Below are 115,343 nucleotides of genomic sequence, written 5' to 3' on the forward strand. Positions count from 1 at the left end.
TAAACCACACAAAAATATAGATTTAAAAAAAGGACACGCAGGTGATAAACAACCTGCATGTCCTTTTTCCTTTTAAACTGTTTTTCCGCTAAACAAATTTCCTTTTTTAGTGTCCTCTCCACGTGGACAATTGTCTTTTTGTGGTGCCTGACACCCTGTTTGTGGTAAAATTATTTCCTATTGGGAAGGGAGGTATGAAGTTGAGGTTTTTTGTGAAGTTACAAGGTTTTGCTATTTTGTTTGCGCTTTTTTGGGTTGTTTACATAAATATCTTGGCTTTTTTTGATCAGCCGGGGCGTGCTATGCAATATATTAACTGGTTTGTTTACGGGTTTGGCTTTTTGTTTGCCATTATTTATTTTCTACTCACCAAATATTTTATTGGCCGTAATTGGCGGGCAGTTCCACTTATCTTAATTCCATATTTCCTTGTTTACCAGCCTATTTTCCACCAGCTGCTGTTTAGCCTGGTACATGATGGTTATGGAATGATGATCCGGTTCCTTTCACTTTCAACGGGAACCATCCATTTTTTGATGGTGCTTTTCGGCGTTATTTTCGGGATCATTTTCTCTGGTCGACACCAGAAGGTCTAGAAAGAGGGAAGGGGTGAGGGCTTATGGAAGGAAAGTGGCTGATAGCTGATCGGGATTTGAATGAGCGTGAGGGGTTAAAATGGCTGTTGAAAACCTCTTCAATTCCGGTGACGAACATTTTTTTGGCGGCGGATTATCAGGAATTTATCGTTTTGTTTGAGAAGGAAGCTCCTGATGTGGTCCTAATGGAACTTGATATGATCAGTAAAGAAGAGTGGTCAAACTTTCGAGAGCTGGTGCAAATTTACGCTCCCGTTTTATTGTTAACGAGTGCGGAAGCAACCTTCGAAAAGGCCCGCTTGGCGATTGATATGCAGGCACTTGATCTGATGATCAAACCCTTTTCGACAACCAAAGTAAAATCAGCCTATCAAAAAGCATCAAGAAAACTAACTGCAAAAATTAGTACGGTTGGAAGTTTCCATTCTAGCTATAATCATAAAGATATATCTTATGAAGCCTTATTTCTCTCACAGACAGCTGTCGTAGTGAACGGCCATATTGCTGCTTTTCAAACTGAAAATAATGAAACAACTCACACCCTGCATTCTTTTTTAACAGAATATCCATTCGAAAATATTCAAGGTATTTTCCCTTTAAGCGATATGGTCATTTTCTTATTTAAGGAAAAATGTGCAAATATAATGGAACAGTGCCAAAAAGCGATGCGAAGGTGGGAGGAGGAGTTTTCTGACCCGCTCGCGATTGTGATTCACAAGGGGCAATCCCAAACGCTTACGTTAAATCAAAAATATTTGCAAACTAGAAAAATGCTCGAGCTCACCTATTATAAGGGGTATCAGCAGATAATGGGGTTTGAGGAGCCGCTGGATTGGGTTCACATCGATCCCTTTTTAACTCCGCCAGAGCAGCGGGCATGGGTCGACATGCTGGCAAACTTTGCAATGGAAAAAATAAAAAAGTGGCTTTATGACGAGTTCTTACATTTAAATCATCCTTTTCCTGAACCAGGCTTAGTAAGAATCAGGCTGACTAGCATTCTCGCTCAAGTAAGACGATTTATGAAAACGTATAATTTGAATAAAGACCAGGATTTTGAACGAGAATACCGCTATATTTTCAATTCAATTTTATATGACACCGTTCTGTATCGGACTGTTCAAAACCTGATTCTGTTTATTCAAAGCCTTTTTTTGGGTGCCAAAACAAGCGCGCAAAATCTGAAGCAGAATCCGATTGAACAGGCAATTGCGTTCTTGGAGGCTAACTTTTCCAAGAGCAGCCTTCGTCTTGAAGACGTTGCGAAATATGTTGACCGCAATCCTTCCTATTTCAGCCATCTCCTTGCATCGAGCACCAACTCGAGCTTTACAGATGTTTTGGCCGGCATCAGGATAAAGGAAGCGAAACGGTTATTAGTGGAGACAAACAAGCCTGTTAAAGAAATATCCGCGCTGGTCGGTTATCAAAATTCGAATTATTTTAGCAGAATCTTTAAAGAGCTGTGCGGGTCGTCACCGCGGGAGTTCCGAATGAAAAAAGTAGAAATATTGAACGGAGAGATAGGCTCAGAATAGAAACTGAGTCTTTTTTTTATAAAAATAATACAGATATCTAAAATTATTATCTTTTATTAGTGATGCCATGCCTATATTATCTATCTATAGCTAAAAATTCTACCGTTTATCTAAGTTTTCAACTGTTTTTTTCAGAAGATTTAATTTTTATAATATAGATAAATAAAGTAAAAAAGGGTGTGGAGATAATGGAAACAAATACGGCAAAACCACGGGTGATTAAAAATTATCAAGGAACTGAATTACACGCAAAGGGCTGGATTCAAGAGGCCGCCTTGCGCATGCTGATGAACAATCTCGACCAGGAGGTTGCCGAAAGACCAGAGGATTTAGTCGTTTACGGCGGGATTGGCAAGGCAGCCCGGAACTGGGAGTCGTATGATGCGATTGTGAAAACGCTGCTTGAATTGGAAAACGACGAAACCTTGTTAATTCAATCTGGTAAACCAGTAGCTGTGTGGAAATCCCACAAGGATGCACCGCGAGTATTACTGGCAAACTCCAACCTCGTACCGGCTTGGGCGAATTGGGAGCATTTCCATGAGCTTGATAAAAAGGGCTTAATGATGTACGGACAAATGACGGCAGGAAGCTGGATTTATATCGGCAGCCAGGGAATTGTCCAAGGAACGTATGAAACGTTTGCCGAGCTTGCCCGTCAAGAGTATGACGGAACCTTAAAACACACGATTACGTTAACGGCAGGCCTTGGCGGCATGGGCGGTGCGCAGCCTTTAGCGGTTACGATGAACGATGGGGTTTGCTTAGCGATTGATGTCGATGAGACACGAATTGACCGCCGGATTGAAACCGCTTACCTCGATGTGAAAACAACTGACCTTGATGAAGCTTTAAAAATGGCACAGGAAGCGAAGGCGGCCGGAAAACCGTTATCGATTGGTTTATTAGGAAATGCGGCAGAAATATTACCAATAATGATTGAAAAAGGCTTTACTCCAGATGTGTTAACGGATCAAACCTCGGCGCACGATCCATTAAATGGCTATCTGCCGATTGGCTTTACCTTAGAAAAAGCAGCAGCAATGCGTAAGTCTGACCCGGCTGGTTTTGTGAAGCTTGCGAAGCAAAGTATGGCTGTCCACGTGCAGGCGATGTTGAAAATGCAGGAAAAAGGCGCGGTTACTTTTGATTATGGTAACAATATCAGGCAAGTGGCGAAGGATGAAGGTGTGGAAAACGCGTTTGACTTCCCAGGCTTTGTTCCCGCCTATATCCGCCCGTTATTCTGTGAAGGAAAAGGGCCGTTCCGCTGGGCAGCACTTTCAGGTGATCCAGAAGATATTCGCAAGATTGACGAAGCATTGCTCCGTGAATTTAAAGAAGACGAACATTTATGTAAATGGGTGAAAATGGCCCAGGAAAAAATTAGCTTCCAAGGACTGCCGGCTCGGATTTGCTGGCTTGGCTACGGCGACAGGGCCCGTTTTGGAAAAGTAATCAATGACATGGTTGCTTCTGGGGAGGTGTCTGCTCCAATTGTCATTGGCCGTGACCACTTGGATGCAGGTTCGGTTGCCTCGCCAAACCGGGAAACTGAAGCAATGAGGGATGGCAGTGATGCGGTTTCTGACTGGCCGATTTTGAATGCGATGATTAATGCTGTTGGCGGCGCAAGCTGGGTGTCTCTGCACCATGGCGGAGGTGTCGGCATGGGGTATTCGCAGCACTCCGGAATGGTGATTGTTGCGGATGGAACGAAGGATGCGGAAGTTCGCCTTGAGCGGGTTTTAACGACTGACCCTGGTATGGGGGTTGTCCGCCATGCGGATGCAGGCTATGAGCTGGCGATTAAGACTGCCAAGGAAAAGGGCATCAAGATGCCGATGCTGCAACAAGACTAATAGACTGAGAGGATGTTGGAATTGAGTAAAGCCATTTTTATCAGAAACGCGAATCAGCTGATCACTTTACAGGGGGGTTCCTATGCTCCCCGTGTAAAGGGGGAAATGTCTGAACTTGGCATCATTGAGCAGGGCAGTGTCTGGATTGAGGACGGCGTCATTCAGGCGGTTGGTACGGATGCAGAACTGATTGCAAAATATGAAGCTCGTCTGGCTGAAGCGGAGGTTGTCGATGCGAGGGGAAAGCTGGTGACACCAGGACTTGTTGACCCGCATACTCATCTTGTTTTTGCTGGGAGCAGGGAAAATGAGTTTAACATGCGCCTGCAGGGTTCTACCTACATGGAGATTATGAACGCTGGCGGAGGAATCCATGCGACAACAAGAAGGACGCAGGCAGCTACTCATGAAGAACTTTTTCAAGAGAGCTACGAACGTTTGAATCAATTCTTGCGCCATGGTGTAACTACGGTTGAAGCAAAGAGTGGTTACGGAATGGAATGGGAAACCGAGCTAAAGCAGCTGGAAGTGGCAAAGCAGCTCAATGAAAAGCATGTGATTGATATCGTTCCAACCTTTATGGGGGCACATGCGGTCCCGAAAGAATATAAGGAACAGCCGGATGAATTTGTGCGGCTCCTGATTGAGGAAATGATTCCAAAGGTAGCGGAACTAGGGCTTGCGGAATTTAACGATGTCTTTTGTGAACATGGTGTGTTTACACCGGAGCAATCTCGAAGGATTCTGGAGGCAGGTAAGCGCCACGGGCTGCTGGCGAAAATCCATGCAGATGAAATTGAACCATATGAAGGGGCAGAACTTGCCGCCGAAGTTGGAGCTGTTTCGGCAGACCATTTATTAAAGGCATCGGAAAAAGGCATGAAAGCCATGGCTGAGATGGGTGTTGTCGGTGTACTGCTCCCGGGAACGGCTTACTTTTTAATGGCAGAGTCAGCGAATGGCCGTAAAATGGTTGATTTAGGGGTGCCCGTGGCATTGTCTACAGATTGTAACCCCGGCTCATCACCGACAGTATCTCTGCCTTTTATTATGAACCTTGGCTGTTTAAAAATGGGGATGACACCTGCAGAAGTCATCACGGCGACGACGATTAATGCGGCACATGCAATTAACCGGGGCGGCGAAATTGGTAGTTTAGAAGCCGGCAAAAAAGGCGACGTAACGATTTTTAACGTTGAGAATTATATGAAACTTCAATACTTGTATGGAGTGAATCATACGGATACCGTGGTGAAAAATGGTCACGTGGTTGTTAAAGGGGGTCAGCTAGTTGAAGAGCTTTCTCTATCCTAAACTAAATCCGCCAAGCTTTACATGGGTGAGGCCTGAACAAGGGGCGGTTGTTTCTAAGGTTCACGAATGGATTCAGCCCTTGACCGATGTTCCTGCTCCCGAGAAAAATAACGTCGATTTTGTCGTAGTCGGCGTCCCGCTTTCCCGTTCATCGATCAGTGCTTCGGGGGCTTCAGAATTCCCTGATGCCTTCCGCCGCGCTTGGAAGGGTTTTACTACGTATAACCTTGATGAAGACGTTGATTTGTCGGAGAGGATTGCGGTGGATGCAGGCGATGTTCCCATGCACGTCACAGATATCCGGCGCTGTCATGAGAATATCATTGAAGCATCGGCGGCTCTCCATCAGCATTTTGAAAGCGCCAAGGTGTGTGCGATTGGAGGCGATCATTCGATTACGGCGATGATGGTAAAGGGCTTGCATCAAGCGAAGCCTGCTGAAAAAATCGGCATCCTCCAGTTTGATACTCATTTTGATTTACGGGACATGACCGATAATGGCCCTTCGAACGGTACACCGATGCGTAATTTGATTGAAAGCGGTGTGGTTAAGGGCTCTAATATGTACAATATCGGTCTGCATGGTTTTTTTAACACGAAGGATTTAAAGCAGTACGCCGATGAACAAGGCGTTAATTATATTTCTCTTCGAAATGCAAGGAAAAAAGGCATCGAAGAAACAGTCCGTCAATGTTTAGCGGAGCTGGAGACAAAAGTGGATGCGATTTATTTAACAGTGGATATGGATGTCCTTGATATTGCATATGCCCCAGGGGTACCGGCCTCAACACCGGGGGGCATGACAACAGTTGAACTGCTCGAAGGAGTGCTAGCAGCCGCCAGACATCCAAAGGTTAACGCCATGGACATCGTCTGCCTTGACCCACTCAAAGACACACAAGTCCAGCCAACCGTCAAACTAGGCACCCACGTATTTTTAACCTTTTTAACAGGAGTAATGTTGCGCTAGAGGGTGGTGTCAGGCACCATATTTGATAGTCGCTAAAAATAACAGCCGTCGTTCGAGTTTCTCGAACGGCGGTTTTTTTGAAGTGGGGCGGAGTGCCATAAAGATACATCTTATAGTTTTTTCGTTTTTTAGCCGCTTGCCTATACATTTTCTTACTACCATGAATTAAATATAAAAGAGGACAAGACTTGATTATGGCAGGTTTTTATCGGATTTAAAAATAAATGGAAATTAGTTAATTGGCTTCCAATTAACGATTGTTTGCTAATTTTTATACGATTTAAAGGAGGTTCTTATGAATACTAAACTACTAAATAATTGGATTAATCGTATCCAAGTTTTGAATGTGGTGAATGCCGATGTCGAAGTAGTGAATAAATCACCCTTACGCATGCTTGGTAAAGGCAGGCAAGGAGCGGTTTTTCAATTTTCTGATGATATTTGCGTAAAAGTGTTTGGTAATACTGAAGATTGTGACCGAGAACACTATGCCTTATCGCTCGGGCAGAATACAGAGCTTTTCCCGAAAATACATGCAAAAGGGCCGAACTATATTGCAATGGATATTGTTAGAGGGGTCGATGTCCGTGAATACCTGCAATCCCAGCCACTAACGCCGGCACTCTCCTCCAAATTAATTGAGATGTTAATCATATTTAAAGAAATCGGTTTTGAACGGATTGATCATCATAAGCGGCAAATTTACGTCCAAGATGATGGCAGCCTAAAAGTGATTGATGTCGCCAGAACAGTTTGGCGCGACCGTGTATACCCGTATCCAAGGAAATTATTGAATTCATTAGGGGATGAAAATAAAGCATTATTTTTAACACATGTCAAAGAAATGGCCCCCAAGTTGTACGAGGAATGGCTCCACTACATTCGAATGGAAGAAATATCCCACCAAATATACCAAATACTGCTTCCTGAAAAACCTAACAAAGAGACTTTAAAAAATCTCAGTAAAAAGTTGTTAACAACCGAGGATGAGGGAAAATACGTACTTCAATTACAAGGCTTAGTCCAAAAGGTGTTCAAGGAAGAATGGGTCAAAACGATGCTTGCTCGTGGAAAGGACCCTGAAGCGGTAATGGAAAAAATCGATCAATATTGGGATTCACTTGAGCAGGGTCTAACTCGCGGCAGGGATCGAGATCGGGATCGGAACCGAGACCGTGATCGAGACAGGGATAAAGGCCGTAAACAAGAAAGACGGTATGAAGGGGAATTCCGGCGCACTCATGATAAACATCACCATAGGGGAAAACGGTATGAAGGGGAAAGATATCGTGATCGTATAAGTGGCAAGCACAAAAGCCGGTACTATAAATAAATAATCGGCAGCTCTTGGGGAATTCGATCCTTAATAAGGAGACAGGCGAACACAAAAGCCAAACAAACTGAGGAGGGGATCCAATCATACAAGGAGCTGACAAAATGAAAGTACTTGTAATCTGGCGGCTGCTCACTGTAGGCGGTGTCAATGCCGGATGGCGAAATCGTTCGATTTATTTTAAAAAGCAGGGAATTGAAACTGAATTTCTTTATACGACCGACCACGGCGGGCTCCATATTATGCAGGATGTTGCCAACGTATATTTAACAAAAGATGAACGCAAGATTATTAGGATTATCAAGGACAATGCATATGATGCAATCATTGTCGTCGACACAGGGTCCGCCTATAAATGGATCCGTAAGGCCAAATTTAAAGGTCCTGTTTTTATTGAAGCTCGCACACCTGAGCTGATCAAGCTCCAGCCCCATTTAAAAAACTTCAAAGGAATTCACCCTGAACTAATCATCGTTCCTTCGCAGTATCAAAGGCGTTTGGTTTCTATTCTTACAGAGGATATCCCTATTCACGTTATCCATAATGGTGTTGATACGTCTTTTTTCCGAGCGATATCAGATGAGGAAATTGATTTCAACAGCGCTCCCGTATTGCCGACCGGTAAAAAGATCATCGGCTGGATTGGCCGGCTGGACAGGCGCAAAAACTGGCCAATGTTGATTGAGGTCGCCAAAAGGATAAACAGCGAACGTGATGATATTGAAATTTGGGTGATTGGCGGAGCGCAAAGTGTACAGCGTGAAGAATTCGCTGCTGTATGGCAAGCGGAGAAACTCACTGAAATTATCAAGTGGTTTCCTGTTATTCCCTATCAGCAAATGCCACATGTTTATGCAAAAATCCGTCAATCTGGCGGCTGCACCCTCGCTACTACTAAAGCAGAATCATTCGGCAATACCTTTATCGAGTCAATGGTATGCGGCGTGCCCGTAGTTGCTTCCAATATTATGCCAATTAATGAACTCGTTGTAAATGGGGAAACAGGAATGCTTTATCGAGGCCAGAATGTGGAGGATGCTGTCAATCAAATTTATGGGATTATCGACGAATCGAAACTACATCAACAGATGTCACAAGCTGCAATACAAAGGGTGGAAGATTTGTTCGCGATTCAGGTGGTAGCGGAACAATATATTCATTTATTACAAAAATGGGTTCCATCTATAACGAATGGCAATGGTGAGGTGAATCCTCAATGATCGAACCCACTACTTACCTAAGGAAGCTAGAAGGGAAATCGAATGCTCATTTAATCACTTTTAGTGATGGAAAAGACTATGTCGTAAAATATTTTCAAGCGGGTTTTGAAAAATCATTAGCAAATGAATGGGTCGGATATTGCTTAGGTAGATATCTTGGACTGCCGATTCCCTTTGCAAAAATAATCGAAATTCCTCCAGAATTCTCAGCACGGGTACCCGAGCTCAGAGAGATGAGCCTTGCACAGCACCAATTTGCTTCGTTGTATATTCCCAATTGTTTAGATGGTCATCAAGTTTCCAATATTTCACAGATTATTAATCATCAGTCATTAGCAGGAATAATTCTATTAGATTATTGGCTTTGTAACCGGGACCGCACACGGAAGAATATTCTTTTACGTGAAGAAAGTACGAATTCCTACCAATTATGGATGATTGATCAGGCGGAAATTTTCGGATCATACAGCTGGCATCTGGATGAGCTCGATCATCTTCCTATTGAATTGCTCAAAAGTGCAACACATGAAATAATGGCATCCTTTATCGAGGATGAGGAACTATTTTTCGAACAATTGGAAGTCCTTCAAACCCTTCCTATTCTTTTAATAGAGGAAATCGTTGAAATTATCCCTGATGACTGGAATGTGTCAAAGGATGAAAAAAAGGCGATGGTCACGGCGCTTGTAACAAGACGCAAAAAAATATTGCCAGATCTAGTTCATAAATTTATCAAAAAAATATACACCCCTATACATGCAAACAGCCATAACGGTTAAAAGAAAGGGTGTCAGGCACCACAAAAAGACACTTTCGGCAAAATGTCCACCCCAGGTGGACATTTTGGTTTTTTGTGTAATTTTATTAAGTGAATTTCGGGTTTTTGATGTGGTTTATTTCTTTTGCACTGCTAATATAGTAATTTATCGTTTATTGTTTATAATGTAATTATTGTTTGGGAAAGCGCAAGAACTGACAATTATCGAGTTCAAGGTCGGCTTTTCCTATTTCCTATATAACCTACAAAAACCTAGAAAGAGTGGAAAATAAAAAATGAAAAAACAGGTCATCGTCTATACTACAAACGACTGCATTGAATGTGATATGGTCAAACAAGTACTGACACAAGAAGGGATTCCGTTTGAAGCCAGAAACGTGTCAGTCAATTCTCAATATCAAAAAGAAGTGGAGAACCTTGGTTTTATGGGTGTTCCTGTCACAGTGGTCGATCATCGTGCGGTAAAGGGGTTTACAAATGAACTAAAAGAGCTAATGGATTTAGCGAAAAGCTAAAATTGGAAATTGATATTCACCGAATTAGATTCTTTTCGAACAATTCTTTTATTTATTTGCAGGTATTTTCTGTAAAGTATAGAAATATTAACTGATATTTCTAAAACAAATTTTGAAGGAATTGATGGCGAATGGGAAGAGTAATTGGATTTGAACTAAATAGCCAAGAACCTGAGAAAGCAGCGGAATTTTATTCAAAAGTTTTTGGTTGGGAAATTGCCGAACCTAAATGGGATTATTGGGCTGTTACGACTGGAAAAAATGTAAAACCTGGAATTGACGGAGGAATTGGAAGAGGACCAAATGATTATCCATATGGAACTCGTATTCAAATTGAAGTTGATTCAATTGATGAGGCAATTTCTATTGCTAAAAACAATGGTGCGATGATTGTGCGTGAAAAAATGGAGTTTGATGATTTTTATCTTGCATACTTGGTAGACCCTGTTGGACTTGGTTTTGGTCTAATTCAAAATAAACTAAAAGTTAGTGAATCCTGATATTCGGAGTTTATGTTGTATATGAAAGATTAAAAAATGCTCAGAACTTTATAAAGTTCTGAGCATTTTTTGTGCTTATATAGTTTTATTCTGCAATTTATTTAAGCTTTTTCACAAAATCATCAAACATATAAATAATCTTCTTTACTTTCAAATTATTTAGCGCTATTATGAACCTAATTTAATATGTGATGTATCTACTAGGGGTGCCCTGAATTCAGGCTGAGAGAAAACGTTATGTTTTTAACCCTTTGGACCTGATCTGGGTAATACCAGCGTAGGAAAGTAGTTAAGTGAAGTTATTTTATTCGCATGCTTACTAACCAGGTCCTTTTTAAGGGATCTGGTTTTTTTATTGTTATAAAAAGGAGAGAGTAAAATGGAAAAAATTAAATTATCCGAGACTTTACAAAAAGTAAGGGAGGTAAATCCGCTTGTCCATAACATCACAAATGTCGTGGTCACGAATTTTACAGCAAATGGGCTACTTGCCCTTGGTGCATCACCGGTAATGGCTAATGCAGTTGAAGAGGCAGCAGACATGGCGCAGATTGCTAGTTCACTAGTATTGAATATCGGGACGTTAAATTCGCAGACGGTGGAGGCAATGATTCTGGCTGGAAAAGCCGCCAATGAACATGATATTCCCGTCATTTTTGACCCGGTTGGCGCCGGTGCCACCCGGTACCGAACGGAAACTGCTCAAAAAATCATGAAGGAAGTCAATGTTTCAGTGATAAGAGGGAATGGCGCTGAAATCGCCAATGTCGTTGGAGAAGATTGGGAAATTAAGGGCGTTGATGCAGGAGATGCTAAAGGGAACCTCCTTGACCTCGCTATCACCGCTGCCCAAAAATTGAATTGTGTCGTCGTCGTAACCGGAAAAGAAGATGTAGTGTCAGACGGAGAAACGACTTATACAATTGCCAATGGACACCCGATTTTGACAAAAGTAACAGGTACCGGCTGCCTATTAACTTCTGTAATTGGAGCATTTGCGGGAGTGGAAAAGGATCTGCTCACGTCATCTGTAGCCGCCTTAAGTTACTATGGCATCGCAGCTGAACAGGCAGCACGGAAAACCGCGGAACTGGGACCGGGCAGCTTCCAAATCGAATTTTTAAATCAATTGTCATTGGTTTCGACTGAAGAGATAAAATTATATGCTTCTTTTAAAAAAATCAACGGAGGAATGTGAGATGAAAAAGGCATTAACAATTGCAGGTTCTGATAGCGGCGGCGGTGCGGGGATTCAGGCTGATTTGAAGACATTCCAAGAATTAGAGGTTTACGGCATGTCGGCTTTAACTGCAATCACGGCTCAAAATACATTGGGAGTTCATGCAGTTTATCCGATGACAGTTGAGGCAGTTGCCAAACAGATTGAGGCCATCGGGCACGATATCGGTACGGATGCTGTGAAAACAGGAATGCTTTTTAGCGCAGAAATTATCGAGGCTGTTTCGGAACAACTTGAAAAATATCAATGGGAGAATGTGGTTGTCGACCCTGTGATGATCGCAAAAGGCGGCGCCTCCTTGCTCCAGCAGGAAGCCATTTTATCTATGAAAAAGAATTTATTGCCGCTAGCTAAAGTGGTGACTCCGAATATTCCTGAGGCGGAAGTGCTGACTGGCATGGTGATTCGGACATTCGAGGATAAGAAAGAAGCAGCCAAACGACTTTATGAAATAGGTGTGAAAAATATCGTCATCAAAGGCGGACATGATGAAAATAAATCTGAATCAACTGATTTATTATTTGATGGCGCCGAGTTCTACACCTTTACGAGCAAGCGCATTCAAACAAGGAATACACATGGAACAGGATGCACTTTCTCCGCCGTTATAACAGCTGAATTAGCTAAGGGCTCAAATGTTTATCAGGCTGTTTTATCAGCAAAGGATTTTATTCAAGCAGCAATTGAAGATGGAATAGCGATTGGTCAGGGTCACGGACCCACTAACCATTGGGCATATCGAAAACGAACCTTAAAAGAGGAGTTGGCGGGATCATGAAAGACTTGCGTGAGGCATTAAGCGTTTATTTTATCATGGGCAGTACGAACTGCAGGAAAAATCCTGTCGAAGTATTAAAGGAAGCCATCGCAGGTGGAATTACCCTTTTTCAGTTCCGAGAAAAGGGAGAAGGGGCTTTAACGGGAGTTGAAAAATGCGCGCTTGCCAAAGAACTCCAGGCAATCTGCAAACAGCACCAGATTCCTTTCATTGTCAATGACGATATCGAACTGGCATTAGAGATTGATGCAGATGGTGTTCATATCGGGCAGGAGGATGAGCAAGTGAAGCTAGTGAGGGAAAAGATCGGCGGTAAGCTCCTTGGTGTTTCTGTACATAGCAAGGAAGAGGCGATGATCGCCCTGAGGGATGGGGCTGATTATTTCGGGATTGGACCTGTTTTTCCGACAAAAACGAAGTTGGATGCAAAGCCGTCACGGGGGACAACTCTCATTCAAGCATTAAGGAAAGAGGGATACACTGTTCCAATCGTGGGTATCGGCGGAATCACAAGTAAAAATGCTGCTTCCGTTATTAAAGCGGGAGCAGATGGAGTTTCGGTGATTACTGCCATCAGCCAGGCAGATTCACCCATGGATGCAGCAAGAGCATTAAGAAATAATGTTGGGGAGGAAAAATGTTATGAACAAAACGTATAAACTTACGCTTACGGCGATGATGATTGCGATTGGCACAATTTCCAGTTCCATGGTATCTATTCCGATTGGTTTTACGAAGGTCTTTCCAGTGCAGCATTTCCTAAATGTTTTGTCAGCAGTGCTATTAGGTCCCTTTTACGCTGTCGCTCAAGCCTTTTGTGTCTCCCTGCTCAGAAATATGATGGGAACCGGTTCCATGTTTGCTTTCCCGGGAAGTATGGTCGGGGCATTGCTGGCATCGCTATTATTTTTAAAAACTAGAAAAATCTATTTTGCATTCATTGGGGAAGTAATTGGAACGGGGATTATTGGCGCGATTCTATGCTATCCAATTGCAACTCTATTACTCGGCAAAGAAGCAACCCTTTTTGGCTTTATCCCCTTATTTATTTTTAGCTCGTTCGCTGGGGCCCTGTTGGGGTTAGTGATCTTAATTATTTTCTTAAGAAAGAAAGTGTTGATCAAAGCAGGTCAATCTATTAAAAACTGAGCACACCTTAAAATATGGTTGGATGTGCAAATTCGCTGATAGAAAAGGCAAATTCGCTGATAGAAACAGTAAATTCGCCGATAGAACCCCAAAAATCGCCGATAGACGGGTTGGCTCGTTTGAACAAAGGCGATTTTTCAGGAATTCTGTCCGGCAAAAGGCAATACTTGAAGTTAAATGGAGAAAATGGGGGAGTAATCATGAAATTTTCACTGCGGCTACATGAAAAGGTAAAAGAAATATGGGAAAAAACGCATCAACATCCATTTGTGGAAGGATTGGGAACAGGTGACCTGCCGGTTGAATCCTTCATCCGTTATATGAAGCAGGATTATGTGTTCTTAATCGACTATTCCAAGCTGTTTGCATTGGGTTCGGTTAAAGCAAGGGACCTCGACACGATGGCAGTTTTTGCAAAGCTGCTCCATGAAACATTGCATGGAGAAATGGAATTGCATCGGGGGTATGCTGCTAGATTTGGTATAACCAAGCAACAGCTCGAAGAAACAAAGCCTACTCCCAACAACTTAGCCTACACACGATACATGCTGAATGTTGCTCACAGCGGATCGCTAGAAGAACTAATTTCGTCCCTCCTACCTTGTGCATGGAGCTATTGGGAAATTGGAAAAATGTTGGCAGCTAAATATCCGTTAGCTAGTGAGCATCCCTTTTACGGTGATTGGATAAAAATGTATTCATCTGACGATTTTGGTTCATTTGCCGTATGGCTGATTGAGTTGTTAGACCAATTGACAGATGGGAAGCCAGAATGGGAGTTAGCTATTATTGAAGAACATTTCCTGACAACCTCCCGCTTTGAGTATATGTTTTGGGATATGGTTTATAGAGGAGAGGATTGGCCTGTCTAATCCATCGTTGTTATCAGTCGCAAAACTTACATACGCAATCACGAAGAAACAAGAACTGGAGAGTTTGATTCACCATGAAAATTAACTGGAAAAAATGGCTGGGAGAGTATGGCCTGTTTATACTTGTTTCGATTCTATTAATTAGTGGCTGGGAGTGGGTTGTCAGAAATGGGTTGGTGCCGCCTTTCATATTACCGTCACCTTCCGCAATCTGGCGGTCACTTATAGAAAACCGGCAGCTCCTTTTGGAAGAACATCTGCCCGCAACCCTAATAGAGGTTTTGAGTGGTTTTGGAATATCACTTGGATGCGGCTTGCTGCTTGGCGCGGGGATGCATTTTTCTCGTGCCTTAGAGAAAATATTGTACCCGTTTCTCGTCATTTCACAAACTATCCCGTTGATTGCGATTTCGCCGATCTTTATCATGTGGTTCGGGTATTCGATCTGGAGCAAAATCGCCGTGACGATATTAATCTCGATTTTTCCAATCGTTGTAAGTACATATGATGGGCTGAAGTCAGGAGGGACGGAATACCGTGACTTACTGCTGACAATGGGTGCCAATCGCTGGACGATTTTTAAAAAAATTCAGGTACCGATGGCCTTGCCAGCGATCCTGTCTGGGTTAAAGATGGCTGCTGTTTATTGTGTTGTCGGAGCAACGATTGGTGAATGGCTTGGTGCAAGTGTTGGCTTAGGCTACTTCAGCCGGCGGATGTCAGGGAATTTACAAGCGGATGCCGTGTTTGCCGCGATATTCCTGCTGTCATTGCTAGGCATCATGCTGTTTTTAATGATTAGTTTCATAGAAAAACAGTTATTAAAAAATAAAATTCGCAACTTGAGAGGATGACTTCGACAGTGAAAAGAAGTTTTTTCATTATGATTTGTTTATTGATACTTATAGTAAGTGCATGCGGAAAAGGGGCATCAGATAAAGCCTCTGGTGGTGCTGGCAATTTACAAAAGGTGAGTTTAATGCTGGACTGGTATCCAAATGCGGTGCACTCTTTTCTATATGCAGCTAAAGAAAAGGGCTATTTCAAAGAACAAGGGCTAGATGTGCAAATCCAAATGCCGGCTGATACGAATGATCCCCTAAGACTTGTTGCGGCGGAAAAAATTGATATGTCGATTAGCTATCAGCCACAGGTACTGGTGGCACGGAGTGAGGATATTCCGGTGCAATCATTTGCTGCAATTGTTCGCCATCCATTAATTCAATTGATGGTACCCACAGATGGGCCAATCCATTCACCAAAGGATTTAATGGGTAAAACTATAGGTTACCCAGCAATTCCATTAGATGAAGCAATTATTCAAACAATGATGAAAACAGATGGCGGGGATGCGAAGAAGGTAAAGATGGTCGATGTCGGCTGGGACTTAATCCCCGCGATGGCGACGAAAAAAACCGATGCCCTAATGGGTGGATTTATCAATCATGAGAAATTATTGTTGGACAAAGAGGGCCATCCGATGCGTACCTTAAATCCTGCAGACTATGGGGTTCCGGATTATTATGAATTGGTTTTGGTTGGTAGTGAAAAAGGGTTAACTGCAAAACCAGAAGTATTTAAAAAATTTCTCGCTGCGATTACCAAGGGACAACAATTTGTTGTGGATCATCCAGAAGAAGGCTTGTCTATATTATTGGGGCATGAAGAGAAAACCTCACCACTGGAAAAGGATATCGAAACGAAAAGCTTACAAATCCTGCTCCCGCTGATGGACGCAAAAGACAAACCATTCGGCAGCCAAGACAAAGAAACCTGGGAACAGGTCGCGGAATGGTTAAAAAGTACCAAAATGATAAAACAAGAAGTAAAAGCGGATAAGGCATTTATAGATATTGGGTTATAAAAATGATTTTGATGAAGTAGATGAAACAGCATTTTCAGCCAAGGAACTTTGCTATAAATTGATTTTATAGAAATATCTGAAATATCAATAGGAGTAAATTGCAATTAATGATTAAGAGTAGTAGCGTATAACTATACCTATTTCTAGAAGGGGGTATGGATTTGCCAAAAGGGGGAAAGGTTTTACTGATATTTTGTCTGCTGTCTTTGGTAGGTGTTGGTGTATTTTATACTCAACATAAACGGGATAAGGAAGTACAAATTAGTCCAACGGAAGAACAGGAAGAACCGAAGGGGGAAGAGGTAATGACGCAGAATATTTATATTGACCCAAAGATTAATATGAATAGCCCGGCAGAGGTAACGATTATTATTCATTTTAAGACAAAGCCCGCAAAAACGGCTGTCGCCTTGGCAGAAGCAAGTGGAATTCCCTTAACATTGGAACAAGCGGAACAGGACGTCAAAGATAGTCATGAACGGTTTCAGAAGGACGCGGAAAAGTATTTAGGCGAAAAGCAAATTCCTTATCGAATTGTCCATAACTATACAGCTGCCCTTAATGGCGTGGCCATCAAACTGCCTGCAAATGAGATCCAAACGTTGTTACAATCCGCTGAAATAGAGGCTATTTATGCCAACCGGGAAATCAAGCTTGTACCACCGGTGCAGCCGTCATAAATAAAAAATAGAAGCTTGGCGCGGGGAAGTACCCCACCGCCAAGCTTTTTTAGTAAATAAGAGGGAGTATATATTTTTGACTTTGAGAATTGTCCAGCTCCAGCGCCCTAACGGCTAATGTCCTTCGCACTCCGCCCTACGATAAGTCAACATCGATTCGCTCCGCTCGCCGTGTTTCCTTTATCTCAGTTGGAGTGCTCCAGGCCATACTCCGCTGAACAGGGCGCTTGCGCTTTTCTTAGTAAAAAATCAATTGATAATTAGGTCTTGTAATCATACTCATGAGGTAAGCGGAAGTCTTCGGTTCGGGCTTTCTTTTTTTATTCAAAAAGTCAATAATGGTTTTTGCATTTTGGATTCCTACCCCGTGTCCGTAGTATTGATCGTCACCAAAATAAATCACATTTTCAGCCCGCCACCATGGCTGTTTCGGATCAAAGTCGGGATTATTGAAATGGAGGACATCCCCAGGCAGGTAATCATCGCCATTTTTTTGGAGAATCGGCAGGTCATCATCAAATTGCCAATCCATCAAGTAAAGCCTGGCAAACAGGATATTAAACCTCTCTTCTCCGAGCGAATATAATGCAGCGATATATAAAACAATAGCAATCCCAGTGGAGCATTCAAAGGCGTATAGTTTTCCATTTTTTATGATATCTAAAATACCGGCAGAAGGACGAACATCAGGCTTTAAAAGGAAGCCGCCGTTACCTAAGCGATCCCAATACTTCTTATTACAGAATGCATAGCTATACGTAGTAAACTTCGCACCGCTTTTGTTCAGCTCCCGGGCTGCCTTCATTGTATTGCTTCTAAATAGAAGTTCAAATTTTAATTGGTCAACAGAGCGATATTGATAAGTTTCGTTAAAGGCGGCCATTTGTTTAAGAATGGTTTTCTGTTCAGCATTTGTAATAGTGGAAAGGAGCTCCTCGGGCTTGACAGGTTGATGATTGATTAAGATCATGTTTCTCCCCCCGTTTTGCTAAAAATCAACTCACCTTCTAAAATATGAAACTTAGCATCGTTATATTTGTAATTTTTCTAAACCTTTTTTGCTTTTCATAAATTTCATATACATGAGCAGGAAAACAAGAGCGCTCATAAATCTAAATACGGAGATTAATCCCATTGATTTTTGCATTCCGGTTGATTCTAAAAGCCAGATTCCGATTTGTGGTGCCATAAAGGCGACAAACGATAACAGGACATTGTAGGTGGTAATGCAGTATGTCCTCTTTTCCTTTGGAGATTGTTCCAACAGGAGGTTGAACAACAACAGCATTGTTCCAGATACAAAGAAACCCGATGACATTTGCACGAAGGTTAGATAGATGAAATTAGTAGACAATACCGTTAAAAACGGTGCTGTAGCCATCCCGGCTGCTACCCAGACAAGCATTAATGTGTTTGATTTCTGTTCAGCCCATTTTTTCCATAATGGGAAAGAGAAGATTTGCACCAACTGACTGCCAACGGAAAAAATACTAATCCAGAGAATGGTCGCATGCGCATACCGCACATTGTAAATATTGAAAAGCCCCCAAGCCATCTGCCAAGAGAAGTTAAAGCATAATGCGGTAATCAGAAACCATTTATACCCCTGATCTTTAAAGATGGACCAGTCCATCGAGGCGTTCTTCTTCTCTTTATTCAGTTTCGGCAGCACTGTTTCCTTATGCTTCATTAGGAAAAATACTTCTAACAATCCAAAAATAAAGGCGAGAAAAAACAAGCCTTGGTAAGCAGCGGCATTATCGGTTTGTTTTTTCATTACCACACCGATAATTAAGGTAGTAATCATCCCTACTATGGTTAACAGTCGATTGCGGTCACTAAAAAAGGCTCCTCTGCGCTCATCACGAATCATCCCACTAATCAGTGTTTGCCAGCCGATGTTCGAAATTGTTCCCGGAACATTCATTAATGCAATTATCAATAAAAAAGCCCATGCTTGATAAGGAGTAGGGATAAAAATAACACCAACTAACAGGATAAATAGCGCCCGCGCTCCTAAAACTGAGATAGCGACCGTTTTCTTTTGTTCGTCTAAGCGATTTAATAGAATAGCAGCTGGTATTGTCATGATTAAGGCGACTAGCGGCGGCAGGGAACTGATTAAACCAACTTGATAATTAGTGGCTCCTAGGATGGATATGGCAAAAATCGGAAAGAAATTACTTGCTAGGTTTGCAGCAATGGTCGATACCATTCCATGATAGATACTTATTTTTTCATTATACGCGCGCATGTGTTCCTCACCATTTCACTTTAAAATTATACAATTTATTATACAATTCAATTGCGTTATTTCTACTAAATATTTTTAAAATAAATATATTTTACAATAATTTTATTTTCAATAAAACGATTGAATTATCAAAAAATAATACCGCTTTTTCATGACGAAGAATTTTTTTTAAAACATTCTGTACTCCCGTTGAATAATTTCGTTGACATTTTGACAACAAAAACATATATTTTAATTAATCTAATAAACACTTAAAGTATTCTGTTAGGTGAGGCTCCTAAATAGAGAAACGCTTCTGCCCAAAAATGTCGAGAGACGCCAATGGGTCAACAGGAAAGATCGGAAGAAGGTCTTTTTTAATGAAGCTGGTAAACGTACCTATGCTATTTAGTGCTAAAACTTGAACGAGGGGAAACTTAGGTAATAATCTATTAAGCTGTCAATTCTCTAAAAAATTGTCGTGCGAATATAGTTTTTTTATGTGCAAACATAGCCTTTATTTCCGCTAATTGAGAAATAAAGGCTATTTTTTCTGCCTGAAAAATTTATCTGGGTTGTGTCGAAGTTCTCGATAATCGTCAACAAGAGGTGATGAAATGGACCTGAAACGGTTAAAAAAAATCGATTATTTATTGGTCATAACGGCCATTTTCTTATGTTTGTTTGGACTTGTTATGGTATATAGTGCGAGCTTTCCGATCGCTTCGGTGGATTTCCACGATTCTCGCTACTTTTATACAAAACAACTTCACTCATTAGGAATCGGAATTGTTCTGATGGTCATCACAATTGTATTTCCTTATCGTGTTTACGGTAAACTGAGCCCTATTTTGGTAGTAATATCGATTATTTTATTGATTATGGTGTTAATTCCAGGGTTTGGTGTGGAAAGGAACCATTCGCAGCGCTGGCTCCATTTAGGGCCTATTCTGATCCAGCCTACTGAAGCGATCAAACTGGTGATGATCATTTATTTTGCCAATGTATACGCCAAAAAACAAGCCTATATTGCCCATTTTTGGAAGGGTGTCATGCCGCCGCTGTTCATATTGGCTTTCGTTTTTTTACTGATATTAAAACAACCGGATTTAGGAACCGCAACGGCCATTTTATTACCTTGCGGATTCATCCTTCTGTGTTCGGGAGCACGGATTATTCACCTGATCCTTTTAGGAGGTATAGCTGTAGGAGGAATTGGTTTTTTTGCCATTTCCGCACCCTATCGCATGAACCGAATATTATCGTTTCGCAATCCGTTTGCCGATCCATACGGCGACGGGTATCAGTTAATAAGTTCTTACCACGCGATCGCCTCTGGAGGGACGTGGGGGAAGGGGCTGGGACATAGTATTCAAAAATTTGGCTATCTTCCTGAAGCACATACCGATTTTATCATGGCTGTTATATTGGAAGAGCTCGGGATATTTGGACTTATGTTAGTTATTTTTTCTTATCTATTTATCATGTACCGCGGGGTCCGTATTGCCCTTAACGCAAAAGATCCGTTTGCTAAATTATTGGCAATAGGATTAACTTTTCAAATCATGGTACAGGTCATTTTCAATTTAGCGGCTGTTTCGGGTTTACTCCCGATAACCGGAGTACCTCTGCCGTTCGTAAGTTATGGTGGATCTTCATTAATATTTATGTTAATTTCATTGGGGATTTTAACCAATTTATCAAGAAGGACTAAACATAAAATACCTCAAGTCAAGGTAAAAAAAGGAGGTTTTGATCATGGAACAAAATATGATGCTTGAATTGAAAAGCATTTTACAAGCGCAAAATCAAGGCAATTTAAATGAATTAATTGGCGATTTACAGCCATTTGATATAGCTGCGATGGTGAGTGAAGTAGATACGGAAGAACAATTAACATTTTTCTTTTTAGTACCAACCTCGCTAGGGGCAGAAATTCTTGAATATTTAGAACCGGAGCTGCAATATAAAATTCTCCTTCGAATGAAGGAACAATATAAATCGGATCTTTTAAATGAAATGTCAAGTGATACGATCGTAAATCTGCTTTTATCGGTTCATCCGAATCAAGCAAAAAAACTAATGGACTATCTGCCAGACGATTATCGGTTGAAGATTAATACGCTGATGAACTATGAACCAAATACCGCCGGAAGATTGGCGACAATCGATTATGTAGGGGCACGAATTCACTGGACTGTCGAGCACACTTTAGCACACATTCGAAAAGTGGGTCATGAGGCGGAGATTGTTTCTTACATTTATGTGGTAGATAAAAACGGTGAACTAGTCGGGGTTGTTTCTTTAAAAGATATTATCTTGGCTAAGGAAGGAACAGTCTTGGAAGATATCATCCAAGGGGAACCGATTTCCGTTTCTGTCTACGTCCATCAGCAGGAAGCTGCGGCTGTGTTGTCAAAATACGACCTTGTTGCCATTCCGGTTGTCACCCACAATCAGCGAATGATTGGAATTCTTACCGTTGATGATTTAATTGACGTCATTCACGAGGAAGCAACCGAAGATTTTCAAAAGCTTGGCGGAAGTCAACCGTTAACGGACCCATACTTTAAAAATTCGATCTGGAGCATTTATCGAAAAAGAATTGGCTGGCTGTTAATTCTGTTTGTTGCCGAGGCTTATACGGGAACCGTGTTAAGGCATTATGAGGACACACTTTCCGAGCAAATCGCTTTAGCCTTTTTTGTACCGCTCTTAATCGGGACAGGGGGGAATACGGGCTCACAAACAGTAACAACATTAGTGCGGGCGATGGCCGTAGGGGAAGTTGAATTTAAAGATATTTTCAAGGTGTTTAGAAAAGAAGTATCGACAGGTTTTTTTCTCGGTCTAACAATGGGGACAGTGGCTTTAATCCGCGCCTTCTTCCTCGGTGTTGATTTCAACGTTGGGGCAGTTGTTGCGATTTCCGCATTATTTATCGTAATCTGGGCTTCCATGGTAGCAGCTGTTTTGCCAATGATTTTGAACAAGTTGAAGGTTGACCCGGCAATCGTTTCTGGCCCATTTATTACCACTTTAGTCGATGGAACAGGTTTAATTTTATACTTTACCGTTGCAAAGATTCTATTACATCTATAATTTTTTCTTTTTAAGAGACGGGTCCCGCTTTGAGAGGAATTTGGAACCATCATTTGCGGAATCATCATTTTAATTACTGCTGTTACAGCTTTCTTTTAAATTTTTCTAATCTTTAACCAATGTTGACAAAGTGTCAATTATCCGGTATATTCCACAATGACACTAACTTTATTAATCTAAAAAAATAGTAAAAAATTCAATTTCTCATGTTATAACAAGCTGAATTTTTCTGTTTGAAGGGGATAGAAGAGTATGGCGGATCAACATAAAACGAGTAAACTTGGTTTATTGTTAAAAGAATTACTGAAGGAAAAGTCATTATCAATGAGAAAGCTTAGTGAGCTAACAACAATTGATACGGCCACAATTTCAAGAATTATAAATGGAAAACGAAGGGCAAAGCCTGAACATTTACAAAAAATCGCTGACTGCCTTGGAGTTCCGATCACTGATTTATTTGTAGCTGCCGGATACCCAGTGGACCAAAGCCAGGAACAGCAGGGGTCAGATATACACTGGTCGATAGACAGCATTCAAAACATTCTCGATTCATCTGAATGGAACAATAAACCGTTTTCAGTTGAGTCGGTTGAACAGCAATTGGCGAAATATCAACATTATGCCGAGACCGATGAGGGAAAAGAGACGATTCTTACTGGTTTTAAGAAAAAACTGAGAAAAGTTGGCAGCATCGGACCGTTTATCAGCCAGTTAAAAGAGATGTTTGAGCGGTTTCGCTTAAAGAAAGGTTCTCCTATTGAGCTTGCGATCATTGGCAGTGTGCTCATATATTTTATTATTTCGGTGGATGTGATCCCGGATTACATTTTTCCAATTGGCTATTTAGACGATGCAGTCGCCGTGAAACTTGGTTTAGATTTATTATCCAAAAATGTTTGAAACAAAAATGAAATTGACAGGTGATAGGTAAAATGGAATACAGAACAAGAACAAAAAAGAAACGGAAATGGCTTAGAAACAGCCTTTTAACAGTACTAGTATTATTTATATCCGTCATAATTTATTGTGTTTATCAATATAAAAATGGCTTAGCAGAAGCGAGTAATGGCAAGCATATGGACGCACACACATCGTATGATGACTTCCAAGGCGCTGAACCCCAATTTGGCGAGATTAATATATTATTGCTTGGCAGTGATTCGCGCGGTGAGGAGCATGCACGTTCTGATACCTTAATGATTGCTCACTATAATCAAAAAACACATAATATGAAGGTCGCTTCGATTATGAGGGATTCGTATGTCGATATTCCCGAACATGGCAAGAATAAAATCAATGCGGCATTTGCCCTTGGCGGTCCAGAATTAGTCCGGAAAACGATTAAGGAAAATTTTGATGTCGATATTAATTACTACGCCATTGTCGATTTTGAAGGGTTTTCAAAAATCGTTGATCTCGTAGCCCCTAACGGTATTGAAGTGGATATACCATATGAAATGTCCTATGGAATTGGGATGACACTTCTTCCCGGTAAACAAATATTACATGGGGATAAATTAATAGGATATGTGCGCTTTCGTCATGATCGCTTAAGTGATTTCGGCCGGGTGGAAAGACAGCAAGAAGTAGTTTCAAAAATCAAAGACCAAGCAGTCGGTGTCCATAGTTTATTAAACCTGCCAAAAATCCTTGGGATGGCAACACCGTATATTGATACAAATGTCGATACGCCAACGATACTATCAATTGGGAAAGGGTTAATTGCTGGTGACTCCAAAAAAGTGGAAAGCATTCGAATCCCACTTGAAGATGCCTATGAGGATAAAACGGTAAACGTCGGAGCTGTACTTAAACTTGATTTTGAAAAAAATAAGCAGGCTTTACGTGATTTCTTGTCATCATCAGATGGGAGCAGCCAATGAGGCATGCCCGACTTTCACTGATGTGTAAGCGGGGCATCAGTAATAGTTGATCAATTTGGTTTGAAGGTGAAAAATAAATGAACTCAGAAACAACAATTTTTAAACGATTAGATGGTGCCATCATGCTTATTTTGATGGCCTTTTTTATGATAAGCATCGTATTTATTTATAGCAGTCAGCAGACAGGGCAGTATGGAGCACAAAATTTCGCCTTGAAACAGGGAATCAATTATTTGATCGGTTTTACGCTTTTAATCATGGTTGCTAAGCTTGATATTGACCAAATTGAAAGGTTAGCGTGGCCCGCTTATATTACGTTATTTGTAACCATCATTCTATTGCGATTTTCTCCGGAAAAGATTGCTCCGATGATATATGGGGCGAAAAGATGGTTTAGCATTCCCCTGATAGGTTCAATTCAGCCATCAGAATATTTCAAAATAGCATTAATTATTCTGGTTGCCAGACTCATTTCACGGCATAATGCAACGCATTTTCTAAGAACAGTGCAAACTGATTTATTACTTGTGGGGAAAATTCTGCTTGTAACGATTCCACCCTCCTTGTTTGTCTATCAGCAGCCAGATACAGGGATGGTCTTTCTCTATTTTATTGCAATTGCGAGCATGCTGTACTTAGCAGGTCTAAAAAGGAAGTTAGTGGCTGTTTTTGTTCTCGTGCCAACCCTTATTGCCGGGGTGCTCGTTTATTTATTTTTCTACCAGCCGGACATCATTTATAAAGATATAATTCCTTTGTTAAAGCCGCATCAGCAGGAGCGGATCATCGGATGGCTGGACCCTTCAGGGGATAGTAAAGGAGCCTATCAAAGCCAAAAATCCTTGCTAGCTGTAGGGAGCGGTGAAATTTCAGGAAAAGGATACATGCAGGGGAATGTTTACATTCCTGAGAAACATACAGACTTTATCTTTGCAACTGTAGCAGAAGAAGGCGGTTTTCTTATTGCTGCGTTCGTTGTGCTTTTATTTATGCTTTTGCTCTATCGAATTATTAGAATCGGGCATAAATCACAAACCTCTTTTGGTACGTATATTTGTGCGGGAATTACATTTAGTATGAGTGTGCAAATTTTCCAGAATATCGGAATGGTCGTAGGGATCATGCCGGTTAAAGGGATAGCCCTGCCCTTTTTAACGTATGGCGGGAGCTCCTTGTTTTCTAATATGATTTTATTGGGAATGATCTTATCGATACGAAAAACGTTTGGTTTATATATGTTTGGAAAAACAAAAGAGGAATCGAAACTATCTTAAAGGAATAAAAATCTCGTTCCTGTGTTTGGTTATTTATTAGGTTGCATTATCCAATAGCATCTGTTATAGTTAAGGAGAATTATTTTTGTCTGGTCGGAAAGAACGTTAAAGTGAAACTGCTTTCTGTCTTGAAGATTTGAGCAAGGATAGTAATACATTGTGCACAGCGCACAGCAGGAGGATATACAAATGGAACAAGGTAAAGTAAAATGGTTTAATGCAGAAAAAGGTTTTGGATTCATCGAACGCGAAGCTGGAGACGATGTATTCGTTCACTTCTCAGCAATCCAAGGAGAAGGTTTCAAATCTTTAGACGAAGGCCAAGCAGTAACTTTTGATGTTGAACAAGGTCAACGTGGCCCACAAGCATCTAACGTTCGCAAAGCATAATCTAAACCAATCTCAATGAAAAAGACTCTCTCGCAGAGTCTTTTTTTTTTGAAAAAAAAGACCGCGCACTATGTTTTCTGCCGGAGTTCATGAAGCTTATTGTTTTCTCCCTGAAATGGTATAATCAAACCAAATACATAGTTGAAGGAAGTGAAGTAGTAATTATGGCGCACGCACATATCGAACAAACAGAGTTAACCCGCTATATTCCGCCGAAAGGGGACTACGAGACTTTTCGTGATGAGGAACATTATAAAGACAAACTGAAGGAGTGGGGACTTTCCTCGGCCAAGGAAGCAAAAAAGGAGTTTTGGTATAAGAATCGAACCTATCAGCGTCAGGTAACCATTAAAGGCTATGAAACGTACGGGAATGGAGGGGGATTTGCTACACTTGTGATTGAGTTTCAAGACGGGAATGTAACCTGTATCCACCCTGCATATTTAAAAGAAATGCAGCAATCCAGTTTTGGAAAAGAAAGCATGTTTACAGTTGAGAACAAAGATCCTGCAACATCATTACCGGTTGGAGAGGTAACAAAAGAAACCGATCCTGCTAAGGACACAGAATCTCCCAAAAAAGAAGCAGCATTGAAACCCGCAAAAGTAAAAGAAGCGAAACCAAAGAAAGAAAAGGTTCCAAAGCTCGAACTTCCTGCCGATAAAGTTCACTTTACAGCCACAGTCAAACAATTTGCCCTAACCTACAATCCTTTTAATGAAGAAAATGATGAAGTAGTCATTTTAGAACAAGTACAAATTGTTCAGGAATCCCCGCTAGAGCTCGGGCTTGCCTGGTGCAGCCATAGCAAAACACTTAAGAAATTTGAACTTGCCCATGGAGATTTACTTGAATTCGATGGAAAAGTGGTCGCCAAGAAATTGGCAAAAGGGAAAGATGTGGAGGAAGAATTCGTGGTTGATACAGCAGTGCTGTACAAAATCAACAATCCATCAAAAATAACCAAGAAATAGGGCAAGGAAGGTCCATGCTTTAAAATCCTAAGGAGTATTTTTTTATGAATCAAACGTTTACCATCAAAGAAAAGACAAAACAAATTTTTGTTTTATTAATTCCGATATTAATCACCCAGCTTGGCATGTTTTCAATGGTATTTTTCAACACGATTATGTCAGGCAAATATGATTCCTCAAATCTTGCCGGTGTGGCGATCGGCTCCTCGATTTGGAGTCCGGTTTTCATGGGAATCAGCGGGATCCTGCTTGCTGTATCACCGATTGCGGCCCAGCGTTTCGGAGAGAAGAATAACGAAGAGGTTTCCTCAATTGTCAAGCATGGAATCTACCTATCCGTCATCATTGCTGCAGTCGTAATCATCGCAGGTTTTTTCCTGTTAGTTCCTCTCTTAGATAAAATGAAGTTGCCCGACCGTGTGCATGAAACGGCTTTTAATTATTTGGTTGGCCTAAGTTATGGACTTTTGCCTTTGTTTATTTTTAACGTGTTGCGCTCGTATATTTATGCACTCGGAAAGACCAGAGTCGTAATGGTCATCCTCCTGTTAGCATTACCACTCAATTTCTTCTTGAACTATTGTCTCATCTTTGGAAATTTAGGTTTTCCGGAACTCGGCGGAGCCGGGGCGGGGTATGCGACCTCAATTACCTATTGGGCGATAATGGCCATGACTACTTTCATCGTGAAAACACAAGTTCCATTTTCTTCGTTTCCTGTGTTTACTAATATGAAGGAATTTTCGTGGGATCAATGTAAAGAAATTTTAAAAATTGGTGTGCCGATGGGGCTGTCAACTTTTTTTGAAACGAGTATGTTTGCCGTCGTTACAATTCTTTTAAGCAAGTTTAGTGTCACGACAATCGCGGCCTATCAATCAGCGTTAAACATCGTCTCCTTTCTCTATATGATTCCAATCAGTATCTCGATGGCGCAAACGGTTCTTGTCGGATATGAGGTCGGTGCGCGCCGTTATAAGGATGCGAAACAATACAGTTGGCTCGGGATTTACTTAGCGATTTTAAGTGCGGTTATTAGCGGAGTATTTGTCGTTATATTTCGCTACCAGGTTGCCGGATTTTATTCCAATGAAGCAGCGGTCATCAATTTAACGGCGAACTTTTTAATTTTTGCCCTCTTTTTTCAAATTTGTGACGCGATTCAGGTAACAGCGCAGGCTGCGTTAAGAGGGTACAAGGACGTCAATCTTGCCTTCGTTATGACGTTAATCGCATACTGGTTAATTTGCCTTCCAGTCGGTTATCTCCTCGCCCATTTTACCACCCTGGGAGCTAGAGGCTACTGGATTGGATTAACCGTCGGATTACTGGCAGCAGGCATCGCTTTATCGTTCAGACTGAACTATATTCAAAAACGGAAGTTCGTAGAAGTGAAAATAAAAGAAGTAGTTTAGAAATGCTTATATTTACTGAAAATATAAAATGACGCCATTTCGGAAGAAATGGCGTCAATCTTTTAATATAGTTTTTTAGAACTGAACAATTTTGAAAATAGATTTTGCTGTTTATCGGTAATCATTAGTTCTTCCATTATTAATTTCTCTCGATTAGTGGTTATCCAATTCTGTAATTCTTGTTTATCTTTGCAAAGAGTATAATATGTTTCCCCACCTTTTCCAAGTGCGTTGACAACATACCTGCAAGTGTTCCCCATAATTTCCACCTTTAAATAGTAATGTTTAGTATCTATATGGATTATAGCAGGCTTAAAAAATATGTCCACCACTTTTTTTCAGCAAAATCATCCAAAATTTTATCAGGTAAAATAGACACTAATATTTCAGAAGTGTCTTCAGATTAAGGAAGCGATTTCACATGGAAATGCATTTTTTTATTAGGCTTTGTTAAAAGTGAATGTTGATTTCCGTTCCAGGCGCTTCGCTTTCCGCGGGGCGGGCGGTGAGCCTCCTTGGCGCTAAAGCGCCTGCGGGGTCTCACCTGTCCCGCTGCTCCCGCAGGAGTCTCGCGCCTTCCACTCCAATCAACATTGTGCTCATAATCAACAATGTGCTTTAACATAGCCTTTAATTAATAAATTTCCAATCGAATCCGGTATAATAAAATAGCAAACCATTAATAAAAGAATTGAGGGATGTATGTGGTGAACACCTATCAATCCAGAGCGGAAGTGCCTGAAAACGAAAAATGGAACATGGAGGACATTTATCCGTCGTTAGAAACATGGGAAGAGGACTATCGTCGTATCGAAGAAATGACAACCAAATTAAAACAATACGACGGCACGATTCAAGATGGAACATCCCTTTATGATTATTTAGCAGAAAAAGAAGAAGTATCGAGTAAATTCAACCTTGTGTATGTGTATGGAATGCTGCAGGCAGATGTGGACACGAGGGATATCGAAGCACAGTCACTAGTTGACAGGGCCAAGCAGCTTGCCGTCAAACTAAATGCGGCAACAGCATTCTTTATGCCCTATTTATTAAGCCTTGAAGAAAGTACCTTAAAAGAATTTATTCAACAAGAACCGCGGCTCGATTACTTCGAAAAGGATTTATTCGAAGCGTACCGTTACAAGAAACATGTCCTAAGTAAGGAAAAAGAAGAAATTCTATCCAATCTTGGAGAAGCACTCTCAGCTCCTAGCCAAACCTATAACATGCTTAATAACGCTGATATCAAATTCGGTGAGGTAACTACGGAGGATGGCGATAAAGTGGAATTAACACGCGGCATGTACTCCAAATTGATTGAAGATGACGACCGAAATAAGCGCCAGGAGGCCTATAAGGCCTATTACCAACCATACCTTCAACTGAAAAATTCGCTTGCCTCCACCTTGGCTGCCAATATTAAAACTAACGTAACCCTGGCACGCCTAAGGAACTATCCTTCAGCATTGGAGAAGGGGTTGTTCGGGGACATGGTTCCAAAGGAAGTCTATGAAAATCTGATTGCAGCAACGAAGGCTAATATCACTGCGCTCCACCGTTATACAGCGATTCGAAAAGAAAAACTGGCGGTAGAGGAATTGCGTCAATATGATTTAAATGCCCCGCTAGTGAACGGGGTGAAAATCGAAATTTCTTATGACGACGCCTATGGCACCATTCTGGATGCATTAGCGCCTCTTGGGGAAGAATACGTCAACACACTGAAAACATTTAAAGACGCCCGTTATATTGATGTACGGGAGACACCAGGAAAGCGTTCCGGTGCTTATAATTTAGGGGTATATGGTGTCCACCCGTTTGTCCTGTTAAATCAACATGACGACCTAGACAGTATGTTCACGATGATTCACGAATTCGGTCATGCAATGCATTCCTGGTACTCTAGTTCACACCAGCCTAGAATCTCAGCCGGTTACAGCATTTTTGTCGCCGAAGTGGCGTCAACCGTTAATGAAGTCTTACTGATCAATTACTTGCTTAATAAAGAAACAAATGAAGCGATTCGAAAGCATTTACTCAATCACTTTATCGATCAATTTAGAGGAACCTTCTTTACGCAGGTGATGTTTGCGGAGTTTGAAAAAATCACCCATGAACTCGCGGAATCAGGCAAGCCGCTAAACGTAGCTGTATTTAACCAAACCTATGAATCGTTATTCAGGCAATACAATGGCGAAGATGTTGTTTTTGATGATGAAGTCAAATACGGCTGGTCAAGAATCCCGCATTTCTACCGCCCGTTTTATGTATATAAATATGCAACCGGCTTTGCCTCCGCTATTCATATTGCCGAGAAACTGTTAGCCGGCGATCAAGCGACCTTAATAGCCTATTTAGATTTTCTAAAAAGTGGAAGTTCTGATTATCCACTTGAATTGTTAAAGAAAACAGGCGTCGATTTAACTTCGCCAGAACCGATTAACAACGCCTTAAAGCGTTTCGACCAGCTGGTAACGGAATTCTCATCCATTTAATAAAGACACCTAAGTGACGGGTAATGTCCTTCAAATGAGCAATGAAGGACATTACCCGCCAAGCTCAGTTAAAAGCCAACACGCGAATCCTTATCTTTTTCTCTCATCGCTGCTCTCGACGTGGTGTTCCTCTTCAAATTCCTCCGGAGCAAATCCAAACGGTCCTCTTGGCATTGGTTCGGCACGATAAATTAACACAATCGTTTCGATTCTTATCGCCAAATTCACCGGACGAAATCTGCCCCTTCTTTCCAAAACAATCACATCCGTCCCCACATTTATCAGCCGTCCACTAAAATCCCCTCGAAGCGTAATAACCTCAACGTCCTTATTTAGTAATTCATGGGCAATTTGATGAAAATTCGTTTCAGTCATGATCATCATCCTCCTTCACCTTACATTAAATGCAGCTACGTAAAAAGTGGTATCGTTTTTTTGAAAAATTTAGGTGAATGTTCTAAAACTGTCACGAAAAAACTACTTCTCTTCTTGGTTGAATAAATTTCGAGACATGCTTTAAAAAATGATTGAAAAAGGGCTAGAAGACACTAAAAACACTCCAAAGGAACCTTTTTTAATATATTCCGAATTGTTAAACTATTGCTAACAGCATGGGTTGGCTTCAATTAAATCTGTTAGGAGGGAATTAGATGGAGCGAAAAGTACGCTTGATTCCGTACCAGGTGATTGCAGAGTTTGAAGAAGTAACCGAGGTGCCAAAAGGGGTGGAATTGATTCAGGCCCCTGAATTGTGGGGGAAAACAAAAGGGAAGGGGATCACAATCGCTATTTTGGATACTGGCTGTGAAAGTTCTCATCCCGACTTGAAGGATCGAATTATTGGCGGTCGAAATTTCACCAAAGATGACCGCAGTGATCAAACAATCTACAAGGATTACAATGGTCATGGCACACATGTTGCCGGTACGATGGCTGCAACCGCTAATGATCTCGGAGTAATCGGTGTTGCACCGGAAGCAAATCTATTAATCGTTAAGGTTCTTGATAAACAGGGCTCCGGACAATATGAGTGGATTATCAATGGAATCTATTATGCGATTGAACAACAGGTGGATATTATCTCGATGAGCCTTGGCGGTCCTGCAGATGTTCCTGAATTGCACGAGGCGATTCAAAAGGCCGTCGCAAGTGGGATTCTCGTTGTATGTGCGGCTGGTAATGAAGGGGACGGGCGGGATTCAACAAACGAGTTGTCCTATCCTGCTGCCTATAATGAGGTAATCAGTGTAGGCGCCACCGGATTAGGTCGGCAAATCTCGGATTTTAGCAATTCAAATGAGGAAGTAGATTTAGTCGCACCAGGTGAAAATATACTATCCACCTTCCTAAATGGAAATTATGCAAAGCTAAGTGGAACGTCAATGGCAACACCGCATGTATCCGGCGCGCTTGCACTGATTAAAGCGATTACGAATCAAGCTTTTGAAAGAAAGCTAACTGAGCCAGAGCTGTATGCACAACTGATTAGAAGGACCGTGCCACTAGGAAATTCTCCCAAGCTTGAAGGGAATGGTATCCTCTATTTAACGACTATCGATTATTTAGCCAATTTATTAAGCGCAGAGGAAAAACGAGAAGTGCTGAATGTTTAGTTTTTAACCATTAACATTTACCAATATCTAATAATTTTTTTATTAATTTTTAATAATAAAAGTGTAAAATAGAGATACAGCTAAACATGCTGTGTCTTTATTCTTTTTTTATTTGAAAAAAATTTTTTGAAGGGTTAGAATTTAGCGCTTATATAGAATATAATATACTTATCTTTTTTTTCACCAGGAGGGGTACCTTATGAGCATTAAACAAAAAAAGTATAATGTTTTTCAACGGCTTGGACGTGCTTTTAAGTTAAACTTCTTAAAACTTCTTCGTTCTCCTGGAGGAGCCAAAAAGGTATCATTGGGATTTGCCCTTGGCTTTGGCTTGGAAATGCTCGTAATTTCAACTGCTTCTCTTATATATATATTATTTGTACCAATTGTCCGGTTGGCTAAAGGCTCATTACCGGCGTCCATCATCGGAAATGTCATAGGAAAACTAACGCTACTTCCCGTGATTCTTTTACCTTTTGCGAGAACACTTGGAAAAGCAATCTTACCAATGCAAGTCAGAATTGGACACCATACATCTTTCTCTTTTCATCAATTAATGCAAGGTGATTTCCATAGTTTAGTTGGCCTCCTTCATGGGGGAGTCCATGCATTAATCGGAATGACCATTTTTGGGATTATTCTTAGCTTTATTTCTTACTTCATTGTTCATTATTTCTACGAAAAAGAAAAAGCTAATAGACTAAAAAGAAGACGGCATAAACATGAGATTCGCATCAAAAAAATCAATGAGAATTTAATATAAAATATGTCTTTTGTAAGCTCTTACGTTAAAATTAAGGGCTTTTTTATATTTCAAATTCTAATCACACGGCCTTTAAACGCGTTTTTCCAATAACCTTTGGTCATGTCGGCAATGGCGACACCAGTAGAACTTTGGGATCCAATGAATTTTCCATCTCCAAGATAGATCCCAACATGTCCGTCTCGTTTATACGTGTCAAAGAAGACCAGATCACCTGGCTGCATTTCTTGAGGGGAAACTTGACGACCGTCTTTTTTTATCGAATCTGTATGGCTTCCAATTTCGATACCTGCCTGTGCAAACGCCCAATGAACAAATCCGGAGCAATCAAACCTGCCACGGGCAATATCGCGGACATTTCTCCCGCCGCCAAACACATAAACAGAGTTTCCAATATACTTGTTCCCGACGGTGGTGACCGTACTTATGTATTCATTCCCTATTATCGAGACGCTCTCATTGACTGTTTCAGGAATTGCCTTACTATTCTCTTGAATAGTTTCAGATACACGTTTCATTTCGTTATTTATATGGATAAGAAGATTGGGGATTTTTGGTTCCACTGTTAGTTTGCTTACTAATTTTTCTTTGAGGTTTGGAACCTCTAGTTCAGCTGTTAATTGCATTGTTTGAATGGGAGCCTGTTTTACTTGGGGTAAATGGTCTTGATTATGTAAGTCACTAAATGATTCTGCATAAACCATATGTATAGAAAATTCGTTCTCGACCGCGGTAAGCATGATGGCTAAGCTAAACAATATTAGGATTCTTTTGATCACTCAACATCACTACTTTCTTATAAGATATTATTTTATTACTAATTTTCTAAATGTTCATACTATTTAATGTATCAAAATTGTAACAGATAATTCTGTCAAATATGTTATAAGAGTATTACAATTTGATAACATTAGTTATGTTTTTCTCTTGAATGGAATTCGTTTACATGGTATGATAAAAAACATATTTGTGAACAAATTGTGAACTTTTGAAAAATTATGAATCACTTTTAATACGAAATAGCGTTCCTGTTGATCGGTTAAAGGTATTTATAAGTCTAGTAAACAATAACTGTTGGTACTTAACAGCGTCCCTGTTTAAGACAAACCGTTGTAAGAATTCATTAAGATTCCCTTTTTCTTAGGAACCAACAGTGAATTTTTTCAACGGTTTTTATTTGTTCACAAAGCTTTTACATAACATAAATTCCAAAGGGGAGAGGTAAGTAAATATGAAAAAGACTAAAAATCGGTGGCTGATTGCTTTATCGGCAGTTGGAATTCACATTTCAATTGGTTCCGTGTACGCATGGAGTAATTTTACAACCCCATTAAAAGACTTATTCGGTTGGACTGATTCTGAAGTGGCGCTGACATTCAGTATTGCTATATTATTTTTAGGTTTGTCGGCCGCATTTCTTGGTCACTTTGTTGAAAAATATGGCCCTAGAAAATCAGGATTACTAGCTGCAATCTTTTTTGGAGTGGGAATCGTCGGGTCTGGTCTGGCTGTCCATTTAGGTTCAAAATACCTATTATATGTTTTCTATGGAGCACTTGGCGGAATTGGATTAGGAGTGGGCTATATTGCGCCTGTTTCCACTCTAGTAAAATGGTTTCCAGATCGAAGAGGACTAGCAACCGGACTTGCGATTATGGGTTTTGGATTTGCAGCTGCTATTGCTAGTCCGATTATGAACATGCTTATTGAGTCAGTAGGTGTTGCCAATACGTTTTACATACTTGGAATTTCATACTTCATCATTATGATACTATCCTCGCTATATCTCGAAAAGCCTGAAGAAGGATGGCTCCCAGACGGATATAAAGAGAAAATTAATAGTGGAAAAGTGAAACCGAATATGGATTTATCTCAACTGATGGCCAATGAGGCTGTTAAAACAAAACGTTTCTGGTACTTATGGCTGATGTTATTTATCAATGTAACCTGTGGAATTGCGATTTTAGCGGTTGCAAAGCCACTTGCGATGGAAAGTATTGGCATTGATATGACGGCAGCAGCAGCTCTTGTCGGAGCGATTGGAATCTTTAATGGTTTAGGAAGAATTGGCTGGGCTAGTTTTTCAGATATCATCGGTCGACCTGCTACCTATACATCGTTCTTTGTCCTGCAAATGGTGATTTTCTTCTTCTTACCAGAGGTATCGATTAAATGGTTGTTCATGGGGATGTTAATTATCGTCTATACTTGCTATGGCGGTGGATTTTCCTCAATTCCGGCCTATATCGGTGATTTGTTTGGCACAAAGCAGCTCGGAGCAATCCATGGGTATATTCTAACTGCATGGGCAGCAGCAGGTCTTGCGGGTCCATTATTTGCCGCTTGGATTAAAGATACAACAGGCAGCTATTCAGGCAGCTTAACGTTCTTCTCAGGATTGTTTGTTATCGCGTTTGTCATCTCAATCCTTATACGTGTTGATATTAATAAGCTAAAACGAGGTCAGATTAATAAAAATATACCATTGAAAAATCAAGTAAGTTAAGAAAGTTGCAAATTTTCCACTAAACTTATACAATATTAACAACATTAACAGTGTGTAAACCTGAAGTAATAGCAAGTGAGATGAGTTTATTGAATAAATATGAAGCGGAATTTAGTAATATTGTTCGCGCGTATCGTAAACGGCATATGGGGAAAGGTCCTAGTCAAGTGCGAACTACCTTTTGTAAGAACTGGGCAATTTGTGAACTAGAGGGGAATTTATCTCCGATTGAAAAATTTATTGCCACTGCGGAAGATGGAAAACAAATGCTGCGGGCTGCTCGGACCGAAATGGTAAAGGAGATTTATAAGAAAAATCATCCTGCTGAGATGGAGGAACTTTTAGGAGTAGAATTCGTTAAGGTATTTGTTGATATCAATATCGAAGAGGACAAAGGAATGTCCATCTTCGTCTTTGATCGGGATATTGAAGAGAAATTTAAAAATTAATGACTACTAAAATAGTTGGTACTTGGCAGCGAACCTGTTGAAGACTAACCACCTTGGTGCATTCATCCTTTTCCTGAGATGAATGCTATCCTCGGTGGTTTTTTATTTGTTTTTAAAATTGGAGATCTTGAGGAGGAATGAAGGATGGGAAAAACATTACATCCAGGTCCACAGAAAAAATCAGTTGTGCCTGCACCCGAACACTGGGTGAGTCCAATTCCTTTTGGACTAGGAAAAATGAAACCAAAACATATTCGCGATACGATGAAAGTCGCATGGGAGAATAAAGATAATCTCGGCTATGCCGCCAATATTTTAACAAAAGGAGTTTGTGATGGCTGTGCGCTTGGTGTATCCGGTTTATATGACCAAACGTTAACAGGGCCACATGTGTGTACAACTCGCTTAAATGTCCTAAGACTCAATACCATGCCTGCGATTAAGCCTGAAATTCTTCATGCAGATATAGATGAATTAAGGAAATACGACAGTTCAGAGCTTCGGAAGCTGGGCCGTATTCCCTATCCATTAATCCGCCGTAAAGGGGAACGAAAATTTTCCCGGATTACTTGGGATCATGCGATGGATATGATTGCGTTGAAAATGAGAAAGCTGAATCCAAAACAATTTGCTTTTTATTTAACAGCACGCGGGATTACAAATGAAAGCTATTATGTGGCCGGTAAAGTAGCACGTTTTCTTGGGACCAACCATATTGATAATGCCTCACGGATTTGTCACGCACCAAGTAAAACAGCGTTAAAGCGTTCAATTGGCGTAGGAGCTTCAACGTGCAATTATTTAGATTGGATTGGTACAGATGTCCTATTGTTTTGGGGCAGTGTCGCAGCGAACTCTTCACCAGTTTCTTCAAAATACATGCTTGAAGCGAAGAAAAAGGGTACCAAAATCATTGTTGTCAATCCATACAGAGAACCAGCGATGGACCAGTATTGGATTCCTTCAAACCCGGAATCCGCCTTGTTTGGGACCAAAATTGCAGATGATTTCTATCAAGTCAACATTGGCGGCGATATCGCGTTCATGCATGGGATTATGAAGCATTGGTTTGATATGGATGAGAAGGTTTATGGTTCTGCGATCAACCACGAGTTTGTTGAGGCACATGTGAATGGGTATGAAGAGCTTAAGAAAAGGGTTCAAGTCCAAACGTGGGAATCAATCACTGAATCTTCCGGTGTTTCGAAAGGAAGGATTATTGAATTGGCTGAACTGTTAGCAAGCAGTAAAAATGCTGTTTATGCATGGGCTATGGGACTTACTATGCATTCATTTGCCACTGATAATATTTCTCAAGTGGCAAACTTGGCACTTCTTCGCGGGCACCTGGGACGAAAGCATGCAGGTCTTATGCCGTTTCGGGGACATTCAAGCGTTCAAGGAAGCGGTGAAATGGGTGCTGATCCATTCGTCTTACCGGGCGGCGGCTGGGATGGCAACACTGTCGAGAGAATCGAACAGCTTTGGGGATTTGAACTTCCAAAGTGGCAGGGGGATATCGTGGGAGTTACTCTGGAAAACATCGTCCTTCCAGAAGACCATGAACGCAAAGTTAAACTCTACTACTTATCTGGCGGTAACTTTTTAGAGACGATGCCTGACCCTGATTTTATAAAAGAGGCCTTATCTGAATTAGAAATTCGTGTACACCAAGATATTATTTTAAACACCTCGACATTAGTCGATGCAAAAGAAGCAGTCATCATATTGCCGGCGAAAACACGTTATGAGCAGGAAGATGGCGGTACGAGTACTTCAACAGAAAGGATGGTTTATTTTTCACCTGAGATACCGGGTAACAAAAATAGGGTGGAAGAAGCAAGGGCAGAATGGAAGATTTATATCGATCTTGCTAAGCGTGTGAAACCGGAAACGGCTCATTTGGTTGATTTTGCTGACGGTTATGCCGTTCGTCGGGAAATTGCGAAAGCAAACCCTGATTATGATGGCATCCAACACTTGAAAGAACAGGGGGACGTCTTCCAGTGGGGCGGCGCTTGGCTATGTGAAGACGGGATTTGTCCAACTCCTGACGGAAAAGGAAGTTTAATACCAGTTGAAATTCCCGATTTAAATAAGAAGCCTGAACAATTTATCGTCACCTCCCGCCGTGGGAAGCAGTTTAATTCAATGGTTTACAATGAGGTCGATCCGTTAAACGGAGCAGGCCGTTATGACGTGTTAATGAGTGCTGTCGATGGGCAAAAACTAAGCATTGCCGAAGGTGAAGGAATCGTCGTATATAACGGATTCGGCGTATTCCAAGGCACAGCAAAATTTGTTGAGATTGCACCAGGTAATATCGAAGTGCATTTTCCAGAGGGGAACTTTTTGCTGCCGCGGGGCCGATATGAGAAATTTGCTGGTATCCCTGATTACAATATCACTGTTCATGTTGAAAAAGCAGAACGATATAACGCTAGGAAAGATACCGCCTATCTTGAAAAGCCAATTCCTGAACTCGAAACAGAAGTAGGTTAATTTTCCATGGAAAGGGGCAAAGCATGTGCTAAATGAAATTACTACTTCACAAAACATTCTCAGGTTTAACGGACAAGATTTTTTCGAGGATGAGGATGATATTGCAGTTGAAACAGCTTTAACAATTGTGGTAGATGGAAACGAGTTTGCCACCATGGTATGTACCCCTTCTGACTTGCAGGAATTGGTGGTTGGATTTTTAGCATCGGAGGGTGTTATTCGCGCTTACCAGGATATCAAATCCCTTCAAATTGATGAAGATCGGGGATTCGCGTATGTGGACCTGATAAACAAACATTCCGTTTTTAAAGAGTTTCATTCGAAGCGATTTATAAGTTCCTGTTGTGGTAAAGGCCGGCAGTTTTACTTCCATAATGATGTAAAAACAGCAAAAACGGTAATGACAAAACTGACGATCACGCCGGAACAATGCCGTAAGTTAATGAAGCAGATGCAGGAAAGTTCTTCTCATTTTCAGCAAACAGGCGGCGTTCATAACGCTGCTCTATGTACAAGTGATGGAATTGTAGTATCCAGAACCGATATTGGTCGTCATAATGCCTTAGATAAACTGTTTGGCTACTGTATTATCCACCGAATTTCACTAAAGGATAAGATAATAGCTTTTAGCGGTCGAATCTCATCAGAGGTGTTGTTGAAAGCCGCCAAGATTGGGGTTGGAATTATCCTATCGAAATCAGCGCCAACCAATCTTGCCTTAAACTTAGCGGAGGAACTTGGAATTACCGCGGTAGGCTTTATTCGAGGAAATGGGTTTAATGTATACACCCATCAGCACCGGATCCAGGGAATCGAATCACTTCCTGCAATCATTGGTTTAGATGATTGATAGGGAGAGAGGTTCATAGTGCCCGTGAAGCTGAAATAAACCGAATTAAGCTGCCTGCCCCCAGGAGGTTAATACCTTACTTCATCGGGGGGGGGGCAATCATACCCCTTTTATCAAAAAAATTGATTATTAGTAAACAATCATTCTTTGTTACAAAAACGATATAATTAGAAAGAGGTTATTTACTTAAGGGGTGGATATTTTTGGAGATTGGTAATCCATTTAAAGATATTATTGAGTCAGAAGAAGAGCTGCGTTCCCTTGTTGGTTATCCAAGTGAATTAGTGAAAAATAAGGTGATTACCTATATTGATCACCATTGTTCAAGCTTTATTTCCAAATCGCCATTTCTGGTTCTTTCTACTGCTGATTCTTCCGGTTTTTGTGATGTATCGCCACGCGGGGATAGTCCTGGATTTGTCCATGTTCTAAATGAGAAATATTTAATCATCCCCGAAAGACCAGGGAATAAACGAATCGATTCGATGCAAAATATTCTATCCAATCCAAAAGTAGGGCTACTATTTCTTATACCAGGTTTAGGAGAAACGCTAAGAGTTAATGGCAGGGCAGCTTTAGTAAAAGATAACGAATTGCTTGAAAAGATGGCAGTAAGAGGACGAAAACCTCTTGTCGGGATTGGGGTAGAAGTAGAGGAATGTTTTATCCACTGCGCGAAAGCCTTTAAACGCTCAGGTTTATGGGAGCCGCATTTATGGGCTGATCAAGAAACACTACCTTCGGCTGCTCAAATATTATTTGAACACGCCAAGCTACCAAATAGCAGTGCAAAAAAAATCGAAGCAAACTTAAATGAAAGCTATACTAAACGGCTTTATTGAAATCAAACGACAGTTCGCTGTCGTTTTTTTAAAAATAATAATATTATGTAAACTGGATTTCTTTATTATTTGTATCAATTTTTAAAAATATATAATAGTATTATAAAAAAGTTCATGACCCCGTATCTTTTTACCCTTCTTGAAACGTTAATTGGGTAGAGAGTGCAGAAGGAGTGAAAACCATGCCACAAAAGCTTAGCCCTTTCAGTAATGAAAATTCACAGGTTGATGATAGGCTGTGGAGCGAATATTATCCAAAGCTTCAGCGATATTGCCGCTTTCTAACCCAAAACACATGGGATGGAGACGATATCGCCCAGGAGACCTATCTTAAGGCATTAAAATATAGCCAGCAACAAATGAGTTCAGCTTTGTTAAATAAAATTGCTTATCATCATTGGATTGATTTGCTTCGAAAAAGAAAAAAAGTAATGGTAGATGATGCTGATATTGATAATTCCATTCATGAAGTAACGACTCAACTCGATGAAATGTCACATGCAGTTAATCTGCTCTTGACGCATTTTACGCCAAAGCAAGCCGTTATCTTTATGTTAAAAGAGGCATTTCAATATCAGTTAAAGGAAATAGCGGAGCTGTTAAACACGACAGAAATGGCCGTGAAGGCAAGTCTTCATCGGGTGAAAAAACGTCTCGAAAAAGATGATCATTCTTATTCAGCCGACTTATTTTGGGATCAGGAAGAAAGGGAGCAGCTTTCAAACATTTTTTATGATGCCTTGAAAAATCAAGACCCAACCGTCCTGATTCAATCCATTCCATCGCTAACAAGTATTAGTGAAGTGCCAAAGCTTGTTTTACGGAATTTACAACCGCTTCAAACTTATTCCCCTTCAAGCACTCTCTGTATGGCGGCATAGCCAATAATTCGCTTTAAGGAGGAAAAGTAAATGAGTACCATTCCATATGTGATCGAACAATCAAATCGTGGAGAACGGTCTTATGATATTTATTCAAGACTGCTAAAGGACAGAATCATTATTATTGGCGATGAAATAAATGACCACACGGCCAATAGTGTCGTGGCCCAATTATTATTTTTAGCAGCGGACGCTCCAGATAAAGAAATTTCTCTCTATATAAATAGCCCAGGTGGCTCAACTTCAGCAGGATTTGCTATTTTCGATACAATGCAGTACATTCAGCCGGATGTTCGAACGATTTGCACTGGTATGGCCGCCTCATTCGGGGCCATGTTACTGCTTGCAGGTACAAAGGGAAAACGGTACGCCCTGCCAAATAGTGAAATCATGATCCATCAGCCCTTGGGTGGTGCCAGGGGCCAAGCGACAGAAATCGAAATATCAGCACGGCGTATCATAAAATTAAAAGAACATACCAATCAAATTATTGCAGATCGCACCGGGCAGCCAGTTGAAAAGGTGGCAAAGGATACTGACCGGGATTACTTTATGAGTGCTGAGGAAGCGAAAGAGTACGGGATTATCGATGAGATTCTTTATCCAAAATGAGGTATTCCAATTTGAACAATACAGGAAAAAACGAGGAAGGCGGTCTCAAGCTGCCTTCCTCGTTTTTCTGTTGCCCACTTTAAAAAATAACCTTAGGAGCGGTGGTACGGCAAAATAGATAAAAAACAACCGGAATAATTGATACCCGGTTACCATCGATAAATCCGCATGGACTTCGTGAGCAAGAATCCCCATTTGATCCATACCGCCTGGAGCCAAGCTTAATAAACTAGTGGATGGGGTAATATCGTAATAATGAACAAGCAGCAAACCTAATCCGACAGATCCGATAATCATCAGCAACCCACTAAGCAGCGCAAGGGTAATTATTTTTGCCTTATGCTCAAGTTTTTCAGGCTTTAATAATAAGCCGATGTACCCGCCAATCATAAATTGCGAAACGTCCAATATTGGCGGCGTAAGAGCAGGCCCATGGAAACCTGAAATGCCGGCGATGGCTGTTCCTAGTATGGGTCCCAATAAATAGGGAGTAGGAAACTTATATTTTTTTGCAAGAAAAGCACAGAGCACACATATCACGGCAAACAAAACAATGGTTGAAAATAGTGGTTCTGAAGTATGAATTGTCTTTACAACCAAATCCGATGTCGGTTCAATAGCTGTATTTTTAAAAAGCGGGCCAAAAATGAGAAAAGGGACGAAGAAAATAATCATCATCAATCTGGCCACTTGCAAGAATGTTACCGTGGTAATATCGATTCCTTTCATTTCTTCGGCAAAAATAATCATTTGCGAAAGTCCTCCTGGAATGCTGCCGGTAAGTACAGTTGGATAATCCACGCCAGTAAGCTTGGAAACAACCCATGCGATTCCAGCACAAAAACAAACGAGAATAACGGTCATGATCAGCATCGAAGGCAGTTTCGCGGTGATTTGCATGAGCGCTTCTTTCGTGAAAGATAAACCAATTGAATAACCGACTATTATTAATCCCGTATTCCGTATGGAAGTAGGCCAATAATATTGAATTTTTCCAAACCTTGTACCAATTAAAACTGCCGCCATTGGCCCCAGCAGCCATGGAATGGGTGTATGAAGAGCGGTGAACACCAGGGCGCCAATGAAAGCAGTTAACATGGTGATCGAAAAACGAAGCATTTTATTGTCCTGTTTTTTTGAAAAATTAACCAAGGGAGCCATTCCTTCTGTCTTTTAAAATTTTGATACGTCTTTGTATTTTAGTTGATTAGCCTTCGTTTTATGTCTATAAGAAGGGGTAAGACATTGTGGTTGTTTGTTCAGCGTAATTTCTCTTGCTATTCAGACTTCATAACCGTTTCCCCAAGTAAGAGCACCTTTAATTGCTCTTCAGGAAGCTGCCGCTTTTCCCATTCACAGTATAACCGCTCTAATGCTTCCGGTCCCGTGTCATCAGCCAAGCGATAGGCGCCATAATGCATCGGCACGAAGTATTTCGCTTTTAATTCGATGAATGCTTTCACACTGTCTTCCGGTGAAATATGTGAAGCAGCCATAAACCACTCCGGCTCATAGGCGCCAATCGGCATAAACACTGTGTCGATTGTAAAGCGGTCTGCAATCTGTTGAAAGCCGCTGAAATAGCCTGTGTCGCCAACAAAATAAAACGTTTCTTCGGTAGTTTGAAAAATCCAGCCGCCCCAATGAGATGTATTCATATCTCGCAACGTTCGTCTCGTCCAATGCTGCGCTGGGACGAAATGAACGGTTATCCCTCCGTATTCCGTGCTTTCCCACCAACTCATCTCAGTCACATTCTGATAGCCTTTTCGGGTAAAAAGGGACTTTAACCCAACCGGAACAAAGTAATGCGGATTGCCTTTTAATTTTTTCAGAGTGGGGAAATCCAAATGGTCGTAATGGCCATGGGAGATGACGACGAGATCAATTTCCGGCAGATCAGCTAAGGAAATGCCCGGCTCCGTTAATCTTTTCTGGAACCCCATCCGCTTGGCCCACACAGGATCAGTTAGGATATTCATGCCATTCAGCTGAAGTAAAAAAGTAGAGTGGCCAACCCACGTATAAGAAGTCCGACTTCTGTTTTCGAATAGTTCCTTCACTTTTTTTACGGGAGATTGTTCAATGTTTACCGATAAATCCTTCACTTTACTTCGACGTTCTTTCTGCCATTTCCTCATGTCTTTAAACGATTTGTTGTTTGACACATTATCTAAATTAGCGTATCTCATTGTCATCCACTCACCTTGATTTTCTCTAGAAATCTATCTTTAGGTAGAGTATAGCAAAATAACCAATCAATCATCAAAAATTTGTTAACAGGAAGAATGTTCATAAGGATAAATCAGCCACTTTTTTAAAAAGTATTGCTAATAGTTAAAGTAAAAAATACATGAATCTCTAAACAGCAGCCATCTTGGGTACTGCCCATATATTTCAATTTTAACAACTTCCCCGCGATTCGAATAAAAATATACGAATGCAAAAAACGGAAGGAGAAGGGGTAACGATCCTCGATTCCAATCAAAGCAGTTAATTGGGGGGAAACACTTGAAAATCGAGTACGGATGTACCTTGGGGTTACCAAGGGGCATTGTATGGAGAGATTTAAAGGATGGAAACATACTTCGGAACTCGCTGCCGGGTTGTAAGTCATTCGTTGAACAGGCAAACGGAATTTACCAAGCCGAACTCGAAATAAACATCGGTCCGATTGATGATGTTTTCATATTTGAAATCTGGCGGGAAAAAGAAAAATCACCGTCATATTATCGCTTGCTCGTGAAAGGGAAAGGGAATCTTGGCGAGATCGATACTACAGTTGATATCTTGATGGAAGAATCCCAGGGTGCGACCAAATTAACCTTTTGTGCTGATGCTCAGGTAACGGGTGTCCTATCTTTGGCAGGAGAGCGCATATTAGCGGCAGGAGCGAAAAAAAGTTTGGAAAGTTTTTTTCAAAAGATGGAGAAGGAAATGAAGAGGCGGCTTTATCAATTGAAAAGGGGCAGTAGATAAACGGTGCCTCTCCTCCGCAGTGGAGTGGGGGAGAGGCACCAGTTTTTTTGTTAAGGAAAATATTTATTAGTCCCGTCCTTTTGAAGAATGTATCACATTTACACCCATTTTTCTTCCAAATAATTTGAAATCCATCGACAAATATCTACACAAATTTGCTATACTATAAGCAATAAATGAAGGAGGTGAGAAAGGATGGAAAAAATACTCAAGTTGGTATTGGACAAGCTTGATAGTCTAGACCAAAAGATAAGTGCTATGGACGAAAGAATTACAGGCATGGATGAAAGAATTACTTCTGAACTTAAACGACATGAGGATTTATTAAATCAATTAATTAATACCGTAGCAGCCACGAATGTAAAGATTTCTGACACAAACGAAAGAATGGATGCCCTCGAAACGAAAGTGGACACTGTTATTGAGGATGTTAAAGAAATCAAAAGTTCTATGGCAACAAAACAGGACCTTGAATATTATGATCAAATGATTTCTGAACACTCCAGGGAAATTTACAAGTTAAAAAACAACTAAGTCTCTCCAAAAAAAATCTTCATATTTACCTATTTCCATATATTAAAAACCCCGAATCATCAGTGATAAAGATACGGGGTTTTTTGAATTCCCTAAACAGTGCATCCCGTTTATTTGAATTTCATAAACAGAGCCAGTCCCCAGCATATTAATTTACCTGGGGAAAGAGTCCGTTAAAAAGAATTTTTAAAATATTTAGTTTTCCTATTTACATTAAACCTATTGGCATGGTAGGATTAATTTCATTAATCATTCAATTCTTATCTAGAGTGGCTGAGGAACTGGTCCAATGAAGCCCGGCAACCTGCAAAGCAAGGTGCCAATTCCAGCAAAATGACCTTCATTTTGGGAGATAAGGTGTTAACTGTGGTAGTTCTAACGCCTTCCTTGATGGGGAAGACGTTTTTTTTTGAAAGGAGACGGATCAAACTGAAGGCAGATGAAAAGGAAGAACTGATCGCACATCTGGAGAAAATGATGGAGACCTTAAAATATGGCTCGATCACATTAGTTGTCCAGGATGGAAAAATTGTCCAGATAGAGAAAAATGAAAAGGTTCGTCTTAAACCAAATAAGCATCGCTGACTAGACAAACTAGAGGCGGTCTTCACTTTATCAAAGTGGAAGACTGCTTTTTTTGTGGAATTTCGATCGGAGCGAATGTTTTTGAAGCAGGATTAACTTTATCATTTTATCAACAGTTGGAACCCAAGTTATTTTTTTAGTGAAAAGGAGGCATTGAGCTATGAATGAAGCAATAACGTATCAAAATTGGCAGCAAATATCTGATACGTTCCCAATTGAGGATGAAACAAAGGGTGCCCATGCTGTGCTGGAGTGGGCTTACCGGACTTACCAATCCGAGGAAATTGTCTATGCGTCCAGTTTCGGGGCAGAAGCGATTGTTTTAATTGATCTCATCCAGCAAATTAAAGCGGATGCCAGGATTGTTTTTTTAGATACGGGACTGCATTTCCCAGAAACATATGAGGTCATAGACAAGATTGAAGCTCGATTTCCCTCGTTAAGGATTGAGAGAAAACAGCCGAAGTTAAGTCTCGATGAACAAGCGGAACAATATGGTTCGGCGTTATGGAAGAGTGACCCTAACCAGTGCTGCACGATTCGCAAGGTTATTCCGTTGAGGGAATCAATGACGGGAAAACAAGCGTGGATCTCTGGACTTCGCAGGGAACAGTCACCGTCAAGAGCGAGCACTGAATTTCTTAATAAAGATGAAAAATTCAGGAACATCAAGATCTGTCCCTTGATTCACTGGACATGGGATGAAGTTTGGAGCTACATCAGGGGGCATGAGCTCCCGTACAACACGCTGCACGACCATCAATATCCAAGTATTGGCTGTTTTCCTTGTACTCAACCGGCAGCAGCTGATGGGGACTCACGTGCCGGACGCTGGGTTGGAAGCGGCAAAACGGAGTGTGGCTTACACACCAAATAGGGAGGGCTATAGCTTTGCTTACAGTCATTGCGATAACAATTGGGTTATTTTTTGCAATAAATATTGGTGCCAGTGGTGCGGCGGCATCGATGGGAATCGCCTATGGAGCCGGTGTGGTGAAAAAACGGCTTGCCTTGCTGCTGTGCAGTATCGCCGTGTTCCTTGGTGCTTGGCTTGGCGGCGGTGAAGTAGTCAAAACGATTGGCAGCGGGATTGTCCCATCCAGTACATTTACCGTGCCTGTAGCCTTAATCGTATTAGCTTCAGCGGCATTATCATTGTTTTTGGCCAATATTTTTGGTATTCCACTTTCTACCAGTGAAGTGGCAGTTGGATCAGTCGTTGGTGCCGGAATTGTTTATCAATCTGTGTTTGCCAGTAAGCTTGTCTGGATCATGTTTTTTTGGCTGCTTACACCTTTTACCGCGTTTTTCATCGCCATTGGTGCTTCGTTTTTGTTGGAAAATAAAAGGCTTAAAGGCTGGATGAATGCTCGGAAAGCTGTTCCATTTCTGTCTGTGCTGGTTGTATTTATGGGTTTGTTCGAAGCCTTTTCAGCCGGAATGAACAATGTTGCCAATGCTGTCGGCCCACTTGTCGGTGCCAACATCCTCGCTGTTGGAAGTGGTATTTTCTGGGGTGGGTTGTTTGTCGCAGCAGGCGCACTGCTGCTGGGGCAGCGAGTCCTAGAAACGAATGGAAAAAAAATCACGACGCTGCGGCTTGAAGAGGGCTGTGTCATCTCGGGAACAGGTGCAACCATTGTAACCGTTGCCTCCGTGTTCGGGATTCCTGTCCCACTAACGCAAATCACAACCTCATCCATCATCGGGATGGGCTTCGCCAAGCATGGCAAAGCAGTATTGAAAAAAGACATTGTTGTACAGCTCCTGACTGTTTGGATTGTATCTCCCGTTCTATCAATGGTGCTGTCATACACGCTCATCCAATTGATCATCGAACATAATTTTTACCCAATCATTGCCATGGTTGGGGTCTTGATCTCAGTGTTCGGCGTGTTGTCGTTAATGAAGCGGCAGAAACCCGCTGTAGCGGTGCAGCAACAGGCTGCAAAAGAATAGCCGGCATTTGGTGGTGGACGGGGTAGCCGCCAGTAACGAGGGTTGGTCGCCAGTAAAGGGCGGGTAGCCGCCAGTAACGAGAGGTTGGTCGCCAGTAAACGACGGTTATTCGCCAGTAAGCGGCACAACCATGCCGGTACACAGTTAAATTAAGCAAAGAAAGGATTTGATTTAAATGTCATTTTTACCAAAACCACATGGAGGAACGCTTGTCCAAGCCTTTAATCAAAACTATGACGTAGCCCATATTGAAAAAGAGCTTGAGATTGACACAATTGCGTTAAGTGATTTGGAGTTAATCGGCGTGGGGCTGTTCAGTCCGCTGACCGGGTTTATTGGCAAAGCAGATTACCAATCGGTTGTCGACCACATGCGTTTAGCGGATCAAACGATTTGGTCGATTCCTGTGACGCTGCCAGTATCCGCTGAAACAGCAGCTTCCCTCACAGTCGGGGAAGAGATCAAGCTTATTTTTCAAAAAGAGGTTTATGGTGTGATTAAAGTAGCGGAATGGTATGAACCTGACCTAGACAAGGAAGCACTTGAGGTATATAAAACACTGGAACTTGCCCATCCGGGAGTCAAGCGGCTCTATGAAAGAGGTCCAGTCTACGTGGCTGGTGAAGTCACACTCGTAAAAAAACCGGAAAAAGGGGTTTTCGCCGATGTGTGGCTTGAGCCGAAGGAAACCCGGGCATTGTTTGAAGAAAAGGGCTGGAAGACAGTTGTTGGCTTCCAAACGAGAAATCCGATTCACCGTGCGCATGAATACATTCAAAAAGCAGCACTGGAAACGGTTGATGGGCTATTCGTCAACCCGCTTGTTGGGGAAACAAAGTCTGACGACATCCCGGCAGATGTCCGCTTGAAGAGCTATCGGGTCCTGCTGGATAATTACTACCCGGCAGAACGGGTACAACTCGGTGTTTATCCCGCTGCCATGCGTTACGCAGGACCAAGGGAAGCGATTTTTCATGCAATAGCCCGTAAGAATTTTGGCTGCACTCATTTCATCGTTGGCCGTGACCATGCCGGCGTCGGGAATTACTATGGAACGTATGATGCTCAGCTTATTTTTAGCGAATTTCCTGAAGGAGAACTTGGCATTAAGCCGCTTTTCTTTGAACACAGCTTTTATTGCAATAAATGCGAGGGGATGGCGTCTGATAAAACTTGCCCGCATAGCTATCATGATCGTGTCATCCTATCTGGAACAAAAGTTAGAGAGCTGCTGCGAGCAGGGGAGCTGCCGCCGTCCACCTTCAGCCGGAAAGAAGTCGTCGAAGTGTTGATTGAAGGATTGACAGAACAGCAGACGGTGTAAGGAGGGGATGTAACCATGTCAAAATCAACAAATATCACCTGGCATACCGCGGCAATAACGAAGTCAGACCGCCGAATTCAAAATCGCCATGGGAGCTGTGTCCTCTGGTTTACCGGCCTCTCGGGCTCCGGAAAATCAACAATAGCCAACGCCGTTTCAAGTGAATTACATCGCCGGGGAATTAATGAATATGTCCTTGATGGCGATAATATCCGTCATGGCCTTAACCGGGATCTTGGCTTTTCGGATTATGACCGGACAGAGAATATCAGGAGGATTGGCGAAGTGGCCAAACTATTTGTCGATAGCGGCACCGTCGTGACAACGGCATTCATTTCGCCTTTTCGTTCCGATCGTGACCAAGTCCGTGCCCTTTTTGAAAAAGAAGAATTTATCGAGATCTACGTCGAGTGTCCATTGGAAGAATGTGAACGGCGCGATCCAAAACAGCTATATGCAAAGGCACGTCGCGGTGAAATAAAGGATTTTACTGGGATAGATTCACCGTATGAGGCACCGGAACGCCCGGAAATCACCGTCCGCTCCGATCTTTTGACAGTAAAGGATGCAGTAGGACAAATTTTTCAATACCTTCAGGAAAAAAACATCATTTAGTTGGGAAAGGATGGGAAGCCATGGCTGGCAAGGTTTATTTAGTTGGTGCGGGACCAGGAGATCCAGATTTAATTACCGTTAAAGGACTGCGATGCCTCGAACAAGCCGATGTCATTCTCTATGATCGGCTCGTCAATCCCGAACTGCTGCAGCATGCAAAAAAAGAGGCACAGCTGGTGTATTGCGGCAAGCTCCCCCATTATCACACGATGAAGCAGGAGACCATCAATTCCTTTTTGGTGAAATATGCGAAAAAAGGGTATCAGGTTGTCCGCTTAAAAGGAGGAGACCCATTTGTTTTCGGCCGCGGCGGGGAAGAAGCGGAGGAATGTGCAAAACATGATGTGCCGTTCGAAATAATTCCGGGCATCACGGCAGGGATTGCGGCTTCTGCTTATGCGGGAATTCCGGTTACCCATCGTACCTTAAGCAAAAGCTTTGCGTTTATTACTGGACATCAGGCAGGCGATGTCGCTGCGGAGCACCAGTGGTACCATTTAGCAAACGGAGTCGATACCATTTGTGTCTATATGGGGGTTTCTCAGCTTTCAACGATAATTAAGCAATTAATCCGGCATGGCAAACAACCGCAAACGCCAATCGGCCTTGTCCAGTGGGGGACATTAAGCGACCAGCGAACTGTGACAGGGACACTCGAGACAATCGAAGAACGGGTGAAAGAAGAAGGAATTTCGAATCCAAGCATGATTGTCATTGGCGAGGTTGTCCGTCTACACAAAAAGTTAAATTGGTTTCATGAAGAAATTGTTCCTCATTTGCCGGTCGTTCATGGATAAAGTTAGTGGGGGCGGTTAGGATGAAAGCCATTTTATACATTGGTCACGGCACACGTTCTGAAAAAGGAGCGGGGGAAGCGAGGGCCTTTATCGAAAGAGTCATTGGCCGAATTGAGCTACCCATTCAAGAAATTAGTTTCCTTGAGCTGACTGAGCCGTTGATTGAGGAAGGCTTCAAGCGCTGTGTAGATAGAGGTGCGACTGAAATTATTGTTGTTCCTTTGTTTCTGCTGGCTGCGGGTCACATCAAAACAGATATCCCACAGGCCCTGTCTTTTTTGCAGCTCAGATATCCTCATATTGAGGTTCAGGTTAAGGATCCTTTTGGGGTCCAGGAGAAAATTCTTGATGCAATAGCTGACCTTGTCAGTGATGCTGCAGGTGCCATAGAGCCGCAGGACCGGTTATTGATTGTTGGAAGGGGAAGCAGCGATCCTGGAATTCACGGTAACTTTGCCGTTATTGCGGAGGGTATTAGGAAGCGGCTAGGAATTAATCACGTTTCGGTTTGTTATTTGGCCGCTGCCAAGCCACGGCTCCAGGAAGCATTACAGAAAATTTGTAATAAAAATGACGGCAAAATCATTGTCGCCCCCTACTTATTATTTTCAGGCCTGCTAATCGGAGAAATAAATCAAGAGATGCATAAGCGGCAAAAACAAGGGTACAAGATCCTCAATACCGGCCCATTGACCAGGCATCAGATATTTGAAGATATCGTGATTGAACGGGCAATAGGTGATAAAGCTTGTGTAGCTAAATGAAGATAATGTTCATAGTGCCCGCTATTTGGGAAAAAGCGTGGCCACGGCATTAAGAGAGGTTCATAGAGCCCGTCACTCGGAAAAAGGCATGCTCACGGGCACTATAAGAAGTTCATAGAGCCCGTCACCCGGAAAAAAGCATGGCCACGGGCACTATAAGAGATTCATAGTGTCCGTCGGACGGAAAAAAGCAAGCCAACGGTCAATAAGAGAGGTTCATATTGACCGTCGGGAGGAAAAAGGCATGCCAACGGTCAATAAGAGAGGTTCATATGCCCGTCGGAGGGAAAAAAGCAAGCCAACGGTCAATAAGAGAGGTTCATAGTGCCCGCCGGACGGAAAAAAGCAAGCCAACGGTCAATAAGAGAGGTTCATANCAAGCCACAATAAGAGAGGTTCATAGTGCCCGCCGGAGGGAAAAAAGCAAGCCAACGGTCAATAAGAGAGGTTCATATTGCCCGTCGGGAGGAAAAAGGCATGCCAACGGTCAATAAGAGAGGTTCATATTGCCCGTCGGAGGGAAAAAAGCAAGCCAACGGTCAATAAGAGAGGTTCATATTGCCCGTCGGGAGGAAAAAGGCATGCCAACGGTCAATAAGAGAGGTTCATATTGCCCGTCGGAGGGAAAAAAGCAAGCCAACGGTCAATAAGAGAGGTTCATATTGCCCGTCGGGAGGAAAAAGGCATGCCAACGGTCAATAAGAGAGGTTCATATTGCCCGTCGGAGGGAAAAAAGCAAGCCAACGGTCAATAAGAGAGGTTCATATTGCCCGTCGGGAGGAAAAAGGCATGCCAACGGTCAATAAGAGAGGTTCATATTGCCCGTCGGAGGGAAAAAAGCAAGCCAACGGTCAATAAGAGAGGTTCATATTGCCCGTCGGACGGAAAAAAGCGTGTCTAAGGGCATTAAGAGAGTTTCATAGTGCCCCGTCACCCAGAAAAAAACGTGACCACGGTCACTATGACCTTCAACTATCAAAAAAAATTTGCGGCACTCCGCCGATTATCCATACAAACCTTTTATTTCAGAACGAGGTGGTTATATTGCAACTTCAGGTATTGAACAGTCCGTTTAATCAGGAGCAGGCAGAGCTCCTAAACCGCATTCTGCCAACATTGACAGAATCACAAAAATTTTGGCTCAGCGGTTTTCTCGCTGCATCTCAAATGAATTCCGCAATGGAAACATCAGTTGCACAAACGACACAACAAAAGACGAACCAACAACATACAAAAGAACAAACACTCCCAAAAGAAATAACCATTCTTTACGGATCACAGACGGGCAATGCCCAGGGACTGGCGAAGAAGGCTGCGAAAAGGCTTGAGGAGAGCGGTTTTCAAGTAACGCTCACACCTATGAGCGATTTTAAACCAAATAAACTAAAAAAAGTCCAAAACCTTCTGATAATCGTCAGCACCCATGGTGAAGGTGACCCGCCGGATAGTGCGATCATATTTCATGAATTTCTTCATAGCAAACGGGCACCGAACCTTGAAGATCTTCATTTTTCCGTCTTAGCGCTTGGCGACAGTTCGTATGAGTTTTTCTGCCAAACGGGAAAAGAGTTCGACCAGCGCCTCGAAGAACTCTACGGTACCCGGCTTTACCCGCGCTTTGACTGCGATGTCGATTATGATGAACCGGCGGCAGAATGGCTGGAAGGAGTCCTTGGCAGCTTAAGGAATGCACAGGGCGAAAGTCCAACTCCGTCAAAATCCACAGCGCCTCGAGGAGTAGAATCGGCATACGACAGATCCAATCCATTTCAAGCAGAGGTACTTGAAAATATCAATTTGAACGGCCGCGGCTCGAATAAGGAAACGCGCCATCTTGAGATATCTCTTGAAGGTTCAGGCCTAACCTTCGAACCGGGAGACAGCCTTGGCATCTACCCGGAAAACGATCCAGTACTAGTCGACCTGCTTATTGAGGAAATGAAATGGAATCCAGAGGAGCTTGTGACGATTAAAGCGGGAGATGTACGGCCGCTTAGAACAGCCTTACTTTCCCACTATGAAATTACGATTCTCACAAAACCACTGCTAGTGAAGGCTGCGCAGCTTTCAGCGAGTAAGGAACTAAAAGAGTTGACCACACCGGGTAATGAACAACCGTTAAAGGCGTACCTTGAAGGCCGCGATCTATTAGATTTAGTTCGCGATTTTACCCCTTGGATTTGTTCAGCTCAAGAGTTTATAAGCATTCTTCGAAAAATACCGGCCCGGTTGTATTCGATTGCGAGCAGTTTAGCAGCCAATCCGGATGAAGTCCATTTAACAATTGGTGCCGTCCGCTATGATGCGCACGGACGTGAACGAAATGGCGTTTGTTCGATTTTGGCTGCTGAGCGACTTAAACCAGGGGACACATTGCCAATTTATATTCAACATAACGAAAACTTTAAGCTGCCGCAGAACCCGGATACACCAATCATCATGGTAGGCCCAGGCACAGGTGCAGCGCCGTTCCGCTCCTTTATGCAGGAGCGTGAAGAAACCGGGTCCCCCCAAGGGAAATCATGGCTGTTCTTCGGCAACCAGCACTTCGTCACCGATTTCCTTTACCAGACCGAATGGCAAAAATGGCTGAAGAACAGCACACTGACAAAAATGGATGTTGCCTTTTCGCGGGATACTGATCAAAAAGTATATGTGCAGCACCGTATGCTGGAAAACAGCAAGGAATTGTTCGAGTGGATTCAAGACGGAGCAGCGGTTTATATTTGCGGCGATGAGAAACACATGGCCCATGATGTCCATCAAACGCTCCTCACCATTATCGAAAAAGAAGGCGGTATGAGCCGCGAAAAAGCAGAAGAATATTTGGCCGAGATGCAACAAACCAGACGGTATCAGCGTGATGTTTATTGATTGTATGGAAAAGGGGCGGAGCGCCGCAAGAAACAAATTAATTTAACCAATTTTAGTGTTTTTTTCAATTTTTACTTCGAATAGGTGAAGTTCTGCTCTGCTCTCACCGCCTTTATTGAAAGGGATGGACCTTTGGATAATATTTCATAGTAAAAGGCGGTGTGAAACGCTATATTCGTTTTCGATGGAAGGGAGTTTTTCTAAATGGTGAAGCAAATGTTAACAGCGCCAGTGGGAGCACCAAGCGATGTTGAGCGTATAAAGGAAGAAAGCAACTACCTAAGAGGTACTTTGGTGGAAGTAATGCAAGACCCCATTAGTGCCGGAATACCAGAAGATGATAACCGCCTAATGAAACATCATGGCAGCTATTTGCAGGATGACCGGGATCTCCGCAATGAGCGTCAAAAGCAAAAACTTGAACCAGCGTATCAGTTTATGCTCCGTGTCCGTGCTCCAGGTGGTGTGGTTACACCGGAACAATGGCTTGTATTAGATGAGCTTGCAGAAAAGAATGCGAACGGTACGATAAAGCTGACGACACGGCAGTCGTTTCAAATGCACGGTATTTTAAAATGGAACATGAAAGAAACGATTCAGGAGATTCATCAGTCCATTTTGACCACACTTGCGGCGTGCGGCGATGTAAACCGGAACGTGATGTGTAACCCGAATCCTGATCAATCTGAAATTCATGCCGAAGTGTATGAATGGGCGAAATGTTTGAGTGATTACTTATTACCACGCTCGAGAGCGTATCATGAAATTTGGCTCGGTGAGGAAAAAGTGGCTGGGACTCCAGAAATAGAGGAGGAACCCATGTACGGCGCACGTTATTTGCCACGGAAGTTTAAAATCGGAATTGCTGTCCCGCCCTCAAATGATATCGATGTTTTTTCACAGGATCTTGGTCTCATTGCAATTGTAGAGGAGGGCAAGCTCTGCGGTTTTAACGTGGCCATCGGCGGCGGGATGGGGATGACACACGGCGATATGGCGACATATCCACAAGTAGCAAAAATCATTGGCTTCTGCCCGTCAGATAAAGTGGTGGAGCTGGCTGAACAAACAATTACGATTCAGCGAGATTACGGGAACCGTTCTGTCCGGAAAAATGCCCGCTTCAAGTACACAGTAGACCGCCTCGGACTCGAAGCAGTTAAGGCTGAATTGGAAAAACGACTTGGCTGGAGCTTGGAAGAGGCAAAACCCTATCAGTTCAATCACAATGGCGATCGCTACGGTTGGATAAAAGGAATGCAAGGAAAATGGCATTATACGCTGTTTATCGAAAATGGCCGCGTCGCAGATTTTGCGAATTACAAGCTCAAAACAGGTTTATATGAACTTGCAAAAATCCATTCTGGAGATTTCCGGTTGACAGCGAATCAAAATCTAATCATTGCGAATGTACCAAGTCAAGAAAAGAAAAAAATAAATGAATTAATGGAAAAATACGGCTTGTCCGACGGCAAACAGCACTCCGCACTAAGACGGAGCTCGATGGCATGCGTCGCTCTTCCAACATGCGGCTTGGCTATGGCAGAATCAGAACGCTATTTACCTGAACTTATCGATAAAATTGAGGGAATTGTCGATGAAAATGGCTTGCGTGACGAGGAAATTACGATTCGGATGACTGGATGTCCGAATGGCTGTGCCCGTCCTGGACTCGCGGAAATTGCTTTTATTGGCAAAGCGGTCGGCAAATATAACATGTATCTTGGCGCAGCCCGCAATGGGAGCCGCTTGAATAAAATGTACCGCGAAAACATTGGTGAACCTGAAATTCTAAGCGAACTGCAAGTACTCCTTTCCCGCTACGCCAAAGAGCGCCGGCAAGGTGAGCATTTCGGTGACTTTGTCATCCGCACGGAGATTGTCAAAGCAACAACGGACGGCACGAATTTTCATGAATAATGAGGATGAAAAAGAGACAGGGGTTCTGTCTCTTTTTGCGTATCAAAAAAACAGCCTCCAATTGCAGCCGAAGTGAACTTGCGAGCCAAGGCAATCACAAGTATTGAAGATGCTGATTTCCATGGAACATTTTCAAAATATATTCGGCATCCGGAACGTTCAGCTTGTTATATCCCAATAAAAATTCTTTATTATCATAAGGGACTTCTTTAAATGTTACACCGATTTCACCGTGATCGCCGATCGACAAAATCGCGTAAGCGGCAAGCGGCTTCGGATAACATCCCAGCGAGCAAGGGTTAAGATAGAGCCGTTTTTTCGTTTTAAAATGATGGATTACATGATGATGGCCAAAACAGACGATATCAGCAGATGAATCTCGATAAAGGAAGTCCAATTTTTCGATGGTGGGTCCATAATCAACTGCAAAAAAATCACCGAGTTCGTCTAAATGATAGTGGAGAAACAATAATTTTTTTCCATTATACTCAGCCTCAATGGTTGTTGGAATAGCATGTAAGCGTTGCAGGAATTTCCGGTCTAAATGGGCGGCAATCCACTCGTGGTGCGCCTTTTCCCGCTTCTTACTGTATGGTTCTCGGCCTGCAATGATATCTAGGATTGCTTCATCATGATTGCCCATTACAAAAGAAATATCGCCACGAGAAAAAAGCAAATCAAGCACTTCGTTTGTCTCATAGCCAATTCCGATTAAATCGCCTAAACAATAGATGTGGTCAATTTTACCTTCTGGACCAATATCGTCAATTACAGCTTTTAAGGCAGATTGATTGCCGTGTATATCTGAAATAATAGCGATTTTCTTCTCCATACCGAAATCTCCGTTTTTTACTAGTTTCCCTATTTTGGTAAAATAAATTCCAAAAAATTATTTCGCATCGATGGCTATTTTTTTTTCTTTTTTGAATTATCAACAACCACTTTATTTTTAACGGTTTCTAAGACGACTTGTACATGAATATTTTTTTCATCAATTTGAATAACATTTGAAACTTTTGCTTTACGACCTTTAATTTTTAAATCCTCCCCAACAACTGGTACCCGCTTAAGCAACTGAGTTAATAAAACATTTTTCTTTTCTAAAAAATGAACAGCAAACATTTGGTCTCACCTACTCCTTATAGTATCTGTTACAAAAAAATCATTTTGTAACCTTCCTATAAAATATTTAATAATAGGTAGATTTAGACCAATTTACTACTATACTTCGGCTTCAAAAGTGATTTTTGAAGGTAAATTTTCTATCATAATGTTTTTTTCTCCTCGGAAATTGAACTTTGAAACGATAACCAACGTTATCTGCGTTGGGTAAACATTAGCGCGGTCCTATCCAAGACAGTGCCGACAATAATCCCTGCAGAATATCGAATTAGATCCGCAGTAAGAAAACCTTTGCCCAGGATCAACGCACCAAGCACTGTACCCCTAATCTGATTAATCCAGTCGGCCTGATAGAGCTGGCTGAATTCAATGCCGAAGCTGAATATAAGGCTGAGCCAGATGGAAGTGTGCAGGCTCTTACCCATAAGTAAGAAACGGAATCCAAAATAAACCATCATCGCCCAGAGTGCATCCCCGGCGTTTTCCGCTACAAATTCCGGAAGGAGAGAGCTGTATTTTCTCGAGGCAAGGCCTAAAAAAATGGTGATCACAACGGCTAAAAAGTAACCAATCTTTATGATACGGTAACTCTTATCCGTGGATGCGTTTTTTGATAGTTTGGGAGGCTGCATATAAATCACTCTCTTTTTAATATGGTGTTAATATCCAATAATTTAGTAAGTGCAGGACTGGCTGATATTCTTCCCTTCATGTAATATAGATTTTATCATGAATAAAGAGTAAGCTATATATTTTAAAAATCCACTAAACTTCGCATGAAAGAGGCAAAAATATGAAAATTGATTCCCCTAAAATTTCAGCTGAATTACCGACAAGTGATTTCCAAGATATTTTATATGAAGAAGATCGGGAATTAGAAATGTGTCAGGTTATTGACTCCGTATTTGAAAATGAAGAAGTTGGCAGAGTTCGTTTATCGAATATGGTGATTAAGAATTGTCGGTTCAACAATACTGATTTTAAAAATATTGATATCACGGATGTGCGGTTTGAAAACTGCGATTTATCCAATGCCAATTTGAGCAAGTCTTCTATTCACAGAGTGGTATTTAAAAATAGTAAATTAGTAGGTGTGGATTTTACCGAATCCCGTTTTGGAAATATTCAGTTTGATAATTCCGTCTTAAACCTGACGACATTTGCAAATTCAAAGCTGGAAAAAGTAAAATTTCTGGAAACGTTATTAAAAAGTAGTGATTTTTTTGAATGTAAATTAAAAAATGTTGAATTTCTACATTGTAATCTTGATGGCGCAAACTTTGACCATACGTCATTAAAAGGAATTGATATTAGCACTTCTACATTTGATACACTAACTGTGGCAATAGAGGATCTAAATGGCTGTAAGGTCTCGTCTTATCAAGCAATTCAATTTGCGGCATTAATGGGATTGGTCATCAAAGATTAGGAAATTTCGGTGCCGAATTCTCGATTCATTTGTGAAGCGGGTGTCAGGCACCGATACGATTATGAATATATACATAGATATTCTATGTATAATCATGGTATAATGGTTGTGAATAAAATAGAAGAAGGCGGGTGCCGATTTTTTCGTGAGGTGTATTGAATAGTGAAAAATATCCTATTGGGGATTAGCAGTTTAATGGTGGCACTCTTAATCATCGCCTTGATTTTTTTCCAATCTTCAATTGAACCGAGAAAACATCAAGAAAATCAAAGAACGGAGACACAAGATAGTCGAAAGGAACAAGCCGAATATACTGACGGCAGCATTGATTATACATTTCAAAACGAACAACTCAAGATTTCCTTCGATAAAGGCAAAACCTGGAGGACCGTTCCAATTGCCAAAGATAAACTATTTGCAGGCGAGTACAGCGGCAATAAACAAGAGCTGATCGAAAATAGCTATATCCTTTCAACAAATCGGATTGCATTTTTATATTCAGATGGCCCTGACTGGTCCGCAAAAAAAATTATTTTTACATATTCGCTTGACCAAGGTGACCATTGGCAGGATGCTGTTATCACCAATCAATATCCATCGCTTCGGTTCCGAAAAATAGATTTTTTGAATGAAAATTTTGGTTATGTCATTCTTACCGGAGATCGGACGGTGTCACAGGAAATGTCCAATGTCTATGTCACCCATGATGGCGGCAAGTCTTGGCAGGAAACGAATCCAACGAACGTGACAAGGTTAATAAAAGACGGTGGCTTTGTGGATGAACAAACTGGTTTCTTATCTTCTGGATTCATTAATCCAGAAGAGCCTGATTTATCTGTGACCCAAGATGGAGGGAATTCTTGGGTGAAAGCATCGATTCCGATTCCCGATCAATTTAGTAAAATTTTCGTCACCGCCGAACTGCCCTTTAAAGAAGAAGACCACTTAGTCGTCCTTATTAATCAAGAGCCATCCGGTGATTATCAAGGCGGAAAGGTAAAAGGGAAGTTTCTTTCGAAAGATAACGGCCTGACATGGGAGTTTTTTGCAGAGGTAGAAGACAGCAACATTTGAACATTGTTTAAGGACTAACCAGTCGAGGTTAGTCCTTTTTCCATGCTTGCTTTGATAGTCCCACATCACCTAAGTCTTAAGTCGGATTGAAAAATCAAGCTCAAGCGCAATTATGAAACATGTAGAAAAAAGGTAAGATGAAATCAAGATAAATGATTTGTGAAACAAAGGAGGAAAATAAAATGAAAAAGTTTGCGTTACTTTTAGCAGGTGGCCTTGCAGCCATTATTTTACTTAATACGATTGGCCCGATGGTTGGATTACTGGTTAGTCTAGCGATTCTATACTTTATCTTTAAACAGTTCTTAAAGGCGGAATCAACAGGCTGGAAAATCGGGCTAATTATTATCGGCCTAATGGTGCTTTCATCAACCATTCACCATTTACCAGCTCTAATTGGAGTAGGTGCCGCATATGTGCTCTGGCTTGTTTATAAAAATTGGAACCAAAACAAAAATACGGCAGCAAAAAATGAACCAGATCCATTTGTTAGTTTTGAAAAGCAATGGAATGAATTAAAAAAACACTAGGATTAAAGGAGAGGATAAACATGGGAAACTTATTTACAAGAATAAAAGATGTTATCGTCGCTGATTTAAACGAAACTCTTCATCAAAAAGAAAAACAAAATCCGATTGCTAAACTCAATCAATATCTCCGCCGATGTGAGCAGGAGACAGCTAAGGTGGGCAAATTGGTTGAACGTCAATCTCAATTAAAGGATGAATTTAGGAGCGAGCATAGCCAGGCGATGGAAATAGCAGAAAAAAGGAAGTACCAAGCGGAAATTGCTTTAAAAGCAGGAGAAGAAGAGCTCTGCCAGTTTGCAACAGCAGAGTATCAGCAATATTCAGAGCGCGCAGAGCGCCTAAATGCTTCACTTGCACAAATATCCGAGCAGCTACAAGAATTAGAAAGAAAACATGAAGAAATGAAGCGGAAATTAAAGGATATGCAGCTACGCCGAATGGAATTAATGGGAAGAGAAAACGTAACTCGGGCCAACATCGGAATGAACCAGATGTTAGAATCTGATTCTTACACCAATCAATCAAACTTAAAGTTCAAGGACATAGACACCTACTTAGACCGCCTTGAGCAGAAGGTGACAAGTTACTTCAAAGGTCATACAATTGATGCTCAGGTAGCACAGTTAGAAAAAGAGATGGAAACTAAGGAAAACAATTCATTAAACTTAATAAAAGAGTAACTTGGAAAGGTCAAACCCCTGACGTGCTAACACTTTAGCGCGCTGGAGGTCTGACTCTTTTTTCGATTCATAAGAAATAGCTATGCAGAATAAACATCAAAATAGTGTGGTTATTTTTTACTGGGAGGAAAACACACATGAATGATGTCTTTGAAAGGACAGCAAGATTTGAACATCGTTTTTGGCTTCAAATATTAGGTGACCATTCTAGGTTTATTTATGAAGCTTTAGCCCCCGTTCAAATGGTGGAAATAGATCAAGCCGCAAATTTTATTCAGGTTTTTGATTCACTTCTAGAGGATGCAAATTCCACTGATTTGAAGCAATTAACAGCCCACGCTGAAACAGAGACCATTAAATTACGGGAATTTAAATTTGAATTAATTAGAAAACACCTTATCGGAAAAATCAAAATCCATCTTTCACCCACTTTTATTAATCATATGGTAAATGAATTAGAAGAATATTTAAGAATATTAAACCACTTAAAAGCTGGGCAAGTCCCACCTGTTTACCATGAACTTCATCATCATCTCTTATGGTTATTAGATGCTGCAGGTCATTCAGACGCGATTTCCACCAACTTAGACGGCGTTGAAAAGAAATTAAAGGATCAAAGTCATTCCTTTACGAAGAATTTTGAAGGTTTTTATCTAAAAGCTGTCGAGCTTGCGGGATATTTACGAACCAATTTGACCACGTTTCCTGCTCTGTCAAAAATGAATGTAGATGCCCATTTAGAAATTAAGTTATTTCAAAACTTTTTAAAAGAACTAGAAGAATTGGAACTGAGTAATCAAGCATTAGGCACATTTGCACCATTAATGGCGGATCATATGTTACGCGAAGAATGTTATTACCTTATGAAGTTAGCGGAATCAGCAAATCTTGATCCACCCAATTGTGATCCTGCAAAACCTCGGATAAAGGACTGAAAAAAGGTTAATCAAAGTATGAAAATGGTTGTTGCTATTTGTGGAAATATATTGTAATATAAAGCAAATCAAAATAAATTTTTAATTTTATCAAAAGCAATGATGAGGACATGGGCTACTTTTAATGGTTTCCAGAGAGGGAAGAGATCGCTGAAATCTTCCTAACCCAAGAAAGTATCTTACCACTTCCTGAGCTGTATTGGGGAAAATAAGTATCCAATAACCGTCGATGCTACGTTACAGCACCAAAGCCATAAGTTTTTTCTTATGGGAAATTGGGTGGAACCACGGGTAAACGCACTCGTCCCTTGTTATAGGGATGATTGCGTTTTTTTTGTTTTCAAAATAATAAAAGCTATGAAAAGGACATGAATTATTTTTTCGGTTTTCAGAGAGGGAAGGAGAGCTGCGATCTTCCTAACTTAGAAAAATAGTTTACCGCCTTGAAGCTGTATTGGGGAACTAAAGTATCCAATAACGTTTAATGCTGCGTTAAAGCACCAAAGCCATAAGGTATTTATTTCTTATGGGAAATTGGGTGGAACCACGGGTTTAAACACGCTCGTCCCTTGCTATAGGGATGAGCGTGTTTTTTTTTTATTATTTTAAGGGAGGAATTTAGTTATGAGCGAACAATGTATTAACATTCGATTTCCAGACGGAAAAGTAATCGAGTTTCCGAAAGGCATTACAGTGGAAGATGTGGCCGGGTCGATCAGCACAAATTTACGAAAAAATGCAGTGGTTGGAAAATTTGATGAACAACTGGTGGATTTAAGCTCCAAGCTAGAAAAGGATGGGGAACTCACTATTTATACTCAAGATTCGGCAGACGGCTTGCATGTTTTACGGCATACATCAGCGCATGTATTGGCACAAGCCGTGAAAAGGTGCTTTGGTAAAGTGGAATTGGGTATCGGACCCGTCATTGAAGATGGATTTTACTATGATTTGAAACTAGAACATAGTTTGACATCCGATGATTTACGATCGATTGAAAATGAAATGGAAAACATCATCAACGAAAATTTACACATAAAACGAATGGAAGTAACATATGAAGAGGCGAAAAAGTTATTTGAAGAAAAAGGTGAGCCATATAAGCTAGAACTACTAAGTGACATTTCGAAGGATGAAAAAATAACTTTGTATCAACAAGGAGAATTTATCGATCTTTGCCGCGGGCCACACCTTCCATCGACTGGTTTCATCAAAGCATTTAATTTAACTCGAGTATCAGGGGCATATTGGCGCGGAGATAGTCAAAACGAGGTGCTTCAACGAGTATATGGAGTGGCATTTCAAAAGAAAAAGGACCTCCACGAATATTTACATTTCTTAGAAGAAGCAGCCAAACGTGATCATCGAAAGTTGGGGAAACAATTGGAGTTATTCATGTTTTCTGAAGAAGCTCCAGGAATGCCATTTTATTTACCGAAAGGACAAATCATTCGAAATGAGTTGGAAAATTTTTCGCGTGGACTTCAAGGTGAGGCAAATTATGAAGAGGTTCGCACACCGTTAATGATGAACCAACGCTTATGGGAGGAGTCCGGTCATTGGGACCATTATCATGAAAATATGTATTTTTCCGATGTCGACGAGACAAAATTTGCGATGAAACCAATGAATTGCCCCGGCCATATGCTGATTTATAAAAACAGCCTATACTCCTATCGGGATTTACCAATTCGGATGGCAGAATTCGGTCAAGTTCATCGCCATGAATCCAGCGGTGCCTTAAATGGGATGTTACGGGTCCGGACGTTTTGTCAGGATGATGCACATATATTTGTTCGCGAGGATCAAATTGAAAGAGAAATTAAACAGGTGTTTTCGCTTATTGATCAAGTGTACCGCACTTTTGGTTTTGAGTATTCTGTGGAGCTTTCGACTCGTCCTGAGAAATCTTTAGGGGATGACAGCATTTGGGAACTTTCTGAAGGAGCATTAAAGAATGTCCTTGAAAAGTTAGAAATTAATTATCACTTAAACGAAGGGGACGGGGCATTTTACGGACCAAAAATTGATTTTCATATTAAAGATGCACTAAAACGGAGCCACCAATGTGCGACAATCCAACTTGATTTTCAGATGCCGGAAAAATTTGATTTGACTTATATCAATGAAAAGAATGAAAAGGTTCGTCCTGTTGTCATTCATCGGGCTATATATGGATCCATTGATCGGTTTTTTGGCATATTAATCGAGCATTTTGCCGGTGCCTTTCCTGTTTGGCTTGCACCGGTCCAAGTGCAAATCATCCCTGTCTCACCCGTTCACTTAGACTACTGTTTAAAGGTTCAGTCGGAGCTGAAACAATCAGGCGTAAGAGTGAAAATTAATCAAAGCAATGAAAAGCTGGGCTACAAAATAAGAGAAGCCCAAATGCAAAAGATTCCATATATGCTGGTTCTGGGGGATCGTGAAGTCAATGAAGAGGGAGTGAATGTAAGAAAGTATGGGGATCAACAATCAGAAAGTACTTCTATCAATAGCTTTATTAGGAGAATTACAAATCAAATCAAAGAACGTAGTTTGTAAGCAGATAATCAACAAATGACCGTAAAAAATCGATTTGAGCAATAATTTTGGTGCCTGACACCTAGTGTGCTAAAGCGATAGCGCAGTGAGTGACAGGCACTGAATTTAGATTCATAATCAAGCATTATTTTAGAAATAAGCTTTCTTTTTCGGTAATGGCTATTCTTTTTTTAATCTTCCAGCCTTTTTGGCAGCCTCTTTTAAGATGACTTCTATTTGGGCGTTCACGCTTCTAATTTCATCTTCCGCCCATTTTTCCAGCACTTCATATAATTTAGGGTCAATGCGTAGCGGAAAAGATTTTCTTTTCGTCATTTATGACACAACCTTAATAAATGCTTCCCGTATTGATAATGGGCTGCGTTCCTTTCTCTGAAACAATCGCGACCATTAGGTTATTAACCATCTGCGCCTTTTTCTCTTCATCGAGCTCAACAATATCTTGTTCCGCCAGCTGGTCAATCGCAGACTTTACAAGCCCAACAGCACCATCGACAATCACTTTGCGGGCTGATAAAACAGCTTGTGCTTGTTGTCTTTGCAGCATGGCAGAAGCGATTTCGGAAGAATAGGCAAGATGCATAATTCGTGCTTCGATAACATCCACCCCGGCCACGTCCAATCTCTTTTGTAAATCATACATAAGTACTTCTGCTACTTCATCGCTATTTTGACGAAGGGTTAATGTGTTTTCAGCATGATCGAACGAATCATAGGCGTATCTGCTGGCAATATGGCGAATACCTGTTTCACTTTGAATATGAATGAATTTTACATAGTTTTCTACATCATATAAGGCTTTTGCCGCATCTCTTACTTTATACACAACAACGGCCGCAATTTCAATTGGATTTCCTTGTAAATCATTTACTTTTAGCTTCTCGCTGTTAAAGTTTGTTACGCGTAAAGAAACACTCCGTTTGAAAGTGAAGGGAATTGTGGCCCATAATCCTTGGTTCCGGATGACACCGAGATAGGTTCCAAAGAACGTTAATACTTTCGCTTCGTTTGGCTGAACAATCGTTAAACTTGTGGCAATAATTATACCAATAACGAAGACAACAATCCCGGTTATTATTCCCGAGATTTCTCCAGTAACGATTAAATAAATACCAAAACCAATACACAAAAGCGCGATAATCAGTGCAGCAAAGCCATTCATTTTAAAAATAGATTTTTCTTTCATTATTTCTCCCCCTTTTTTTAAAAAAAGTGATATAAAAGTGATATCACATTTATATCATATTATAGTTGTTAGAAAAAGTAAACCTCCCAGATGTAATGGGGAAATAAGTATCCAATGGGGTTTCTTAATTCCAAAACTTCATTATAATAAATATGGAAATCTATGATTAAATTAAATTAAGCCTTTTTATTTTTTACTGGAAGGAGTAACAAACATGCCGCCAATTGTTTCGGAATCGCATAAAGAAAGGAAAAGGAAGGAGATTTTAGATAGTGCATTAGTATGTTTCGCCAAGAAAGGCCTTCAAGCTGCAACCATGGATGATATCGTTGAGCATTCGGGTATAAGTAAAGGGGCCATTTACAATTATTTTAAAAGTAAAGATGAAATATACCTAGAATTAATGAACACAGATACTCTAGAAACGTATGAAAATTTAGTGAAAGGTCTTTTAACGTGTAAAAGCACCTTGGAAAAAATAACTTACTTATTCGACGGTTATTTAAATATGGATTTATCGAAAAACGAGACCAAAGGGAGATTTATTGTACATAATGAATTTAAACTTCATGCATCCAGGTACAAGGAATTAACCGACCAATTAACTGACAGGAGAATTGAGTATCTTGTCAAACTGTTTGCTGGGATTATCACAGAGGGACAGGAATCAGGAGAATTAAAACAGGGTCTTAATCCGGAAATATTGGCAGATCTATTTTGGGCGATGATTAGTGGTGTTACTCTACAAACGATTTACAGGGATTATCCATATAATCAAGTGCTTACTGAAATGAAACAAATGTTTATCAATACAGTTAAATCATAAATTTTGAGAGGCAGGCATCCATGCGGGCCTCTTTTTACATGGTAAATATTGTTGAAAAAAGATGTGTTTTTTATTGACAATTATTAATGAAGGAAAATATAATAAAATAAACTGACTGGTCGTTTTATTAAATTACGTTTTCATCCGCCCATAGGGTCAAGGAGGGATAGCAAATGACCATCAATATTTTGTTCCTTTCAATTACAGTAAAAATAAGGAAGGTGAATCCAGAAGAAGCTGCCCATCAAAGTAAAGTTGAAGAGCTTTATCAAAAAAATAGAGATCAGCAAATTTCAATCCGGCGGTTAATGAGATAAAAAATCTTCAGTTGAGGAGAAAATGGAGATTTTCAGTATAGTGGATCGATTCATAGCGAATGTGAGCGGAAGGGTAAACCGTTTGTCACGATATAATTTGCAGTTATTCCTAAGGATTTGCTTGAAAGGGAAACTCGAATTTCTTCGACTTTTTAAGAAGGCGCATTGGCACCTTCTTTTTTATTATTGGTAATTTTGTAAAAGAAAATAATAAAGTATAGGAAGACAGTGGAAACATATAAGAAAAGCAAATTGTTAAGATGAAAGTTCTGCGTTATCCTAAAAACGTTTCATTGGTATTCATAAGGAAAAGAAGGTAATCTATAACAGTATTATTTTACTTTTTATAGCAGAGGAGTTGGATAAATGGAGAGATCAGGCAATAAACAGTCGATGATTGTGGGACTGTTGCTGGCGGGAACATTTATAGCCATTTTGAATCAAACACTGATGATTACAGCAATACCTCCAATTATGGATGAAATGAACATTACCGCAAATAGTGCGCAATGGCTAACGACCGTCTTTATGCTTGTGAATGGAATCATGATTCCTATCAGTGCCTTTTTATTAGAACGATTTACCACGAGGCAGCTGTTTATCTCTGCGATGAGTATTTTTGCAGTTGGAACTGTTGTGAGCGGGATTGCTCCTAATTTTGTATTTCTTCTTTTAGGCAGGGTCATTCAGTCGATTGGTGCAGGAGTGATGCTGCCATTAATGACTACTGTATTTTTACTAATATTTCCAATCAATAAGCGTGGTGCGGCAATGGGGCTTGTTGGGCTTGTGATTTCCTTCGCACCTGCCATTGGGCCCGCACTGAGCGGATGGGTTACATCGCATTTTTCATGGAGAGTGTTATTTTTTATTATTTTACCAATAGCTATTATCGATATCATTGTCGCATTCCTTTTCTTGAAAAATGTCACAGAGGTTTCCAAACCAAAAGTGGATGTCCTATCGATTCTGTTATCTTCATTCGGGTTTGGCGGGCTTCTATATGGATTTACTTGTGCTGGAAATTATGGTTGGACCCATACAGCGACACTTCTTTCACTCGCCATTGGCGGTGTATCCTTGCTCGTGTTTATTTTCCGCCAATTAAGGTTGAAACACCCCATGCTGGAATTCCGTGTATTTAGCTTTTCGATTTTCCCGTTCGCCATTATCATTGGAATGATTGGCTTTATGGGCTTAATTGGAGCTGAGACAATTATCCCGCTGTTTATGCAGCGAATGAGGGGATTTTCAGCCCTAGAGGCGGGGCTTGCTTTATTGCCGGGTGCTCTGATAAGCGGCTTCATGTCACCGATTGTTGGGAGAATCTTTGATAAAATCGGTGCGAGATGGCTCGTGATGATTGGCTTAACAATCATGACTGCTGCTTCGTTTGCGTTTACGAATCTAAGTCCATCGACAACGATGACCTATATTACCGTCCTTTATGGAATTCGAATGTTTGGTCTTTCGATGGTCATGATGCCTGTCGCAACAGCTGCCTTGAACCAGTTACCCAAACGATTAATTCCTCATGGGGCAGCAATGGATAATACGATGAAAATGATCGCCGCTTCGGTAGGAACCGCCATCCTTGTTACAGTGATGACAACAACTGCTGAAGCAGCAAAACAGCGGCCAGATATTGCCTATCCGGATATCCACGGAGCGAATATCGCCTTTATGGTCGTTTCCATACTTTCCTTAATTGGACTGATTCTCTCCTTGTTTATTAAAGATAGCGAGCAGGCCGATGCTGAAATGGATGGAAAAAAACAAAGAAAGATACGTGTAAAACCTCAGCAGTAATCTTGGTAGTCGAAGAAAGCAGTTAAAAAGGAAGAAACTAACCCTTTCAATTATGGGTTAGTTTTTTAGGAAAACAGTAATTTCTTGACTAGTAGGAAAGATTTAGTTTAATCTTAATATCCAAAGTTTTCAAAATTAGCTAAAGAGGTGACGACTGAATAGGATGAGTGCCAAAGATCAAGTGTCTGTCCGTGACCATAAAGATTATCAAACCGAAGTGGAACGCTTAGAGTTTACAAAGGAATATATCCGAACTGTTTTAGATATTTCTAAGGGGAATAAAGAATTTTTTGTTGAAAATATGAAGCAATCTTTTGCCGAATTAAATTCAAAGGATAGTAGTACGAGCTACACGGATCTCCTCGCGAATGCAAGTTTTCTTGAATTAGCGGAAAGTGAACTGAAAAGGCTAGAAAGCGTGATTGGCAAGCCCTATTTTTCAAGGATTGATTATACGAGCGATAGTACGAATAAGGAAGAAATCTTGTACATCGGCAAGGTATCCTTGTTTGACCGTGTGACACAGCAGCCGATTATCGTCGATTGGAGATCACCAATTGCCAATGTCTACTATGATGGCCGGCTTGGAGACGTGTCATATGAAGCATATGGGGAGACACAAACCGGTTACTTAGCCTTAAAGAGGCAGTATGAAATCATCGATGGATTATTAAAAGAAATCCGCGATATCGATTTGACGACACACGATGAACTTTTGCAGAAATCTTTGTCAGGTAAAGCAGACAATCGATTAACTGAAATCGTTGCGACCATCCAAAATGAGCAAAATGAAGTAATCCGGGCCTCACTGAAGCACCCAATTATCGTTCAAGGGGCCGCGGGAAGCGGGAAAACAACCATCGCACTCCATAGAATATCCTACTTTCTCTATTCCTTTGGGTTTCAATTTCCTCCAGAAAAATTAATGATCCTTGCACCCAACCGACTGTTTATTGATTATATCTCTGCCGTCTTACCTGAACTTGGAGTGAACAAAATTAACCAGACCACTTTTATTGATTTTATGAAAAGTTGTTTGGGGCAGAAAATAAAACTATTTTCTCCAAATTCTAAGCTGATGAAGCTCCTTGAAGGGAATGGAAAATCTAAGCAAATGCAGTGGGTTTCGAGCTATAAGGGGTCACTCGAATTTAAGGAATTAATCCATAGTTATGTAAAAGAATTGGAGTTAAAACTCGCACCTGCAGAGGATTTTATTGTAGAAAAATCGACGCTCATGAAGGGGAAAAATCTCAAAAAACTATTTTTAAACGAATATACATACTTACCAATCTACAAAAGGCTAAATAAAATAAAAGCCCTATTAACAAGTGATTTAAAAAAGAAGAAAGCCATCATGCTGTCAAACCTAAACGCGAAATATGAAACAGCCCTAGAGAAGGCTCTTTATAGCAGGAGACTGGAGCCAGAAAAAAGAAAGCAAAAAGTAGTTACCATGATGGAGAAGAAGGAACAAAGAGTAAAGAGGGTGGAGCAGGAGGCAAAGGTCGCAGTCAAAAAATATATGGATGCGTTCGTCATGAAGGATATGTTTACCTTGTATAAGGAACTAATGACTTCTCCTGAAATGATCAAAATGCATTCCACTACTCTTACAGATCAAGAATGTAAGCTGCTAAGTAGGTATTGTCAGCGGATTTTTGATCGAGGTGCATATGAACTTGAGGATTTGGCTCCGCTTTTTTATATGAAGTCGAAATTGGAAGGAATCGATGAAAAATATAAAATGCGCAGTATCTTTATCGATGAAGCGCAGGATTACAGCTATTTTCAATTTGCCGCATTAAAGGAGGGCTTTGATACAGACTTGTTTACCATTGTGGGAGATTTAGCACAAGGGATTCATTCCTATCGCGGCTTGAATAGTTGGGCACCGGTATTGACAGATATCTTCCCAAATGCGAATTATCAAGCCTTACAAAAAAGCTACCGGACAACCGTTGAGATTATGAATTTGGCCAACGATATCCTTCAAATGATCGACCAAGACTTGCCAAAGGTCAAACCCGTCATACGGCATGGTCAAAAGCCATTGTTCAAAACCATTGACCCTACGAATTTAGAACCAGTACGGCTGCAGCTGGAAAAGGAAATTACTTCACTTAAAGAGGAAGAGCTTCACACGATTGCGATCATTGGACGAACGGATAAAGAATCGCAAAGAATCCATCAGTTATTAGAAAAAAGTCATCTTCCGATTCAATTAGTCGAGGAAAAAGAAGATATGAAGAAGGGCCACATCGCGATTATACCTTCTTATTTATCAAAAGGGTTAGAATTTGATGCCGTTTTGATCGTTTGCTTGGAAGAACCTTATGCAAAAGTGGATCTGGATATCAAATTGCTTTACGTTTCGATGACAAGACCGATGCATCGATTGTATTTATACGGGAAGAGTCCGTCAGACTTTTTATTACAGCATGCGGACAACTTACATTTTGATAAGTAAAAACTTCAAGGGTCAGTCTCAATGTGGGTCTGACCCTTATTCCATGCTGATAAACCGCACTTTAAAAGTGTTGAATTTTACAAAAATTGTCTAAATAGCCAAAACAGGTGAAAAAATAGCCAAAACCCCTTGGAAAATAGCCAAAACCTCTTGAAAAATAGCCAAAACCCCTTGGAAAATAGCCAAAACCTCTTGAAAAATAGCCAAAACCTCTTGAAAAATAGCCAAAACATATAAAAAATTAGCCAAAACCACCAAAAAATAGCCAAAACCTTTTGGTCAAAATATGAGAGGTGCAATTACGTCGCTAGCAGCGCTTTTGATTGTTAGCGAGAGAAACGGCAATTTTAGAAAAAACTTCATAATGATGATACCGGGGATGGAAAGAACGGTATATTTTACCGTGTTACTGCGAGATATGCAATATATACCAATATAGCCCCAATGGCTATGATATAAGCAAGAAAAACGGGATTTAACGAAATCCAATTTTTTCTAATTGTACTATGAATTTCTTCGTCCAATTCGCTATTTCTCACATTGACTGCTTTACCAATTTTAAGTGTATAAAATAAACCGCCTACAATTACAATTCCTCCGAGAATAAGCGCAATGGTCATACAATAACACCACCTTTACTTTATTTTTTGAAAAAATCGGTTTGCTATTCATGAACTTTTTTCCAGTACAACCAGATATCTAAATGGAGAACATTGATAGTAAAATCTTTAAAGTGCACACTACTATTAAAAAGTGATGCGGTTTTTTTATTTGTCATTCAACACTGCTAGTAAGTATTTTTTTGAAAAAAAAATTAAAAAACAAAAGATAATAGATAAATTTTAAAATAACTATTGTAAATCTTCTGATTATTTGTATAATGTAATTAATAGATGCTGTCGACAGTATACAGAATGCTGTCGGCTGAATGGAGATGTCAACATGATTGTAAAAAAGTCTAATCCTTTATACGAACAAATTTACGATAATATAAAGGAATCCATTATTAATGGAGAATTTAAATCAGGAGAAAGAATCGTTGATGGATGGATTGCAGAAAACTTAGGAGTAAGCCGGAGTCCGGTAAGAGAAGCATTTCGAAAGCTTGAACAAGATGGCTTAATAGTAAATCAAGATGGAACAACATATGTGTATAAACCAAACGTAGATGACGTAATTGAACTTTTTGAAGTTCGAGCAGGGCTGGAGGGCATGGCTGTATTTTTGGCGACAAAATCAATAACAGATCAGCAAATTGATGAACTTAGTCAATCTATTCTTCTGGTCGAAAAGGCAATAAAAGAAAATAGAATGGCCGAAGTCATTAAATTAAATACTTTTTTTCATGAATTTATAGTAAAGAGCAGCGGTAACAAAAGACTTCTTGAGATGATGGGGAAAATTAATAATCTAATCCTCCTTTACCGGAATAATTTTTTTGCGAAGTTTTATGGAAATGATGTTTTCATAAATGATCATTATGAAGTGGTCGAAGCCATGAAAATTCGAAATCCAGAATTAGCCTCGGAAAAAATGAGGGAGCATATTCTAAATGATTTGGATCAATTAATAGAAAAGTTGAGTGCTCAACAAGATAGTTGACCTTAAATTGGGATGCACTTCTGCCTAAACTTTCAGTCAAAGAAAGGAGAAAGATCATGCGTATTTGGGACCAATATCTCGATAAAAGGGATTTAAAGAACTATTCTACCAGTGGTTTTGGAAAGAAATATGGGATTGGGAAAAATCCAGCATTGATTATTGTGGATGTTACATATGGTTTTACAGGTGAAGAAGCGGAGCCAATTGAGGAGTCAATTAAAAAGTATCCGGCAAGCTGTGGAGCAGCAAGTTGGGAAGCTATTAAACATATTCAAGCGTTATTAAAGACTGCTCGAGCTTCAAAAATTCCTGTGTATTATACCATTATTGAAGGGTATAGGGATTCTTCTAATGAACGGGTTGCCGTTAAGGGTAATCTATTTTCACACCCCTCTCTTCTTGAAGGAGAAAAAGGAACTTGGGTAGTGGATGAAATAATGCCATCTCCTGGGGAAGTAGTCTTATCTAAAAAGAAGCCAAGCGCTTTTTTTGGTACACCATTGATTTCGCATTTAATTGCCGATAAGGTCGATACCGTCATTGTAGTGGGGTGCACAACAAGCGGATGCGTGCGAAGCACTGTCGTCGATGCTTTCTCTTATAACTATCAAGTGATAGTTCCAGAAGAATGTGTATTTGACAGGAGTATAACCTCGCATGCTATTAATCTCTTTGATATGCAGCAGAAATATGCAGATGTGGTAAAAACCGATGAGGTAATAAAGGAATTAACTTTGCTTTCTCCGGTTAAATGAAGTTTTTCCGCTAAATAATCAATGAAAAGGGATGTGCAAAATTTGACTAAGAATTATCGTATTGGGCTTATTGTCCCAAGCTCTAACACAACCATGGAAACAGAAATACCGGCGATGCTAAATTCAAGAGGCAATGAGGAGGCAGCGTTTACATTCCACTCCAGCCGAATGAGGATGCTACATGTAACAAAGGAAGAATTAGCGAAAATGGATTTGGAGAGCGACCGCTGTGCTTTAGAACTATCTGATGCAAGATGTGATGCGATTGCTTACGCATGTTTGGTCGCAATTATGTCTCAAGGTTCTGGTTACCACTGTCTTTCCGAGTCACGACTTTCTGGCATAGCAAAAGAAAATGGTACCGATGTTTCTGTCATAAGCAGTGCTGGTGCCTTGGTTGAAGGGATCCAAACTTTAAATGCAAAAAAAGTATCCATTATTACGCCTTATATGAAACCGCTTACTAAAATGGTGGTTGATTATATCGAGGAAAGTGGGATCGAGGTAATGGATTCCATCAGTTTGGAAGTGGCTGATAACCTAGAAGTAGGCCGGTTAAATCCTCTAAATCTGCTAGAAATAGTAAAGGATTTAGATGTTAGTCAGGCTGATGCAGTGGTTTTATCGGCATGTGTTCAAATGCCATCACTGCCGGCCATTCAAAAGGTAGAAGATATGCTTGGATTACCTGTCCTTTCAGCAAGTACGGCAACAGTCTATCAAATTCTTAAGAGTTTAGATCTCAAAGCGAGTGTTCCAAATGCTGGGAAGTTATTATCAGGTGCTTTTTAAAAACCTGAAACAAATAGTTTTCGAGATGAAAGGTCAATTTTTTGTTTCACAATCCAAATTTGTGAAAACGGAGGTTATCTGAATGAATGAGCAATATGCTAAGTTACTATCACCTGGGAAAATTGGCAGCCTTGAAATAAAAAACAGAATCGTAAAAGCACCACAATCGACGGGCCTAAGTAATCGTGATGGTACAGTTTCTGAAAGATTAGTAAGACACTACAAAGAAATAGCTCGTGGCGGTACAGGACTGATTATTGTGGAATATACGTATATCGACAATGAGGCCAGTAAATCAGCGTATTGCCAATTAGGAATTAGTGATAATGAACATATTGCAGGTTTATCCTGGCTGGTCTCTTCGATTCACGATGAAGGGGCAAAAGCAGGCATTCAAATTGAACATTGTGGAAGGCAAAAGTTCTTAGGAACACCGCCTATTAAGGCACCATCTAGGATCCCTTGGCCAACGCTCTATGAACAAACCGGAAATGTACCTGAAGAGCTGACAATTGAAGAAATCAAGCAAATTGTAGAAGATTTTGGCGACGCTGCTAGGCGAGCAAAGATTGCAGGATTTGATTTAGTTGAAATACATGCCGCCCACGGATATTTAATAACAAATTTCCTTTCCCCTCACACGAATAAACGAACAGACCTATACGGTGGAACTTTAGAAAATAGAATGAGAATTTTATTGGAAGTCATTAGAAACGTGAAAGCAAAAGTAGGCGAGGACTTCCCGATAACAATGAGAATTAATGGGACAGATTATGAACCCGATGGAATTACAATTGAGGAATCAATAGAGGTTTGTAAACAGGCGGAACAACTGGGTATCTACGCATTCCATGTGTCAGGCGGAGATCATCACATGATGAATTATCAAGTAAGCCCGATGACAGTCCCAAAAGGCCCAAATGTGTGGGCAGCAGAGGCCATTAAACGATCTGTTTCTGTTCCCATCATTGCATCAGGTTCCATTACAACACCGCAATTTGCCGAAGAAATCCTCCAGGAAAAAAATGTCGATTTTGTTTCTTTAGGCAGACCTTTACTCGCAGATCCATACTTCCCATTAAAGGCAAAAGAAGGGCGGACGGAAGATATTATTCCATGTATCCGCTGTAATGATGGCTGTATGGAAAGAACATTCTTCAACTATCAATCTATTAGGTGCTCGGTCAATCCAAATATGGGTAGAGAAGGTGAACTTCCGATTAAACCTGCCAGTGCTTCTAAAAATATTGCTGTAGTTGGAGGAGGACCCGCGGGAATGGAGGCAGCTAGAGTTAGTGCACTTCGCGGTCATAAGGTTACATTATTCGAAAAAGGAAAATTAGGCGGAGTTTTGCCAGCATCATCGGTTACACCATTTAAAGCAGATATCCGAATGTTAGAAAACTACTTCTCTGCCCAAGTAGAGAAGTTAAATATAAAAATAGTTCATGAAGAAGCAACGCTGGATACGATCAAAGCTGGTGATTTTGACACCGCTGTAATCGCGGTTGGAAAGGTGCCAAAACCTGTTGATATTAGTGGTATTGACCCATCAAAAGTTATAAATGGAATAGATGTTTTGTCACAAAAGGCTGACACTGGACAAAGTGTAGTCATTGTTGGCGGCGGGATGACAGGAATTGAAACCGCTTTATTTCTAGCCGAGAAAGGGCGTAACGTCACAATTATTGAGCAGTCGAAGGACATTTTGAATAATGACTTAATTACTTTCAAAATTTCATATAGGGAGTTTTTAACTCAAAGAGGCATTACTATTTATACTTCATCGGAAATAAAGGAAGTAAATGAAAAAGTTGTAACTGTTATTAATAGGTCTGGGAAGGAGCACTTACTAACAGCCGATACGGTTGTTGTAGCAACAGGTTATTCAGCAAATAATGATTTGTCACAGCAATTAAAAGAACAAGCTGAACTAGAGGTATTTCCAATTGGCGATGGTAAGCGCCCGGGAAAAATATACGATGCAATTCATGATGGTTATTTAACAGGATTGCGAATCTAGTAATTACAATCAAAACAAATATACAAAAAAAGATTTATATAAATAAATGAGTAATGAGGTGCTCAAAATGTGTCAGGAATTTAAGTCACCGCTTTCTAAAAGGGCAAGAGCAATGTTAGAAGATTTTCAGGCAAGCCTTGAGCAAGGAATTTCAAAAATAGGTGTATTGAATGATGAGGAAATTCATCAAGCAGAGTTAGAAAGGGTTTTCGGGAGAAACTGGAACTTTCTTGCACATGAATCTGAAATCCCAAACAAAAATGATTACGTTCTTCGTTCTATTGGAGACGATACGTTTATTGTAAACAGGGGAAGTGACGGAGAAATCCGCGTTTTATTGGATGTTTGTCCTCACCGCGGGGCGAGCATTTGTCGGGCAGCAAAAGGTAGTTCTTCTCATTTTCAGTGTCCATATCATGGGTGGACGTTTAAAAATAATGGTGATTTAGTGGGAACTCCGTCGTTTAAGGATGCTTATAGCGGTCTTGATCGAAAGGAATGGGGACTTACCCAAGCACCACGGGTGGAAATATTTCATGGCTTCGTTTTTGCGACGTTAGATGAGAACTGTCCTGATCTTAAAGAATCATTAGCTGGGATGGGCTGGTACTTGGATATGATCTTTTCATTGCAAGATGAAGGTATGGAAGTTTTGGGAGAACCCCAACGTTTTATCATTAAGGCGAACTGGAAAATTGCTGCCGAAAACTTTTCCGGCGACGATTATCACTTAATGACCCTCCACAAATCAACCTATGATATTGGGGTCATGCAAATCCCTCTTAGAGAAAATATGAAGGGCTATCATATACAGGCAGGAAATGGTCACGGAATCAGCTTCTCTATTGATCTTGAAAGTAAGGACCCGCTTTTCTTCTATTATCCAGAGGAAATTGTCAAAACCTTTAATTTGGAAAACTTATCTGAAAAACAGCTTGAATTAGCACGTGGTTCACGCGTTTGTGTAGGAAATATATTTCCAAATATTTCGTTCTTAATGCTGCCGTTAAGCCCTGATCCGAAAAATGTTCCGCCTACGCCACTGTTTACATGGAGGGTTTGGCAGCCGAAAGGAAAGGATGAAATTGAAGTTTGGAACTGGTTCATGATGTACAAAAATACGTCAGAGGAATTTAAAAGGGCTTCTTATCGAGCAGCAATGGCGTCTTTCGGAATCGCCGGCACATTCGAACTAGATGATGCAATCCCTTGGGAAACTATTACAAGAAATGCCAAGGGGACATTTGCTAAGAAAAACATGAAATTAAATCTGCAGATGGGGATGGAAGGGATGGGAACGGCGAAACAAGTCATGGAATGGCCATTTCCTGGAATAGCCTATTATCCACGTTACGAGGAAGGAAATCAACGGCATTTATATCGACACTATTTAAAGGAAATGCTCTCAGAAGAATAAAAGGGGGGAATCAAAAATTGAAAGTGCCTTTTGATTTATACCAAGAGGGAATTGAATTTTTTCTGCAAGAAGCAGAATTGATTGATGACGGGAAATTTAGGGAGTGGCTGGAACTGATGACAGAAGATTTTACTTATAGAATTCCAGTAAGGGTTACACGCGAGAAAGCAGCCCCCACTGAATTCAGTGATTTGGCCAGTCATATGGACGAAACCAAAAACACGATGGAGATGCGTGTCATTCGTGCCTATTCAGAATACAACTGGGCGGAAGATCCTGTATCAAGAACAAGGCATTTTTTAACCAATTTCAGAGCTACGATGGATGAAAACGCTGAAAACGTAATCCAATATAAAACAAACTTCCTATTGTATAGAGGAAAATTTGATTTGCCGACTTTTCAGTTTTTAAGCGGTGAAAGGCATGATACAATCCGCCGAGTTGATGGCCAGTGGAAAATATCAAAAAGGCTTATTTTACTTGATCATGCCACCATCCCAATGAATAACCTGGCGATCTTTATTTAGACAAGAGAAAAATGACCCGAGGAGAATGAAAATGACGGAAAATGATGATCTTATACAAATTGCAAATGAATTCACTTGTATCCACGTACGAAAAATTCAAACTAAAAATGGTGAGTTACTGGAAATTGAGTCAAAAAAAAATGATGGAAAAATTACATTGGATGCCATGCAATTGGAAAGCTTGACGGTATTAAAACCGGAACATTTTTCTAAATTTTTCGAAATTCATTTCGGCTTGGATGATACCTTTTCAAAAAAGAGTAAATAAACCAACTAATCCAGTAGAAAGGGTGAAGGTTATGCATTCAAAAGCCCAAAGGTTTGAACACGTAGAATTGAAAGTGAACGATCTTTCTAAGGCAATAAATTTTTATAAAGAAGGTTTAGGTTTGGTTGAGATAGCTAGAGAAAGTGGTGTCATTTATTTAGGCTGTGGCTATGACAAAAATTATGATTTGGCCATCTCTGAAGGAGGAACTGGAGTTTCCCATTTCGCAGTCCGCGTTGATAACGAAGAAGAATTGGAGTATTTCTACAAAAAAATATCGAACCTTGGTGTAAGAGTGGACCGTCATAACGGGACAGAACCAGGGCAGGTAAAGGGAATTCGATTCAATTTGCCCAGTGGCATTCCGATGGAGTTCGTTCTGGTTGAAGATAATAGTTATGTTAACCCCGCAAGGCCAGCTTACCGTCGAAATGTGGCATCTGCACCGTTAAATATTGATCATATTAATTTGATGACAGTAGATGTGAAAAAAGAAACAGATTTTTTTCATGAAATACTAGATTTTAAAATCTCTGATATTGTCGATCCCGAAATGAATGGGAAATATATGATGTCCTTCATGCGCTTTCGCGGCTACCATCATGATGTGGCAACAACGATAACGAAAAATCCAAACGATACATTGCATCATCTTTCTTGGACAATGAGTAATTTTGAACATATTAAAGTTGCTTGTGATGTATTGACTCAGTTTGATATTGATGTGGAATTGGGGCCGGGACGCCATCCAATTGGTCCTAATTTATATGCTTATTACTTGGAACCGGGTGGGAATCGCTTTGAATATGTAGCAGAACAGGTATATTTAGATCCTGCTTCTCCGACTAAAATATGGAGAAGCATGGCGGATACCCTTGAATCATGGTCTAGACTTCGAAAACCCCCAGGAAGTTTTATTAAAGGAATGTAACCTTGAAGGAGAGTGGAAAAGATCGGACGCTTAAATGGTAAAGTTGCTTTGATTACGGGAGCGACTTCTGGGTTGGGCAGGGCGGTTGCAGAGCGCTTTGTCGCAGAAGGTGCACAAGTGTGTATTGCCGATAAATCGCAGGAACGTCTTAAGGAAATGCAAACTCATTTAGGGGAAGCTATCATTACTGTCCATGCAGATGTAAGCACATTAGAGGGCAATCTCAAAATGGTGGAAGCAACTATTGAGAAATTTGGAAGGGTAGACATTTTTATCGGCAATGCAGGTATCTATGATGGAAATATTGGAATCAATGACCTCTCTCTTAACCGTATCGAGGCTGCATTTGATGAAGTAATGAATGTCAATGTCAAAGGATACTTGCTAGGGGCCAAAGTAGTTCTTCAAGAGTTGCTTAAAACGGAAGGGTGCATGATTTTCACCGCTTCTCATGCTAGCTTTTATTCCGCTGGGGGAGGCCCTATTTATACTGCATCCAAGCATGCTATCGCAGGCTTAATCAAAGAATTGGCTTATGAGCTTGCGCCTAAGATTCGTGTTAATGGAGTGGCACCAGGTGTTATTGCGACTGCCATGGGAATGCCAAATTCCTTAGGTTCAGAGGCTCCTTCTATTATATCAGGAGTTGAACAGGCATTGCCGCTGCCATTTATTCCAGAATCTAAGGATTATGCTGATCTATATGTTTTGCTGGCCTCTGAAGGTTCAAAGGCAATGACTGGAACCATTATCCAAGCTGACAATGGAATAAGCATTAGAGGATTAGTAAGAACATCAGGCGGTCTCTAAATGAAGAAAGGGTAACCAATAATTCCTACTATACTGGGAGGTTAATAGATGGCAAATCGCGATGTGAAAGATTTAGAAAACCATTCAGAGAGTCTATTTTTTGATACGAGGGATATGGAGCGAAGGCTGCATTCTACAAGTGACAAGGATGATTATGGAACACGCAGGGTGCCAGGAGACTGGAGATTTGGAGCTTGGAGCAGTGCCTGGAGCTGGATGGGACTATCAACTGCAATTGCCTATCCGCTTACAGGAGCATTGTTAACTCTAGCATTCGGAGCCACTTCTGTCATTATCGGCTTTCTAATTTCGATGGTTTTAGTAGGTTTTGGAGTGTACTACACATCAATGAAGTCAGCAAATGAGGGTATAGGAAAAGATTTAATGAGTCGATCATCATATGGGTACCTCGGTTCAGTTCTTAACACATTGTTTGTTGGAATTTATTTAGCCATTCTGTTTTCGCTTGAAACCTCAGTTATTGCTGGATCATTAGCAGAATTTTTACCATCTATACCTTTTTGGCTGCTCGTTATACTCATTATTGCAGTATTTGTACCATTAGGAATCTACGGAATGGTTTGGATTGCAAAGCTTCAAACTGTTACCTTTTTCCTCTACGTAGTGGGAATCGGACTCGTTTTTATTGGTCTTTTTAGCGGCTGGTCTGAACTAACGAGCGCAGCTTTTGCTGGTGAATGGTGGAAGCTGAATCCAAATAATGTACCAACTTCTTGGTTGACGATTATCGGCGCAACTGGAGCTTGGATGGGTGCGTTTGGTTTTATGAATATTTTCGCTTCTACCGATATTACCAGGATGACCCGCAGAAGTGAACGAAAAAAGATTGCTGTTCTCCAAATCATTATCAACTCTTTCATTAATTCATTCTTGATTGGAGCAATGGGTATATTCTTCCTTGCATCATCAAAAGGTGTGAATCCTGATCCAGGAGTAACGTTTGTTTGGGTATTAGGGCCATTAGGTCTGTTATTAGTGTTTGTTACGCAATTACGAGGAAATGTCATGAATATGTATTTAGGAACATTAGCCTTTGAAAATGTTTTAGCCCAACTAACAAAGAAAAGCTTCATGCGCTCCTGGCTTTTGATTCCTTTTGTCATCATCGGCTTTATCATGGTAGTCAGTCCATTTTTACAGTACTTTTCGACGATAGCAACGATTGCCGGTGTGATCTTTGCTTCTTGGGTCGGTTCAACCTTTGGAGAGGCGATGTTGGTCCGTCCGTTTGGCAACATTCCAAAATGGTCAGAATTCCGCCGCGCCTATTTACCGAATATCAATTGGATTGGTTTTACTTCTCTAATTGTCTCTATCATTGTCGGTATGGTGGCAACTTTTGGTATATGGGGAGATATTTTAAAGGCATCATCAGTGTTTGTTAGTTTACTATTTGCATTTATTTTACCAGTCACGATTGCCGCCGCGCTTGGAAAAGAAAAAACGATTCAGCAGTACTTTAAACGGATCCCTGAAATTCCTGCAGTTGAGACTGATACCATGACATGTTTTGTAACAGGTGAAATAGAGCACAAAAGTGATTTTGTTTTATGCCCATTTCATAGTGATAATTGGATTTCGTCTACAGCATGTGCAACAGAGACAAGGTGCAATAAAATGTGCCAGTTTAATGCTGTGCCAAATCCAGTGGCAATCGATCAATCATTGTGACTTTAAGTAATGTATGTAAAAAAAATTTCCCAAGGGAGTGGATGTAATGCTTACGAATTTTACACAATTAACGAAACTGTTTAGAGATGAATTGGTTCTTTGCGGAGTAAAAGAAGGCGAATTTGTTGTCGTAGCCAGCCAGCCGGAATCTCGTGTTGGGTATGTTGATGCTTTCTTAGCGGCAATCGAATCCCTAGGTGCCCACGGAATGAATCTTCAATTCCCAGGTATACGTCATGCCCATTTGCCTTATGTCGGCCGGCAAACACAAGATATTGATATTTTTATAGATTCAACTCCTCAGGCGATGGAAACCTTAAGAAAAGCAGATATGGTTGTGGATGTAACAGCTGAAGGACTTGTTCATACAAAAGCAAGAGCCGTTACACTAAGTAATGGAGCAAGAATGCTAATGGTTTGGGAAAAAGCTGAAATCCTTGAAAGAATGTTCCCAAGGGAATCATTAAGGAAACGTGTAGAAACGAGTATGGACATGTTGAAACAAGCAGAATCCATGAGAGTAACTTCTGCAGCCGGTACTGATATCTCAGTTAGACTTGCAAGTGATACTCCAATTATTGGGCAATATGGTTATACTGATCAGCCTGGAAGATGGGATCATTTTGCCGGCGGGTTTGCGGCCTTTTATCCGATTGAAGAAAGTGTAAATGGGCGGATCGTTTTAGATGCAGGGGATATTTTATTGCCGCTGAATCGTTATATTTCCTCCCCAATTGATATCATTATTAAAAATGGCTTTATCACTGATATTAAGGGTGAAGGCTTGGATGTATTATTATTTAAACAGTATTTTGAGTCGTGGAATGATAAGGAAGTGTACGGGACGTCCCATTTCGGCTGGGGATTAGATGAAAATGCCCTTTGGGAAGCTCTTAGCTTTTATGGAAATGAAACATATGGGATGGATGCGCGGGCCTTTGCAGGGAATTTTATGTGGTCAACAGGCCCCAATGCCCATGTAAAGCGGTTTACAAAATGCCATTATGATATTCCGATGCGAGGCTGCACAATCGAACTAGATGGAAAAGAAATTATTACAGCAGGTACGATTGTCGATCCAAGATTAAAACCATAATAAGGGCGGATAACATGACGAATAAACTAAAGGTTTCAATGGTCCAAATGCAGGTGACCGATCAGGTAGAAATAAATGTTCAAAAGGCTATCGAGTTAACGAAGGAAGCAGCAAAGAGTAATCCCGATGTAATCGTCCTCCCAGAAAACTTTCATTTAATGGGGACCAAACAGGATTTTTTTGAAAAAGCAGAAACGATTGATGGTCCTACCATTACAAAATTGAGGGAGACGGCCCGGGAATTAAGTACCTATATTGTTGCAGGGACAATGAAGCTGCGGGTGAATGAAGATGGAAAATTAAAAAATACATGCTGTGTGATTAATCCAGAAGGCGAAATTCAAGATGTGTATGATAAAATCCATACTTTTAACGCCCAGGTAGGCGGCAGAACCCATGATGGCAGCCAAGTAGAAGATGCTGGCGATCGGATTGTCGTCACAAATATTAAGGGAGTTCCAGTTGGCTTAAGCGTTTGTTTTGATATTCGTTTTCCAGAAATGTTCCGGATCTTGGCATTAAAAGGAGCAAAGGTCATTTTAGTACCAGCGATTTTTATGCTGCATACAGGAAAGGATCATTGGGAAGTACTTTTAAGGGCCAGGGCCATTGAGAACCAAGTATTTATGGTCGCACCAGCTACACATGGAAAATTCCCGCCGCATGATGATTGGAGTTACGGCCGGAGTATGGTCATCGACCCGTGGGGGCTCATGATTGCTCAGTCATCAGACAAAGACGGAGTTGTGACAGTTGAACTTGATTTAGATTTGGTGGAGGATGTCAGGAAAAGGGTGCCGTCTTTATCCCAGCGCAGACCAGATGTCTATAACTGGTCAGAGTTTGATCATTGATAGGAGAGGTTTAGTATGGATTTAGGTATAAACGGTAAAGTGGTTCTCGTAACGGCAGCAAGTAAAGGACTTGGATATGCGGTAGCCGAAGCAATGCTCGCTGAAGGGGCAAGTGTAGCCATTAGTTCAAGGAGCAAGGAAAGCATAAAAAAGGCAGCTGAAGAATTATCTCAAGGCGGGAAATATGATGTTTTCTCCGTAGCCGCCGATTTATCAAACCAAGATGAGGTGGAGCGGTTAATGGATCAAGTTCTCCATCATTTTGGTCAAGTGGATATTTTAATTTGTAATACCGGTGGTCCGAAAACGTCTGATTTTGTCGACACCGCAGATGGTGACTGGAAAGATGGGATGGATATGATGCTTTTTCCAGTCCTTCAAATGACAAAGAGAGTCATACCAAAAATGAAAGAAAACAAATGGGGCAGAATTATCTTTATGACCTCAACCTGGGTGAAACAGCCACGGAAAAGCGGGGTTATTTCGACAATGGCTCGCAGTGCGATTTCGGGATTATCTAAACACCTGTCAAATGAATTAGCATCAGATAATATCCTTGTCAATCAAGTATTGCCTGGCCCAACATGGACGGATCGGTCTAAGGAAATTACCAGACGTTTATCGGAAGCACGCGGGGTACCTGTTGAAGTCATTAAAGAAGAAATCGCTGAGGAAATTCCACTAGGACGATATGGAACTGCAGACGAGATCGCTAATGCCGTAACTTTTCTAGCTTCAGAAAAAGCATCCTTTATAACAGGTGCAGCCTTGCAAGTCGACGGTGGACAAATAAAAGCAACAATATGAATAATTACCAGACCAAATCGCATTCTGATTTGGTTTTTTTAATCCATAGTATATCAAGAGATTAGTGGAACCAAATTCAAAATGTACCTATAAATTCTTTGTATATTTGATATAATTTTTTTGAAAGAAAAAGTAATATTTTGGCTAGTGGAAAGGAGATAAAGTTTGATGATTAAGAGGAAATTTTTAGTCCTTTTATTTTTAATAGCTAACTTTTTAGTTTTACTGTCACCATTTTTCAGCAAAAGTTCCGTAAGCAATTATGATGATCTTAAAAATGCTGCATTTGGTTTTCCGTACCCTTTTGTTAACCAAGACCTATCCAGCTATGACCCACCATTTCCTTATGTTATGTCTATTTCTTCTCCCTGGGAAAATCCTACGTCAATAAATCCGTTATCTTTAATTGCCACTTTGTTAGTAATAAATGTGTCAATCTATTTTATGTACTATATGTTCAGTTTACTCAGGAAGTAATATTTCATAATCTTCAGGATTCAGATCAAAAGAGTCATATTCGACTATACGGTGGCAATAGTTAAAGGTGGATCGCCACATCAATCTTTTTGCTTGTTCTACAAAATGGGAAGGTTAGTGCAAAACAAGATATTTATACCTTTTTTTTCAAAATTTGCATTAAAATTGGTAATAGGAAGGAGGAGGAATTTCTGGTGGCAAAAAGATTAATTTGGCTATTTCTGGCTATTTCAATTCTTTTAATAGTTGCTCCGAATGTTCTTGCAGGTTCATCATCTTTTATTAGTGAAGAACAAGCAGGGGGATATGAGTACACAATAACGAAAGAAGGAATTGAGTACACTTGGACAGTAGGTTACAAAGGGAATCAATCAGTATCTAAAGAGAATGAAGAAAATAGAGAAGAATTAAATCATTTTAAGCATGCTGTTAGAGATATAAAAAAACAATTCATAAGCGTATGGACATTTGCATCTGGCTTTTTGATTTTAACAATATTAACAATATTACTTCATACGAAAAATAAACTAAGGTTTAAAGATGGAGGGGCATTTATTTTTTTATTTGCTGTAATTGCATTTGGCCAAACAGTTGTTGCTTTAACGGAACTAGATAGTGCATTTAGTGATGCAAGATTCTATTACGATAGATTATTGAACTAATAGGTGCTGGGATCCAATGATTTATTGGTACCGATAAATAGGGGTGTTAAATTGAAGAAATTTGTATTTTTGATTAGTTTCTCGCTAATTTTTCTAGCAAGCTGTTCGCAAGTCATTGCTATGCATAATAAAGGATTAGAGAAATCTATAAGTTCCGCTTTGGAGAAAAATAGTGTGACGGAAATCGATTTAAATTCTCTTACGGGCTTTGATTGGGATAAAGCATATTTAATAACCCCTTATACTGATCAAGAAACCATAAATAAGCAATTGGGCGTTAAATTTAAAGATCCAACTAATATGGCTTATCGAGATGATATATATTTGCTTGTATTTCTTGTTAAGAATGAAGTAGTTCAGTATGTTAAAATACCGACTAAATTTGGTTCGCTGATGCACGGAAATAAAGATGGTATTACGCCATCAAATGCAATCATAAAGATACATAAGAAATAAAAACTTTATACCAAAGGGACAATATTCTGGTCCACATCTTTTTTCAGTTTATCCCACTTACTACAAAGTTAATGGTAAACCATTCTTTTTTACGGTTTGAAAGCAGAGTCAGTTTCAACAGAACCTCTAGAGTTATCCTTTTTGGATGCAAGAGCATCGAGTGCAAAATTGGCCGGTGAATTTGGTATATAAGTAGCCTAATAAGAAAGGCAACCATCCTTTGTGTAAAGGATGGTTGCTCATTTTCATGATTCTTAGTGCCCCAGTGTGTGTATGATTAATCCTATATGAGTAAAATAATTCATAATACCGAATGCAGTCCAAATAATGCCAGTAATAGTCCATGCCCATTGATTGAATTTAAACAAACTTGGGCTTGGATTTTCTTTTTGGTTTACTGCGAAAAGAATAGCCCCAACACCTGTAAGAGCAAGTAACAAAGACATAAAAGTTGCTTCAATCATTGGATAATCAGCGAATAATCCGGAAATAGGTTCTTGAGGCGGTGCGGCAAATAAATGAAACGTAACACCAGCACATCCCATTGCAATAAGAGCAAATCCCATTGCAGCTCCGAAATAAGATATAGGCTTTAGTAAATATGGCAATTCCTTCCTTAACTTTTCAGATACTACAGTTGAATTGCTAGTATCAATCCCTTGTTTTAAATATAAATTTGCTTTTCTCCATAATAGAACCGTTATGCCTAATAAAAGAACCCCAAAAGCTATGGATGATTCACCAAAGATAATATCATCAAATGGAAAGCCCATTTTTGAAAGCGGCCAAGTCAATGACATGTGAAATCCAGTTATCGTTAAAATGAGCCCTGGAATGGCAAAACCAATAGCCCAACCCTCTAAATGCCCAATTTTATTTGCATGTAAGTGAGAAAAAAATCTAACAATTAATAATAATCCAATACCTACTGATACGGCCATAATCGTATTATATACTGCTGTTGTTGACCATTCTATAACCATAAGTTATACCACCTTCTAGTTAAGTTAATAACTTTTCTAATATAATAACAAATTGTATAATACCCTTTTATTTAGAAAGATATGTAATCTTTTCCTAAAAAATTTTTTTGCTAGTTGTAAAATTATATGCAACTAGCTATCCTCAGGAAAAAAATTGTGAAAGAATATACTTAAACAAACGGGTGCATGAGTTTAACAACGGAGGTAGCTATGGTACCTCCTTTTCTTATTAGTTTAATGGATATGTATGATATATTTTGTTCAGGAGGTGTATCATGCAAAAGGCAATCGTAGTTTATTATGTTACCGATAAGAAGAATAACTTAAGTGATTTAAATCAACTTTTGCAAGAGGGATGGAAGGTTGTCTCTCAGAGTGCTATGTCAGGTGGTTCAGTTTCAACAGTTTATTCACTTGTTATATTAGAGAAAAATTAGGAAACACTGCTTCGGGATCCATTGCACTAACGGGTGCTAGAGTTGAAGATGATGATCGCTGCGGCGGTCTTTTTTCTTCTTGTACGAACGTTTAGTTGAAGAACAAAATTAAAACCCATTCTTAACAGAATGAGTTTTGTCTTTCTAACTAGTGGTCGCTGTATTAGTATCAGTAGAAGTACGGTAGCCCAGTTTTTTATAAAAACCCTCTGCCTGTGTTTGCCCGTGTAATTTTACCTGAGATACTCCCTTTTCTTCTGCGATTTTTTCCAATGCTTTTATAATTATTTTGCCTTGACCAAATTTACGGTATGGCTTTAAGATACAAATTCTTTCTAATTTTCCTAAGCCATCAACAAATCTAATTCTTCCCGTTCCGACTGGTTGTTCATTGTAATAGACTAATATGTGTTCACATTGTCCATCCAGTGTGTCAAATTCATCTAGTTCATCTTCTAGTGGAACGCCTTGTTCCTCCACGAACACTTCTATCCTTATATTAAAAGCTACCCTTAAATCATCTTCCGATGAGATTCTTTTTGACTCCATTTTTATTCATTCCTTTCTGGATTTATTTTTGTAATTAAATCAGTCATAATTAAAATAACTTCCAAATGAGTATAAACGAAAATTTTTTGTTGTAAATACAACAAAAAAACGAAAGGATGGTATTTAAAAGTGGAAATTCTTCGTGAAATTGGAATGATAGCAAGAGCATTAGACTCTATCAGTAATATTGAATTTAAAGAATATGACCTTACAAAAGGGCAGTATTTGTATTTGGTTCGAATATTTGAAAATCCAGGAATTATACAGGATAAGTTGGCAGAAATGATTAAAGTAGACAGAACAACAGCAGCTCGTGCAATTAAAAAACTTGAAATGCAGGGTTTTATAGAAAAAAGAGATGATGATATTAATAAAAAAATAAAAAAACTATTTCCAACTGAAAAAGGGAAGAACGTTTATCCTTTTTTAAAAAGAGAGGGGGAGTATTCCAATATGGTTGCACTAAATGGATTCTCCCCTGAAGAAACAAAAGCAATTTTTCAGCTTCTTCATCGGGTTAGAAAGAATATAGAGGTAGAGTGGGACTTTGTAAAAAAGGGAAATAAGAGAGATTACTAAATGGTTTAGAATCATATTGTGAAGAAATGTACTTATGCTAACCGGGTGCTAGAGTTGAACATTTGTCGATTATTTATAAAGCATCTAACGGGGGCAAGGCTTTGAGATCAGCGCTTTCATTTTGGCAGCTTTTCTTGTTCTAACGGGGCAGGTTAACGGAAGAAGGAGAGTCGAGTTGAAACGTAGAATGTATTATCAATATGTTCTAAGAGTGTGGTGATTTTAATGGCAGGAAAGAAACGTAAACGAATCAAAATTGGGGATGTATATGCTATACCTTTGCCTAATGGCAAATATGCTTACGGTAGAATATTTAAAGATGCTGGCATAGGAATTTATAAACATATCGCAGATAGTATTGAAGACATTCCGAAGGGTGAGGAGTACCAATTTATTGTTGGTGTATATGAATATGTTCTAAAATCAGGAGATTGGACAGTTGTTGAAAATCGCCCATTTAAAAGTGATGATGAAGCATATCCACCTCCATCTTGTATCATTGATAGTATTTCAAGTGAATATTCCATTTACCATAAAGGGGAAATTCGAAGTGCAACAAAATCGGAATGTGAAGGATTAGAAGTGGCGGCAGTTTGGGCGGATAATCATATCATTGATAGAATTATGGGCGATGATAAGTGGCACAAAGATGATAAAATTTAATTTTTCCTTGCTACCCTAATGGGTGAAATCCTTTAACAAGGGATGTATTTTTCTTATTGAAGTAAACGGACAGCATTCCTATAAGAAGGATTACAAAGTGTTGGGGAAGAAAATACCTATTAGGATTAGAAAAAGGATGGGTGAGTTATATAATGATTATTAATACAGATTTAGTAATAAGATTAATAAACGAACAGTATCCAGAATGGTCTGAGTTATATATTACGCCTGTAAAAAATGGAGGAAATGATAATAGAACTTTTCATCTAGGCGATTATATGAGTGTTAGGTTACCAAGTGCAGCAGACTATGCTCCACAAGTAGAAAAAGAACAAAAGTGGCTTCCGATTTTAGCTGAAAAACTTTCATTACCAATTCCTGTTCCAATAGCAAAAGGAAATCCGAATGAAGAATATCCCTGGTCCTGGTCCATCAATAAGTGGCTTGAGGGAGAACCCCTATCGCATAACAATATTGAAAACCTTAATCAGATTGCAAAAGACTTGGGGTTATTTTTAATAGAGTTACAAGCCATCGATACTGACGAAGGTCCATTAGCTGGTAAGCATAATTTTTATAGAGGTGGGTCTTTATCTATTTACAATGATGAAACCCGAAATGCTATTGAGAACAACAAAGAGGATTTTGATGGAGGTTTATTGAGTGAAATATGGCAGTTAGCTTTAGATTCTGAATGGGAATCAAAGCCTGTGTGGGTACACGGTGATATAGCACCAGGGAATTTGTTAGTTAAAGATGGAAAGCTCTGTGCTGTTATTGATTTTGGTATTTTGGGAGTAGGAGACCCTTCTTGCGATGCAGCAATAGCTTGGAATTTCTTTGATGATTCCAGTAGAAAAGTGTTCAAGAATGAAATAAATTTAGACGAGGCAACCTGGAATAGAGCACGAGGATGGGCTCTATGGAAGGCATTGATAACATATGATGCTCAAAAAAATTCTGATAAAGTAAAAGCAAAAGAAGCATATAATACTATTCAGATAATAGTTGAAGATTACAAAAAAAATTAGTTCAATAAGAAGTGCTTTTTTTATTGGAGTAGGAACAAGAGAGTTAAATAAAAAAGAATCTATTAATAATGAGGGGATGATTTTTTGATTAGTCTATTGGAAAATGTATTCCAATTATCAGCGGTAATACTACTCCTATGTTCATTCTATTATTATCGACATTTTAAAAAAATTAAAAGAGAAAGAAAATTAACCTTATTTGAATTTTTAATTTATGTAATAACTCAAGTTGCACTTTATCTTTGTGCAGGTAGTTATCTACTTTTGTTTTTGGATAGAAATTTTGGATAGAGATACTTAAACAAACGGTTGCTGCGGCGACTTTTTTTCTTTTTCCTCGAACCTAGCAGGTTGAAGAAGGACTTTTCCAATTTTTAACGAACTTCCTATTATAACCGTTATAAAGGATGGGTGGTATTTATAGGAGAGCAAATTAATTTTTATATTGATGACAAAATTAAAAAAAGTATAATCGAGAAACTCCGGGACGCCGGTTGTGTTTTCGCAGAAGAAGAGGCCAAACTTCTTATATCTGAGGCTCGGACATTGGATGGCCTCTTCACTATGGTTAATCTTCGGATAACTGGTATCCCCCTTGAACATGTCCTCGGTTGGGCGGAGTTCTGCGGCATCAGGATAGCAGTAGACCAAGGAGTCTTCGTCCCGCGCCGCCGTACTGAGTATCTCGTCCAAAACGCTGTTGCCATTTCAATTCCTGGAGCCAAAGTCGTTGATCTCTGCTGTGGTACTGGCGCGGTGGGTGTCGCGATAGCCAATGCTCTGGGGTGGATTGAGTTGTATGCAGTCGACATCGACCCAACTGCTGTGCGCTGTGCCCGCCGCAATGTTACTAGCCAAGGTGGGCTCGTCTATGAAGGTGACCTTTATGAACCACTACCAGCCAAATTGCGTGGGAAAGTCAATATTCTGGTAGCAAACGCACCTTACGTACCTACCACGGCAATCACGCTGCTTCCCCAGGACGCACGTCTCCATGAACCAAAGGCGGCGCTTGACGGAGGAGATGATGGACATGATATTCAGCGAAGAGTGGCAGAAGAAGCATCTCTCTGGCTGGCTCCGGGCGGGCATCTATTAGTAGAGACAAGCCAAATGCAGGCACATCAGACTTTTGAAATCTTTAGCCAATACGGACTAATACCTCAGTTAGCACACAATGATAAGCTGGACGCTACTATTGTAATTGGAACCAAGCCTACCCCTCTAGAATAAATGAGGGAAGCTATTATTTTCGCTGTATTAAAGGGGGAGAACCCCGACGTGCTACACTGAGGATCTGACTTTTTTAAAATTGATCGTATTGCTGCGGGCTTATTGAACTTCTCTTAAGCCCTTTCCTTCATGAATCTCTCGAATCCCTTCCTCGCAAACCCCATAAGAACGCCAAGAACAAGTTTCGCAAACTACCTGAATATCGGAGGGAACGACATGCTTGCGGATACGGGACTCAATGTCGTCCCAATTCAGAATTTGGCCGATTTTAAGGTTCATTTTGTCTAAGATAATGGCATCTCGTTCATAGATCTGGTCGTTTTGGCAATGATATTCGCCTGAGTTAGGGTACTTTTCGCATAACTCATCTGGTCCCTTTACGAGCTGAATCAACGTTTTTGGGTTGTTTCTCAAGATTTGATGCAATCGCGTCATATTTTCTACGTATTCTTGGGAATAACCCATTCCCCGATAGCCTAAAAGGCAAAAAAGATGATGTCCTCGCAGCTTATACATAATCTTCCCCCAGTGTGTTTACTCCCTTGGATTTAAAAGTAAACTTTAAAGTGTATATTTTTTATCTTAACATATGATACTTAATCAATTGATAATTTTAAAAACTGACTGTTGAAAAATATTTAATTTATATTAGCGATTTTTAGCTAATAACCTAATGGAAAATATGGTTTTATAGAAGGTTAAGATGAAATTTTGTTGAACTTGTAAAGAAGAAGAAAAATTTCAGTTTTATTCAAGTTAGAAAAAATTATTAAAAGGAGTGAATAATTTTGGGTAGTACAATTCCGGAAATTACACTAAATGATGGGATTAAAGTGCCGGTGATCGGTTTGGGTACATATAAACTAAAGGGAAATGAAGGTGTCAATTCAATCCTAAGTGCAATTGATATCGGCTATCGACTTATCGACTCAGCGTATAATTATGAAAATGAAGGAACGGTAGGGGAGGCCGTTAGACGCAGTTCTGTTCCAAGAGAAGAATTAAAAATAACATCCAAATTGCCAGGCCGCTATCAATCGTATGACCAAGCGTTTACGACCATTCAGGAATCATTATTTCGTGCAAATCTTGATTATTACGACTTTTACCTGATTCATTGGCCAAACCCTAAACATGATACATATGTAGAAGCGTGGCAAGCATTAATTGACGCTAAAAAAGAAGGCCTTATACGTTCCATTGGTGTCTGTAATTTCTTACCTGAGCATTTGGAGCGCTTAGAAAAGGAAACTGGCGTAAAACCCAGCATGAATCAAATTGAGTTACATCCATTTTTCAATCAAGCACCGCAAAGAAAATGGCATGAAGAGAATAATATACAGACTGAATCTTGGAGTCCATTAGCGCGAGCAAGTGAGGTTTTACAAAATGATACGATTCAACAGATTGCCGAACAGCATAACAAGTCAATTTCACAAATAATATTACGTTGGCATTATCAGCTTGGGGCCATTTCCATTCCGAAATCTGCAGCTCCTGCACGGCAGCTTGAAAATATATCTATTTTCGACTTTACCCTTGACGATAAGGACATGTGCATGATTTCAGGATTAACTCGGGCGGATGGCAGAATGAACAATCAAGATCCTGCTTCATATGAAGAATTTTAAACTCATCAGTTAAAAACCCATCACTAATATTAATTAGTGATGGGTTTTTTTAATAATATTCGATTATTCCTGCACTAAACGTACAAGCATATGAGACAGTTTGTGTTGTTCTTCCTCAGTCCCCACGTTCCAAAGCTCTTGTAATAAACGCTCTTCCGAATTTTTTGGTGACTGCTTATCGGCGAGATAATCGGCCACCTTTTGTGCGGAATTGGCTAATTGCTCCTCATCCATCCCTAGTTTTTTACCTAAATCCACCTTTCCTCTCAAATATTCTCTGAAATCATCAAAACTTGTTAGGGAATCTCCGTTTTTATAAATATGGTTTTCTATTTCTTGGTCATTTAACTGCTTATCCACGAATATCACTCCTTATTTATTGTCCAACACTGGTTTAATGTGCATAGACTATACATACCCTTTGTCCTACTAGATAAAACATTTTTTTAGATTACAATAAAGAGGACTCGTTATAATTTTAAGGAAGACTAACTGAAACCTAGATGAGGTGATATTTATGTTATTTGAAAAAGAAAATATAAATGTGCGCCAATTGCAGCAAGAGGACAAGTATTTACTTGTTAAATGGCTTTCGAATCCTTCCGTTCTTGAATTTTATGAAGGGCGGGACAATCCGTTTGATTTGGAAAAAGTAAATAAGAAGTTTTATAATCGGGAGAATGGTGTTTTTAGATATGTGGTCGAGTACGAAGGGATAAGTATCGGATACATACAGATCTATCATGTGAATGAGTCAACAAGTCCAATTGATGATCATGATGAAGAAGAAACAGTTTTTGGCATGGACCAGTTCATTGGCGAAACCGAATATTGGAACAGAGGAATTGGGACATTACTTGTAAAGTCGATGGTGGAGTATTTAATTGCGCAGAACCAAGCGACTCGGGTAATTATGGATCCTCAAATATCGAATTTACGCGCATTATCATGTTACGAAAAGTGTGGTTTTAAGAAGATTCGATTACTCTCGAAACACGAATTACACGAAGGAAAATATCGAGATTGTTGGTTAATTGAATATAAAAATTCTTCTTTATGAAACTACAATTATTTTCTGGGGGAGTGTTGGAGATGTTAAAAATACGAAATGTAAAAATGGAAGATTTAGCGGAACTTGTAGTCATCGAGCAGCTTTGCTTTACAAAAGAAGAGGCGGCGACAAAGGAAGCGTTTGAAAAGCGGATTCAAGTCATTCCTGATAGTTTCTTTGTGGCTGAGGCAACGGGCGAGATTGTCGGTTTGGTTAATGGTCCTGTCATTGACAAAGCATATATTACGGATGACCTGTTTAGTGATTTAAACGCAAATCCAGCATCTGGCGGTCATCAAAGTATTTTAGGATTAGCAGTGTCACCGCATTTTCAAAAACGTGGTGTGGCATCGGCGTTACTTTCATATTTTGAAAAAGAAGCGATGGCAAAGGGACGTGAAACGATTACCCTTACATGTAAGGCTGACTTAATTCAATTTTATGAAAAGCATGGCTACCTAAACAAAGGTGTATCAGCCTCTGTGCATGGTGGGGTCATTTGGTACAATATGATCAAGAACTTGCAATGAATTAATGTTCAAGGGTCAGACCCCCGATGCGCTAACGCTTTAGCACGCTGGGGGTCTGACCCTTTTTTGATGATTGTGTTTATACTTTATTCGCCTTACCTGTAATTAATTTGAAAACGAATACCACGAGAGCCACCACTAATAGAATGTGGATAAGTCCCCCTGCAATATGGAATACAAGCCCAAGGACCCAAAATAATAGTAATAAACCAATAATTGTCCAAATCATCATAACTCCCTCTTTCTTTGATAAATATTTTACTCTATGTGTTATACCCACTTTTAACAACAATATATTAATTTATAAAAAGTTTTAAATTAATAACTCCCATTTATTATTGAGCTGTATGATAATCGTTTGTATTTTCAACAGGGGTTTTTAACCCGAAAAAACGGTGACTGAAATTAGTCAGTCTCTGTTTTCTTATGATCTTGTTTATCATTTAAATAGCTGTCTTTCATTTTATATGGAATATCCCCAATTTTTGATTCAATTCCTTGTTTTTCTAGCAGTTCCTTGTCTTCTTTCAACTTCCTGGACATTACAACGTTTTTTTGCTCACCAGTGATGTCTGTGGCAGAATAAGTTTCATAATCCTCAGCGTATGATTCTTCATTTTTACCTTTGTTATACAGATCATTATAGTTTTTATAATCCCCAACGAGGTCGGCAGGAGTTTCCGAGGTTCCAAACCTGGCTACTTCCTCAAAACTATCTTGAGTATCGACAACACCTTGTTCCGGATCATGCCTGAAGGAATTAACTTTGGGTGGCTCTAGGATGTCTTCCTCAACTGGGCGATAATCACCGCCTGATGTTTCCGAAGTGTGTTTTACACAATATAAGGTTGAAGGAAGAACTTCCAACCGCTCGAAAGGAATTTCTTCCCCGCAAACCTGGCACTTTCCATAGGTACCTTTTTCAATGGCCTCCAAGGCAGTATTTATTTTTTCAAGCTCTTTAATCTGGTGGTCCTCTAATGCAATGTCACGTTCACGCTCAAATAATTCAGTACCCAGGTCAGCAGGATGGTTGTCATAGGCCGATAATTCTCCGACTGTTTCCTGCATGCTTGCATCCGTATTCCTGTATTGACTGATAGAATTTATTTGGTCTAGAATTGTCTGTTTCTCTTCCTTAAGCCTCTTTTCTAATGTATCAAGTTGGTTTGTAGACAACATGATTATTCACATCCCCTCATAATTGCTAGTAATCACTTAAAATAATACCCTTTCTGTCCATGATAAAAACCTGACACTATGATGCAACAAGTGGCAGATTCACTCGAACGTAACAAGGTTTATAGCTTCTGCAATAGGAGTTTTTATGTTCTAAATTATCAATACACACTAGGATAGCAGGTCTAACTCTTTTTTAATATTGACAAATATTCGGAAAAATGATAACGTAAGAAGTCCTGCTAATCAAAACTGTTGGCATTAAGGGGACTGTGAAAAGTTCATTCTTCTTTGAAAAGGATGGGTAATATGAACAAAGAGCAATTAGTGGAAAGTGCACGTAAGATGAAGGAAAGAGCCTATGTACCTTATTCCAAATTTCCAGTTGGAGTAGCGTTACTGCTAAAAGATGGTACTGTTATTAATGGAGTAAACGTGGAAAATGTTTCATTAGGTGCAACAAATTGTGCTGAGAGAACAGCTATTTTCACTGCAATAGCAAGCGGTTACAAAAAGGGCGATTTCCAGGCTATAGCAGTAGCAGGTGATACGGTAGATTTTCTTCCACCTTGCAGCATTTGCAGACAGGTTTTAGCAGAATTCTGTTTACCTGAAATGCCTGTTTATTTAACAAATGAGAAGAAAGATATATTAGAATTAACCTTAAGGGAATTATTACCTTATGCATTCACAGATTTAGATATGTAAATATGGTTCCAAGGGTCAGCCCCCCGACACGCTAAAACTATCGCGTGCAGGGGGGCTGGCCCTAATTTTTTTTCGAGATTTTTTTATTTTTTGAAAAAATGTCCATTATAAAGGGACATTAAACTTTTTTTATGGAGCAAAGCTATTTACAATTAATTTAACTGATTTAGCTATTCACTATAATGTAAACGATTTTAGATTTGAGCAAAAGGTAGGCGACCCGCAAAATATAGACACAAAAATGGGTCCGCTTGTCAGTGAACAACATTATCAAAAGGTAAAAAGCTATCTTGAAATTGCGAAAGACGAGAAAGCCATCTTAATCTGCGGCGGTAAACGGCCGGAACTTCCTGAATATTTACAAGATGGATATTATCTAGAATTTAGAGCACTTTAGTCAACTGTCGACTTTCAAAGTTATTGCATCAGTAATTGATTTAGAAATTTGGAATTGTTTGGGCAAATATAAATATAAAGCATAAATTAATAAAATGAGGATTGTTTGGTTTGGGAGTGAAATAATGAAGACACCGTGGATAAACCATACTAAAATGGAGGAAATATGTTCCAATCAAATGTTTGTTTATAAATCTTCACCTTCAAAAGTTCAAAATATATCCATAGCTCTGAATTTCATATGTATAAATCAAGAGCGTAAAGAAGCAGATAAGGATATTAGTGAATTAGATTCTGCGCCAAGCTGTGTTGATGTAACTACAACAAACAATCATCGAGAAAATAATGAAATAAACATGGTGCCCGAACAACACGAAAAAAATCATACTAACAGTACACATGATCTCGATAAATTATCTGATGACATTGATTCTAAACCTGTTCCTCCTACCGAATCTGACATTATGAATGAAATGAAGGATTTTCTTGATAAAGAAGAGGTGGTTGAAACCCATCCAGTTGATGAAACGAAGGATACAGCTCAAACAGATTCTGCAGTAGACCGTCAGCAACCATCTGGATCTGACTTTATCAATGAAATGAAGGATTCTCTTGATAAAGAAGAGGTGGTTGAAACCCATCCAGTTGATGAAACGAAGGATACAGCTCAAACCAATTCTGCAGATGACCGTCAGCAACCATCTGAATCTGACTTTATGAATGAAATGAAGGATTCTCTTGATAAAGAAGAGGTGGTTGAAACCCATCCAGTTGATGAAACAAAGGATACAGCTCAAACAGATTCTGTAGTTGACTATCAGCATCCTGCTGAATCTGACTTTATCAATGAAAATAAGGATTTCCTTGATAAAGAAGAGGTGGTTGAACCCGACCCAGATGATGAACCAAAGGATACAGCTCAAACAGATGCTGCAGTTGACCGTCAGCATCCCTCAGCATCAGACTCCATGAATGATTTGAAGGGTTTTTTTGATAATAATGAGACCGGTGAAACCAATCCACCTGGTGATACTAGTGAACTTATGTATCGCCAAGGAAGAGTATGTTTTATGACTAAAAAAAGTCCATTCTCCATCCATGTAGAAATTGAAGATTTTCTTCATGCTCCTATCTGTGGTGATATCGTTCAAAATACATTTGAATTTCTTGACCTAAACAATAAACAAACCCCTGATGTAAATACAAAACTAAATAATACCACTACTTATTATCCAGAACAGCCTGATTGCCGTTTGGTTTGCTCTAAAATTCATGAAATTGTAAGCTTAACTGATAGTCAAAATGAGGGTAACAATAACAAGAATAATCATTATAGAGCAGTAGCAGTTCCTTTGCACGACTCACTATTTACGAAAGAAGAATCAAATCATAATTCTTATGTGCACATAAGGGTTCCAGTTGTAATAGGGGAGTACAAAATTGAGATAGGTTTGAAAGAAAATATTACATTTAAGGAAGAAGTTATCGGGATTAAAGAAATTTCTAAAGAGGTTGTTCTTAGCAATTTCAGATTAGTACCTACTGTACTTTCACAATCGTTAAATAATGGGACACGTACAGTATTAAAAGGGAATTTGTTTATCGAAGGATATATTCTCCAGAAAATTGAGTATACTGCATTATCCAATAAAAATACGGAATCCTTTACTCCTTCAACCCAATTAAATCAGAAAATGGTTGTGGAATTAATCATTCATATCCTGCAAGTTCAACAAGTCCGAGTCAAAAGATAGCTTTTTTATGAATTTACTATCAAAATGCCCTATTTCTTTTAAAATAGGTAAAACTGTCCAATTCTTTAAAGTGAATACGGAATACATTAATCCTGTAAGATCTTAAGATCTTAAAAAAAATTATGAAATGAGGTAATTTTTTGGGATTAAATGATAAGCTTCAACCAAATCAAGTAAATCAACCTATGGACCCTCCAGGTCCTTGCGCAATAACACCTACTCCACTGAGTTCATTCACGTCTGCACCTACCGATTTTGTTGTAAATGGAGGTGTTACGATCGTTAAAGTGCCTGTTGTAGTGGCGGAGTTAACAATTCAAATTCCTATCGAAGCAACAATTGATCTTGGAGCTGCAGCAACTGAAATTAAGCAAGTGAAAAAAAGTGTATTTCTAGATCAAGTGAAACTTGTTCCGGTTGCACCATTTACACGTATTGGAACCACTGACTTTTTTGAGGTGACAAGAGCTAAATTATTTATAGCAGGGCATATTCGAAAAGATATTCAATTTACTACGGCAGGCGCTGTAGCTGGTGCATGCCTGACATCTCTTATGGATAGAGTTGTCGATATTCCATTCACTGGTTTTACAGAAGTTACATTTGCTGCCGTCAACCGGCCAATAATTGGTATTTCTGAAACTGCCGAGGCTAATTTCCTTAATGAGACAAACCCCTTAGTTCCTCGCTTGGATAAATTTTTCTTCAACAATCTTGTTAAATTCAATGAACAGCCATATGGTGAGTTAGTAGCCGCCAACTTCTTTGAACTTGATTTTTCGCCAACGATCACAACTCCTGAGGGCGCTTTTACCTCAATTACTGAGAAGCTCGTTCTGGACCTTACGCTAAAAGTATTACAACTGCAGCAAGTTACACTTACTGGTTCTGTTGCATTAGTTCCTTTGCTTACCGGACTAACTCCTCCACCAACTCCTTAATCGATGTGTGTCAGCATATTTTAGAATAAAGGTTCTGTTACTTGTAAACAGAGCCTTTTTTTATTTATGTCCCAATTTCCCCAAATATAGGTGAATACCCATTCTTTAAGACAAATGCGGAATACTCTAACAATGTAAGAAAGAGTGAATCTCTTAATATATAAAGAAATGGGGTTATATTAATGGATAGTCACCAATCTGAACTTCAATCGGAGCATCATAATCATTCAGAGCCTCATCATGAGCCAGAAGGCCTCCCTGTCCCCGGAGGTCCATGTTCAGTAGAACCGACAGCACTAACGCCATTTACGAATTCACCTACCTTGGCAGTTGGTAATGGATCGACAGTTAGTTTAATTAAAGTGCCTGTTGTAACAGCAGAACCAACAATCCAAATCGTGGTAGAGGCAGATATTAATCTTCATCCTGCAGCAACAGAAATTAAAAGAGTGAAAAAAAATGTATTTCTAGATCAAGTGAAACTTGTTCCAGTCGCATTTACACGGATTGACAACACTGACTTTTTAAATGTGACAAGAGGTAAATTATTTGTAGAAGGGCATATTCGAAAAAATATTGAATATGCTTCGCATGAATGTAAGGGAGAACTCCTAGATCGAATTGTAGATGTTCCATTTTCTGGTTTTACAGACCTTACATTTGGTACCGTTGGCAATTTCGCAGGTAATTTCCCAATCATAGGGATTGCTGAAAATGCTGAGGCTGTTTTCCTTAATGCGACTACCAACTTGGGTGCTCGCTTGGATAAATTTTTCTTTAATAATCTTGTCAAATACAATGAACAACCATTTGGTGAATTAGTAGCCGCCAACTTCTTTGAACTTGATTTTTCACCAAAGATGGTATCCCCTGAGGGAACTTTTAACACGTTGCGTGAAAAAATCGTCCTGGATCTTACGCTAAAAGTATTACAACTGCAGCAAGTTACGATTAATGGTATGGCGGTAGTTCCTGTGCTTTCTGGGCTTACTCCACCTGGAAGTCCGTAAGCAACCCTCAGTAGGGAACCGTCTATTGCTGGACCGGTCATGTGGCTGCATGTCGGTCTTTTTTACCAAATACTTAGTTTTTATATAGAATGTATGTTCTTGTTTCAGGGATGATGATATAATAAACATGTAATAGTATCGGGTTTCTCAAGGGTGGTCGGCACACTCCCCGCTGAAAGGGGGTGGTGCTGATTGACAGTTTTTGAATCATTAATGTTTGCGATTGGTTTCGCAAGTTTAATCGTTGCTATTCTGTCATTTAATAACCATAAAAAATAATCCACCCTTGAGTTGAATGGCCTTGGGTGGATTATTATTCACACAATGTCGATCCCCCTTGAAGGGAACCTGCTATTGCATTAGACCGTGTGGTGTAGCAGCACCAGCGGTCTTTTTTAATATATGCAGTTTATTAGTTATAGTATAACCGAAATTTTTAGCAAAGAGAATAGATTAGCAGTTGTACATTAAGATATCTTCAAATTTATGCTTTAAAAACGATAGCACCATAAATTTGTGCCGCCTCTACTCTAAAAATTTATGGTCAGCTCCCAATCACGACCGTTTCGATATTTTGTTGCTGTTTGTTTTCATCATAGACATTCATTGCCGCCTGCACACTTTCACCCTTATTTACGTTAAAACCTTTTCTGATAAGCGTTGCCTCCAAGGCGGCAAGAACATGGAGAATATTTTTCTTTCGACTACTATATCCCATTGTCCCAATCCTCCAGATCTTTCCATGAAGCGGTCCGAAAGAACTGGCAATTTCTATTTCAAAATCTTCTAGCAGCATCGAGCGTACTTCATCACTATCAATCCCATTAGGAACCTCAATGCAGGTTACGACTGGAAGCTTATGCTTTTCATCACCAAATAGATGTAACCCCATTGCTTTAATACCGGCCACTAATGCTCTTTCATTTAACTTATGACGCGCAAATCTATTTTCAAGACCTTCCTCTAGAACAATACGAAGCCCTTCTCTTAATGCGTATTGCATACTAGTCGCTTCTGTATGATGATTGAGGCGTACCGGGCTCCAATAATCTTGGAGTTGCGCTAAGTCGAAATAATTGCTGATAATCCGATCGTTGGAAGGCTCACTTTGGAAGGACCTTAAGCCTAGTTCAATACTTTTCCTTTTCAGTAGGATTTCTTCAATTCGATGGTTATAAGTAATCGGAGCCAATCCAGACGGAATCGAAAGACATTTTTGCGTCCCACCAATAACAGCATCGAGCTTAAGTTCATCAACTTTAAGATCGACCCCTCCTATAGATGCTACAGCATCAACGATTAAGAGAACATCTGCATTCCGACAAGCTTCGCCAATCTCCTTTAGTGGCTGCATACAGCCAGTGGAAGTTTCAGCATGGACAATGGCGACAATTTTAGGAGAAACTTCATGAATTTTATTAATTATTACTTCCGGATCAAAAACCTCTCCCCATGGAGCTTCTAGTGTAGTAACTTCTGCGCCATAGCGTTGGCAGATTTCAGTTAACAGGTATCCGAACCTGCCGAAAATTGGGACTAAAACGCGGTCCCCGGGTGTAATGATACTGCAAAGGACAGCTTCGATACCAGATCGGGAAGTCCCGTCAATCGGATATGCCCATTTGTTTTCCGTTTGAAAAAGAGAACGGAGCATCTCCATCGTTTCATTCATTATATTTGTAAATGCTGGATCAAATTGACCTAATATGGGAGTCGCCATTGCTCTTAAAACACGGGGATCTACTTCTACTGGTCCAGGTGTCATAATTGTTCTATGAGGAACATTTAAATCTTTGTACTTGGTCATAAAATAAAGCCTCCTAATGTGAAAATAGAAATGAAAATTATTTAAAAAAATGAAAGCGTTCCCTATTCATCAACACTTTTTCAAAATAATAATAGAATTTTAACAAGATAAAGCGCTAAAATCAACAAGATTCCAAATATTTAAAATGGAAATCATTTTGCAAAGCCGACCGAGGTAGAAGGCGCTTTAAAATTATTGAAGCCTAACTCACATCTTTTGGTGAATTTTTTTTTGGAATTTTGGTATTATGGAAGATGACATAAAGCTACTCTGAAAGGACGCTGCACATGACATTTTTAGAAAAGGTTAAACCCCACTTAATTAGCGATGATATTTTAATTCAAGAAACTGTTCTTCATACACTACATGATTATCCTAGCGTTCCTGAAGAATGGACAGTAGCGTTATTGAGAGAGGCTTTTAAGCATAAAGAGAAGCAATCTTCCATTTTAATTTATGTGGAAAAACAAACCATCAATGAAGAAGCAGTACAGATTTTACTTGAAAATATCCCTAAGATGGATCAGTCTGAGAACCATTTAGCGTTAGGATTATTAGATTATTTGGAACCAGAGCTTGCTCGAAAATATAAGGAGCCATTGAAAAGATATATTAACGATGATACCTGGGCGTTATACGAGTTAATCGAAAATGGGACTGAGGAAGACGTTTACGAGGAATATGCCAAAACGATCAATAGCCTTGACCGAGCAGATTCTTATCAGCACGACAAATTTGTAAAAGCAAAAAAACTAGCGAAATGTTTGGTGCAAAATAATTGGATTACAGCAGAGGAAATTGCTTTTGATATCGAGAATGAATTAAAGAAGAAATGGTTTTCCTATAGCGGAATCCTGTCAGTTTATATGATTGGATTATTAAAATTGCCGCAGTTTATCCCCGTGCTAGCACGCTTGTTAGTAAGGGATGACGATATCTTATTAGAAGAGGCTGCTTTTGCGTTAATTTGTTTTCAAAATGATGATGTTGTAAAAGAAGTTGCACCTTATTTAAAGAAATCGGATTCGATTATTTTTGCCGCTTCAGTTGTCGAAAATATCAAAACGGACCTTGCTGTAGAGGTTTTAAGAGAGGCTTACAGGGCTGCAAAAGAATTAGAGGATCAAGATTTATTAATCGAGGCACTCTGTCATCAGCTATCAAAGGTCGCATTGCCGGAAATCTCTGCCCATATGGAAAACGAGTATTTATCAGGGCTTGTTGATATCGAACAGGTCGTCTATAGTTATTATTCCATTCTTGGCGAGCAGCACCCTGAATTAGAGGAATGGAAACATGCAGCAATGGAAAGTGAAATGGATTACCGGAACGCACAAAAGCAATCGAATACGCTGCAAAGTGTACCTGTTCGAAATGAAAATCAAGTTGGTAGAAATGACCCATGTCCATGTGGAAGCGGGAAAAAATATAAAAAATGCTGTGGGAAATGATAAATAAGATCAAAAACAAAACGGCTAATCGCTGTAAACTTCATGAATGAAAAAAGGGTCAGTCCTTTGGTGAAATAATTTCTTTAACTCACCGATTTTCTGACCCTTTTTTCTTAAATGTAAAGAATAAGATAGAAAAAAGGACCTATAGAACTATCCCTATGGCTATCTGTATAATTGTAACTATCTCAATATAACATCAAGGGAGAAGAATTTATGAATTACATCAATAACCTGCTTTTAAAATTTGATATAGATCCCACCTTAGCTGGGTATCTTTCTATTATTCTTATGATTCTTTTTATAGCAGTCATCTGTATTGCAGCGAATTTTATTACGAAAAAAGTAGTAATCAGGGTTATTACTCATATTGTGAAAAATAATAAATTCACGTGGGATACAATGCTATTGGAAAGAAGGGTATTTCATAAGCTATCTCATTTTGTTCCTGCAATCATTATTTATTATTTTGCACCAACCTTTCCAAGCTATCAGGAATTGATAGAAAAGAGTGCCGTTGCCTATTTAATCATAATGGGATTAATGGTGATGAACAGCTTATTAAATGCAATTAATGATATTTATCAAACCTATGATATATCTAAGGTTAAGCCAATAAAAGGGTATATCCAGGTAGTTAATATTATTGTCATTACACTTGGAGTAGTATTGGTTATTGCGAACCTGGTTGGAAAGAGCCCACTTGTTTTTCTAAGCGGGATTGGTGCACTCTCTGCCATCCTTATGTTGGTTTTCAAAGATTCATTGTTAGGACTTGTTGCTGGGATTCAATTGGCTTCTAATGATATGGTTCGGGTTGGTGACTGGATTGAAATGCCGAAATACGGGGCAAATGGAGATATCATTGATATTTCTTTAAATACAGTAAAGGTACAAAATTTTGACAAAACGATTACTATGATTCCAAGCTATGCGATGATATCCGATTCCTTTATAAATTGGAGAGGGATGCAAACCTCTGGAGGGCGACGGATCAAGCGATCATTATTTATTGATATAAATAGTATTGCCTTTTGTACCGAGGAGATGATTAGGAAATTTAATACTATCGAATATCTCTCGGACCATATTATCGAGAGGGAACGTGAAATTGCAGAGTACAATACGAAGAACGATATTAACAGGAGCAATCCAGTGAATGGAAGGGCACTTACTAATATTGGTGTATTTAGGGCGTATATCAGCAATTACATTCAACATCATCCTGGAATCAATCAAGAAATGAGCTTAATGGTTAGACAATTAGAACCAACAGAACACGGGCTTCCTCTAGAAATATATGCATTTTCAAATGATATAAGATGGGCGGTATACGAATCGGTACAAGCGGATATCTTTGACCATCTTTTCGCCGTAGCACAGGAGTTTGGACTTCGCATATTCCAGAATCCATCTGGGCATGATTTGAAAACGATTGTGGATGAATCAAAGAGGGAAGTAATGAAATATAGGAACTGACCCTCAGTGGTCTTAAAGTCATACTCCCGAAGCGCTAAGGCTTTAGTGCGCAGTGGGTTTGACCCACTGGCCAGGGCGATGTCAGCGCCGTTCAAGCAGCGGTTGATGCAATAATAGATTCTTAATGTTAGGCACCTTCTAGGATTTTGGAAGGTGCCTTTTTATTTAGTTAAGGTATTGTGAATATATTGTAAATATTTAAAATATTTATTTATAAGTAAGTAGTTACGGTATAACATAAAGTTAATATTTGATTGGTATCGTTTTTAATGTGTTTTACTGATATTTAGTTTACCAAACAAACATTTGAAAATGTGGGGGGAAAACTTTTTATGAAAAAAGGCTCATTAGTGAAAATGGCCGCAGTTGGAATTTTATCAGTTTCATTGTTTGCAGGTTGTTCAAACACTTCTAAAACCGATTCAAAAAAGTTAGATTCTATTAAGCTAACCCTTGAAGAAATCACCAAGAAAGCAAAGGAAGAAGGAAAACTAAATTCAGTCGGTATGCCTGATCAATGGGCAAACTGGAAACAAACGTGGGATGATTTAAAATCAAAATACAACATTGAACATATTGACACGGACATGTCAAGTGCTGAGGAATTGGCAAAATTTGAATCCGAAAAGGAAAATGCATCTGCTGATATCGGGGATGTCGGAATTAATTTTGGACCCCTAGCAAAAGAAAAAGGATTAACCCTCGCATATAAAACCTCCTATTGGGATGATGTGCCTGAGTGGGCAAAAGATGATAAGGGGCATTGGATGGTAGGTTATACAGGTACAATTGCCTTTATTACAGATAAAACAAAAGTAAAGAATCCGCCTAAGTCATGGAAGGATTTAGAGAATGGTGATTTTAAAGTAACCGTTGGAGATGTCTTAAAGGCAAGCCAGGCCCAATTTGCCGTATTAGCAGCCGCTTTTGCTAAAGGAGGAGACGAGGCAAATATACAGCCGGGGATTGATTTCTTTGAAAAGTTAGCGAAGGAAGGCCGTCTTGTTACAACTGACCCTAAAGTAACAACATTAGAAAAAGGGGAAGAAGATGTTGCCCTTGTTTGGGATTTCAATGGTTTAGGATATCGTGACAATATTGATGCAAATCGTTTTGATGTCACAATCCCTGAAGAAGCATCTGTCGTTTCTGGTTATGCATCGGTAATTAACAAATATGCTAAACATCCTTATTCAGCAATACTGGCAAGAGAATATATTTTCTCAGATGAAGGACAGGCAAACTTAGCCCGTGGCTATGCAAGACCTATTCGCGATAATGTAAAGCTGCCTGAAGATGCTAAAGCGAAGCTTCTGCCAAATGAACTATACAAAAATGTTAGACCGGTTAAAGATATGAAGGCTTGGGAAAAAACAATTCCAACATTGCTGGAATTATGGGAAAGCAAGGTATTAATAAATGTCAAATAAGTTGATTTTTTTAAATGGGGGCGCCTTCTATTTAAGAAGGCGTTTTTCAATAGTCGCTTTTATTTTCGAAAAACACAAGCGTTTGCTTTATGCAACGAAAGGGGTTTTTGATATTGAAACGTATGAATGGAATGTTTCTCATTAGTATCATTCCGTTTTTCATTTTGGTTCTTTTGTTTTTATTTGTCCCGCTTTTTTTTATGCTTTATAGCAGTTTTCAAGGCGATGGAGGATCAGGATTTACCTTCAAACAATATTTAGAAATATTTCAAAACACTTATTACCACCAGGCATTTAAAAATAGTATCATCATTAGCTTTTTCTCAAGTTTAATCGCTATAGGCCTTGCTGTGTTCGCAACTTACTCAATCACCCTATTTTCAAAAAAAATACAAGACCGAATCCTGGTATTTGCCAACCTAACTGCGAATTTTGCAGGAATTCCGTTAGCGTTTGCCTTTATCGTAATTTTAGGAAACAGCGGTTTGTTTACCTTATTATTTAAACATTTTGGCTGGGATTTACTGAATTCCTTTAATCTCTACTCCTGGTCGGGATTGGTCCTCATTTATATTTATTTCCAGCTTCCGCTTGCTGTCATGCTGATTTATCCAGTATATCAAGGGATTCAAGCACAATGGAAAGAGTCGGCAGCCCTTCTTGGAGCGTCACCTTTACAATTTTGGCTAAGAATTGGTGGACCAATTATTTTGCCTAGTATCGCAGGGACCTTCAGTATTCTTTTTGCTAATGCAATGGGAGCTTATGCCTCAGCATTTGCTTTGACAGGAAGTACCTATAACTTGGTTACGATTCGGATTGGCGCGCTTACAACGGGAGATATTTTTGCAAGACCTGAGCTCGGAAGTGCAATAGCAACCCTATTAGGCGTAACCTTAGTTGTTGCATTACTCATAAATGAATGGTTGACCCGCAGGATTCGGAGGGATTTATCATGAAAAAACCATTCTATCATTATATTACGATTGGCATTGTTCTATTGTACTTACTGATTCCCTTACTAGGTACATTTCAATATTCTTTTGCTACCTCTTGGCATAAAACTATTTTACCGGAGGGCTTTACAATAAAATGGTATGTTGAATTATTTGGTGATCTTCGGTTCCTAAAATCTTTAGGCCGATCTCTGGTTATGTCCCTTGGTGCAACGATTTTAACATTAGTTATCATGGTCCCTGCTATTTTCTCCATTGTCTTATACGCACCGAAGTTAGAAAAAATGATTCAATCTCTTATCGTAATGACGTATGCAATGCCGGGAATCATTCTTGCCGTAGGATTAATCCGCGCCTATTCGACCAGTGGAATTTCGATGGTGCTTATTACCATCGGTGCTTACTTTGTCGGAATCCTGCCTTATATGTATCAGGGGACGCGTAACTCTTTGAGGAATATAAATGCAGAGTCCTTGATGGAGGCGGCAGAAATATTGGGAGCAAGCCGATATACGGCCTTCCAAAAAGTGATTGTGCCAAATATTATCTCGGGAATTCTTGTTTCGTCATTACTCTCTTTCTCCATCTTATTCGGGGAATTCGTCCTTATTAATTTATTAGTCGGCGGCCATTTTGAAACAGTTCAAATCTATTTATTTCAAAAATTAAGCCAGAGCGGTCATATTGCCAGTGCTATTGTCGTTTGCTACTTTCTCCTAATTAGTATTCTTTCAGCAATAATGATAAAAATGACACGCAAAAAAAAGGAGCCCGTATAAATGAGTTTTTTAACGATAGAGAATATTAAAAAGTCCTTTGACAACGAAACAGTTTTGCACTCTTTAAATCTTTCGATAAAAGAAGGAGAATTTATTACATTGTTAGGTCCAAGCGGCTGTGGGAAAAGTACTCTGTTACGGACAATTGCAGGATTAATCCATCAGGATGAAGGTAAAATCCATATTGATGGAAAAGATGTGACTGAGGTAAAGCCTAAAGACCGCCAAGTGGGTATGGTGTTTCAATCGTATGCGCTATTTCCGAATATGACCGTTCAGGAAAATATCGAATTTGGTTTGAAGATGAAGAAGTTGGATAAGGAAACGGTTAAACAAAATGCCGCGAAGATTGTCGAACTGGTTGAATTAACAGGGAAAGAAAAATCGTATCCCCGTGAGCTGTCAGGCGGTCAGCAACAGCGAGTTGCATTAGCCCGTTCCTTGGTAACACGGCCGAAAGTGTTATTACTCGATGAGCCGCTTAGTGCCTTGGATGCCCAAATTCGTAAAAACCTGCAAAAACAACTTCGCAGTATCCAACAGGAACTGAATATGACAACGATTCTGGTGACACATGATCAAGAAGAAGCCATGGCGGTAAGTGACTATGTTTATATTATGAATAAAGGCCAAATTGCTCAAAGCGGGACACCGCATGAAATTTATACCCGCCCTGTTAACGAATTTGTTGCGCGGTTTATTGGCAACTATAATGTTTTAACCCGGGAAGAAGTATCGAATTTATTTAAAGGAGAGAAAAACTTTAAGAATAAGATGTATGCCATTAGACCAGAAGCCTTTAGTGAGGATCGTATTCTAGACGGCTATGAAATATCAGGGAAAATACAAAAAACGTCCATGCTCGGCAATATCACTCGTTTTGAATTAGAGGCCAATCATGTTTCCTTTATCGCAGATCGGTTACACAAAATAGATGAAGATGCTCAAAAACAGGAGACAAAAACATTATATCTTAACCGTAAAGACGTGATTCCACTATCATGAATGTACTGTTAAACGAGCGGCAGCATTACATTTTAGTGCAATTAGAAAACTGGTGTCAGGCACCATCCAGAATGGATGGTGCTTTTTTATCGTTTTATCAGGGATTCTGAATGTTCGGATGACTTATCATTTTTAAAAATCCCCTTAATCTTTTTACCTTCTACAAATGATGGTGTTTCTAACTCTAGTAAATCGTAAATAGTAGGAGCAATATCTAAATTTGACATAGCATTAATGTGTTTACCTTTGCGAAAGTCAGGCCCAACTGCCATAAAGACAGGTCTAAGCATGCTTCTGGATGGATCCCCTCCATGTGTTCCCAAATCAATTGGCGGTGTTACATTTTTTGAAGTCCCGCTGCCTATCACATAGCCGGGGGCTCCTATCAACACCACATCTCCTGAATTTGGATGCATTAAAAGTGATTTATTATCATCCGTGTTTTTCAATACTTGTTCATAAGGATGAACTTTTCTTTCAAAAAGATATTTCCAGTTATCTTTGAGATTCTCTTGAACATCATGAAATGAGAGGGTATCGCTCTTAAAAGCTGCCATCATTTCTTTCACATTATGTTGAACGACCGACCCCTTTCTTTTTTTAACTTCTAACCCTTTAAAAAGTTGAATAATCTGGTTACGAACCTTGTCATACTCCTCTGGAGGGACAATTCCATCTTTTTCCCGCTTCTTCAAGTTAATGTATACATTTGCTGTGGACCCGCTTGGAATGGCATATGCTATTGATTCTTTATAATTGACTTTATTAGTCTTATCAACTGTTAGTAACCCGGCATCTTTTAATACTTTGTTAGGTGATAGAGTGGAATGAGCTGGTTCCATTCCATGATCTGAGACGACAAACAATGCATCCTTCTTATCTAGGGATTTCAAGGTTTTACCGACAACCTTATCCGCTAACTTATAGGACCATTCAATATAAGACATATATTTTTTTGACTTCTCAGGTGAGTATCCTGGCTGCCTAGGATCTATTAATAAATACTTATGCTGTTCATGATCAATTTGCGGGGCATAAAACATCAGTAAATCAGGATTATATTTCTGTTTAATATAGAGGGAAACATTTGTGACCCACATGACAAATCGGGAGCTGATATCCTGATATTCCTTTCTAGAAATCCATCCTTTTTCAAGGGCGATATCATCATCCTGAACCGGAAAAAAACCAAATTGTTTCTGAATATCATCTGAAAATCCTTTAGGACCACTAATTAAGCCGGAAGTAACTGCTGTCCGGTACATCTGAATAGGACTATTTAGATCATGGTTATCTGTATTCATTTTGAACCAAAAACCAGCTAGTTGATTTTTTGTATGTAAAGAAAGAGATCCCCATTGCTTTCCTTTTATGATGGAGTCATCTTGAACTGCCTTTTTGTCTTCAGATAACAAAAAAGTGTCATAATTTTGCTTTTGATCATCGGTAGAGTCGATAGCCAAGATGTGAATGAGATGATTTTCCTCGTTTTTCAGGTTGATGGTGAATTCTGCTTCTTTTAAAGGACTGAAGCTTTTAGGAGGATTAATCCACTCATCAGTATTTTTGAAGGTTAATGACTCCAAAGCGCTTGGAGACCATGTTTTCCCATAATAAATAGAATAATCACCTTGTTTACCATTCTTAGGATTAGCTCCTGGAAAAGCAATGGTAGCTGTTGTTTTCCCCTGTTTTCTAGCCTCTACCCACAATGGAGGCACCTGAATTTCCGCTTGGAAACCATCATCTTTATTTTCTAAGGATTTATTCAGTTCATGCCATTGATTACTTACAATCCCTGTCAGGTGAGGTGTCGCTCCTGTAGCAATTGCTGCGTGTGAAGGGGCTGTTAGAGAAGGAGTAATGGTAGTGGGATGTTTTGCCCATACCCCTTTGTCAAGCAGCTGCTTGATATGAGGCAATTTATTTTCATTAACATATTTATTTGTGTAGTCATTTTTCATTCCGTCAAAAGAGAGGAGTATGACCTTTCTGTCAGCTTCTTGATTTTGTTTGGCTTCTACTGTATGAATCTGTGGAAGAAAACACAAGTTTAGAACGAGTAGGCCAGCTATTAATGGTTTTCTCATTTTCTTATCCTTTCTGATTTTTATGGCTATTCAAACGGTGTATGCATGTATTTCTTTCCTGCATGTTATGGGAAATCTCTTAAAATAGCCTACATTATTTATACCCGTTTCATTTCATATAAATCAGTATTTTCTAAGATTCAGTACTATCCGGTACTTGTGGTACAAAGGTTGATGTTTGTTGTCTCCGTCAATTTTGTATAAAATAAGAATTGAAAATAAAAGAGAAAAGGTGATATTATGGGAAAATTATCAGATGTCATATCAAATAATCATCATGAGAATGTCGAGGAATTAAAAGAATTGCTCCGGATTCCAAGCATCAGTTCCTTATCTGAGCATAAAGAGGACATTCAAAAAGCAGCTTCCTGGATTGCCGGTAAATTAAAAAACATTGGAATGGAACATGTTAAAATTGTCCAAACAAATGGCCATCCCATTATTTATGCGGACTGGCTACATCAGGAAAATGCCCCAACAGTCCTAGTCTACGGCCATTATGACGTGCAGCCCGTTGACCCTGTTCATTTATGGGAAACTCCTCCTTTTGAACCGACAATCCGTGATGAAAAGATTTTTGCCAGAGGGGCGACAGACGACAAGGGGCAGACGTTCTTACATATCAAAGCGGTGGAAACCTTATTGAAAGTAGAAGGCAAATTACCGGTAAACGTAAAATTTTGCATCGAAGGAGAAGAAGAAATCGGAAGTCCTCATCTTCCGCAATTTTTATCCGAAAATAAAGAGAAATTATCATGTGATGTGGTCGTTATTTCCGATTCTGATATGTGGGACAGAGGCATCCCTGCCATCACCTATTCTTTAAGAGGCCTTTGTGCACTAGAGTTTTCCCTAAAAACCGCAAAGTCTGATTTGCACTCCGGCATGTTTGGAGGGGGAGTCCAGAATGCTAACCATTTATTGGTACAGCTGCTTTCGACTCTCCATGATGCAAACGGAAAAGTGAATGTGGACCATTTTTATGATGATGTCGTGGACCTGACTGAATTTGAAAAGGAACAAATTAAAGCATTGGGTTTCAATGAAGAAAAGCTAAAACAATCGTTGGGATTAACGGAATTAACGGGAGGGGAAAACAATTTTCCATATCCTGAGAAAATCAGCTCCCGGCCAACATTAGAAATAAACGGTTTATGGGGCGGATTTCAGGGAGAAGGGACAAAAACGGTCATCCCGAACGAGGCACATGCCAAAATCACTTGCCGTCTAGTTCACAATCAAAACCCTGAAAAGATACAGCAATCAATCAAAAAGCATCTGGAGGAACATGCACCAAAAGGATGCACACTAAAAGTGACTCTTGGCGATACAGGGAATCCATTTTTAACCCCAATCGACAGTCCGATGATCCAAAAAGCGGCCGAAGCGTATCAAAACATATATGGGAAAGCCCCAGTTTACAAACGAGAAGGCGGCTCGATTCCGATTGTATCGGATTTCAACCAATCCCTAAATGCACCTGTCGTCTTAATGGGATTCGGTTTACCGGATGAAAATCTCCATGCACCAAATGAACATTTTAACTTGGAAAATTTTGATAAAGGCATTTTGACGATTTGCTCGTTTTTAGAACTGGTACAAAAATAAAATAGTGCCCTAAGAAAGTAGAAGAAAGGAGAATTTAAATTGGATTTTAAAAAAGAGAGTAATCGTTTTTATAAACAAGATGAGACCGGTAAGTTACTGGCTGAGGTCATATATGAACCTAATGGAGAACAACAAGTACTTTTAACGCATACATTTGTAGATTCCAGCCTAAGGGGACAGGGTGTAGCGGAACAATTGGTGGATTGTGTAGTAGCTGAGATGAAAGCAGAAGGCAAAAAAATCGTCCCTGTTTGTTCGTTTGCAGTTGCTCTATTTAAAAGAAAACCCGACAAATATAAGGATGTCATTGCAAACTAAAAAGGGCGCTTGAGAAGGCAATTTGAACAAAATTAATGGGTGCCTGACACTATTCAGCGGTGTTGGGCACCCATTTTCTATGGAATTACTTTACCGCAAATGAGAGTTTATTCCAGCTGAATTAAAACAAGACTCAATTCTAATAGATTGTTGCTTTCTAAGCTTCGCAGATAAATTATGTGAAATAGTTTAAATGTGTAACTTTACATCGAAAGTACTTCTTTCTTTAGCAAGAAACAACAATATTTACGAAAACAACCAAAAAAAAAGACCATTTGTGAGGCCAGTTTCAGCTTTTATTAAGTATTGTTTCTGGCATTTAATTAATGTATGTTTCGGCGGTATGTTTATTAATCGTAATAAATTATTTCTTAAAGGAAGACTGTATAAACACTAATATTTATACAGTCTTTTAATGCTGTTCTTATTTAACAAACGGAGCAGGATACTTGAAGAAGGTAATTGAAGTACCGTGTTGAAGTGAATAGGAGTGAGGAGGAGTTTTGGGGTGTTTAAAGTGGAGATAAGAAGGCCAAGAATTGAGGACAAAAAAGAGTTACATTCATTTTTTAGAATTGTGATTACTGATACGTTTATTAAAGAAGGTTTAGGCGAGAAGTTGAGTGATATTAATGATGAAGTCGAAGTTAAGGAAAAATACTTAGAAAGTGATTTTGATAGCAATGGTGAGAAACGATATTTCTTGATTGCTTTAGATGGTGATAAAATTATTGGTTCAATTGAATATGGCCTAGCAAGTGATCTCATATGTAATAGTACAAATAACACTTTCAAAGAGCTAAATGAGGTAGGTACAGTATTTGTTCAGCCGGACTACCAGAGAATGGGTGTAGGGAATTTGCTATTGAATACAATGTATTTTACTTTACAGAGTAAAGGCATAGAAGAATTTTGTTTAGATAGTGGATATATTAGTGCACAAAAAATCTGGAAAAAGAAATTTGGAGACCCTAATTATTTGTTAAAGGATTATTGGGACAAAGGATACGATCATATGATTTGGAGGATCAAGATCAGCGATCTGATATTAGGTTGAGAAGTAAGAAAATTAAGTGTTTTTTCAAAGAAGTACATTACTTCAACAACAATGTAATGCCATTTTCTTATTCGACCGATTTGTGAGTTTGTGAAGGATTGTACTTAAAGTAAAGGGTGCGATACTTCAATAACGAAGGTCGCTTTTTTCTTCTTCAAGTTACGGGGCAGAATTGTTGAATATATCATTTTATTTCTTAAGAAACTAAAATGAGGTGATTCTAACGAAAAAATTAGCAGTTATGCTTATGATT

General features: G+C 39.8%; 116 protein-coding genes, 1 pseudogene, 3 riboswitches and 1 other annotated feature (2 of these 121 running past the window's edge). Of the genes and pseudogenes, 96 read left to right on the forward strand and 21 right to left on the reverse strand.

Annotation, left to right across the window (positions count from 1 at the left end):
• The 19 genes from AA980_RS04640 to AA980_RS04730 all read left to right on the forward strand — a co-directional run.
• Nucleotides 1–3, forward strand: partial view of a TerD family protein gene (locus AA980_RS04640; protein WP_024027790.1) — the end only. The gene continues 579 nt to the left of window position 1, outside the view; the window shows 3 of its 582 coding nt (coding positions 580–582); its start codon lies off the left edge, out of view; its stop codon occupies nt 1–3.
• Nucleotides 4–200: 197 nt separating this feature from the next.
• On the forward strand, nt 201–596 hold the full coding sequence (locus AA980_RS04645) for a hypothetical protein (protein ID WP_024027789.1): 396 nt from the start codon (nt 201–203) through the stop codon (nt 594–596).
• A 23-nt stretch (nt 597–619) separates the two neighbouring features.
• Nucleotides 620–2,134: a helix-turn-helix domain-containing protein gene (locus AA980_RS04650; RefSeq protein ID WP_024027788.1), complete on the forward strand. Its 1,515-nt coding sequence runs from the start codon at nt 620–622 to the stop codon at nt 2,132–2,134.
• Between the two features lie 188 nt (nt 2,135–2,322).
• Nucleotides 2,323–3,996: a urocanate hydratase gene (hutU, locus tag AA980_RS04655; protein WP_024027787.1), complete on the forward strand. Its 1,674-nt coding sequence runs from the start codon at nt 2,323–2,325 to the stop codon at nt 3,994–3,996.
• Between the two features lie 12 nt (nt 3,997–4,008).
• Nucleotides 4,009–5,310: an imidazolonepropionase gene (gene hutI / locus AA980_RS04660; protein WP_193392242.1), complete on the forward strand. Its 1,302-nt coding sequence runs from the start codon at nt 4,009–4,011 to the stop codon at nt 5,308–5,310.
• Nucleotides 5,288–6,280 carry an agmatinase family protein gene (locus tag AA980_RS04665; RefSeq protein ID WP_024027785.1) on the forward strand — a complete coding sequence of 331 codons (993 nt, stop codon included), beginning with the start codon at nt 5,288–5,290 and terminating at the stop codon, nt 6,278–6,280. The genes hutI and AA980_RS04665 overlap by 23 nt, the downstream gene beginning before the upstream one ends.
• A 295-nt stretch (nt 6,281–6,575) precedes the next feature.
• Nucleotides 6,576–7,613 (forward strand): hypothetical protein, encoded by a 1,038-nt coding sequence (locus tag AA980_RS04670; protein ID WP_024027784.1) that lies wholly within the window; start codon nt 6,576–6,578, stop codon nt 7,611–7,613.
• A gap of 104 nt (nt 7,614–7,717) precedes the next feature.
• On the forward strand, nt 7,718–8,833 hold the full coding sequence (locus AA980_RS04675; RefSeq protein ID WP_024027783.1) for a glycosyltransferase family 4 protein: 1,116 nt from the start codon (nt 7,718–7,720) through the stop codon (nt 8,831–8,833).
• Nucleotides 8,830–9,612, forward strand: coding sequence for a HipA family kinase (locus AA980_RS04680; protein ID WP_024027782.1), 783 nt, complete (start codon nt 8,830–8,832; stop codon nt 9,610–9,612). The genes AA980_RS04675 and AA980_RS04680 overlap by 4 nt, the downstream gene beginning before the upstream one ends.
• A 274-nt stretch (nt 9,613–9,886) precedes the next feature.
• Nucleotides 9,887–10,126: a glutaredoxin family protein gene (locus AA980_RS04685; protein ID WP_024027781.1), complete on the forward strand. Its 240-nt coding sequence runs from the start codon at nt 9,887–9,889 to the stop codon at nt 10,124–10,126.
• A gap of 131 nt (nt 10,127–10,257) precedes the next feature.
• Nucleotides 10,258–10,626 carry a VOC family protein gene (locus AA980_RS04690; protein ID WP_024027780.1) on the forward strand — a complete coding sequence of 123 codons (369 nt, stop codon included), beginning with the start codon at nt 10,258–10,260 and terminating at the stop codon, nt 10,624–10,626.
• Nucleotides 10,627–10,818: 192 nt separating this feature from the next.
• Nucleotides 10,819–10,927, forward strand: a riboswitch (TPP riboswitch).
• Nucleotides 10,928–11,005: 78 nt separating this feature from the next.
• On the forward strand, nt 11,006–11,824 hold the full coding sequence (gene thiM / locus AA980_RS04695; RefSeq protein WP_024027779.1) for a hydroxyethylthiazole kinase: 819 nt from the start codon (nt 11,006–11,008) through the stop codon (nt 11,822–11,824).
• Nucleotide 11,825: 1 nt separating this feature from the next.
• Complete coding sequence (thiD, locus tag AA980_RS04700; protein WP_034723731.1) at nt 11,826–12,644, forward strand: bifunctional hydroxymethylpyrimidine kinase/phosphomethylpyrimidine kinase; 819 nt, start codon at nt 11,826–11,828, stop codon at nt 12,642–12,644.
• The gene (gene thiE / locus AA980_RS04705; protein WP_024027777.1) at nt 12,641–13,303 is read left to right on the forward strand and encodes a thiamine phosphate synthase; all 663 of its coding nucleotides are present in this window, start codon (nt 12,641–12,643) and stop codon (nt 13,301–13,303) included. The genes thiD and thiE overlap by 4 nt, the downstream gene beginning before the upstream one ends.
• On the forward strand, nt 13,287–13,793 hold the full coding sequence (gene thiW / locus AA980_RS04710) for an energy coupling factor transporter S component ThiW (RefSeq protein ID WP_024027776.1): 507 nt from the start codon (nt 13,287–13,289) through the stop codon (nt 13,791–13,793). Before thiE ends, thiW begins: the two co-directional genes overlap by 17 nt.
• A 200-nt stretch (nt 13,794–13,993) precedes the next feature.
• Nucleotides 13,994–14,665: a thiaminase II gene (gene tenA, locus AA980_RS04715; protein ID WP_034723753.1), complete on the forward strand. Its 672-nt coding sequence runs from the start codon at nt 13,994–13,996 to the stop codon at nt 14,663–14,665.
• A gap of 74 nt (nt 14,666–14,739) precedes the next feature.
• Nucleotides 14,740–15,519 (forward strand): ABC transporter permease, encoded by a 780-nt coding sequence (locus AA980_RS04720; protein ID WP_024027774.1) that lies wholly within the window; start codon nt 14,740–14,742, stop codon nt 15,517–15,519.
• A gap of 29 nt (nt 15,520–15,548) precedes the next feature.
• Nucleotides 15,549–16,529 (forward strand): ABC transporter substrate-binding protein, encoded by a 981-nt coding sequence (locus AA980_RS04725; protein ID WP_152681096.1) that lies wholly within the window; start codon nt 15,549–15,551, stop codon nt 16,527–16,529.
• Between the two features lie 161 nt (nt 16,530–16,690).
• Nucleotides 16,691–17,209 carry a protease inhibitor I9 family protein gene (locus AA980_RS04730; RefSeq protein WP_051427106.1) on the forward strand — a complete coding sequence of 173 codons (519 nt, stop codon included), beginning with the start codon at nt 16,691–16,693 and terminating at the stop codon, nt 17,207–17,209.
• 238 nt (nt 17,210–17,447) lie between these two features.
• On the opposite strand, the gene AA980_RS04735 is transcribed toward AA980_RS04730, so the two are convergent.
• Nucleotides 17,448–18,179 carry a protein-glutamine gamma-glutamyltransferase gene (locus AA980_RS04735; RefSeq protein ID WP_024027771.1) on the reverse strand — a complete coding sequence of 244 codons (732 nt, stop codon included), beginning with the start codon at nt 18,177–18,179 and terminating at the stop codon, nt 17,448–17,450.
• 60 nt (nt 18,180–18,239) lie between these two features.
• Complete coding sequence (locus AA980_RS04740; protein WP_024027770.1) at nt 18,240–19,463, reverse strand: MFS transporter; 1,224 nt, start codon at nt 19,461–19,463, stop codon at nt 18,240–18,242.
• Nucleotides 19,464–19,716: 253 nt separating this feature from the next.
• Nucleotides 19,717–19,882: riboswitch (M-box (ykoK) riboswitch) on the forward strand.
• 177 nt (nt 19,883–20,059) lie between these two features.
• Between AA980_RS04740 and ftsW the strand changes: the two genes are divergently transcribed.
• From ftsW to pepF, 9 genes are all read left to right on the forward strand, one after another.
• Entirely contained in the window at nt 20,060–21,223 is a 1,164-nt protein-coding gene (ftsW, locus tag AA980_RS04745) for a putative lipid II flippase FtsW (RefSeq protein ID WP_024027769.1), read from the forward strand.
• Complete coding sequence (mgtE, locus tag AA980_RS04750; protein WP_024027768.1) at nt 21,201–22,544, forward strand: magnesium transporter; 1,344 nt, start codon at nt 21,201–21,203, stop codon at nt 22,542–22,544. Before ftsW ends, mgtE begins: the two co-directional genes overlap by 23 nt.
• Nucleotides 22,545–22,796: 252 nt before the next feature.
• Entirely contained in the window at nt 22,797–23,444 is a 648-nt protein-coding gene (locus AA980_RS04755) for a helix-turn-helix domain-containing protein (RefSeq protein WP_024027767.1), read from the forward strand.
• Between the two features lie 32 nt (nt 23,445–23,476).
• On the forward strand, nt 23,477–24,427 hold the full coding sequence (locus AA980_RS04760; protein ID WP_024027766.1) for an LCP family protein: 951 nt from the start codon (nt 23,477–23,479) through the stop codon (nt 24,425–24,427).
• Nucleotides 24,428–24,504: 77 nt separating this feature from the next.
• On the forward strand, nt 24,505–25,701 hold the full coding sequence (locus tag AA980_RS04765; RefSeq protein ID WP_024027765.1) for an FtsW/RodA/SpoVE family cell cycle protein: 1,197 nt from the start codon (nt 24,505–24,507) through the stop codon (nt 25,699–25,701).
• A 189-nt stretch (nt 25,702–25,890) separates the two neighbouring features.
• Nucleotides 25,891–26,091, forward strand: a complete 201-nt coding sequence (locus AA980_RS04770) for a cold-shock protein (RefSeq protein ID WP_024027764.1) — start codon at nt 25,891–25,893, stop codon at nt 26,089–26,091.
• 89 nt (nt 26,092–26,180) lie between these two features.
• Nucleotides 26,181–27,065 (forward strand): hypothetical protein, encoded by an 885-nt coding sequence (locus tag AA980_RS04775; RefSeq protein ID WP_024027763.1) that lies wholly within the window; start codon nt 26,181–26,183, stop codon nt 27,063–27,065.
• A gap of 44 nt (nt 27,066–27,109) precedes the next feature.
• Entirely contained in the window at nt 27,110–28,480 is a 1,371-nt protein-coding gene (locus AA980_RS04780) for an MATE family efflux transporter (RefSeq protein ID WP_024027762.1), read from the forward strand.
• A gap of 707 nt (nt 28,481–29,187) precedes the next feature.
• On the forward strand, nt 29,188–30,975 hold the full coding sequence (pepF, locus tag AA980_RS04790; RefSeq protein ID WP_024030745.1) for an oligoendopeptidase F: 1,788 nt from the start codon (nt 29,188–29,190) through the stop codon (nt 30,973–30,975).
• A 90-nt stretch (nt 30,976–31,065) separates the two neighbouring features.
• On the opposite strand, the gene AA980_RS04795 is transcribed toward pepF, so the two are convergent.
• Nucleotides 31,066–31,350, reverse strand: a complete 285-nt coding sequence (locus tag AA980_RS04795) for a DUF2642 domain-containing protein (protein WP_024030746.1) — start codon at nt 31,348–31,350, stop codon at nt 31,066–31,068.
• A 275-nt stretch (nt 31,351–31,625) separates the two neighbouring features.
• Between AA980_RS04795 and AA980_RS04800 the strand changes: the two genes are divergently transcribed.
• Entirely contained in the window at nt 31,626–32,588 is a 963-nt protein-coding gene (locus AA980_RS04800) for a S8 family peptidase (protein ID WP_047771269.1), read from the forward strand.
• Between the two features lie 199 nt (nt 32,589–32,787).
• On the forward strand, nt 32,788–33,351 hold the full coding sequence (locus AA980_RS04805; RefSeq protein WP_024026593.1) for a DUF2062 domain-containing protein: 564 nt from the start codon (nt 32,788–32,790) through the stop codon (nt 33,349–33,351).
• Nucleotides 33,352–33,401: 50 nt separating this feature from the next.
• Here the strand turns inward: AA980_RS04805 and AA980_RS27710 are convergent.
• Nucleotides 33,402–33,782, reverse strand: a pseudogene (locus AA980_RS27710) (C40 family peptidase); the annotation flags it as partial.
• 800 nt (nt 33,783–34,582) lie between these two features.
• Here AA980_RS27710 and AA980_RS04815 point away from each other — a divergent pair.
• From AA980_RS04815 to clpP, 7 genes are all read left to right on the forward strand, one after another.
• Nucleotides 34,583–35,857 (forward strand): L-lactate MFS transporter, encoded by a 1,275-nt coding sequence (locus AA980_RS04815; protein ID WP_024026595.1) that lies wholly within the window; start codon nt 34,583–34,585, stop codon nt 35,855–35,857.
• 89 nt (nt 35,858–35,946) lie between these two features.
• The gene (locus AA980_RS04820) at nt 35,947–36,306 is read left to right on the forward strand and encodes a DUF2294 domain-containing protein (RefSeq protein WP_024026596.1); all 360 of its coding nucleotides are present in this window, start codon (nt 35,947–35,949) and stop codon (nt 36,304–36,306) included.
• 144 nt (nt 36,307–36,450) lie between these two features.
• Nucleotides 36,451–38,808 carry an FdhF/YdeP family oxidoreductase gene (locus AA980_RS04825; RefSeq protein WP_024026597.1) on the forward strand — a complete coding sequence of 786 codons (2,358 nt, stop codon included), beginning with the start codon at nt 36,451–36,453 and terminating at the stop codon, nt 38,806–38,808.
• Between the two features lie 25 nt (nt 38,809–38,833).
• Nucleotides 38,834–39,658: a formate dehydrogenase accessory sulfurtransferase FdhD gene (gene fdhD, locus AA980_RS04830; RefSeq protein WP_024026598.1), complete on the forward strand. Its 825-nt coding sequence runs from the start codon at nt 38,834–38,836 to the stop codon at nt 39,656–39,658.
• A gap of 203 nt (nt 39,659–39,861) precedes the next feature.
• Nucleotides 39,862–40,500 carry a pyridoxamine 5'-phosphate oxidase family protein gene (locus AA980_RS04835; protein WP_024026599.1) on the forward strand — a complete coding sequence of 213 codons (639 nt, stop codon included), beginning with the start codon at nt 39,862–39,864 and terminating at the stop codon, nt 40,498–40,500.
• A gap of 182 nt (nt 40,501–40,682) precedes the next feature.
• A complete protein-coding gene (locus AA980_RS04840) occupies nt 40,683–41,381 on the forward strand; it encodes a sigma-70 family RNA polymerase sigma factor (protein ID WP_024026600.1) in 699 nt (232 codons plus the stop codon).
• A 30-nt stretch (nt 41,382–41,411) separates the two neighbouring features.
• Nucleotides 41,412–41,993: an ATP-dependent Clp endopeptidase proteolytic subunit ClpP gene (clpP, locus tag AA980_RS04845; protein ID WP_024026601.1), complete on the forward strand. Its 582-nt coding sequence runs from the start codon at nt 41,412–41,414 to the stop codon at nt 41,991–41,993.
• 45 nt (nt 41,994–42,038) lie between these two features.
• Here clpP and AA980_RS04850 read toward each other — a convergent pair whose 3' ends face one another.
• Both AA980_RS04850 and AA980_RS04855 read right to left on the reverse strand, forming a co-directional pair.
• Nucleotides 42,039–43,154, reverse strand: coding sequence for an AbrB family transcriptional regulator (locus tag AA980_RS04850; RefSeq protein ID WP_047771273.1), 1,116 nt, complete (start codon nt 43,152–43,154; stop codon nt 42,039–42,041).
• Between the two features lie 116 nt (nt 43,155–43,270).
• Nucleotides 43,271–44,191 carry an MBL fold metallo-hydrolase gene (locus AA980_RS04855; protein ID WP_034723095.1) on the reverse strand — a complete coding sequence of 307 codons (921 nt, stop codon included), beginning with the start codon at nt 44,189–44,191 and terminating at the stop codon, nt 43,271–43,273.
• Nucleotides 44,192–44,504: 313 nt separating this feature from the next.
• Here AA980_RS04855 and AA980_RS04860 point away from each other — a divergent pair, with 313 nt between their 5' ends.
• The 11 genes from AA980_RS04860 (at nt 44,505) to cysI (ending at nt 56,344) form a co-directional block, all read left to right on the forward strand.
• Nucleotides 44,505–44,972: a CoxG family protein gene (locus AA980_RS04860; protein ID WP_024026604.1), complete on the forward strand. Its 468-nt coding sequence runs from the start codon at nt 44,505–44,507 to the stop codon at nt 44,970–44,972.
• A gap of 195 nt (nt 44,973–45,167) precedes the next feature.
• Nucleotides 45,168–45,506 (forward strand): hypothetical protein, encoded by a 339-nt coding sequence (locus tag AA980_RS04865; RefSeq protein ID WP_024026605.1) that lies wholly within the window; start codon nt 45,168–45,170, stop codon nt 45,504–45,506.
• 257 nt (nt 45,507–45,763) lie between these two features.
• Nucleotides 45,764–45,865: riboswitch (SAM riboswitch) on the forward strand.
• Nucleotides 45,866–45,935: 70 nt separating this feature from the next.
• Nucleotides 45,936–46,091: a YezD family protein gene (locus tag AA980_RS27715; protein WP_268926620.1), complete on the forward strand. Its 156-nt coding sequence runs from the start codon at nt 45,936–45,938 to the stop codon at nt 46,089–46,091.
• Between the two features lie 160 nt (nt 46,092–46,251).
• Nucleotides 46,252–46,968: a phosphoadenylyl-sulfate reductase gene (locus AA980_RS04875; RefSeq protein WP_024026607.1), complete on the forward strand. Its 717-nt coding sequence runs from the start codon at nt 46,252–46,254 to the stop codon at nt 46,966–46,968.
• 14 nt (nt 46,969–46,982) lie between these two features.
• Complete coding sequence (locus tag AA980_RS04880) at nt 46,983–48,050, forward strand: inorganic phosphate transporter (protein ID WP_024026608.1); 1,068 nt, start codon at nt 46,983–46,985, stop codon at nt 48,048–48,050.
• Nucleotides 48,051–48,225: 175 nt separating this feature from the next.
• Nucleotides 48,226–49,374 carry a sulfate adenylyltransferase gene (sat, locus tag AA980_RS04885; protein WP_024026609.1) on the forward strand — a complete coding sequence of 383 codons (1,149 nt, stop codon included), beginning with the start codon at nt 48,226–48,228 and terminating at the stop codon, nt 49,372–49,374.
• A gap of 15 nt (nt 49,375–49,389) precedes the next feature.
• Nucleotides 49,390–49,989, forward strand: coding sequence for an adenylyl-sulfate kinase (gene cysC, locus AA980_RS04890; protein ID WP_024026610.1), 600 nt, complete (start codon nt 49,390–49,392; stop codon nt 49,987–49,989).
• A gap of 20 nt (nt 49,990–50,009) precedes the next feature.
• A complete protein-coding gene (gene cobA, locus AA980_RS04895) occupies nt 50,010–50,786 on the forward strand; it encodes a uroporphyrinogen-III C-methyltransferase (protein ID WP_024026611.1) in 777 nt (258 codons plus the stop codon).
• Nucleotides 50,787–50,806: 20 nt separating this feature from the next.
• On the forward strand, nt 50,807–51,550 hold the full coding sequence (locus tag AA980_RS04900; RefSeq protein ID WP_024026612.1) for a sirohydrochlorin chelatase: 744 nt from the start codon (nt 50,807–50,809) through the stop codon (nt 51,548–51,550).
• Between the two features lie 1,044 nt (nt 51,551–52,594).
• Complete coding sequence (locus AA980_RS04905; protein ID WP_024026613.1) at nt 52,595–54,424, forward strand: assimilatory sulfite reductase (NADPH) flavoprotein subunit; 1,830 nt, start codon at nt 52,595–52,597, stop codon at nt 54,422–54,424.
• 204 nt (nt 54,425–54,628) lie between these two features.
• On the forward strand, nt 54,629–56,344 hold the full coding sequence (cysI, locus tag AA980_RS04910) for an assimilatory sulfite reductase (NADPH) hemoprotein subunit (RefSeq protein ID WP_024026614.1): 1,716 nt from the start codon (nt 54,629–54,631) through the stop codon (nt 56,342–56,344).
• A gap of 94 nt (nt 56,345–56,438) precedes the next feature.
• Here the strand turns inward: cysI and AA980_RS04915 are convergent, their stop codons facing one another.
• The 3 genes from AA980_RS04915 to AA980_RS04925 form a co-directional block, all read right to left on the reverse strand.
• On the reverse strand, nt 56,439–57,176 hold the full coding sequence (locus AA980_RS04915) for a metallophosphoesterase family protein (protein WP_024026615.1): 738 nt from the start codon (nt 57,174–57,176) through the stop codon (nt 56,439–56,441).
• A gap of 74 nt (nt 57,177–57,250) precedes the next feature.
• Nucleotides 57,251–57,466 carry a hypothetical protein gene (locus AA980_RS04920; RefSeq protein ID WP_024026616.1) on the reverse strand — a complete coding sequence of 72 codons (216 nt, stop codon included), beginning with the start codon at nt 57,464–57,466 and terminating at the stop codon, nt 57,251–57,253.
• Between the two features lie 194 nt (nt 57,467–57,660).
• Nucleotides 57,661–58,098, reverse strand: coding sequence for a ribosomal maturation YjgA family protein (locus tag AA980_RS04925; RefSeq protein WP_024026617.1), 438 nt, complete (start codon nt 58,096–58,098; stop codon nt 57,661–57,663).
• A gap of 161 nt (nt 58,099–58,259) precedes the next feature.
• Here AA980_RS04925 and AA980_RS04930 point away from each other — a divergent pair, with 161 nt between their 5' ends.
• From AA980_RS04930 to thrS, 6 genes are all read left to right on the forward strand, one after another.
• Nucleotides 58,260–58,895: a pentapeptide repeat-containing protein gene (locus AA980_RS04930; RefSeq protein ID WP_024026618.1), complete on the forward strand. Its 636-nt coding sequence runs from the start codon at nt 58,260–58,262 to the stop codon at nt 58,893–58,895.
• Between the two features lie 162 nt (nt 58,896–59,057).
• Nucleotides 59,058–59,969, forward strand: coding sequence for a WD40/YVTN/BNR-like repeat-containing protein (locus tag AA980_RS04935; RefSeq protein ID WP_024026619.1), 912 nt, complete (start codon nt 59,058–59,060; stop codon nt 59,967–59,969).
• Nucleotides 59,970–60,151: 182 nt separating this feature from the next.
• Entirely contained in the window at nt 60,152–60,499 is a 348-nt protein-coding gene (locus AA980_RS04940; RefSeq protein ID WP_024026620.1) for a lmo0954 family membrane protein, read from the forward strand.
• A 20-nt stretch (nt 60,500–60,519) separates the two neighbouring features.
• Nucleotides 60,520–61,179, forward strand: coding sequence for a PspA/IM30 family protein (locus AA980_RS04945; RefSeq protein WP_024026621.1), 660 nt, complete (start codon nt 60,520–60,522; stop codon nt 61,177–61,179).
• A 137-nt stretch (nt 61,180–61,316) separates the two neighbouring features.
• Nucleotides 61,317–62,114, forward strand: coding sequence for a DUF2935 domain-containing protein (locus AA980_RS04950; RefSeq protein WP_024026622.1), 798 nt, complete (start codon nt 61,317–61,319; stop codon nt 62,112–62,114).
• Nucleotides 62,115–62,462: 348 nt separating this feature from the next.
• Nucleotides 62,463–62,687, forward strand: a binding site (T-box leader).
• Nucleotides 62,688–62,738: 51 nt separating this feature from the next.
• Nucleotides 62,739–64,658, forward strand: coding sequence for a threonine--tRNA ligase (thrS, locus tag AA980_RS04955; protein WP_024026623.1), 1,920 nt, complete (start codon nt 62,739–62,741; stop codon nt 64,656–64,658).
• 159 nt (nt 64,659–64,817) lie between these two features.
• On the opposite strand, the gene AA980_RS26125 is transcribed toward thrS, so the two are convergent.
• Both AA980_RS26125 and AA980_RS04960 read right to left on the reverse strand, forming a co-directional pair.
• Nucleotides 64,818–64,973, reverse strand: a complete 156-nt coding sequence (locus AA980_RS26125) for an Arc family DNA-binding protein (protein ID WP_007083705.1) — start codon at nt 64,971–64,973, stop codon at nt 64,818–64,820.
• A gap of 13 nt (nt 64,974–64,986) precedes the next feature.
• Nucleotides 64,987–65,844: an SPFH domain-containing protein gene (locus AA980_RS04960; RefSeq protein ID WP_024026624.1), complete on the reverse strand. Its 858-nt coding sequence runs from the start codon at nt 65,842–65,844 to the stop codon at nt 64,987–64,989.
• A 214-nt stretch (nt 65,845–66,058) separates the two neighbouring features.
• Between AA980_RS04960 and AA980_RS04965 the strand changes: the two genes are divergently transcribed.
• The 4 genes from AA980_RS04965 (at nt 66,059) to helD (ending at nt 71,266) form a co-directional block, all read left to right on the forward strand.
• Nucleotides 66,059–66,670 (forward strand): TetR/AcrR family transcriptional regulator, encoded by a 612-nt coding sequence (locus AA980_RS04965; protein WP_024026625.1) that lies wholly within the window; start codon nt 66,059–66,061, stop codon nt 66,668–66,670.
• A 173-nt stretch (nt 66,671–66,843) separates the two neighbouring features.
• Nucleotides 66,844–66,987 carry a YrzI family small protein gene (locus tag AA980_RS26130; RefSeq protein WP_024026626.1) on the forward strand — a complete coding sequence of 48 codons (144 nt, stop codon included), beginning with the start codon at nt 66,844–66,846 and terminating at the stop codon, nt 66,985–66,987.
• 366 nt (nt 66,988–67,353) lie between these two features.
• On the forward strand, nt 67,354–68,796 hold the full coding sequence (locus AA980_RS04970) for a DHA2 family efflux MFS transporter permease subunit (protein ID WP_024026627.1): 1,443 nt from the start codon (nt 67,354–67,356) through the stop codon (nt 68,794–68,796).
• A 163-nt stretch (nt 68,797–68,959) separates the two neighbouring features.
• Nucleotides 68,960–71,266 carry an RNA polymerase recycling motor HelD gene (gene helD, locus AA980_RS04975; protein WP_024026628.1) on the forward strand — a complete coding sequence of 769 codons (2,307 nt, stop codon included), beginning with the start codon at nt 68,960–68,962 and terminating at the stop codon, nt 71,264–71,266.
• A 90-nt stretch (nt 71,267–71,356) separates the two neighbouring features.
• On the opposite strand, the gene AA980_RS27115 is transcribed toward helD, so the two are convergent.
• Nucleotides 71,357–71,515 (reverse strand): hypothetical protein, encoded by a 159-nt coding sequence (locus AA980_RS27115; RefSeq protein WP_156351151.1) that lies wholly within the window; start codon nt 71,513–71,515, stop codon nt 71,357–71,359.
• Between the two features lie 149 nt (nt 71,516–71,664).
• Nucleotides 71,665–71,886, reverse strand: a complete 222-nt coding sequence (locus tag AA980_RS27420) for a hypothetical protein (protein ID WP_024026629.1) — start codon at nt 71,884–71,886, stop codon at nt 71,665–71,667.
• 322 nt (nt 71,887–72,208) lie between these two features.
• Here AA980_RS27420 and AA980_RS04985 point away from each other — a divergent pair, with 322 nt between their 5' ends.
• The 15 genes from AA980_RS04985 (at nt 72,209) to AA980_RS05060 (ending at nt 86,435) form a co-directional block, all read left to right on the forward strand.
• Complete coding sequence (locus tag AA980_RS04985; RefSeq protein WP_024026630.1) at nt 72,209–72,868, forward strand: GntR family transcriptional regulator; 660 nt, start codon at nt 72,209–72,211, stop codon at nt 72,866–72,868.
• 56 nt (nt 72,869–72,924) lie between these two features.
• Nucleotides 72,925–73,623: an isochorismatase family protein gene (locus AA980_RS04990; protein WP_024026631.1), complete on the forward strand. Its 699-nt coding sequence runs from the start codon at nt 72,925–72,927 to the stop codon at nt 73,621–73,623.
• Between the two features lie 42 nt (nt 73,624–73,665).
• Complete coding sequence (locus AA980_RS04995; protein WP_024026632.1) at nt 73,666–74,415, forward strand: maleate cis-trans isomerase family protein; 750 nt, start codon at nt 73,666–73,668, stop codon at nt 74,413–74,415.
• 82 nt (nt 74,416–74,497) lie between these two features.
• A complete protein-coding gene (locus tag AA980_RS05000; RefSeq protein ID WP_024026633.1) occupies nt 74,498–76,438 on the forward strand; it encodes an NAD(P)/FAD-dependent oxidoreductase in 1,941 nt (646 codons plus the stop codon).
• A 67-nt stretch (nt 76,439–76,505) separates the two neighbouring features.
• Nucleotides 76,506–77,855 (forward strand): aromatic ring-hydroxylating oxygenase subunit alpha, encoded by a 1,350-nt coding sequence (locus AA980_RS05005; protein WP_024026634.1) that lies wholly within the window; start codon nt 76,506–76,508, stop codon nt 77,853–77,855.
• Nucleotides 77,856–77,878: 23 nt separating this feature from the next.
• On the forward strand, nt 77,879–78,382 hold the full coding sequence (locus AA980_RS05010; protein WP_235815105.1) for an aromatic-ring-hydroxylating dioxygenase subunit beta: 504 nt from the start codon (nt 77,879–77,881) through the stop codon (nt 78,380–78,382).
• Between the two features lie 31 nt (nt 78,383–78,413).
• Nucleotides 78,414–78,650, forward strand: a complete 237-nt coding sequence (locus tag AA980_RS26790) for a hypothetical protein (RefSeq protein ID WP_024026636.1) — start codon at nt 78,414–78,416, stop codon at nt 78,648–78,650.
• Between the two features lie 31 nt (nt 78,651–78,681).
• Nucleotides 78,682–79,581, forward strand: a complete 900-nt coding sequence (locus AA980_RS05020) for a VOC family protein (protein WP_024026637.1) — start codon at nt 78,682–78,684, stop codon at nt 79,579–79,581.
• A 12-nt stretch (nt 79,582–79,593) separates the two neighbouring features.
• Nucleotides 79,594–80,391, forward strand: a complete 798-nt coding sequence (locus tag AA980_RS05025; protein ID WP_024026638.1) for an SDR family NAD(P)-dependent oxidoreductase — start codon at nt 79,594–79,596, stop codon at nt 80,389–80,391.
• A 48-nt stretch (nt 80,392–80,439) separates the two neighbouring features.
• Complete coding sequence (locus tag AA980_RS05030; protein WP_024026639.1) at nt 80,440–82,083, forward strand: purine-cytosine permease family protein; 1,644 nt, start codon at nt 80,440–80,442, stop codon at nt 82,081–82,083.
• A 46-nt stretch (nt 82,084–82,129) separates the two neighbouring features.
• Nucleotides 82,130–83,179 (forward strand): M29 family metallopeptidase, encoded by a 1,050-nt coding sequence (locus AA980_RS05035; protein WP_024026640.1) that lies wholly within the window; start codon nt 82,130–82,132, stop codon nt 83,177–83,179.
• Nucleotides 83,180–83,193: 14 nt separating this feature from the next.
• Nucleotides 83,194–84,033, forward strand: coding sequence for a carbon-nitrogen hydrolase family protein (locus tag AA980_RS05040; protein WP_024026641.1), 840 nt, complete (start codon nt 83,194–83,196; stop codon nt 84,031–84,033).
• Between the two features lie 15 nt (nt 84,034–84,048).
• Nucleotides 84,049–84,840, forward strand: coding sequence for an SDR family oxidoreductase (locus AA980_RS05045; protein ID WP_024026642.1), 792 nt, complete (start codon nt 84,049–84,051; stop codon nt 84,838–84,840).
• A 671-nt stretch (nt 84,841–85,511) separates the two neighbouring features.
• Nucleotides 85,512–85,979, forward strand: a complete 468-nt coding sequence (locus tag AA980_RS05055) for a hypothetical protein (protein ID WP_152681087.1) — start codon at nt 85,512–85,514, stop codon at nt 85,977–85,979.
• Between the two features lie 51 nt (nt 85,980–86,030).
• Nucleotides 86,031–86,435, forward strand: a complete 405-nt coding sequence (locus AA980_RS05060) for a hypothetical protein (RefSeq protein ID WP_024026645.1) — start codon at nt 86,031–86,033, stop codon at nt 86,433–86,435.
• Between the two features lie 254 nt (nt 86,436–86,689).
• Here AA980_RS05060 and AA980_RS05065 read toward each other — a convergent pair whose 3' ends face one another.
• A complete protein-coding gene (locus AA980_RS05065) occupies nt 86,690–87,418 on the reverse strand; it encodes a DUF981 family protein (RefSeq protein ID WP_024026646.1) in 729 nt (242 codons plus the stop codon).
• Between the two features lie 275 nt (nt 87,419–87,693).
• Here AA980_RS05065 and AA980_RS27125 point away from each other — a divergent pair, with 275 nt between their 5' ends.
• Nucleotides 87,694–87,855 (forward strand): hypothetical protein, encoded by a 162-nt coding sequence (locus AA980_RS27125; RefSeq protein ID WP_156351152.1) that lies wholly within the window; start codon nt 87,694–87,696, stop codon nt 87,853–87,855.
• A 144-nt stretch (nt 87,856–87,999) separates the two neighbouring features.
• On the opposite strand, the gene AA980_RS05070 is transcribed toward AA980_RS27125, so the two are convergent.
• On the reverse strand, nt 88,000–88,404 hold the full coding sequence (locus AA980_RS05070) for a GNAT family N-acetyltransferase (protein WP_024026647.1): 405 nt from the start codon (nt 88,402–88,404) through the stop codon (nt 88,000–88,002).
• Between the two features lie 153 nt (nt 88,405–88,557).
• On the opposite strand from AA980_RS05070, the gene AA980_RS05075 reads away from it, so the two are divergent.
• The 4 genes from AA980_RS05075 to AA980_RS05095 all read left to right on the forward strand — a co-directional run bounded on the left by AA980_RS05075 (nt 88,558) and on the right by AA980_RS05095 (nt 91,910).
• Nucleotides 88,558–88,983, forward strand: coding sequence for a MarR family transcriptional regulator (locus AA980_RS05075; protein ID WP_034723108.1), 426 nt, complete (start codon nt 88,558–88,560; stop codon nt 88,981–88,983).
• A 225-nt stretch (nt 88,984–89,208) separates the two neighbouring features.
• The gene (locus AA980_RS05080; RefSeq protein WP_024026649.1) at nt 89,209–89,646 is read left to right on the forward strand and encodes an Imm26 family immunity protein; all 438 of its coding nucleotides are present in this window, start codon (nt 89,209–89,211) and stop codon (nt 89,644–89,646) included.
• A gap of 152 nt (nt 89,647–89,798) precedes the next feature.
• Nucleotides 89,799–90,677: an aminoglycoside phosphotransferase APH(3') gene (locus AA980_RS05085; RefSeq protein ID WP_024026650.1), complete on the forward strand. Its 879-nt coding sequence runs from the start codon at nt 89,799–89,801 to the stop codon at nt 90,675–90,677.
• Between the two features lie 444 nt (nt 90,678–91,121).
• The gene (locus AA980_RS05095; RefSeq protein ID WP_034723109.1) at nt 91,122–91,910 is read left to right on the forward strand and encodes a putative protein N(5)-glutamine methyltransferase; all 789 of its coding nucleotides are present in this window, start codon (nt 91,122–91,124) and stop codon (nt 91,908–91,910) included.
• A 99-nt stretch (nt 91,911–92,009) separates the two neighbouring features.
• Here AA980_RS05095 and AA980_RS05100 read toward each other — a convergent pair whose 3' ends face one another.
• Nucleotides 92,010–92,426: a DUF1284 domain-containing protein gene (locus tag AA980_RS05100; RefSeq protein ID WP_024026652.1), complete on the reverse strand. Its 417-nt coding sequence runs from the start codon at nt 92,424–92,426 to the stop codon at nt 92,010–92,012.
• Between the two features lie 272 nt (nt 92,427–92,698).
• Here AA980_RS05100 and AA980_RS05105 point away from each other — a divergent pair, with 272 nt between their 5' ends.
• A complete protein-coding gene (locus AA980_RS05105) occupies nt 92,699–93,541 on the forward strand; it encodes an aldo/keto reductase (protein ID WP_024026653.1) in 843 nt (280 codons plus the stop codon).
• 63 nt (nt 93,542–93,604) lie between these two features.
• On the opposite strand, the gene AA980_RS05110 is transcribed toward AA980_RS05105, so the two are convergent.
• Entirely contained in the window at nt 93,605–93,901 is a 297-nt protein-coding gene (locus AA980_RS05110; RefSeq protein WP_024026654.1) for a DUF3243 domain-containing protein, read from the reverse strand.
• 157 nt (nt 93,902–94,058) lie between these two features.
• Here AA980_RS05110 and AA980_RS05115 point away from each other — a divergent pair, with 157 nt between their 5' ends.
• Both AA980_RS05115 and AA980_RS05120 read left to right on the forward strand, forming a co-directional pair.
• Nucleotides 94,059–94,601: a GNAT family N-acetyltransferase gene (locus tag AA980_RS05115; RefSeq protein ID WP_024026655.1), complete on the forward strand. Its 543-nt coding sequence runs from the start codon at nt 94,059–94,061 to the stop codon at nt 94,599–94,601.
• 32 nt (nt 94,602–94,633) lie between these two features.
• On the forward strand, nt 94,634–95,122 hold the full coding sequence (locus AA980_RS05120) for a GNAT family N-acetyltransferase (protein ID WP_024026656.1): 489 nt from the start codon (nt 94,634–94,636) through the stop codon (nt 95,120–95,122).
• 79 nt (nt 95,123–95,201) lie between these two features.
• Here the strand turns inward: AA980_RS05120 and AA980_RS26795 are convergent, their stop codons facing one another.
• Entirely contained in the window at nt 95,202–95,351 is a 150-nt protein-coding gene (locus tag AA980_RS26795; RefSeq protein WP_024026657.1) for a lmo0937 family membrane protein, read from the reverse strand.
• A 176-nt stretch (nt 95,352–95,527) separates the two neighbouring features.
• The gene (locus AA980_RS05125) at nt 95,528–96,304 is read right to left on the reverse strand and encodes a TraR/DksA C4-type zinc finger protein (protein WP_024026658.1); all 777 of its coding nucleotides are present in this window, start codon (nt 96,302–96,304) and stop codon (nt 95,528–95,530) included.
• 306 nt (nt 96,305–96,610) lie between these two features.
• Between AA980_RS05125 and AA980_RS05130 the strand changes: the two genes are divergently transcribed.
• From AA980_RS05130 to AA980_RS05145, 5 genes are all read left to right on the forward strand, one after another.
• Nucleotides 96,611–97,009: a cytidine deaminase gene (locus AA980_RS05130; protein ID WP_024026659.1), complete on the forward strand. Its 399-nt coding sequence runs from the start codon at nt 96,611–96,613 to the stop codon at nt 97,007–97,009.
• 172 nt (nt 97,010–97,181) lie between these two features.
• Entirely contained in the window at nt 97,182–97,406 is a 225-nt protein-coding gene (locus AA980_RS26135) for an aldehyde dehydrogenase family protein (protein ID WP_268926621.1), read from the forward strand.
• A gap of 124 nt (nt 97,407–97,530) precedes the next feature.
• A complete protein-coding gene (locus AA980_RS25655) occupies nt 97,531–99,159 on the forward strand; it encodes a BC_2427 family protein (RefSeq protein ID WP_024026661.1) in 1,629 nt (542 codons plus the stop codon).
• A gap of 185 nt (nt 99,160–99,344) precedes the next feature.
• Entirely contained in the window at nt 99,345–100,100 is a 756-nt protein-coding gene (locus tag AA980_RS05140; protein ID WP_082195636.1) for a CsxC family protein, read from the forward strand.
• Between the two features lie 182 nt (nt 100,101–100,282).
• Nucleotides 100,283–101,110: a CsxC family protein gene (locus tag AA980_RS05145; protein WP_024026663.1), complete on the forward strand. Its 828-nt coding sequence runs from the start codon at nt 100,283–100,285 to the stop codon at nt 101,108–101,110.
• A 544-nt stretch (nt 101,111–101,654) separates the two neighbouring features.
• Here AA980_RS05145 and AA980_RS05150 read toward each other — a convergent pair.
• Entirely contained in the window at nt 101,655–102,917 is a 1,263-nt protein-coding gene (locus tag AA980_RS05150; protein ID WP_024026664.1) for a pyridoxal-phosphate-dependent aminotransferase family protein, read from the reverse strand.
• 287 nt (nt 102,918–103,204) lie between these two features.
• On the opposite strand from AA980_RS05150, the gene AA980_RS05155 reads away from it, so the two are divergent.
• The 6 genes from AA980_RS05155 (at nt 103,205) to AA980_RS05180 (ending at nt 110,017) form a co-directional block, all read left to right on the forward strand.
• A complete protein-coding gene (locus tag AA980_RS05155; protein ID WP_024026665.1) occupies nt 103,205–104,368 on the forward strand; it encodes an SEC-C metal-binding domain-containing protein in 1,164 nt (387 codons plus the stop codon).
• Between the two features lie 216 nt (nt 104,369–104,584).
• A complete protein-coding gene (locus AA980_RS05160; protein WP_024026666.1) occupies nt 104,585–105,847 on the forward strand; it encodes a mechanosensitive ion channel family protein in 1,263 nt (420 codons plus the stop codon).
• Between the two features lie 332 nt (nt 105,848–106,179).
• Nucleotides 106,180–107,277, forward strand: a complete 1,098-nt coding sequence (locus AA980_RS05165) for an ABC transporter substrate-binding protein (protein WP_024026667.1) — start codon at nt 106,180–106,182, stop codon at nt 107,275–107,277.
• A 113-nt stretch (nt 107,278–107,390) separates the two neighbouring features.
• Entirely contained in the window at nt 107,391–108,236 is an 846-nt protein-coding gene (locus tag AA980_RS05170; RefSeq protein WP_024026668.1) for an ABC transporter permease, read from the forward strand.
• Nucleotides 108,233–109,012, forward strand: coding sequence for an ABC transporter permease (locus AA980_RS05175; RefSeq protein ID WP_024026669.1), 780 nt, complete (start codon nt 108,233–108,235; stop codon nt 109,010–109,012). Before AA980_RS05170 ends, AA980_RS05175 begins: the two co-directional genes overlap by 4 nt.
• The gene (locus tag AA980_RS05180) at nt 109,013–110,017 is read left to right on the forward strand and encodes an ABC transporter ATP-binding protein (protein ID WP_024026670.1); all 1,005 of its coding nucleotides are present in this window, start codon (nt 109,013–109,015) and stop codon (nt 110,015–110,017) included. It abuts the gene before it with no gap.
• An 86-nt stretch (nt 110,018–110,103) separates the two neighbouring features.
• On the opposite strand, the gene AA980_RS05185 is transcribed toward AA980_RS05180, so the two are convergent.
• Nucleotides 110,104–112,107 (reverse strand): nucleotide pyrophosphatase/phosphodiesterase family protein, encoded by a 2,004-nt coding sequence (locus AA980_RS05185; protein ID WP_024026671.1) that lies wholly within the window; start codon nt 112,105–112,107, stop codon nt 110,104–110,106.
• Nucleotides 112,108–112,347: 240 nt separating this feature from the next.
• Between AA980_RS05185 and AA980_RS05190 the strand changes: the two genes are divergently transcribed.
• The 4 genes from AA980_RS05190 to AA980_RS05205 form a co-directional block, all read left to right on the forward strand.
• Entirely contained in the window at nt 112,348–113,715 is a 1,368-nt protein-coding gene (locus AA980_RS05190; RefSeq protein ID WP_024026672.1) for a dipeptidase, read from the forward strand.
• A gap of 39 nt (nt 113,716–113,754) precedes the next feature.
• On the forward strand, nt 113,755–114,033 hold the full coding sequence (locus AA980_RS05195) for a GNAT family N-acetyltransferase (protein WP_024026673.1): 279 nt from the start codon (nt 113,755–113,757) through the stop codon (nt 114,031–114,033).
• A 508-nt stretch (nt 114,034–114,541) separates the two neighbouring features.
• Complete coding sequence (locus AA980_RS05200) at nt 114,542–115,090, forward strand: GNAT family N-acetyltransferase (RefSeq protein WP_024026674.1); 549 nt, start codon at nt 114,542–114,544, stop codon at nt 115,088–115,090.
• A 247-nt stretch (nt 115,091–115,337) separates the two neighbouring features.
• A protein-coding gene (locus AA980_RS05205) for a DUF3888 domain-containing protein (protein ID WP_034723116.1) crosses the window boundary here: on the forward strand, nt 115,338–115,343 show its 5' end (the start). The gene runs 360 nt beyond the window's last position; only the first 6 of its 366 coding nucleotides appear in the window; its start codon is at nt 115,338–115,340; the stop codon falls past the right edge of the window.

Origin of the sequence: Neobacillus vireti (assembly GCF_001026695.1) — a bacterium.
In the GTDB taxonomy this organism is placed as follows: Bacteria; Bacillota; Bacilli; order Bacillales; family Cytobacillaceae; genus Neobacillus; species Neobacillus vireti.

Coding starts and splice junctions, on each gene's coding strand:
- AA980_RS04930 (WP_024026618.1), top strand. CDS start 58,260: ATGAAAATTGATTCCCCTAAAATTTCAGCTGAATTACCGACAAGTGAT.
- AA980_RS05125 (WP_024026658.1), bottom strand. CDS start 96,304: ATGTTGTCTACAAACCAACTTGATACATTAGAAAAGAGGCTTAAGGAA.
- AA980_RS05180 (WP_024026670.1), top strand. CDS start 109,013: ATGAGTTTTTTAACGATAGAGAATATTAAAAAGTCCTTTGACAACGAA.
- mgtE (WP_024027768.1), top strand. CDS start 21,201: ATGGAACAAAATATGATGCTTGAATTGAAAAGCATTTTACAAGCGCAA.
- AA980_RS04650 (WP_024027788.1), top strand. CDS start 620: ATGGAAGGAAAGTGGCTGATAGCTGATCGGGATTTGAATGAGCGTGAG.
- AA980_RS04795 (WP_024030746.1), bottom strand. CDS start 31,350: ATGACTGAAACGAATTTTCATCAAATTGCCCATGAATTACTAAATAAG.
- AA980_RS05150 (WP_024026664.1), bottom strand. CDS start 102,917: ATGACCAAGTACAAAGATTTAAATGTTCCTCATAGAACAATTATGACA.
- hutI (WP_193392242.1), top strand. CDS start 4,009: ATGTTGGAATTGAGTAAAGCCATTTTTATCAGAAACGCGAATCAGCTG.
- AA980_RS04920 (WP_024026616.1), bottom strand. CDS start 57,466: ATGTTTGCTGTTCATTTTTTAGAAAAGAAAAATGTTTTATTAACTCAG.
- cobA (WP_024026611.1), top strand. CDS start 50,010: ATGGCTGGCAAGGTTTATTTAGTTGGTGCGGGACCAGGAGATCCAGAT.
- AA980_RS04760 (WP_024027766.1), top strand. CDS start 23,477: ATGGAATACAGAACAAGAACAAAAAAGAAACGGAAATGGCTTAGAAAC.
- AA980_RS04850 (WP_047771273.1), bottom strand. CDS start 43,154: ATGGCTCCCTTGGTTAATTTTTCAAAAAAACAGGACAATAAAATGCTT.
- AA980_RS05115 (WP_024026655.1), top strand. CDS start 94,059: ATGTTATTTGAAAAAGAAAATATAAATGTGCGCCAATTGCAGCAAGAG.
- AA980_RS05155 (WP_024026665.1), top strand. CDS start 103,205: ATGACATTTTTAGAAAAGGTTAAACCCCACTTAATTAGCGATGATATT.
- AA980_RS04875 (WP_024026607.1), top strand. CDS start 46,252: ATGAATGAAGCAATAACGTATCAAAATTGGCAGCAAATATCTGATACG.
- AA980_RS26795 (WP_024026657.1), bottom strand. CDS start 95,351: ATGATTTGGACAATTATTGGTTTATTACTATTATTTTGGGTCCTTGGG.
- thiE (WP_024027777.1), top strand. CDS start 12,641: ATGAAAGACTTGCGTGAGGCATTAAGCGTTTATTTTATCATGGGCAGT.
- AA980_RS04965 (WP_024026625.1), top strand. CDS start 66,059: ATGCCGCCAATTGTTTCGGAATCGCATAAAGAAAGGAAAAGGAAGGAG.
- AA980_RS04925 (WP_024026617.1), bottom strand. CDS start 58,098: ATGCAGCCTCCCAAACTATCAAAAAACGCATCCACGGATAAGAGTTAC.
- AA980_RS04825 (WP_024026597.1), top strand. CDS start 36,451: ATGGGAAAAACATTACATCCAGGTCCACAGAAAAAATCAGTTGTGCCT.
- AA980_RS05130 (WP_024026659.1), top strand. CDS start 96,611: ATGAACAAAGAGCAATTAGTGGAAAGTGCACGTAAGATGAAGGAAAGA.
- AA980_RS04990 (WP_024026631.1), top strand. CDS start 72,925: ATGCGTATTTGGGACCAATATCTCGATAAAAGGGATTTAAAGAACTAT.
- AA980_RS27420 (WP_024026629.1), bottom strand. CDS start 71,886: ATGACCATTGCGCTTATTCTCGGAGGAATTGTAATTGTAGGCGGTTTA.
- thiM (WP_024027779.1), top strand. CDS start 11,006: ATGGAAAAAATTAAATTATCCGAGACTTTACAAAAAGTAAGGGAGGTA.
- AA980_RS04855 (WP_034723095.1), bottom strand. CDS start 44,191: ATGACAATGAGATACGCTAATTTAGATAATGTGTCAAACAACAAATCG.
- AA980_RS05175 (WP_024026669.1), top strand. CDS start 108,233: ATGAAAAAACCATTCTATCATTATATTACGATTGGCATTGTTCTATTG.
- AA980_RS04770 (WP_024027764.1), top strand. CDS start 25,891: ATGGAACAAGGTAAAGTAAAATGGTTTAATGCAGAAAAAGGTTTTGGA.
- AA980_RS04985 (WP_024026630.1), top strand. CDS start 72,209: ATGATTGTAAAAAAGTCTAATCCTTTATACGAACAAATTTACGATAAT.
- AA980_RS04815 (WP_024026595.1), top strand. CDS start 34,583: ATGAAAAAGACTAAAAATCGGTGGCTGATTGCTTTATCGGCAGTTGGA.
- AA980_RS04720 (WP_024027774.1), top strand. CDS start 14,740: ATGAAAATTAACTGGAAAAAATGGCTGGGAGAGTATGGCCTGTTTATA.
- AA980_RS05065 (WP_024026646.1), bottom strand. CDS start 87,418: ATGGTTATAGAATGGTCAACAACAGCAGTATATAATACGATTATGGCC.
- AA980_RS04755 (WP_024027767.1), top strand. CDS start 22,797: ATGGCGGATCAACATAAAACGAGTAAACTTGGTTTATTGTTAAAAGAA.
- tenA (WP_034723753.1), top strand. CDS start 13,994: ATGAAATTTTCACTGCGGCTACATGAAAAGGTAAAAGAAATATGGGAA.
- cysI (WP_024026614.1), top strand. CDS start 54,629: ATGGTGAAGCAAATGTTAACAGCGCCAGTGGGAGCACCAAGCGATGTT.
- AA980_RS05140 (WP_082195636.1), top strand. CDS start 99,345: ATGGACCCTCCAGGTCCTTGCGCAATAACACCTACTCCACTGAGTTCA.
- AA980_RS05045 (WP_024026642.1), top strand. CDS start 84,049: ATGGATTTAGGTATAAACGGTAAAGTGGTTCTCGTAACGGCAGCAAGT.
- AA980_RS05190 (WP_024026672.1), top strand. CDS start 112,348: ATGGGAAAATTATCAGATGTCATATCAAATAATCATCATGAGAATGTC.
- AA980_RS05030 (WP_024026639.1), top strand. CDS start 80,440: ATGGCAAATCGCGATGTGAAAGATTTAGAAAACCATTCAGAGAGTCTA.
- AA980_RS04765 (WP_024027765.1), top strand. CDS start 24,505: ATGAACTCAGAAACAACAATTTTTAAACGATTAGATGGTGCCATCATG.
- AA980_RS05080 (WP_024026649.1), top strand. CDS start 89,209: ATGGCAGGAAAGAAACGTAAACGAATCAAAATTGGGGATGTATATGCT.
- AA980_RS04775 (WP_024027763.1), top strand. CDS start 26,181: ATGAAGCTTATTGTTTTCTCCCTGAAATGGTATAATCAAACCAAATAC.
- AA980_RS05040 (WP_024026641.1), top strand. CDS start 83,194: ATGACGAATAAACTAAAGGTTTCAATGGTCCAAATGCAGGTGACCGAT.
- AA980_RS26125 (WP_007083705.1), bottom strand. CDS start 64,973: ATGACGAAAAGAAAATCTTTTCCGCTACGCATTGACCCTAAATTATAT.
- AA980_RS05185 (WP_024026671.1), bottom strand. CDS start 112,107: ATGAGAAAACCATTAATAGCTGGCCTACTCGTTCTAAACTTGTGTTTT.
- AA980_RS04725 (WP_152681096.1), top strand. CDS start 15,549: ATGATTTGTTTATTGATACTTATAGTAAGTGCATGCGGAAAAGGGGCA.
- AA980_RS04690 (WP_024027780.1), top strand. CDS start 10,258: ATGGGAAGAGTAATTGGATTTGAACTAAATAGCCAAGAACCTGAGAAA.
- AA980_RS05035 (WP_024026640.1), top strand. CDS start 82,130: ATGCTTACGAATTTTACACAATTAACGAAACTGTTTAGAGATGAATTG.
- AA980_RS05085 (WP_024026650.1), top strand. CDS start 89,799: ATGATTATTAATACAGATTTAGTAATAAGATTAATAAACGAACAGTAT.
- AA980_RS04950 (WP_024026622.1), top strand. CDS start 61,317: ATGAATGATGTCTTTGAAAGGACAGCAAGATTTGAACATCGTTTTTGG.
- AA980_RS05005 (WP_024026634.1), top strand. CDS start 76,506: ATGTGTCAGGAATTTAAGTCACCGCTTTCTAAAAGGGCAAGAGCAATG.
- AA980_RS05075 (WP_034723108.1), top strand. CDS start 88,558: ATGATAGCAAGAGCATTAGACTCTATCAGTAATATTGAATTTAAAGAA.
- AA980_RS04865 (WP_024026605.1), top strand. CDS start 45,168: ATGGAAAAAATACTCAAGTTGGTATTGGACAAGCTTGATAGTCTAGAC.
- helD (WP_024026628.1), top strand. CDS start 68,960: ATGAGTGCCAAAGATCAAGTGTCTGTCCGTGACCATAAAGATTATCAA.
- AA980_RS27125 (WP_156351152.1), top strand. CDS start 87,694: ATGCAAAAGGCAATCGTAGTTTATTATGTTACCGATAAGAAGAATAAC.
- AA980_RS05165 (WP_024026667.1), top strand. CDS start 106,180: ATGAAAAAAGGCTCATTAGTGAAAATGGCCGCAGTTGGAATTTTATCA.
- AA980_RS04900 (WP_024026612.1), top strand. CDS start 50,807: ATGAAAGCCATTTTATACATTGGTCACGGCACACGTTCTGAAAAAGGA.
- AA980_RS04675 (WP_024027783.1), top strand. CDS start 7,718: ATGAAAGTACTTGTAATCTGGCGGCTGCTCACTGTAGGCGGTGTCAAT.
- AA980_RS04805 (WP_024026593.1), top strand. CDS start 32,788: ATGAGCATTAAACAAAAAAAGTATAATGTTTTTCAACGGCTTGGACGT.
- AA980_RS04680 (WP_024027782.1), top strand. CDS start 8,830: ATGATCGAACCCACTACTTACCTAAGGAAGCTAGAAGGGAAATCGAAT.
- AA980_RS05145 (WP_024026663.1), top strand. CDS start 100,283: ATGGATAGTCACCAATCTGAACTTCAATCGGAGCATCATAATCATTCA.
- AA980_RS04685 (WP_024027781.1), top strand. CDS start 9,887: ATGAAAAAACAGGTCATCGTCTATACTACAAACGACTGCATTGAATGT.
- AA980_RS26790 (WP_024026636.1), top strand. CDS start 78,414: ATGACGGAAAATGATGATCTTATACAAATTGCAAATGAATTCACTTGT.
- AA980_RS25655 (WP_024026661.1), top strand. CDS start 97,531: ATGAAGACACCGTGGATAAACCATACTAAAATGGAGGAAATATGTTCC.
- AA980_RS05020 (WP_024026637.1), top strand. CDS start 78,682: ATGCATTCAAAAGCCCAAAGGTTTGAACACGTAGAATTGAAAGTGAAC.
- AA980_RS04800 (WP_047771269.1), top strand. CDS start 31,626: ATGGAGCGAAAAGTACGCTTGATTCCGTACCAGGTGATTGCAGAGTTT.
- AA980_RS04840 (WP_024026600.1), top strand. CDS start 40,683: ATGCCACAAAAGCTTAGCCCTTTCAGTAATGAAAATTCACAGGTTGAT.
- AA980_RS04915 (WP_024026615.1), bottom strand. CDS start 57,176: ATGGAGAAGAAAATCGCTATTATTTCAGATATACACGGCAATCAATCT.
- AA980_RS26130 (WP_024026626.1), top strand. CDS start 66,844: ATGACCATCAATATTTTGTTCCTTTCAATTACAGTAAAAATAAGGAAG.
- AA980_RS05120 (WP_024026656.1), top strand. CDS start 94,634: ATGTTAAAAATACGAAATGTAAAAATGGAAGATTTAGCGGAACTTGTA.
- AA980_RS05160 (WP_024026666.1), top strand. CDS start 104,585: ATGAATTACATCAATAACCTGCTTTTAAAATTTGATATAGATCCCACC.
- thiD (WP_034723731.1), top strand. CDS start 11,826: ATGAAAAAGGCATTAACAATTGCAGGTTCTGATAGCGGCGGCGGTGCG.
- cysC (WP_024026610.1), top strand. CDS start 49,390: ATGTCAAAATCAACAAATATCACCTGGCATACCGCGGCAATAACGAAG.
- AA980_RS04960 (WP_024026624.1), bottom strand. CDS start 65,844: ATGAAAGAAAAATCTATTTTTAAAATGAATGGCTTTGCTGCACTGATT.
- thiW (WP_024027776.1), top strand. CDS start 13,287: ATGAACAAAACGTATAAACTTACGCTTACGGCGATGATGATTGCGATT.
- AA980_RS04740 (WP_024027770.1), bottom strand. CDS start 19,463: ATGCGCGCGTATAATGAAAAAATAAGTATCTATCATGGAATGGTATCG.
- AA980_RS04780 (WP_024027762.1), top strand. CDS start 27,110: ATGAATCAAACGTTTACCATCAAAGAAAAGACAAAACAAATTTTTGTT.
- thrS (WP_024026623.1), top strand. CDS start 62,739: ATGAGCGAACAATGTATTAACATTCGATTTCCAGACGGAAAAGTAATC.
- AA980_RS05000 (WP_024026633.1), top strand. CDS start 74,498: ATGAATGAGCAATATGCTAAGTTACTATCACCTGGGAAAATTGGCAGC.
- ftsW (WP_024027769.1), top strand. CDS start 20,060: ATGGACCTGAAACGGTTAAAAAAAATCGATTATTTATTGGTCATAACG.
- AA980_RS05070 (WP_024026647.1), bottom strand. CDS start 88,404: ATGGAGTCAAAAAGAATCTCATCGGAAGATGATTTAAGGGTAGCTTTT.
- AA980_RS04945 (WP_024026621.1), top strand. CDS start 60,520: ATGGGAAACTTATTTACAAGAATAAAAGATGTTATCGTCGCTGATTTA.
- AA980_RS04670 (WP_024027784.1), top strand. CDS start 6,576: ATGAATACTAAACTACTAAATAATTGGATTAATCGTATCCAAGTTTTG.
- hutU (WP_024027787.1), top strand. CDS start 2,323: ATGGAAACAAATACGGCAAAACCACGGGTGATTAAAAATTATCAAGGA.
- AA980_RS04970 (WP_024026627.1), top strand. CDS start 67,354: ATGGAGAGATCAGGCAATAAACAGTCGATGATTGTGGGACTGTTGCTG.
- AA980_RS04940 (WP_024026620.1), top strand. CDS start 60,152: ATGAAAAAGTTTGCGTTACTTTTAGCAGGTGGCCTTGCAGCCATTATT.
- AA980_RS04735 (WP_024027771.1), bottom strand. CDS start 18,179: ATGATCTTAATCAATCATCAACCTGTCAAGCCCGAGGAGCTCCTTTCC.
- sat (WP_024026609.1), top strand. CDS start 48,226: ATGTCATTTTTACCAAAACCACATGGAGGAACGCTTGTCCAAGCCTTT.
- clpP (WP_024026601.1), top strand. CDS start 41,412: ATGAGTACCATTCCATATGTGATCGAACAATCAAATCGTGGAGAACGG.
- AA980_RS05100 (WP_024026652.1), bottom strand. CDS start 92,426: ATGTATAAGCTGCGAGGACATCATCTTTTTTGCCTTTTAGGCTATCGG.